Raw genomic sequence first — 112,509 nt, forward strand, 5'->3', positions numbered from 1 at the left:
GGCAACGTGCTCAGCCTGTACTCGCTGGTCGACGAGAAGGGCCGGACCGCCTGAGCCGCGACCACACGGCGGACGGGTGGCCCGTGGCGGGCCCGCCCCGGGCCTCCCCGCCGTCCCGGGCCGGGGGCCGCCCCGGGGGGCCGCCCCCCCCGACCCGCTAGTCGGCGAGGATCTGCAGCAGGTCCTTACGGAGCTGGTCGATCTTCGCGGTGGCGGCCTTCGTCTGCTCGTCGTCCGCGTTCGAGCGGTAGACGTGCAGCACGCCCATCGTCTTGCGGAACGCCTCGACGAACGCGCGCTGCGTGTCCGGCATGCCGGGGGCGGCGTCGAAGGCGGCCGCGATCTCGTCGGCCTTCGACTCGGCCTCGGCCCGTCCGGCCTCGGTGAGCTCGAAGAGCGTCTTGCGGCCGTCGCCCGTCGAGACGACGAGGTCCTCGTCGACGAGCTGCTGGAACGTCGGGTAGACCGAGCCGGGGCTCGGCTTCCAGGCGCCACCGGTGCGTTCGGCGATGGTCTTGATCACGGCGTAGCCGTTCTGCGGACCCTCGGCCAGCAGGCCGAGGATCGCGAGACGGACGTCGCCGCGGCGACGGCGCTCGCGGCCGAAGCCGGGGCCGCCGCCGAAGCCGGCGCCGAAGCCCGGGCCGAAGCCGCGTCCGCCGGGCCCGGGGCCGAAGCCGCCGCGCCCGCCGTGGTCGTGGTCGCCGCGGTCACGGCCGGGGAACCCGTGGCCGTGGTGCTGCCGCGCGCCGCCGAAGCGGGGGCCGCGCGGACCGGTGCCGCGGGGGCCGCGGCGGGGCGTGGTGCTGTCGAGGTCATCGTACGAGGGGCGCATGATGACTCCTTCCTGTCGGTGGTGACGTGGGCTCGCGATCCGTTCGTGCGTATCGCGATGCAGTAACGATAGATCGCTACATGTCGCTTCGTCAAGGGGTACGTCTGCCGGGACCGCTGTCGGTGGCACCGGGCAGGATGGGACGGACCATGACGGACGTCCTCGAGCGCTTCTCCCCCGCGACCGCGGAGTGGTTCCGCGGCGCGTTCCCCGCACCGACCGCCGCCCAGGCCGGGGCCTGGGACGCGGTGTCGACCGGGCAGCACGCGCTCGTGATCGCCCCGACGGGCTCGGGCAAGACCCTGGCCTCGTTCCTGTGGTCGATCGACCGGCTCATCAGCGCCACGGACCGGCCGCCGGCGAAGCAACGCACACGCGTGCTCTACGTCTCCCCGCTCAAGGCGCTCGGCGTCGACGTCGAGCGGAACCTGCGCAGCCCGCTCGTCGGCATCACGCAGACCGCGCGGCGTCTCGGCACCGAGCCGCCCGAGGTCACGGTGGGCGTGCGGAGCGGCGACACCCCCTCGTCCGACCGACAGCGTCTGCTCCGACAGCCGCCGGACATCCTCATCACCACGCCCGAGTCGCTGTACCTGATGCTGACGTCGAGCGCCCGCGAGACCCTGGTGAACGTCGACACCGTCATCGTGGACGAGGTGCACGCGGTCGCCTCGTCCAAGCGCGGCGCCCACCTGGCCGTGTCGCTCGAGCGGCTCGACGACCTGCTCGAGAAGCCCGTGCAGCGCATCGGGCTGTCCGCCACGGTGCGCCCCGCGGAAGAGGTCGCACGCTTCCTCGGCGGTCGGGCGCCGGTGACGATCATCGCCCCGCCGGCGCAGAAGACCTTCGACCTGCGCGTCGTCGTGCCCGTCGACGACATGACCGAGCTCGGCGCGCCGCCCGTCGGGGCCGACGCGACCGAGTCGCCGACGAACGGGTCGATCTGGCCCCACGTCGAGGAACGGGTCGTCGACCTGATCGAGGAACACCGGTCGACGATCGTGTTCGCGAACTCGCGGCGACTGGCCGAGCGCCTGACCGCCCGGCTCAACGAGATCCACGAGGAACGCGTGCTCGCCGCCGTCGAGGCACCCGCGGCCGAGGTCGCCGCCGTCGGTGCCGGACCGGTCACGCAGTCCCCGGGCCGGGCCTCCGCGCACGCGCCGGTCGCGCAGCCGAAGCGGCCGCCGGCGCAGGTGGTCGGGCAGTCCGGACAGACCGAGGGCGGCGGGTCCGACCCGGCCGTCCCGGTGCTCGCGCGCGCCCACCACGGGTCCGTGTCGAAGGACCAGCGTGCGATCATCGAGGACGACCTGAAGTCCGGACGGCTGCGGTGCGTGGTGGCCACCAGCTCGCTCGAGCTCGGCATCGACATGGGCGAGGTCGACCTGGTCGTGCAGGTCGAGGCACCGCCCTCGGTCGCCAGCGGCCTGCAGCGCGTCGGCCGCGCCGGCCACCAGGTGGGCGAGATCTCCCGCGGCGTGCTCTTCCCGAAGCACCGCGCCGACCTGGTGAACAGCGCGGTCACGGTCGAGCGCATGGTGTCCGGGCAGATCGAGTCGATCTCGGTGCCCGCGAACCCGCTCGACGTCCTCGCGCAGCACACCGTGGCGGCCGGGGCGATCGACACCGTCGACGTCGAGCACTGGTTCGAGCTGGTCCGTCGCAGCGCCCCGTTCAGCTCGCTGCCGCGCTCCGCGTTCGAGGCGACGCTCGACCTGGTGACCGGACGGTACCCGAGCGACGAGTTCGCCGAGCTCCGGCCGCGGCTGGTGTGGGACCGCGTGCACGGCACCCTGACCGGCCGGCCGGGGGCGCAGCGGCTCGCGGTGACGAGCGGCGGCACCATCCCCGACCGCGGCATGTTCGGCGTGTTCATGGTCGGCGAGAAGGCATCGCGCGTCGGCGAGCTCGACGAGGAGATGGTCTACGAGTCCCGCGTCGGCGACGTCTTCGCGCTCGGCGCCACGAGCTGGCGGATCGAGGAGATCACGCACGACCGGGTGATCGTCAGCCCGGCGTTCGGGCAACCCGGACGCGTGCCGTTCTGGAAGGGCGACGGCATCGGCCGGCCCGCCGAGCTCGGCCGCGCGACCGGGGCGTTCGTGCGCGAGGTCGACGCCGCGTCCGACGACGACGCCCGCGCCCGTGTTGCCTCCGGTGGCCTCGACGAGCGTGCCGTGACGAACCTGCTGACCTTCCTGCGCGACCAACGCGCGGCCACCGGGCACGTGCCGAACGACACGACGCTCGTGGTCGAGCGCTTCCGCGACGAGCTCGGCGACTGGCGGCTCATCCTGCACTCGCCGTACGGCATGCAGGTGCACGCGCCCTGGGCCCTGGCGGTCGGTGCGCGCCTGCGCGAACGGCACGGCATCGACGGTGACGCCATGGCGGCGGACGACGGCATCGTCGTCCGGATCCCGGAGACCGACGCCGAGCCGCCCGGTGCCGACCTGTTCGTCTTCGAGCGCGACGACCTCGAGGCACTCGTCACCGACGAGGTCGGGGGTTCGGCGCTGTTCGCCGCGCGGTTCCGTGAGTGCGCCGCACGTGCGCTCCTCCTGCCACGCCGGAACCCCGGGCAGCGGTCCCCGCTCTGGCAGCAGCGCCAGCGGGCGTCGCAGCTGCTCGAGGTCGCGCGGAAGTACCCGACGTTCCCGATCGTGCTCGAGACCGTGCGCGAGGTCCTGCAGGACGTCTACGACGTGCCGGCCCTGCTCGGGATCTCGGACCAGATCGCCGAGCGACGCATCCGTCTGGTCGAGCGCGAGACCGAGCAGCCCTCGCCGTTCGCGCGGTCGATCCTGTTCGGGTACGTCGCGGCCTTCATGTACGAGGGCGACTCCCCGCTCGCCGAGCGTCGGGCGGCGGCACTGTCGCTCGACTCGACGCTGCTCGGCGAGCTGCTGGGCCGCGCGGAGCTGCGCGAGCTGCTCGACCCCACCGTCATCGCGTCCGTCGAGCGCGACCTGCAGCGGCTCTCGCCGGACCGTCGCGCGCGTGACGTCGAGGGCATCGTCGACGTGCTGCGGCTGGTCGGCGCGCTCGAACTCTCCGAGGTCGTCGAGCGGAGCTGGCTGGCGGGCACCCCGCCCGAGGACCCCGACGCCACCGGCGCCGACCCGGCCGGTGCCGGTGGCGGTGGCGGCGTGGCGATCCCTGCCGCTGCCGAGACCGTGCGCGCCGCACTCGAGACCCTCGAGCGCGACCGCCGCGTGCTGTCGTTCTCGCAGGGCGGCAGCACCCGCTGGGCCGTCATCGAGGACGCCTCCCGGCTCCGCGACGCCCTGGGCGTCCCCCTGCCGATCGGCGTCCCCACCGCCTTCGTCGAACCCGTCGCCGACCCGCTCGGCGACCTGGTCGGCCGGTACGCCCGCTCGCACGGGCCCTTCTCGGCGCAGGAGGCCGCGACGCGCCTGGGGCTCGGCGTCGCCGTGGTGCAGGACACCCTGCGTCGGCTCGTCGCCGACCGCCGCGTGGTCGAGGGCGAGTTCCGTCCGGACCGCCAGGGTGCGGAGTGGTGCGACGCCGAGGTCCTGCGTCGCATCCGCACGAAGTCGCTCGCAGCCCTCCGGCACGAGGTCGAACCGGTGGCCCCCGACGCCCTCGCCCGGTTCCTGCCCGCGTGGCAGCACGTCCAGGCCCCCGGCACCCGCGGTGGGCTGCGCGGGGTCGACGGTGTCCTGCAGGTCATCGACCAGCTCGCCGGGGTCGCCCTGCCCGCGAGCGCGTGGGAGACCCTCGTGCTGCCGTCGCGCGTGACCGACTACTCGACGAGCATGCTCGACGAGCTCACCGCGACCGGCGAGGTCCTCTGGTCCGGGGGCGGCACCCTGCCGGGCAACGACGGTTGGGTGCGGCTGCACCTGGCCGAGACGGCGTCGACGACCCTGGCCGAACCCGCCGGCGACGAGACCACCGAGCTCCAACGCGACGTGCTCGGTGCCCTGGCCGGCGGCGGCGCGTACTTCTTCCGGCAGCTCGGCCAGGCGGTCGGCAGCACCGACGACCAGGCGCTGACGACGGCGCTCTGGGACCTGGTGTGGGCCGGGCAGATCACGAACGACACGTTCGCCCCGCTCCGGGCGATGCTCGGCGGCAAGGCGAAGTCCACGAGCGCACCACGTGCCCGGGCGTACCGCGGTCGCCGTCGTCCGACGCTGCCGTCGCAGTCCGGGCCGCCGTCGGTCGGCGGGCGCTGGTCGATCCTGCCGCTGGCGGAGTCCGACTCGACCCTGCGCGCCGCGGCGACCGCGGAGCAGCTGCTCGAACGGTACGGCGTCGTCACGCGCGGCGCGGTGCAGGTCGAGGGCGTCCGCGGCGGCTTCGCCGGGGTCTACCGGGTGCTCAGCCGCTTCGAGGAGTCCGGTCGCGCGCGCCGCGGGTACTTCGTCGAGGGGCTCGGCGCGGCGCAGTTCGCGACCGGACCGACCATCGACCGGCTCCGCACGTTCGCGCGGGACCTCGACGACGACGAGCGCGCCGACCCGGACCGGGAGCGCCAGGCGCTGACGCTCGCCGCGACCGACCCGGCCAACCCCTACGGCGCCGCGCTCCCGTGGCCGTCCGACGACGCACCCGTCGACCCCGCCGCGGAGGACGGGTCCGAGCCGGCGCCGACGACGACCACGACCGGGCGCGGACACCGGCCGGGACGGAAGGCCGGGGCGCTCGTCACGACGGTCGACGGGCGACTCGCCGTCTACGTCGAGCGCGGCGGCAAGTCGGTGCTGACCTTCACCGAGGACCCGGCGGACCTCGCGGTCGCGGCGCGCTCCATCGCCGCGGTCGTGCGCAGCGGCCTGCGGAAGCTCGCCGTCGAGCGCGTCGACGGCGACTTCGTGCTCGAGACGCCCCTCGGATCGGCGCTGCGCGAGGCGGGGTTCACCGCGACCCCGCAGGGACTGCGGCTGCGTGTCTGAGGCGACCAGGGCCTCCCGGCCGTCCGGTGCGGTCGGTGCGGTGACGCGTCGACGGACGGAGGTGCGCCGTGCCCGAGGGTGACACCGTCTTCCGCGCTGCCCGGCGCCTGCACACCGCGCTCGCGGGCAAGGTGCTCACCAGGTCGGACTTCCGCGTGCCGGCGTTCGCGACGCTCGACCTGGTCGGTCGCACCGTGGACGAGGTCGTGCCGCGTGGCAAGCACCTGCTGCACCGCATCGGCGACCTGACCGTGCACTCACACCTCAAGATGGAGGGCCGGTGGGACGTCTACGCGCCGGGTGAGCGCTGGCGTCGGCCGGCGCACCAGGCACGCGTGGTGCTCGACGCGGCCGACGTCTCGACCGTCGGGTTCACCCTCGGGGTGCTCGAGGTCGTCCCGCGCGACGAGGAGTCCGAGGTGGTGGGCCACCTCGGCCCCGACCTGCTCGGTCCGGACTGGGACGCCGACGTCGCGCAGGCGAACCTGACGGCGGACCCGGAGCGGCCGATCGGCCTCGCGCTGCTCGACCAGCGGGTGCTCGCGGGCCTGGGCAACGTGTACCGCAACGAGCTCTGCTTCCTGCGGGGCGTGCTGCCCACGCGGCCCGTCGGGCAGGTGCAGGACCCGGCGCGGGTGGTCGCGCTCGCACACCGGCTCATCACCATGAACCGCGACCGGAGCAACCGCGTGACGACCGGGGTGGATCGGCCGGGACGGCGGTTCTGGGTCTACGGCCGGGCGGGCAAGCCGTGCCTGCGCTGCGGCACACCGGTGCGGCGGGGTGAGCTCGGCGATTCCGAGCTCACCCTTCGGGACACCTACTGGTGCCCACGCTGCCAGAGCTGAGCAGCCGACGGCTCGGCGGCCCAGCGGCCGGCGGCGCAGCTGCTCAGCGGTCGGCAGCCTCGACGACGCAGCTCTCGGCGCGCTTCGCGGCATCGGAGTCGGCGCTGAACGCGCTCGGCGCCGGCGACGCCGACTTCGACTCGTCCGCGGTCGCTTCCTTGGCGGTGTCGTTCACCGCGTAGATGGTGCCCTTCCACCCGTCGTTCGTCGGGTCCGTCGTGGTCGCCCAGATCGTGACCTCGTCGTCGTTCGCGTCCTTGCTGTCCGACGGCACGATCGACGCCGCGAGGTACCAGCCGCCGTCGCCCTCCGCGACGTTCGCGAACTCGGTGGTGTCGTGCGGACCGACCGCGGTGCCGATGGCGTCGACGGCGTTGCTCGAGGCGACCGCACAGTCCGCGGACCGTGTCTGCTCCTCGTCACCGGGTACCTTGCCGACCGGGTCGATGTTCTGGGCTCCGCCGGGGTCGCACGCCGTCAGCAGGAGGGCGAGGGTGGCTGCGCCGAGGAGCGCGGTGGCGGTCTTGGCTCGCGTGGTCATGCAGTGGACGGTAGGCCGCGGTGCCCGTGGAGTGCCCCAGGGCGTCCGGGAAGCGAACGGCGGGCGGCGCGACTGCCCGGAGGCAGCGCGCCACCCGCGCGGGAGGGGACCGCTGTGGCTACGCCCGCGTCATGATCCACGCGAGCAGGTACGACCGCGTGTTCGCCGAGTCGATCACCGCGTCGGGCAACTGCTGCGCCGCACGCAGGGCCGTCGCCGCGTCCGCCTTCCCGCCGAGCGCCCGGTACATGAGCAGGTAGTCCCCGAACTGCACGTCGTAGCGCCCGTTCGGCACGGCCTCGGCCAGCACCCGCTGGACCTGCTTCCGCCCGCCGGCACCGACGTACGCGCCCGCCATCGCCGGCATCGGGATGAGCTCGATCCCGGCGGGGGCCGCCGCCGCCGCGCTGAACCACGTCGCGTGGTCACGCTTGCCGCCCCAGGTCAGCGAGACCACCCGGTGCGTGAACCCCGGGAACGCCGACAGGTCCGGGTCGAGGACGTCGCGCTGCGCCGATGCGGCCTCGTTGGAGAGCAGCCACGTGCCGACGGAGCGCAGGGACGACGAGCCGGAGACCGCGCCCCAGCGTGCGACGCCGTTCCAGGCGGACACGGCCTCGGACGACGACTCCTGGTTGTTGCCGTCGGCGAAGGGCGAGTACCCGGACGCCCAGGAGTGCTGCGCGTACGGGTCGTAGACGCGGAGCGCCGGGAACGACGCGGTCGCGGTGGGCGAGGCGATGTCCGACGCCACCAGGTCGGCGACGGTCCGCCACCGCTGCACCAGGGACGCGTCGCCGTCCGCGACCATCGCAGCGGCGGACAGGACGTAGCCGTAGTGGAAGTGGTGGTCGTTGAACTCGTCGGAGCCGAACGACGCCTGCTGTCCGACGAGCCCCTTCACCGTCGGGTCGTAGGCGAAGCACCGCGCGGTGCGCCCGCCGCAGCCGGCCGGGTCGAACCACTGGTCGAGCTCGGCGACGATCGAGGTCTTCAGCGCCGACGCCTGCGCGTCGAGGCGCAGTGCTACCGCCAGGCGGTACAGGGACGCGACGCGGTACAGGTCCTTGCCCCCGCCGTAGCTGTCCGCCGCGTACGACGACGCGTCGACGCGCGCGGCGTCCTTGCGCACCTGTGCTGCGAGCGTGCTGCGCTGGGCCGAGGTCAGCCCGGACAGGTCCAGGCGGTCGGACGGCGTGACGGTGTCGACCGCGAAGCGCAGTGCCGTCCCGGTGCACACCGGGGCGGATCCCTGGATCGTCGCGTAGCGCAGACCGGTGCACGTGAGGCCGCTCGTCCCCTGCCCCGGCTGCGGCACGAGCACGCCGGCCCCGCCACGGAAGGCGTACGACAGCGTGGTCCGCTGCGCACCGCCCGACGCGCTGCGCGCCAGGGTCGCGCCGGTGAGCGGCCGTGCGGCGGCGACGAGGGCCGCCACCTGCTTCGACGAGGCGCCGTCGGGAGTCGGGAGGAGCACGACGGAGCCACCGCGACGCAGCGTGACACCGCTCGCCGCGATCGTGCCGTCACGGACGACGACCTGCCACGTCCGACCGCCACCGGTCATGGTCGCGGTGCCGTCGCCGGTCCGCACCACCGGCACGGTCGCCGACAGCTTGCCGTCACGGGCGGCCGTGTAGGTCACCAGCGGCGATCCCTCGGCGATGACCGAGTGGCCGAGGACCGTGCTGCCCGCGCGGTGCTCGACCGTCACCGAGACGGCGTCGTACGCCGACACGAGGGTGCTCGTGGCGCCGAGGGTGAACCCGACCTGCTGCACGGCACCGCCGGCGATGGTCTTCTCGGTCGCGCTGACGACGGGCAGCCCGGCGGCGAAGCCGCGCCCCGTCACCTGCCACGAGATCGGGGTCGGGAACACCGGCTGCGGGGCCGGCCCGAAGACCAGGCCGGAGAACCAGCGGTTCGTCGGCGGGGTCAGGCCCGTCGCCAGGCGCATCGTGCCGCCGGTCGACGACGCCACCGTGCCCAGGGCGGTGACCGCGCGGGTCTGGGCCGCCACGTCGACGGAGGCGGCCGTGTCGGTGGCGCTGGCCGACGGGGTCGGCTGCACCGTGCCTCCCGGCCCGGAGCAGGCGGTCGCCAGCAGGGCGACGACCGTCAGCACCGGGACCAGCAGCAGCGGACGGGAGGCACGGCGGCGGTCCGCAGGGCGGCCTGCGGCCCGGAGGGGGTCGCGCACCGGCTACAGCCCGATCTGCCGCGAGAAGTCGCGGACGGCGTCGGTGACGCCGGCGAGCGTGCCGTCGTCGCGCAGGTGCAGCGTCGCGTCCACGGGGGTGCCGGGGCTCGTGATGCCGGACGACGGCGACGCGGACAACTCGGGGCTCTCGACGTCGACGGTGGTCTTCGCCTGGCCGTCGTCGTTCGTCTGCACGCTCACGCTCTGCACGCGACCGGTGATGGTGCGGTCGTCGGGCAGGCGCAGCTCGACCTCGGCACCGTTCTGGATGCGCCCGTAGTCGCGAGCGGAGACGGTGAAGCTCGAGGTGACGAACAGGCTGTCCTCCTTGTGGATGGTGCCCAGCTCGGAACCGGCCTGCACGTAGCCGCCGGTCTTCACGTCGATCTTCGCCACCGTGCCGGAGACCTCGGCCTTGAACGTGATGAACCCGTCCTTGCCGATGTCGTAGGCGCTCGTCTGCGTGTCCGCGCCGACGACGCCCTTGCGGATGTCCTGGGCGAGCTGGAGGCTCTGCACCTGCAGGAGCTCGTCCCCCTTCTTCACGGAGTCGCCCTCCTCGACGTACTCCTCGGTCACGGTCCCGCCGTAGTCGGTGCCCACGGCGTACTCCTGCGCCGCGATCGCAGCCGAGGTGCTCGCCACGGCGCTCTGGCGCTGGTTGAAGACGAGCGTGCACGCGGCGACGATCACCAGGACGACCACCAGGCCGCCGAGGAGTCGGAGTCGGTTGGTCCAGGTCATGCGCGGCGTCCGTCCTGCATCGAGGCACCGGTGATCGCGGCGCGCTGGGGTTCGAGGGTGTCGGGCCGGACGACGGTCGTCCGGACCGGGCTGACCGGTGCCTGCGCGAGCGGGGCGGTCGGCCGGACCGCGTGGCCGTGGGCACGCTGGCGGTCGGCGACGCGGTTGCGGGCCTGCTCGCGGAAGGCGGCGACGATGAACGCCGCGAAGACCAGCGTGTTCGTGATGTTCCACGCGGTCGCCAGGGTGAACTGCCCGTTGCCGAGGTCACGCCACACCGCCACCACGCTCGTCAGGGTGAGGAACACGAAGACGAGCACCTGCGGCACGATGAAGTTGAACGGCGAGGGTGTCCGGCCGCGGTCCGCGCCGGTGACGTGCCAGGCCTGCTCCTTGCCGCACAGGACGTTCCAGAGGGCGCTGGCGTAGATCGGGAAGGACACGGCCGCGAGCAGCAGCGTCTCGTACCGGAACGAGCCGAGGGCGTAGAACGCGAGCACGACCTGCATGAGGTAGAAGCCGAGGTAGAACAGCACCCACTCGCCGGCGCCGATCGACAGGTTCATCGGGCGCAGGTCGAAGTAGATCTCGAGCGGCGGCACGAGGAGCAGCAGGCCGGGCACGATGCCCGTCAGGTAGAAGCTCGCGGTGACCAGGTACTGCAGGCGCTGGTCCATCGTCAGCTTGTGCTTCGGGTTGAACGGGAAGTGCGTCAGCAGGATCTCGAACCCACCGGTCGCCCAGCGCAGCTGCTGCTTCGTGAAGCCCTCGATGGTCTCCGGGGCATCGCCGACCGCCAGGGTCATCGGGATGAAGACCGACTTCCAGCCGCGCTCGTGGAGCATCAGGCTGGTCCAGACGTCCTCGGACTTCGAGTCGGTGTGCATGCCGCCGATGTCGTCGATCGCGCTGCGGCGGAAGATGACGTTCGTGCCGACGCAGAACGCCGCGTTGAAGCGGTTGCGACCGGGCTGGATGAACTTGTAGAACACCGTCTGCATGTAGCCGGCGCCGCGCGAGACGAGGTTGTGCAGGTTGCCGTAGGTCTGCGGGGTCTGCACGAACGCGATGGCGTCGTCGGCGAAGAACGGGACCGTCTCGAACAGGAAGTCCTGCTCCGGCACGAAGTCGGCGTCGAACACCGCGTAGTAGTCGCCCTTCGCCAGGGTCAGGGCGTGGTTGATGTTGCCCGCCTTGGCGCCGTGGGACGACAGGCGGCGGACGTACCGGGCGCCGAGCTCGGCCGCGAGCGCCTGCACCTCGTCGCTCCGACCGTCGTCGAGCACCCACGTGCGGTGCTCGCCGCGCATCGCGACGGCTGCACGCACGGTCGCGGCGATCTTCGCGAGCTCCTCGCCGTAGACGGTGACGAACACGTCGACCACGACCTGCTGGCCGCGGACGTGCATCGGCCAGCGGTGCGGCTCGTCCGTGAGCCCGTCGCGGGCGACGGCGTCGCGGTCGAACAGGGTGTCCTGCGTGTGGTGGAACGCGAAGTCGCGGGGGTCGGCACCGCCGGACAGGATCGTCCACATCGACAGCAGGGCCTGCCCGACGAGCACGCTCTCGGCCACGATCACCAGGCCGTACGGCAGGAAGTCGCCGCGGTTCGCCGGGTCGAGCAGGAACACCGCGTAGGCCATGACGCCGAGCGTCGCGACGAGGACGATGAGCACCATCACGGGGCTGTGCGCGCGGCTCTCCGACCGGGGGCGCACGTGCGGGACCTGCTCGGTCGAGCGACGTCGGCGGACCCGGTCGCGGTCGCGCAGGGTGAGCTGCTGCGGGATCGGCTGCTGGGCGCCCGGGGCCGGCACGAGGTGTGCGACGTCGGGTGACTGCGGCGGGGAGTTCCGTCGGTAGGGCGGTGTGCTGGCGTCCGGGCGCGATCGACGGACGTCCGTGGGTGCGGACAAGGCGGTCTCCTGTTCGGGTCGGGAGATGCTCGCGGCCCGCAGGCAGGGACGCCGGCGGGTCGCGAGACGGGCGTCGGCGACTGTGGCGACATGGTTCCGAACCAGGAGGTCCGGCTCGGCGCAGGACCAGGGATCCTGCGCCGGAGGAGGCGACCGAGGGTGCGGTCGCGGTGGTTCGCGACCGAGGGTGCGGTCGCGGTGTTCGGTGTCGTGTGCGGTCGTGCGGCGACGGCCCGTCGCCGTCGGTCATCGTGACACTACGACGAGGCGGTGCGACCCGGATTGCGAACGTGTGAACTCGGCAAGGAAGCGCCGCTTTCTGCGGTTTCCCGCACGGACGTGTCCGTCGTCGTGACCTGCGCGGTACGGCCACGAGAGCGGTCGCCCGAGACGGTGTCCGGCTGCGGGTGACCGCCCTCGTCGGACGGTGCGAGCGGTCAGGCGACGGCGGGCCGGTCGGCGAGCGGGCGGCGACGGAGCTCGGGCCGGAGGAGCGCCGGGGGCTGGTACTGCTGGTCGAGCCGGGTGACGTCGGTGCCCGGCGGGACGATCGCGTCGATGCGGTCCAGGACCTCGTCCGACAGCACGACGTCAGCGCCGGCGAGCAGGTCGTCGAGTTGCTCCATCGAACGCGGACCGATGAGCGCGCTCGTGACGCCGGGGTGCGCGGTCACGAACGCCAGGGCCAGGTGGGTCATGGGGATGCCGGTCTCCTCGGAGAGCGCCACGACCTGCTCGACGGCGTCGATCCGTCGCTCGTCCTGGTCGTGCCGGAACATGCCGCCACGGGCCAGGTCGCTCTGCTGCCCGCGGCGGAACCGGCCGGTCAGCATGCCCCCGGCGAGGGGACTCCAGACGAGCGTCCCCATGCCGTACCGCTGGGCGACGGGGAGCACCTCCCGCTCGATGCCCCGGCTGAGGATCGAGTAGGTCGGCTGCTCCGACCGGAAGCGCTCGAGGCCCCGGCGCTCCGAGGTCCACTGTGCCTCGACCTGCATCGACGCCGGGAAGTCCGACGAGCCGATCGCACGGACCTTGCCGCTGCGCACCAGGTCGGTCAGGGCGGACAGCGTCTCCTCGAGGTCGACGGTGTCGTCCGGGCGGTGTGCCTGGTACAGGTCGATGTGGTCGGTCTGCAGCCGTCGGAGCGAGTCCTCGACCGCGGTCGTGATCCAGCGGCGGGAGTTGCCGCGGCGGTTGGGGTCCTCGCCCATCGGCCCGTTGAACTTGGTGGCGAGGACGACGTCGTCCCGTCGACCCTTGATCGCCTTGCCGACGAGCCGTTCGGACCCGCCCTGGGAGTAGCGGTCCGCCGTGTCGATGAGGTTGATCCCGGCGTCGAGGGCGCGGTGGACGATGCGGACCGAGTCCTGCTCGTCGCCGTTCCCGATGCTGCCGTCGGTGCCGAGCATCATGGCGCCGAGCGCGAAGGGGCTGACCTGGATGCCGGTGCGGCCGAGCGTGCGGTACTGCATGGTGGTGCCTCCTGTCGGTGGCGTCCCGTGGCCCGGTGCCGTAGTCTGGCCCGAAGTGGAACGCTCTTCCGGAAGAATACGGAACGGCTTTCCGTTTCCGCAACCCCTGCTCGTGTCCGGTCACGGCCCGAGCACCCGATCCGGACGGAGCACCCGTGCGCGCCGACGCCCGCCGCAACCTCGACGCACTCGTCGACGCCGCCCGCGAGGTCTTCGCCGACCAGGGCGTGGACGTCCCCGCAAAGGTGGTCGCCGATCGGGCCGGTGTGGGCGTCGGGACGCTCTACCGGCACTTCCCGCAGCGGTCCGACCTCGTCGTCGCGGTGTTCCACCAGGCCGTCGAGGCCTGCGCGGACGCCGCCGACGAACTCAGCGCCGACCACGAGCCGGACGAGGCACTCGCGCTCTGGCTCCAGCGGTTCACGGGGTTCGTCGCCACCAAACGGGGACTCGCGGCCGCACTGCAGTCCGGCGATCCGGCGTTCGAGGGACTGCACCCGTACTTCCTCGACCGCCTCGGCGGCGCGCTGACGGGGCTGCTCGACGCCGCGTCGGCCGCGGGGACGATCCGCAACGACCTCGACGCCACCCAGCTGCTCCGGGCGGTCGCCGACCTGTGCCACGGGGCCCCGACCGCCGAGCAGAGCCAGCGACTGGTCGGGCTGCTCGTCGACGGGCTGCGCTTCCGCGCCACCGCCTGACGCCGCTCGCGGTCAGGCGGGCTGGTGCAGTCGGTCCCGCGCGGTCGTCCGGACCGCGTCGGTCACGTGTTCGAGCAGCGGTGACGCCAGGTTCCACCGCTGCCACCACAGCGCCACGTCCGCACGACGCCCCGGCGTGAGCTCGACGAACGCACCCGTCCGCAGGCCCTCGAGGCACTGTGCCTCGGGCAGCATCCCCCAGCCGAAGCCGAGCGAGACCGCGCGGGCGAAGTCCGCCGAGGTCGGGACGAAGTGCCGCGGACCGCGCGGCGCGTGGCCGAGGACGCGGCGGAGGTAGCCCTGCTGCAGGTCGTCGTCGCGGTCGTAGTCCACGAGCGGGACCGTGTCGAGCCGTGCCGTCATCCGCCGCTCGGTGTCCGCGCCGACGAGGTAGCGGTCCACGAAGGCGGGCGACGCCACCGCCCGGTACCGGTCGACGCCGAGCGGTACGGACGAGCAGCCCTGCACGGGATCGGCCTCGGCCGTCACCGCCGCCATGACGGTGCCGGCGCGCAGGAGCTCGGCGGTCCGCTCCTGGTCCTCGCGGTGCAGGTCGAACACGACCTCGGTGTCCGCACGCACGAGGGCGAGGGCGTCGAGGAACCACGTGCCGAGCGAGTCCGCGTTCACGGCGAGCGGGATGGACGGCACCGCCGTGGCGGCGTCCGTCCCCGCGGCCGCACCGAGCGCCCTTGCGGTCTCGTCGTCGAGCAGCCGCGCCTGGCGGGCGTGGCGGAGCACGACCTCGCCGTCGGCCGTCGGGGAGACCGGTGTCGTGCGCTGCAGGAGGACCCGTCCGAGCTGCTGCTCCATCGCCTTGATCCGCTGCGAGACCGCCGACGGGGTGATCGCGAGGGCACGGGCAGCGGCGTCGAGCGTCCCGTGGTCGACCGCGGCGAGCAGGGTCTCGAGGTGGTCCCGCTGCAGTCGGAGCATGCAGCGGAGCTTACGGCACCGAAGGAACGTGAGCTGGACTGCATGTGCACGTGCTCCGTAGCGTCGGACCGTGACCGCACTGCTCCCCCTGCTCGCCGGACTCGGTACCGGCCTCGCCCTGATCGTCGCGATCGGCGTGCAGAACACCTACCTGCTCCGACTCGCGGTGAGCGCCCCGGTCCGGGTCGTGACCGCCGCCGTGGTGGTCTGCGCGGTCTCCGACGCCGTGCTCATCCTGGCCGGGGTGCTCGGCGTCGGGGTCGTCGTCGAGCGGTTCCCGGTGGCGCTCGTGGTCGTGCGCTTCGTGGGCGCGGCGTTCCTCGTGGTCTACGGGCTGCTGGCCGCCCGTCGGGCACTGCGGCCGTCGGGGGACGCGATGCTGGTCGACCGGACGGCCGACGACGACGGGGTGCCGGGGGCCGTGCCGGGCTCCGCGACGGGCGGGCCCGGACCGGCCGAGGCCATCGCACCCCCGCACGCAGGTCGCGCCCAGGCGCAGCGGGGCGCGACGTCCGTGACGGGGTGCGACGTCGGCGCGGAGCGCGACACGGCGGCGCAGCACCACGCGGCGGAACGGGACGCAGCGGTGCAGCGCGACACGGCGACGCAGCGCGACGACGTGGCGACACAGCACGCCGGCGCGGCGACGCAGCGCGACGACGTGGCGGCGCAGCACGACGACGTGGCGATGCAGCACGACGCGGCGGGGGCGACCACGGCGGTCGACTCGACCACCGGCGTGGCGACGGCGGCGGGGCGGACGCGCACCGCGCCTCCCGGCCGCAGCGAGCCGGCCGGCCGCACCGCGCCTCCCGGCCGCAGCGAGCCGGCCGGCCGCACCGCGACGCCCGGACCCGTCGTCCCGACCATGCGGGCGGCCGTCCTCACGATGCTCGTCTTCACGTGGGCGAACCCGCACGTGTACCTGGACACGCTCGTGTTCCTCGGGTCGGTGGCGAACCAGCAGGGGGTCGACGACCGGTGGTGGTGGACGATCGGCGCGGTCGCGGCGAGCTGCCTGTGGTTCGGAGCGCTCGGGTTCGGCGGGCGGCTGCTCCGACCGCTGTTCGCGAAGCCGCTGACCTGGCGGGTGTTCGACGGCTTGGTCGCCGTCGTGATGCTGTCGTTCGGCATCGCCCTGGCCGTCGGCGCGTAGGCGAGCACCCGACGGCACCGCGGAACGGACACAGCACCACGGAAGACCGTGGTGCTGTGTCCGGAACCTGGTTCCGGGGCGGGGCGGGGGCGGGGAACCGAGCGCCGCTACTGCAGGCCCTGACCCACCCGGCTGTGCCGGCGGCTGTAGCCGAAGTAGATCGCGAAGCCGATCGCCAGCCAGACGATGAAGCGCAGCCAGGTCTCGACCTCGAGGTTGAGCATCAGCCAGAAGCACAGCACCGCGGACAGGATCGGCAGCACCGGCACCCACGGCACCCGGAAGGCCCGCGGGGCGTCCGGACGGGTCTTGCGGAGCACCACGATGCCGATCGACACGAGCACGAACGCCGAGAGCGTCCCGATGTTGATCATGCCCTCGAGCTTGTCGACCGCGGTGAACCCGGCGATGAAGGCGACGATCACACCCGCGACGACCTGCACACGGACGGGGGTCTGCGTCTTCGGGTTGGTCTTCGAGAACCAGCGGGGCAGCAGGCCGTCGCGGCTCATCGAGAACACGATGCGGGACAGGCCGAGCAGCAGCACCATGACGACGGTGGTGAGACCGATGAGCGAGCCGATCGCGATGATGCCCGCAGCCCACGGCAGCCCGACGATCTTGAACGCCGAGGCGAGGGACGGCGCGTCCTCCTCGGCGAGCCGCTGGTACGACACCATGCCGGTGATGACGATGCTGACGCCCACGTAGAGCAGGGTCACGATGCCGAGGCCGATGAAGATGCCGCGCGGCAGGGTCTTCTGCGGGTTCTCGGTCTCCTCGGCGCTGGTCGCGACGACGTCGAAGCCGATGAACGCGAAGAAGACCAGCGACGCTGCGGCGAGCAGCCCGAAGACGCCGTACTGCGCGGGGGCCTGGCCGGTGACGAAGGAGACGAGCGACTGCGTCAGCACGCCACCCTCGGCACCCTTCGAGGCCTCGGCCGGCGGGACGAAGGGCGTGAAGTTCGCGGCCTTGACGAAGAAGGCGCCGGCGACGATGACGAAGACGACGATCGCGACCTTGATGACCGTGATGACGGCCGAGACGCGGGACGACAGGCGCGTGCCGAACGCCAACAGCACGGTGAACACACCGACGATGAGCACCGGACCCCAGGTGAAGCCGATCGGGCCGAGCTGGATCGTCGAGGGCAGGTCGACGCCGAACACCCCGAACGCGGTGCTCAGGTAGATGCCCCAGTACTTCGCGATGACGGCGCTCGCGGTGAGGGTCTCGAGGATGAGGTCCCACCCGACGATCCACGCGAGCAGCTCGCCCATCGTGGCGTACGTGAAGGTGTACGCGGAGCCGGCCACCGGGATCGTGGACGCGAACTCGGCGTAGCACATGATCGCCAGGCCGCACGTGACGGCGGCGAGCAGGAACGAGATGATGACGCTCGGTCCGGCGAAGTTCGCGGCGGCGTTCGCGCCGACCGAGAAGATGCCGGCACCCACGGCGACCGCGATGCCCATCGCGGCGATGTCGAACGTCTTGAGGGACCGCTTGAGCGAGCGGCCCTTCTCCTCGGAGTCGGCGAGGGAGGCCTCGATCGACTTGATGCGGAGCGGTGATGCCATGGGGGGTTCCCGTCATCGGCTGGCGGTGGACCCCGTGAGGGTACTGGTGTACCACCCCGGCTCGCAAACGGTGGCGTACCAGCGGCGGGGTGGGATGCGCGGTGACGGCCGAACGGGAGGCGCGGCGCCGGCCCGTCATGCGGGCTCGCCTGCGCCGCGGTGCGGCTCAGGCCCCGCGGCGCCAGTCCGCCAGGAAGCGCGCGCCCGCCTCGTCGTGGATGACGCCCTCGGGAGCGGTGAGCACCGGGTACGGCGTCTCCGGCACGCCGTCGACCGGGCGGACGTCCACGTGCGCGACGTCGTGCCCGTTGGCGTGCAGCCAGTCCGCCATCGCGTAGTCGCTCCGGGAGTCCCCGACGGTCCGCCACGTCACCGGGAGTTCCCCGTCCTGCGCGAGCAGCTCGAGGGCGCGCTCGGCACCCATGTCCTTGCCCGACCGGTCGGACTCGACGTCGGTGGAGATGATCGTCGGGTCGACGCGCCACTGCACCGCGCCGTCGGCGTCCGGCCGCACGTCGTCGAGCCGACGGACACCGAGGCCGCGGCGCTCGAGCGCGGCGACCGCCTTCGCGTCGAACTCGGCCTGACGCGCCAGGTACGTGCTGTTCGGCACCTCGACGCGCTGCTCGATCGACACCATCGCGTGCTTCGTCTCGTCGAAGAACACCAGGTCCGCGTACTCGTCACGGACCAGCTCGCGCATCTCGTCGGCGTAGTCGCGGGGCAGGGCGAGGTCCTCGGCGATGGTCAGGTCGCTCATGCCGCCGTCGTACTGCGGGCCGATCGAGCACCAGACGGCGCCCTTCTCGCACACCGCGTGCACCCGGCCGCCGGCTGCGAGGCCGCCCTCGAGGAGGGGTCCGACGACCTCCTGCCGGATGAACGCGTCACTCCGACCGGTGTTGAAGACGATCGGGATCCCCTCGGCGGCGAGCGCGACGAGGTCCGCCACGATGGACGGGATCGCGATCGTCCGGGTCACCGGGCTGGCGATGGGGCCGTCGACGTCGAGCAGGAGACCGAGGCGGGGAGCAGTCACGGCTCCATCCTCTCGCACCCGTCGCGCACCGCGGCACCGGTGTGCGGCCGGCGTCACTCGGTGGCCGGCACCCCGGAGAAGCGGTCGACGAGCTGCCGGAGCACTCGAGCGTCGGGCACGTGCCCCTGGCCGGGGACGACGAGGTGCCGCGAGCCGGGCACCGCATCGGCCACCGCGGCCGCCGCGGCGTGCATCCACGCCGGCCCCTTGTCGCCCGATGCCACCAGGACCGGCACCCCGACGGACGCGGCCATCCGCTCGGGCACGGACAGGCCGTTGAGCACGCGGACGTCCCGCGAGAGCACGTGGGCGTCGGCGAGGAGCGCCCGCCACAGCCCGGGCTTGAGCCGTGCAGCCGTGATGTACGGGATGGGGACACCGAGCACCTGTGCGAGGAAGGCGCGCACCGCCTGCGCCCGACGACCCGCGGCGACGTGCCCGTCGAGGAAGTCGGCGAACAGGACGTCGTCGCCGTGCGGGTCGACGGTGGCACGGTAGGGCGGTTCCCAGAGCACGGCGCGACCGAACGGCACCCCGGCAGCGAGCCCACGGAGCACGACGCCCGCACCGACGCACGAGCCGACCGCGTCGACCGGGCCGTCGACGGAGTCGACGACCGCGGCGAGGTCCTCGACCTCGCGCTCGATCGACCACGGAGCGGTGTCACCGCTCGCACCACGACCGCGCCGGTCGTACGTGACGACGCGGTAGCGGTCGCGCAGGGCCGCGACGACCTTGTCGACCGCCGGCGTGCCGTGGTGGTCCCAGGCGCCGCCGACCACGACGAGGGCCGACCCCGACCCGGCCTCGGCGACCGCCAGCGGGGTACCGTCGGTCGACACCACGGTGCGGTCGAGGTGGTCGTCCGGACCGCCGGGCGGTGCGTGCTGGTCTGCGTGCATGGGTCCTCACGAGGTGGTGCGACGGCGCTGCGTCGGCTCCTCGGAGGGACCGTGCGGGTCGGTACCCAGAGCATGACAGTCGGACCTCGGCACGTCACCACCCGCAACCAGGGGGAGCGCTCCACGTTCCCTGTGCCCGTGCGATGCGCGTGCCGGTGCCCGTACCCGCCGCGGCCGCCACGTCACACGAGCGCGGTGACCCCCACCGACTCCCGCTCGAGCAGGGAACGCTTGACGTCGAGCCCCCACGCGAACCCTCCGAGCGTGCCGTCGGAGCGGAGCACCCGGTGGCACGGCACGAAGAGCGCCGGGGCGTTCCGAGCGCAGACGCTCGCCGCCGCGCGCACGGCGTCCGGTCGGCCCATCGCCGCCGCGAGCTCCGTGTACGTGAGCACCGTGCCGGCCGGGATCGCCCGGAGCTGCTGCCACCCCTCGGTGAAGAGCTCGGTGCCGTGCTGGCGGACCGGCACCTGCATCGCGTGCTCGACCTCGCCCGCGTAGTACGCGTCGACCGCCTCGGCAGCGGCGACCCGACCCACCGTCACGTGCTCGGGCCGGTGCCGGTCGGCCAGGCGTGCGAGCAGCCGCGCGGTGTCGTCCGTCCAGCCCGAGGCGAGGACCCGCCCCTCCGTGTCCTCGAGCACGGTGAAGGGCCCGTCGGGGGTGTCCAGCGTCTGCATGGTCGCCGTCGGTGTGCCGTCGAGCATCGTCCGCGTCGTCGCTCCGGTCATCGTTCGTCCTCCTGGTGGGTCGTGGTGGCAGCCGCCGCCTCGGCCGCCGCGCTCGCGCGGTCGACGATCGGACGCCAGCAGTGCATCGTCAGGTAGCTCCGCCACGGAGCCGTCTGCTCCGACCGTAGGGAGAGCTCGCGCGCCCCACCGGGCAGCCCGAGTTCCTGTGCACCGTTCCGCACGGCGAGGTCGCTGTGCAGGAACACGTCCGGGTGGTGCCGGACCCGGAGTGCGACGTAGTCGGCGGTCCACGGTCCGATGCCCTTGACCGCGAGGAGACCGGCGCGGAGGTCCGCGAGCGACTGCCCGGCGTCGACGACGAGCGACCCGTCGGCGAGCATGCCGGCGACCCGCAGGATCGTGTCCACACGGGCGGCCGGGCCCCGCAGCACCTCGTGTCCCCGAGCCGCGATCGTCGCCGCCGTCGGGAAGAGCAGGCCGTCCGCCGCGAGCGCCGGGTCGACGGGCTCGCCGAGCGCGGCCACGAGCCGGGTCTGGGCGGTGCGGGCAGCGGCCACCGAGACCTGCTGTCCGATCAGGGTCCGGAACACCACCTCGTGCGCGTCGACCGCGCCCGGCAGCCGGATGCCCGGCACCCGGGCGACCGCCGGCGCGAGGAGCGGGTCGGCGGCCAGGACGGCGTCGACCGCCTCGGGGTCGGCGTCGAGGTCGAACAGGGCCCGGACCCGCGCCACGAGCGTCGGCAGGTCGGAGAGCGAGGTGAGCCGGACGCGGAGGGCGACCCCGGCGCGCCCCGCGCCCGAGCCGGCCGTGCCGGGGACGGGGGCCGAGGCGGTGAAGCGGGCCGGGCCTCCCGGCAGGGTGAGCAGGCGACCGTACGCGGTGACCCGACCCGTCCCGTCCCGCTCGACGTGCTCGAGCCGGGGCAGGGCGTGCAGTGCGTGCCAGTCGAGCAGCCCCTGCAGGTCGAACGGGGCGCGGGCGGGCAGGTGGACGTGCAGCCAGCCGTCGTCCGCAGGCCGCAGGCCGGGCCCCGGGGCCCGGCGTGCGCGGAGCTCGGTCGGGGTGAGGGCGAAGACCTCGCGGACGGTGTCGTTGAACTGTCGGACGCTCGCGAAGCCGGCGGCGAACGCGACGTCCGCGACGGGCAGGTCCGACGAGGTGAGGAGCGTCCGGGCCGTCTGCGCGCGGTGCGCGCGGCTCAGCGCCTTCGGGCCGGCACCGAGCTCCTCGGTCATGATGCGGTTCAGCTGCCGTTCGGAGTAGCCGACACGGGCGGCGAGGCCTGGGACCCCCTCGCGCTCGACCACCCCGTCGAGGACGAGTCGGACAGCGCGGCCGGCGACGTCCTCGCGCAGGTCCCACTCCGGGCTGCCGGGGGTCGCCTCGGGCAGGCAGCGCTTGCACGCCCGGAACCCGGCCAGGTGGGCGGCGGCGCTCGTGCGGTAGAAGGTGACGCCCTCGGTGCGCGGGGTGCGGGCGGGGCAGCTCGGGCGGCAGTAGATGCCGGTGGAGTGCACGGCGGTGACGAACTGGCCGTCGAAGCGGGCGTCCCGCGAGGCCACGGCGCGGTAGCGCTCGGCGTGCAGCTCGTCGCGCTGCTGGCCGGGGTCGGCGTCGTACGGGGCGGGGTGCGTCACGCGGCCAGCCTGGCACGGGCGACCGACAGGCACTGGCGGGAATCGGACACGGTAGCGGGCGGCGTCCCGGGGGCGGGCGCGGCCGGGAGGCGCGACTACCGTGGACCCGTGACCTCCGTCGACGACGTGGCCGGCCCCGGCGAGCTGCCCTACCGCACGGACGTCGAGGTCGCGATGCTGCTCGTGTCCCCGCGACACCGCTACGAGGGGCGTCCGGCGGACGGGGCGCTCCCCGCCGACGGTCCGGAGCTGCGCGACCGGGTCGAGCTCCGTGCGGGCCTCGGGATCGTCGGCGATCGCTACTTCGCCGCCCGCGCGCATGTGCACGCCACCGTCACGGTGATCGGGCTCGAGGGGCTGGACGCCGTCGGGCACGCTCTCGGCACGACGATCGACCCCGCTGCGACCCGGCGGAACGTGTACCTGCGCGGTGCCGACGTCGAGGCACTGCGGGGCGAGCCGTTCTCGCTGCAGGTCCCGGGCGAGGAGCCCGTGCTGTTCCGCGGGTACCGCCCCGCGAACCCGTGCGCCTGGATGGACCACGAGGTGGCACCGGGGGCGTTCCGGGCGATGCGCGGGCTGGGTGGGGTGCGCTGCGACCCGGAGTCCGACGGCGTGCTCACCCTCGGCCCCGCGGTCCTCCGGACGGCACGGCCGGTCGCGCGCTGAGTCCCCGCGGCAACGACCCGCGCTCGCACGACCGCGAAACGCAACGAAGGCGGTTCCTCGCAGCGGTACAGCGCTGCGGAGAACCGCCTCCATTGCGTGTTGCGGCGGGGAGCCGGGTGTCAGGCGGTCAGGGCCTGCTCGATCGCGTCGACGAACGCCGGCAGGTCGTCGGGGTTGCGGGAGGTGATGAGGCCGCCGTCGACCTGGACCTCCTGGTCGACCCACTCGGCACCGGCGTTGCGCACGTCGGTCTGCAGCGAGGGGAACGAGGTGAGCGTCTTGCCCTCGACCACGCCGGCCTCGATGAGGGTCCACGGGCCGTGGCAGATCGCTGCGACGGGCTTGCCCGCCTCGGCGAACGCCTTGACGAGCGCGACCGCGTCCGAGTCCTGGCGGATGGTGTCCGCGTTGATGGTACCACCGGGGACGACGAGCGCGTCGTGGTCGCCCGCGCCGCTGACACTGGCGATGGTGGTGTCTACGGACACCGTCTTGCCCGGGTCCTTGTCGCCGACGAGGGTCTCGATCGAACCGGACTCCTGCGCTGCGACCGTCACGTCGGCACCGCGCTCGCGGAGCTGCTCGGTGGGGACGACGATCTCGTCCTGCTCCACGCCGTAGTTCGTCGCGATGACGAGGATCTTCTTGCCGTCGAGGGCTGCCATGGTCGCTCCTTCCGGGCCGGGATCGTCCGGCCGCACCAGCGGTCGAGGGTCCGACCGCACGGTCGACGGTCGTCGCGTCGGCCTGGGCACGTTCGCAGCCCGGAGGCGACGCTCAGCCGCGGATGCGGAAAGCGGACCCCTCGGGCGTGACGTCGATCCCGTCGTACCCCGCGATGCGCGGCAGCCCCTCGGTGACGGGCGCCTCGAGCATCCCGACGACGACGGTGGTCGCACCGGAGGCCACGGCGGCTTCGACCCCGGCGGGAGCGTCCTCGAACGCCAGGCACCGTTCGGCGGGGACCCCGAGCAGGGCGGCGCCACGGAGGTACCCCTCGGGGTGCGGCTTGCTGCGCTCGGCGTCCTCCGACGGCACGAGCGCCTCGGGCACCGGGACCCCCGCGGCGATCATCCGCTTGACGGCGAGTTCCCGGGGAGCGCTCGTGACGAGGGCGACCGGGACGCCGGCGTCGACCAGGCGCTGCACGAACGCACCGGCACCGGGCACCTCGACGATGCCCTCGGTGTAGTCGATCTCGGCGGCGATCATCGTGTCGACGATCACGCGCTGCTCGTCCGGCGTCAGGTGCGGCAGGAAGCGCTGCACGGTGTCGATCGTCTGCCGGCCGTGCGAGAAGCCGAGGATCTCGACGGGGTCGATGCCGTGCTCGGCGCCGAACCGGCTCCAGGCCGCCTCGACCACCGTTGTCGAGTCGACGAGCGTCCCGTCCATGTCGAACAGGACCCCGGACACCACGACGTCGATCACGCGTCCGACCCTAGCGCCCGGGACCGTGCGGGGTGCCGGGCGAGCCCCGGCCGCTCCGAGTCTCGCGTCCAGCGACCGTTCTCGCGCCGACGCGCGCGAGAACGGTCGCCCAGCCCGAGTCTCGCGGCCGAGCCGGCCCGCGCACGGCGCGGCTGCCCTACCGCGTGCGCACCCACCGGGTCAGGAGGACGCCCCCGTCGCCGAGCAGCACGTGCGCCGGGCGCATCCGGCGCAGCTCCGGCGACGACCCCACGGCGATCCGCGGCCCCTCGCCGCCCTCGAGCGACGGGTCGATGGTCAGCGTCAGTTCGTCGACCGCGTCCGCCGCGACGAGGGAGCCGAGCAACGACGGGCCACCCTCGCAGTGGATCCGGCCGAGTCCGCGCGCAGCCAGGGCGTCCCGCACGGCGTCGATGTCCACCGATGAGGAGCCGCACTCCACCACATCGGCCACTGACTCCAGGGCGCGGCCGGACGAGGACGCCGTCGCATCCGCCGACGTCAGCACGATCGGCCGCACCGGTGCCTCGGTGAACACCCGCGAGTCCGGGTCGAGCGACGCCGAGCCGGTCAGGATCGCGAACACCGGGTGGTCCGGCATCCCGTGCGCCCGGCGCCACGCGACATCCGCGTCGTGCAGCACCATCGGGCCGTACTCCTCGGCGCGCACGGTCCCAGCGGCGACGAGCACGACGTCGGCGACCCGGCGGAGCAGGTCGAACACGCGCAGGTCGTCGTCCCCGCCGAGCGACGCCGTGCGCCCGGACGCCGAGGCCGACCCGTCGAGCGTCGCGACGAAGTTCACCCGCAGCCACGGGCCGTCGGCGACGTCCGCGGTGTACAGCTCGAGCAGGTCGTCGTCGGTCAGGTCCGCGACGGACGGGGGCAGGAGTCTCACGTGTTGTGCCTCGCTTCCAGTGGTTCGCGCCAGCCGAGCACGGCCTCGACCATGTGCATCGCGTCGACGCTCTCGACGACGTCGTGCATCCGGACGATCCGGGCGCCGAGCATCGCGCTGACGGTCGCCGCGGCGAGCGACCCCGACAGGCGTGAACCGCGAGGGCGCCCGAGGGACTCCCCCACGAAGTCCTTGTTCGACACCGCTGCGAGCACCGGGTACCCGAGCGCGACGACCTCGGGCAGCCGGCGGGTCAGCTCGAGGGTGTGCACGGTGTTCTTGTTGAGGTCGTGCCCCGGGTCGACGACGATCCGCGACTCCGGGATCCCCGCGGCGAGCGCCCGGTCGACGCGCTCGCGCAGGAAGTCGACGACGGAGCGCGTCACGTCGTCGTACTGCGGAGGCGCCGGCAGCTCCTGCCGCGGCGGGGCGATCGAGTGCGTGATGACGATCGTCGCGTCGGAGTCGGCGACGACGGCGGCCATCCGCGGGTCGGACAGGCCCGTGGTGTCGTTGACGACACTGGCACCCGCGGCGATCGTCGCCGCGGCGACCTCCGGCCGGAAGGTGTCGACCGAGATCACCACGTCCGACTCCTGCGCGAGCTGCGACACCACCGGCAGGACGCGGTCGAGCTCGTCATCGGCCGAGAGCTCGGGGCCCGGCGCGAACTTCACCCCGCCGATGTCGACCCAGTCGGCGCCCTGGTCGGCGGCGCGGACGGCAGCCTCGACGGCGCGGTCGAGGGCGAAGGTCGCACCCTTGTCGTGGAACGAGTCGGGTGTGCGGTTCACGATCGCCATGACCGCGATGCGTCGGTCGAAGTCGAAGGTGCGACGGCCGATGGTGCGGACCGGGTCGCGCAGGTCGGGTACGACCCAGCCGGGTGCGGAGGACACCGTCGGGAGGCTCGTGGTCGGCTGCTCGGTCGTCATGCGTCCGCCCCGTGGTCGGCCCCGGCACCGGCGGCAGCACCGGCAGCACCGGCACCGGCTCCGATGAGCGCGATCGCCTCGGCCCGGCCAGCCGCGTCCGCCAGGGACCCGGTCGCCGCGACGGTCACCGTCGACGAACCGGACTGCCGTTCGCCGCGCGTCGTCACGCACTGGTGGGTGGCGTCGAGCACGACGAGCACGCCCGCGGCGTCGAGCCCCTCGGCGACGGCCTCCGCGACCTGCTCACCGAGTCGCTCCTGCAGCTGCGGCCGCGAGGCCACGGCGTCCAGCACGCGGGACAGCGTGCCGAGGCCGATGAGCTGCTCCCCAGGCGCGTAGGCCAGGTGCGCGACCCCGATGAACGGCAGCAGGTGGTGCTCGCACATCGAACGGAACCGCAGGTCCCGGACGACCACGAGCTGCCCGCGCTCACCGTCCTCCGAGTGCACGGCTCCCGCACGGGCGATCGCGGTGGCGTCGACGCCCATGCCGGCGAAGAACTCGGCGTACGAGTCGGCCACACGAGCGGGTGTCCGTTCGAGCTCGGGGCGGTCGGGGTCGTCGCCGACGGCGACCAGGAGCTCGCGCACGGCAGCTTCGATGCGCGCGCGGTCCAGACGTTCGTTCACGCACTCATCCAACACCGTGGACTGGCCGGAGAACGCGGCCGTCTGCCGGACGCGCCGTACCCCGTGGTGGCGGGCCGCGCCTCCCGTCCGTCACGTCGTCCCGGAACCAGGGCGACCCGCCGCGCTCCCAGCGTTCTGTAAACTCGTTCGGTGAGCGCCCAGCAGACCGACACCCCGCCCCGGAACCGCTTCGCATCCGGCCTCGACCGCTTCTTCTCGATCACGCAACGCGGCTCGAGCATCCCCCGTGAGATCCGTGGTGGTCTCGTCTCCTTCGTGACGATGGCGTACATCGTCATCCTCAACCCGCTCATCCTCGGCGGGTTCAGCCAGGACCAGGCGCCGCAGGACGTCCTCGGTGGCTGGCTGCAGAACGCGCAGGTCGCCGCCGCGACCGGTCTCGTCGCCGGCGTGATGACGATCGCGATGGGCCTCGTGGCGAACCTGCCGTTCGGCATCGCCGCGGGCCTCGGGATCAACTCGTTCCTCGCCGTGAGCGTCGTGCAGCAGGTCACGTGGGCCGAGGCGATGGGCCTCGTGGTCATCAACGGCGTCGTCATCGTGATCCTCGCGCTGACGGGCATCCGGACGATGATCTTCACCGCCGTGCCCGCGCAGCTCAAGGCTGCGATCACCGTCGGCATCGGTCTGTTCATCGCGTTCATCGGGCTCGTCGACTCGGGCTTCGTGCGCACCACGAAGAACGCCTCGCCGCCGCTGCAGCTCGGTGAGGACGGCTCCGTCGCCGCCCTGCCGACCATCGTGTTCCTGATCGGCCTCGTCGTCATCGGCACGCTCATGGCCCGGCGGGTCAAGGGCGCGCTGCTCATCGGCATCGTCGGCACCACGATCGTCGCGATCATCCTGCAGGCGATCTTCAGGGTCCCGACCTCGGTGGACTCCCCCACGGGCTGGAACCTCAACGCACCGGGCCTGCCGAACGCACTCTTCGCGCTCCCCGACCTGTCGCTCGTCGGCCACGCGGACGTCTTCGGCGCGTTCACCCGCATCGGCCCGGTCGCCGCGTCGATGCTCGTCTTCACCCTGGTCTTCACGAACTTCTTCGACGCCATGGGCACGATGACCGGTCTGGCGAAGGCCGCCGGTGTCGCGCACCCCGACGGCACCTTCCCCCGCCTGAAGTCGGCGCTCGTCGTCGAGGGTGCCGGTGCGATCGCCGGTGGCGGGGCCTCGGTGTCGTCGAACACCGTGTTCATCGACTCGGCGTCCGGAATCGGCGAGGGCGCCCGCACCGGCATGGCGTCGGTCGTCACGGGCCTGCTGTTCCTGGCGTCGATGTTCCTCACACCGTTGACCCAGGTCGTCCCGCTCGAGGTCGCCGCCGCCGGACTCGTGGTCGTCGGTGCGCTCATGGTGGCGCAGGTGAAGGACATCGAGTGGACCGACTTCGGCGCTGCGCTGCCGGCGTTCCTGACGATCGTCGTGATGCCGCTGACGTACTCGATCGCGAACGGCATCGGGGCGGGCTTCATCAGCTGGGTGCTCATCAAGCTGCTGTCCGGCCGCGGTCGCGAGGTCTCGTGGCTGCTCTACGTCGTCGCCGCGGGCTTCCTGCTGTACTTCGCGCGCGGGCCGCTCGAGGCGCTGCTCGGCGTCGGGTAGGCGCGCGGCCCTTCCGTCCTTCCGTCCTTCCGCAAGACGCAACGTGGGCGGTTCCTCGCAGCGGAATGTCGCTGCGAGGAACCGCCCACGTTGCGTTTCGCGAGAGTGTGTCCGGTGCGTCCGGCCGGGAGGCCCGGGCTCAGTCCGGCAGGTCGGCCGGCTTCGCCTCGTGGCGGCGACGGCCCGGCGTGCGCCGGTCCTCCTTCATGCTCGCCTCGTACAGGTGGCGCTTGCCACCGACGAGCTGGTCACGGGCGGTCTTCTCGAGCTCCTTGGCGAGCGCGTAGTAGTTGTCGTCGTAGTCCTCGACGATCTGGAACGTCCACCGCCCGTCGATCACGTTGCGCCCCACCAGCTCGGTGTCGATCCGCTCGGCGAGCTCGGTGTGCCCCGCCTTCCGGAGCTGCTCGACCGCCTCGCCGAGGTTCAGGTCCGCCGTCCCCGTCAGCCGGTGGAACCCGTAGAGCAGCCCCCGGGCGTGCTCGAGCACCTCGACCGCGGCCGACAGCGTGCCGAGGGCCTCGACGGTCGCCTCGGACACCCCCTCGGGCACCACGTGTGCGTCGTCCGGTCCCTGTCCGTCGTCGTGTCGCTCGTCGTTCATGCACCACGTCTACCGGAGGATCGCTCGGCCCGCTCCGAGTTACTTCGTCGCATCCGCAGGAAGCGGCTGCGCCCGCTGCACGGCAGGGACGCGCCGCTCCATCAGTCGCCACGACCCGCCGAGCAGCGGGGACAGCGTCACGACCGTGTAGACCACGGCCACCACCCCGAACGTCGCCGTCACGCCGATGCCGTCCGCGACGATCCCGCCGGCCAGCCCACCGAGCGGGATGCCCGCCCAGGACCCGGCCGAGAGCAGCCCGAAGACCCGCGCCCGCATCGAGGAGGGGATCCGCTCGAGCTCCACGGCACCGAGGATCGGGTTGAGCGCGCCCGCCGCGAGCCCGGACACGACGCAGGCACCGAGCACCCACGGCAGCCCGAGCCCGAACGCCGGCACCACGAGCGAGGGACCGCCTGCCAGGACGAAGCAGACCACGAAGGTGATCCGTCGGGGCACCCGGTGCGCCACGTACCCGAACGCGAGCGACCCGAGGAACGCCGCGCCCCCGAACGTCCCACTGACGATGCCGAGCGACTGCGCACCGTCGAGCACCCGGTCGGCGTAGAGCGGCAGGAGCGCCGTCGACCGCGCGGCATCGAGCAGGTTCGTCACGAGCACGAGCGCGATGACGAGCCGGAAGAGCGGGTCCCGCACGCAGAACCGCAGCCCGGAGCCCAGGTCGCGCCAGTACCCGGCGGACGGCTCGACCGGGTCGGCGTCCGGCACCGCGGTGGCTCCGGCGCCGCGCAGCGTCAGCACCGCCAGCAGTGCCGCCGCCGCGAACACGGCTGCCGTGACGGCCAACGCCGCCATCGGGCCGACGGCACCGACGAGGAGCCCTGCGGCGGGCGCGCCGAGCAGCACCGAGAAGCGGACCGACGCCTCGAAGTGGCCCACGGCACGCTCGAGCGGGATCCCCGCAGCCGTCGCGAGCCCCGGGAGCAGCACCCGACGACCGGACTCCCCCGGGGTGTCGAACAGCCCGCCGAGGAAGACGAGCACGAGCAGCGCCCAGGCCGGCAGTCCGACCGTCCACGCCAGCAGCGGGATCGTGACGAGGGTGACCGCGCTGACCAGGTCCGACGCGACGCTGGACCGCACGAACCCGAACCGCTCGACGAGCACACCGCCGAACGCTCCGCCGAGCACGATCGGCACCGTGGCCGCGAACGCCGCGATCCCCACGTCCGTCGCCGATCCGCCCCGCGAGAGCACGACGAACGGGACCGCGATCGTCGTCGCCACGTTGCCCGTGCGCGAGACGACCTGCACCGCGAGCAGCGACCGAAGCCGCCAGTGCGCGTTCACGCCCGGGCCGATCGGTAGCTCTGCACGACGGCGGTGACGCGCTCGGACCCGTCGCCCGGCTCGTGGCCGGCGCTGACGGCCTCCCAGCGGTCGAGGACGCCCGCCAACTCGGCACCGAGCGCACGCAGTTCGTCCACGGTCAGCCGGAGGGTCCGGTCGCCGCTGTTCGATGCCGCGACCCACTCGCGCCCGAGTGCCGGCACGTGGTCGAGGAACGCCGTGTACTCGTCCGCGTACGCCTGCGCGACGGTCCGGTCGAGCGCGGTCCCGGCGAGCATCCGGTCGGGATCGTCGAACCCGTCGGCGAGGTTCCACGAGGTGTGCTGGGCGACCGCCCGCCACCACCGCTCGCGCCGGTCGGTGCCGAGCTCCGGTGCAGGTTCGATGAACCCGGCGTCCGCGAGACGCTTGCAGTGGTAGCTGATCGTCCCCGGGGCCTCGTCGACCTGGTCGCCGAGCATCGCGGCGGTCTGCGGACCGCCGGTCCGGAGCAGGCCGAGGAGCCGGAGCCGGGTCGGGTGCGCAAGCGCGCGCATGTGCGCTGCATCGTCGAGTCGCTGCACGTCCATGCGGCGACACTACGTGCACAAGACTCGTTGTGCAAGACCTCTTGTGGATCCGGCCGGGAGGCTCGCCTCACCACGCGACGCACGCTACGGTTCCGACATGGCCAGGTGGGTCGCGCTGCTGCGCGGGGTGAACGTCAACGGGATCACGATCCGGAGCGCCGACCTCGCGACGCTGTTCCGGGACCTCGGGTACGCCGACGTCCGGACCGTCCTGGCCTCCGGCAACGTCGTGTTCACCGCGGACGGCGAGGCCGAGGCGATCACGGGGGCGGTCGAACAGGGCCTGCGGGACCGCTTCGGGTACGACGCCTGGATCGTCCTCGTGCCGCACGAGCGCCTCGCCGCCGTCGTCGAGCAGTTCCCGTTCCCCTCGGACCCCGACCGGCACGACTACGTGGTGTTCGGCTCGGCGGACGACGCACTCGACGACCTGCTCGCCGACCTGACGCTCGACGACGACGTCGAACGGGTCGCCCGCGGCGACGGGGTCGTGTACTGGTCGTGTCCGAAGGGGTCGAGCACCGACACCGTGTTCGCAAAGCGGGCCGCCGCCGCGCGCTTCAAGCGCACGACGACGACCCGCAACGCGAACACGCTCCGGAAGCTCCTGTGACGGAGCAGGACGGTCAGGACTGGGCCGGCTGCCCGTTGCTCGCAGTGGTCCCGCCGTCGACGGGGAGGACCGCGCCGGTGATGTAGCTCGCCGCGTCGCTGGCGAGGAAGAGGATCGCCGCAGCGACCTCCTCCGCGCGTCCGCCGCGACCGAGGGACACACGGTCGGCGAAGGCGTGCTGCAGTTCCTCGTCCTCGGCCTGCTGCTGGGTCATGTCGGTCCAGATGAGTCCCGGCGCGACCGCGTTCACCCGGACGCCGAAGTGCCCGTTGTCGAGCGCGGCCGCCTTCGTGAAGTTCGTGACCCCGCCCTTGGCTGCGTTGTACGGGCTCATGCGCCAGTCGGCGTCCTCGCCCGAGACGGACGAGGTGTTGACGATCGACCCCTTGGTCTCACGCAGGAACGGCAGCGCTGCCCGCGTGCCGTAGAAGACGCTCGACAGGTCCGTGTCGATCACGCGGCGCCACTCGTCGGGCTCGATGTCGGTGATGTCCCCGGAGGTGAACGTCCCGGCGTTGTTCACGAGCACGTCGAGACGGTCCCACCGGTCGACCGCGTCCGACACGATCGTCTCCCACGCCGCCGGGTCGGCCACGTCGGCCTGGAGCGCCACCGCACGACCGGTCGGCAGGCTGTCGGCGACGGCGCGGACCTTGTCCTCGACACTGTCGACGAGGAGCACGTCGGCGCCCTCGTCGACGAAGGCGCGCGCGGTGGCCTCGCCGATGCCGGAACCCGCTCCCGTGACGATCGCGACCTTGCCCTCGAAGCGCTTGTCCATGTGTGTCTCCTCTCGTTGCACGGCACGTGCCGCAGGAGACGCCGTCGGCCCGGGGGCACGGAGGACACGCTGCCCGGCCGCGGCTGGACGCGTGTGGAGGCGAACCAGGAGCGACCCGCACCGCCCGGCAGCGACCCGACCGGAGGCACGGTGCGGGACGGACCCGCGCCGTGCCTCCCGGCCGGTCGTTCTCCAGTCCGGCCGCCAAGCAACCAGGCCGTCAGGCCGTCAGGCCGTCAGGCCGTCAGGCCGTCAGGCCGTGGTGTCGTCGAGGTCGAGGTCCCGGTCGAGCGAGATCATCGGGATCGACGCGGTGATCACCGAGCCGTCAGCGCGCAGCGTGCCCTGGATGTCGCTCGTCGTCGGAGCGTGCCCGGTGATCCGCGGCCCGTGGTGCGGCAGCGGCACGACGGTCGACGCACCGGCGGTGACGTCCCACTGCTGGTTGTGCACCCACGCCGTGAAGCCCTCGCCGGTCTCGACCGTGAAGGTCATCGACTCCTCCTCGAGGTCGACCCGGACGCGCGAGCCGTGGACCGTCAGCCGGTAGGTGAGCCGCTCCCAGTCCTTCGGCAGTCGCGGGTTGAAGGTCATCCGGCCGCCGTGGTCGCGCATGCCGCCGAAGCCGTTCACGAGCGCGCCCCAGATGCCGCCGGTCGACGCGATGTGCACGCCGTCCGAGGTGTTGCCGTGCAGGTCCGCCAGGTCGACGTACAACGCGGTCAGGAAGTACTGCGCCGCCAGGTCGTGGTAGCCGACCTCGGCCGCCATGATCGACTGCACGACCGCGGACAGCGTCGAGTCACCGGTGGTGAGCGCGTCGTAGTAGTCGAAGTCCCGACGCTTCTCGGCCGCCGTGAACTCGTGACCCTGCAGGAACAGCGCGAGCACGACGTCCGCCTGCTTGAGCACCTGGAACCGGTAGATCACCAGCGGGTGGTAGTGCAGCAGCAGCGGGCGCTTCGAGTCGGGGGTGTTCTCGAGGTCCCAGAGCTCCTTGTCGAGGAACTGGGCGTCCTGCGGGTGGATGCCGCGGTGCGGGTCGAAGGGGATCTCCATCGACTCGGCCGCGTGCTCCCACTCGGTCACCTCGTCCTCGGCGAGCCCGGTGCGCCGGACCATGCGGCCGTACTCCTCCGGATCGTCGATCGCGAGCTGCCGCGTGGCGTTCACCGCGAACCACAGGTTCGCCCGCGCCATGACGTTCGTGTAGAGGTTGTCGTCGACGACCGTCGTGTACTCGTCGGGCCCGGTGACGCCGTCGATGTGGAACTTCCGGTCACCGTTCGACCGCCAGAACCCGAGGTCGGACCACAGTCGCGCGGTCTCGACCAGGATGTCGATCGCGCCGCGCTTGAGGAAGTCGGTGTCGCCCGAGGCACGGACGTACTGCATCAGCGCGTGGGCGATGTCCGCGTCGATGTGGTACTGCGCGGTGCCGGCGGCGTAGTAGGCGCTCGACTCCTCGCCGTTGATCGTCCGCCACGGGAACAGCGCCCCGCGCTGGTTCAGCTCACGCGCCCGCGAGCGGGCGGCGTCGAGCATGTTGTAGCGGAAGCGCAGCGCGTTCCGAGCGACGATCGGCGCCGTGTACGACAGGAACGGCAGGACGTAGATCTCCATGTCCCAGAAGTAGTGGCCGCCGTACCCGGACCCCGTGACGCCCTTCGCCGCGATGCCGTGCCCGTCGGTCCGGGCAGTGGCCTGCGCGAGCATGAACAGGTTCCACCGGACGGCCTGCTGGATCGCGGGCTGTCCGGGGATCTCGACGTCGCTCCGGGTCCAGTAGTCGTCCATCCACGCGCGCTGCTTCGCGAAGGTCTCCTCGACCGTCTCGGCGCGCGCACGGTCCAGCGTGCGCTCGCAGCGGTCGGCGAGCTCACGCGCCGGCACCCCGCGGGACGTGTGGTACACCATGTGCTTCACGAGCCGGATCGGCACACCCCGCCGAGCCTGCACCCGGTACACGTGCTTCGCGAGGTCGTCGTCGATCGACGAGGCCTCGTCCCAGTGGTTCTCGGTCTCCAGGTGGTGCTCGACGCCCACGCAGATCGTCATGCCCGAGCTCGACGCCTGGTAGCCGAGCAGGGAGCGGCCACCCGAGCTGCGCTTGAGCTTCGGCTCGAGCACGCGCTCGGTGAAGGCCTCGGCCTTGCGGGGGTCGAAGGCGTTCGCCGCGGCGCGCATGCCCGCGTGGTACTCGTCCTGCACGTCCTGCCGGTTGAGGATCTGGCTCGACAGCAGGATCGAGGCGTCCCCGTCGAGCACGGTGACCTCGTAGTCGATGACGGCGAGGTGCCGGTCGGTGAAGGACACCAGGCGGCGGGACCGGATGAGCACCCGCTTGCCGGAGGGCGTCGACCACTCGGTCTCGCGGTACAGGTAGCCGCCACGGAACTCGAGGCGCCGGGTGTGGCGGAGGATGTCCGCCTCGGCCAGCACGAGCGGTTCGTCGTCGACGTAGAGCCGGATCACCTTGGCGTCCGGCGCGTTGATGATCGTCTGCCCGGTCTTGGCGAAGCCGAAGGCGTCCTCGGCGTGCCGGATGGGCCAGGTCTCGTGGAACCCGTTGACGTACGTGCCGTACTGCACGCCGCCACGGCCCTCGTCGAGGTTGCCCCGAAGACCGAGGTAGCCGTTGCCGACGGCGAAGTTCGTCTCCGCCACGCCCTGTTCGTCCGGCGTGTACTCGGTCTCGACGAGTGCCCACTCGTCGACCGGGTAGCGCACGCGGTCGAGGGGGTCCGAGGTGATGGGGTTCATGCAGTCTGCTCCGTGGGAGGGAGTTCGAGGGGTGTTCGGGGAGGGTCGGTCAGCCGGGCAGCTGGTCCACGAGCTCGTCGAGGTCGCGCACGACGACGTCGGCACCGTGCTCGCGCAGGGCGTCCGCGCCGGCACCGCGGTCGACACCGACGACGAGGCCGAAGGCGCCGTTCCGCCCGGCCGCGACCCCGCTCGTGGCGTCCTCGACCACGACGCACTCCGCCGGGGCGAGTCCGAACCGCCCCGCGGCGTCGAGGTAGGTGTCGGGCGCCGGCTTGCCGGCCAGGCCGTCCTGGCGCGCGACGAGCCCGTCCACGACGACCGGGAAGCGGTCGAGGATGCCCGCCGTGCGGAGGACCTGGGTGGCGTTCGCCGAGCTCGACACGACCGCGACCTGCATGCCGGCCGCGATCGCCGCGGTGAGGAACCGGAGCGAGCCGGGGTAGGGCTGGACACCGTGCTCGGTCAGCTCGGCGGTGAACTCGGCGTTCTTCCGGTTGCCGAGCGCGCAGACGGTGTCATCGCCCGGGGCGTCGTCCGGCGTGCCCTGCGGCAGGTGGATGCCCCGTGCCTCGAGCAGGGAGCGGACACCGTCGTACCGGGGCCTGCCGTCGATGTGGTCGAAGTAGTCCTGCTCGGTGTACGGCGCGACTCCGTGCTCGGCCAGGAACGGCGTGAACAGCCGGCTCCACGCGCGCATGTGCACGTCGGCGGTCGGGGTGAGGACCCCGTCGAGGTCGAACAGGAGCGCTCGCGTGTCGGCCAGTCGTGCTGGGGTGTGCCGGTCCGGCGTCGTCATCGGTGTTCCTCTGCTCGCGGTGGTCGGTTCGGCTCCGACCGAGTCTAGGACCGCTCCAGCCCCCGCGTTCAGGCTCGACGGGACCTGTGGAGAACCGTTCACCGGGGCGTCGACCGCGCTCGGCGGACCTTCCGGGAGCGCCCGGACCGCTGCACGTCGACCCTGGACGCGACGAAAGGCACCGCATGAGCACCCCCACGACGGCCCAGGACGGCTCCGGCTCCAAGCTCAAGCAGGCGATCACCGGCCCGCTCCTGTTCCTGTTCATCCTCGGCGACGTGCTCGGCGCCGGGATCTACGCCCTGATGGGCACCCTGTCGAAGGACGTCGGCGGCGCGCTCTGGGCGCCACTGGTCCTCGCCCTGCTGCTGGCCCTGCTCACGGCGGGCTCGTACGCCGAACTCGTGACGAAGTACCCGAAGGCCGGCGGTGCCGCGGTCTTCGCCGAGCGCGCGTACAAGACGCCGATCGTGTCGTTCCTGGTCGGCTTCAGCATGCTGGCCGCCGGGGTCACGAGCGCCGCCGGGCTGTCCCTCGCCTTCGCCGGCGACTACCTCGGCACCTTCGTCGACCTGCCGCCGGTGCCGACCGCGATCGTGTTCCTCGCGCTGATCGCCTGCCTCAACGCCCGCGGCATCTCGGACTCGCTGAAGAGCAACGTCGTCATGACGATCATCGAGGTGTCCGGTCTCGTCATCGTGATCGTCGTCGTCGCGGTGATGCTCGGCGGTGGAGGCGGCGACGTCTCGCGCATCGGTGCGTTCCCGGCGGAGGCGAACCCGGCGCTCGCGACACTCAGCGCGGCGATCGTCGCGTACTACTCGTTCGTCGGGTTCGAGACCTCGGCCAACATCGCCGAAGAGGTCCGCGAACCCCGCCGCGTCTACCCCCGTGCGCTGTTCGGCGCCCTCGCCACCGCCGGCGTCGTCTACGTGCTCGTCGCGCTCGCCAGCTCGATCGCGCTGCCCGCGTCGGAGCTGGCCGACTCGAGCGGACCGCTCCTCGCCGTCGTGTCGGCCACCGGCGTCCCGATCCCCGACTGGGTGTTCAGCATCATCGCCCTGGTCGCCGTCGCGAACGGCGCCCTGCTCACCATGATCATGGCGAGCCGCGTGACGTACGGCATGGCCGAACAGCGGCTGCTGCCCGCCCTGCTCGCGAAGGTCCTGCCGAACCGGAAGACCCCGTGGGTCGCCATCGTCGCCACCACGGTCGTCGCGATGGCCCTGACGCTGGTCGGAGACGTCGGCACGCTGGCCGAGACCGTGGTGCTCCTGCTGCTCTTCGTGTTCATCAGCACGAACGTCGCCGTGCTGGTGCTGCGGAAGGACCACGTCGAGCACGACCACTTCCGCGTGTGGACGTGGGTGCCGGTGCTCGGGGTCGCGTCCTGCATCCTGCTGCTCACGCAGCAGAGCGGGCAGGTGTGGCTGTACGCGGCGCTGCTGCTGGCCGTCGGCGTGGTGCTCTACTTCATCGCCCGTGCGACGGGCCGCCGGACCGGTCGCGACCACGAGGCGGGCCGCATCCACTGAGCGGTCACGGGACCACGTGACGGACGGGAGGCGCGGTGCCAGCTGGCACCGCGCCTCCCGTCCGTCGGGTCGTCGCGTCAGCGCAGGGTGCGCACCCAGTCCTCGATCGTGGCGCTGATCTGCGCCCGTGCGTCCTCGCGCGGGATCGTCGCGGTGCGGTCCCCCGGCTGGTCGCCGTAGGCGCCGAAGGCGGCGTGGTTCGCGCCCTCGATCTCGACCATCCGCGCCGTGGAGGGGAGCTCATCGCGGGCGGTGGCAACCTTGTCGGGCGTCGAGAGCCCGTCCCGGGAGCCGGAGACGCTGAGCACCTGGACGTACGAGCGGGCGATGTCGTTCGCGCAGTAGCTGCCGAGCAGCAGCAGACCGTCCGCGTCCTGCGCGAGCTGGCACGCACGGACGCCACCGAGTGAGTGGCCGCCGACGGCCCAGGTGCGGACCTCGGGAGCGTGCGCCTCGAAGGTCGTGAGCGGACGGGTGTCGAAGAACGCGAGGTTCAGCGTCGGCTTCGTGATCACGACCGTGGTGCCCGCGGCCACGACCTGCCGGAAGGTCGCCATGTAGGCGTACGGGTCCACCTTCGCACCGGGGATGAACACGATCCCCACGCCGCCGGCCTCGCCCGTCGGGGTCATCACGACGCTGTCGCCGGCGTCTCGCACCGCCACGCGGTCGTCGCGCCAGACCTGCAGCGCGGCGCTGCGGGTGCCCTCCATGACGATGTTCGCGTAGACGAGGAACACCACGGCCAGCAGCACCACCACGGTGACGGTCCACGCGGTCCAGCGCAGGGCTCGGTTCACAGCTCGTCCTCCTCCGGACGTCGGGCAGTCACGGTGATCCAGCGCTCCTCGGCGCCGGAGCGGGTGGTGTCGCGGACCACGACGTCGGCCCAGCCGGCCACGCCGGCCGCGGCGGCGAGGGCGTCCTCGGTCCAGTAGGTGAACCAGCGGGGGTCGTCGAGCTTCCGGTCGCTCCACCCGTCGCCATCGCCGTGCTTCACGGTCGCGGCCAGCACCCCGCCGGGTCGGACGGCGTGACGGGCACGGGCGAGGACGGTGCCCATCACCGCTCGGTCCACGTGCAGCAGGACAGCGTTCGCGAACACGGCGTCGTAGGGGCCGCCCCAGTCGACCTGCCGGACGTCGAGCACGCGGGCGTCGTGGCCGGCGGCCCGCAGACGATCGACGAACGCCGTGGTGCCGTCGGTGCGGTCGACGCGGAGACCCGCTGCCTCGAGCGCGTCGGCGTCCCGCCCCGGACCCGAGCCCAGTTCGAGGACGTGCGCGCCGGCCGGCACGAGGGCGAGCAGGTCGTCGACGAGCCCGGCGCGGTGGTCGTCGGTGCGTTCGGCGTACCGGTCGACACCGCGTTCGTAGGCGAGGAGCGTGCGCTCGGCCGTGAGGTCACGGCGCATCACGGTCTCGTGCCGGCCGTCGGCGAGCCGGTCCCCGGGGATGTCCGTCGTCGTGAATCCGGCACGCTCGTAGGTCCGGCGGGCTCGGTGGTTGTCGGGCATCACCGAGAGCTCGAGCCGGTGTGCGCCGCCCGTCGCGACCGTCCTGGCCACCGCATCGACGAGTTGCGCGGCCAGGCCGTGTCCGCGGGCCTCGGGCGCCACCCACATCGAGACGAGCTCGGCACGGGCGGGGTCGTCGGCATCGGGCACGCCGGATGCCATGCCGACGACCCTGCCGCCGTCGACGGCGAGCAGGTCGACCGCTCCGGGCAGCGAGAGCCGGGCGCGCCAGCGGTGCTCCGGGGCGTCCCGCCAGTCGGCGAGCGTCGAGCCGAACGCCTCCGGCGCGTCGGCGAGCGCGGCGAGGCGGACCGGGCGCCACGTGGCCCAGTCGTCCGCGATCACCCGGCGCAGCTCGATGGTCACGGGACGACCGTACCGCCCGCCCGTGTCCGTGCTCCTCCCCTCGCCCGCGCCTCGCCCGTGCCTCGCCCGTGCCCTCGCCTCGCCGCGCCCTCGCCCTCGCCCTCGCCCTCGCCCTCGGTGGAGCAGAAGACGTCGAGTGCGACGGGCACACTCGACGTCTTCTGCTCCATCGACGGGCCCCGGGGGCGAGCGCGGGGGCCCGGGGGCGGGCGCGCGGCCGTGCGTGGCGCGGGGTGCGGGGCGGGGTCTGCGGGCGGCGATCAGGACGTCGGGGTGAGGTCGTACATCGTCACGCCGTCGACCGTCGTGGCCTCGTAGTGGTCGGCCACCCACTCCGCGATCTGCTCGGCCGCGTCACTGCCGCTGCTGCTGCTCGTCGCGCCCGAGCTGCCACCGACGAACCAGTGCACCCTGCCGGCGGCGACGAGCTCCTGGAACTCCGCGAGGGTCGGCGCGGGGTCGGTGCCGTTGTACCCGCCGATCGCCATCACCGGGTCGCCGGTCGCGAGCTGGTACGTCGCGGCGCTGTTCGAGCCGACGGTCGCCGCGGCCCAGGTGTAGTCGGCGGCGTCCTCGGAGAGGGCGGACACGACCTCGTCCGAGACCTCGGTGGAGCCGCCGAGCAGGTTCGTGCCCCCACCACCACCGGGTCGGGCTGCTCCGCCGTCGCCGGTCACGCTCCCGGCACCCTGGCCCTGGCCGGTCTGGCTCTGTTGCCCGCCCGGCGCCGTGCCCCCGGTCCCGCCGAAGCCCTGCCCGCCGCCGCCCTGGCCGCCGGGAGCGTTCTGGCCACCGGGAGCGTTCTGGCCGCCGGGGCCGCCCTGGCCGCCGGGGCCGCCCTGGCCGCCGGGGCCACCACCACGTCCAGCGCCGAACCCGGTCGACGAGACGCTCGGACCGGCCGACGGCAGCGCACCGGTGTGTCCGACCGTGGTGGTCTGCACCGAGAACGCCGTCGGCCCGAGCAGCGCCGCCACGAGCACCGCGACGACCGCGGCACCGGCGTGCACCCGACCCCGCGGGGGCAGCAGCACGAGCACGACTGCGACCACGGACGCGACGAGCACGACCCACCGGATCCACGGCTGCCACGACGACGCCTGTGCGAGCAGGACGAACGACCACGTCCCGGAGACCGCCACGACACCGGCAGTGACGATGCGCCACGCGAGCACCGTCCGTCGCTGCCACAGCAGTCCCGCGCCGATGCCGACGAGCCCGGCGACGTACGGTGCGAGCGCCACCGTGTAGTACGGGTGGAAGATCCCGCCCATGAAGCTGAAGACCAGGCCCGTCACGAGCAGCGAGCCGCCGAGCACGAGCACCGTCGCGAGCCGCGGGTCCGTGCGCCGCCGGAGTCCGACGGCCACGAGTGCGACGACGAGCAGCACGAGCGCGGTCGGGAGCAGCCAGGTGACCTGCGTGCCGAACTCGGAGCCGAACAGCCGGGTGAGGCCGGTCGAGCCCCACGACCCAGCCCCGGTCGTCCCGCCCGGCACCACGCTCCCCGTCTCGTCGCCCGTGACCCGGCCGAGGCCGTTGTAGCCGAAGGTGAGCTCGAGGAAGCTGTTCGTCTGCGACCCGCCGATGTACGGTCTCGCCGATGCCGGCACGAGCTCGACGATCGCGACCCACCACCCGGCGGACACCACCACGGCGAGCGCCGCGACGAGCAGGTGCCCGATCCGCCGGAGCACCGGGCGGGGCGACGCGACGAGGTACACGCCCACCAGGGGCGGCAGCACGAGGAACGCCTGCAGCTGCTTCGTCAGGAACCCGAGTCCGACGAGCACCCCCGCCCAGACGACCCACCGCACGCGCCCGGACTCGACGCCGCGCAGGGTCAGGGCGATCGCGCCGACGGTGAGCAGCACGAGGAGCGCATCCGGGTTGTCGTAGCGGAACATGAGCGTGGCGACCGGAGTGGTGGCGAGGACCGCCCCCGCCGTGAGGGCGGCGCCGGCCGAGAAGCGCCGCCGGACGATCCGGTACAGGACCGCCACCGACGCGACGCCCATCAGCGCCTGCGGCACGAGGATCGACCACGAGTTCAGCCCGAACAGCCGGACGGAGATGCCGATCACCCAGAGGAAGGCCGGCGGCTTGTCGACCGTGATCGCGTTCGCGGCGTCGGACGAGCCGTAGAAGAACGCCTCCCAGCTCTGGCTCCCCGCCTGCACGGCCGCGGAGTAGAACGCGTTCGCCCAACCGTTCACACCGAGGTTCACGACGTACAGCACACCGGTGACCAGCAGCAGCGCGAGGAAGGCCGGGCGCTCCCACCGTGCGGCGTCGGCGCGACCAAGGACCAGTCCCGCCAGGCGCGCTCGGAGGGCACTCGGTCGCGGGGTCGGTGGCGGCAGGAGGCGCGGGCGCTCGGCGGGGATCGTGTCGGTCATGCCCAGAGCGTGCGACCTCCACGTGCGCGGATCGTCGGCGCCGCCTTGGACCTGCCTAAGGGACGAACGGGACGGGCGCGACCAGCGGCCGGCTCCAGGCGACCTCGCGCCCGAGCTGCCCGGTCGTGCGGAACAACTCGACCTGCGTCGTCCCGGCGAGCACGGTCGCCAGCTCCGCGCGGTCGGCCGGCGCGAAGCCGAGGCCCTGCCAGAACGGCCCGGACCGCCGGCTGAACAGCCACGCTCGCTGTGCGCCGCCCGCCGTCGCATCGGCCATCGCGAACCGGGCGAGCGCCGCCCCGCGGCCCGAACCGCGCAGCGCCGGTCCGACGGCGACGCTGCGGAGGAGGGCGTGCCTCCCGTCCGGCCCGGTCTCGTACCCGGTGGTACCGACGACGGCGCCGGTCGCACCACGGACCGCCCAGAGCCGGACGCCGGGGTCGGCCAGGCCCGCGACCGTCAGGTCGCACGCCGACAGGAACGCGCGGACCTCGTCGACGTCGTCCGGGCCGACGCGGACCGGCGTCGGCTCAGCGAGCGGCACGGACCGGCACGTCGGTCGCGGACGACAGCGGCCAGCGCCGGTCGAGCCGCGACCCCAGCACGGTGTCGAGCAGGAACCGCCCGACCGGCTGCCGGACCGCCCAGTACGCGCCGACGAGCAGGAACACCAGCGCGGACCACACGTGCAGGACGAGGAGCAGGACGGTGACGATGCCGAACACGACGCCGACGGCGGTGGAGAACGACCAGAACCCGGCCACGAACCGGTCGCGTGCCGCCTGCTGCGTCGCCGCTGCAGCAACCGCAGCCTCGGTCCGCTCGTCGAGTCCGCGCACGCCCGGATCGAGTTCCGCGAGGTCGTCCTGGGCGAAGAGCTCCCGCACCGGCACCTCGAGCGCCCGGGCGATGGCGGACAGGGTCTCGAGGCTCGCGTCGTTGCCGCGCTCGAGTCGTTGGACGGTCCGGACGGCGATCCCGCTCGTCTCGGCCAGCCGTTCCTGGGTCCAGCCCCGCTCGCGTCGGAGGGTGGCGATCCGTGTCTCGTTCATGGTGCCGAGCCTAGGAACGCCGGGGGCGACAGCACCACGACACGGACACGACAGCCACCCGCCAGTGCCCCGCCACCCGGCCGACAGCGCCCTGCGGCGGGTCAGTCGTCGGTGTCGACGGTGTTCGTGACGACCTCGCCGCTGCCGGCGTCGATCCGGATGCTGTGCTTCGTGCCGGCGTCGTCGCGGACGTCACCCTCCCAGACGACCGTGCCGGCGTGGTCGTCGAGTCCGAGCTCGGTGACGGTGCCGGGCACCGTCTCGACGAGCGTCGATGCGGCCTGCGCGACGGACAGGTCGGCGGCGTCGACGAACCGCTGGTTCTCCGCGACGTCCTCGGCGTCCGTGGTGTCCTCCGTCGGACCGGCGGTGGTGCGCTCCCCGTCGGCGGCCACGTGGACCTCCTGCTCGTTGCCGTCCGCGGTCACGACGAGCACCTCCCACGAGGTACCGCCGGCCTCCTGCTCGATCGAGGTGACGGTACCCGAGCCGACGGCCTCCCGTGCGGTCTCCGCAGCGGCTCCGAGGGCGTCGTTCCCGGCGGCGTCGGAACCGCTGCCCGTGCGGCCGCTGCCCGTGCTGCCGCTCGCGCTGCCGTCGGTCGCCGTCACGGAGGGTGCCGAGGCAGCCGGGGCGGCCGTGTCGTCGCGGTCGTCGTCACCGGCGCAGCCGGCGAGCGCCAGCGCCCCGACGAGCGGGAGCGCGGAGAGGAGGGCGATGCGGCGGGCGGTGGTCTTCGTCGTGGTCTGCATGCGGCAAGCCTGCGGAACGGGCACTGAAGCAGGCCTGAAGCCACCTGGGGTGACGCCGGGGGCGTCCGGAACGCCCCTCGGGCAGCGCATCAGTCGTGCAGCAGCGGGAACCGGACCGTGAACCGGGCCCCGCCCGTCGGGGCCGTCGAGAGCGCGACGCTGCCGCCGTGCGCCCGGACGACGGCGTCGACGATCGCGAGCCCCAGCCCGGACCCACCGGCGTCGCGGGCGCGGCCCTCGTCGAGCCGCACGAAGCGGTCGAACACGCGCTGCCGGTCCCGCTCCGGGATCCCCGGCCCGTCGTCGTCGACGCTGAGGACCGCGTCACGGCCGACCCCGCCGAGCGTGACGGTCACGGTGCTCGCGGCGTGCCGGACGGCGTTGTCGACGAGGTTCCGCACCACCCGGGCGAGCAGCCGGTCGTCCCCGCCGACCCGTGCAGGAGCGACACCGGACACGTCCACCCGGACGGCCGCGGACCCGGCCGACCGCGACCGCGACCCCTCCGCGAACACCAGGTCGTCGAGGTCCACCGCCCGGTCACGGTCGCGCCCCCGCTCGTCGACACGGGTGAGCAGGAGGAGCGACTCGACCAGGTCCTGCAGCCGGGCTCCCTCGTCGAGGACGACCGCGGCGAGGTCGGCCGTACCGGTGACCTCGGGGTGCGCCCGGGCGACCTCGGCGTGCTGCCGGATCGTCGCGAGCGGGGACCGCAGCTCGTGCGACGCATCGGAGACGAACCGCTGCTGGGCCTGCTGCGACGCCTCGAGCCGCGCGAGCATCCGGTTCATCGTGGTGGCGAGGCGGTCGACCTCGTCCCCGGAGCCCGGTTCCGCGACGCGCGCGTGCAGGTTGGTGCCCTCGACGTCGTCGACCTCGCGGCGCATCCGGTCGACCGGACGGAGCGCCCGACCGACGACGAACCACGTCACGAGCGACATGAGCGCCACGACGACCGGGACGGCGACGACGAGCAGCACGGACACGGTCTGCACGGCGGCATCGGCGTCCTCGAGCGGCATCCCGACGACGAGCACACCCTCGGTGCCGTCCGGCATCTCGACGTCGTCGGCCACGAGGAACCACCGCTCGCCGTCGTGCCGGTACCGGGACTCCTCGGCAGCGGCGAGTGCCGTGTCGGGGCTGTCCTCCGCCCGCGCGAGCACCCGGCCGCTGCCGTCCTGCAGCTGGGCGAGCACGTCGTCGCCCTCGGCACGGACGGCGGCGGGGCCGTCCGCCTCCACCCGGCCGGCCAGCCGGTCGAGGGTCTGCTCGGCGGCGGTCCGCACACCTGCGGTGAGCGACCCCCGGAGCACCCCGACGAAGGCGACCGCCCCGACCACGAGCGCGACGAGGACCACGATCGCCGCGCCGGACGTCGCGCGCGCACGGATGCTGCGTGGTCGGCGTGCCCGTCGCGACCGGTCAGCCACCGTCGGCGTCCAGACGGTAGCCGGCGCCGCGGACGGTCTCGATCCCGATCCGGCCGAACGGCCGGTCGACCTTCCGGCGCAGGTGCCCGACGTACACCTCGACGATGTTCGGGTCACCCGCGAAGTCGTCGTCCCAGACGTTCGCGATGACGTCACGCTTCGACAGCACCCGGCCCGGGTGCCGCATCAGGTACTCGAGGACGGCGAACTCACGGCTCGTCAGGTCGAGCAGGTCCTCGCCCCGCCACACCCGTCGCTCCGCCGGGTCCAGACGCAGGTCGCCGGCCTGGAGGACCGTGGGGCGTTCCCGGGACCCCCTGCGCACCAGCGCGCGGAGCCGCGCGACGAGCACCGGGAACGAGAAGGGCTTCGTCACGTAGTCGTCGGCGCCGGCGTCGAGGGCGTCGACCTGGTCCCACTCGCCGTCCTTGGCCGTGAGCATGAGCACCGGGGTCCAGTCCTGCTCGGCCCGGAGCGTCTCGCAGACCTTCCACCCGCTCATGCCCGGCATCATCAGGTCGAGCACGATGGCGTCGTACGGGTGCTCACGGGCGTACCAGAGGCCGTCGACCCCGTCGTGCGCGACGTCGACGGCGAAGCCCTCGGCCTGCAGCCCGGCGCGGATGCCGTCAGCGAGCCGGACCTCGTCGTCGACCACCAGCACGCGCATCGTCCGAGCATGTCGTGGTGGCCTGAACCGGCGCTGAAGCGAGGGCTCAGTCCCCGCTCGGGTCGAAGCGGTAGCCCATGCCCGACTCGGTCACCAGGTACCGCGGGTGCGACGGCTCGGGTTCGAGCTTCCGCCGCAGCTGCGCCATGTACAGCCGCAGGTACCCGGAGTCGCTGCCGTGCGTCGGACCCCACACCTCGGTCAGGAGCATCTCGCGGGTCATCAGCCGCCCGGGGTTCGTCACGAGCACCTCGAGCAGCCGCCACTCGGTCGGGGTCAGCCGGATCGCGGGGCCGGTCGGCGGCGTGACCTGCTTCGCGACGAGGTCCACCACGAGGTCCCCGACCGTCACGGTGGGCGTCGCACCGGCCGTCGCGGCCGCGGTCACCTGCCGCCGGCCGAGCGCCCGGAGCCGGGCGAGCAGCTCGTCCATCTGGAACGGCTTCGTCACGTAGTCGTCCGCGCCGGCGTCGAGCGCGTCGACCTTGTCGGACGAGTCGGTCCGGCCGGAGAGCACCAGCACGGGCACCTGCGACCAGGCACGGATGCCCTCGAGGACGCCGATGCCGTCGAGCCGGGGCATGCCGAGGTCGAGCATCACGATGTCCGGTCGCTCGGTGATCACGGCGTCGATCGCGGCCCGGCCGTCCCGAGCGGTCGCGACGTCGTAGCCGCGGGCGGCGAGCGTGACGGACAACGCTCGGACGAGCTGCGCGTCGTCGTCCGCGATGAGGACCTTCGTGCTCACTTGACATCCACTCCCAGGTGTCCGGCGATCGGCAGCCGCACGACGACGGTCAGGCCGCCGCCGGGGGTGTCGTCGACCTCGATGGTGCCGCCCATGCCCTCGGTGAAGCCGCGCGCCAGCGCGAGGCCGAGCCCGAGGCCGGTCTCGTTGTCGGTGTCGCCGAGCCGCTGGAACGGCTGGAACACGTCGTCGCGTCGGTCCTCCGGGATGCCCGGTCCGTGGTCGGCGACGCGGAGCTCGACGCCGCCGCCGAACGCGCTCGCCGCGATGCGGACCCGGGTGCCCTCGGGGGCGTAGCGGCTGGCGTTCGCGAGCAGGTTCACGACGACGCGCTGTAGCAGCACCGGGTCGGCGAGGACGGGCGGCAGTTCCGCGGGCAGGTCGAGGTCGACGTCATCCGGTCCGAGCTCGAGTTCGTCGAGCGCGGGGGCGACGACCGTCTCGAGGGCTGTGGGCAGCGGGGTGACGGCGAGCACCCCCGCCTGCACGCGGCTCACGTCGAGCAGGTCGGCCAGCAGCACCGCCAGCTGACCGAGGCTCTCGTCGGCGGTGGCGAGCAGCGCCTCCCGGTCGGGAGCCGAGAGCTGGATGTCGGACGCACGCAGGGTCTGCACGGCGGCGGAGGCCGCCGCGATCGGCCGGCGGACGTCGTGGCCGACGGCCGCGAGGATGGCGCTGCGGACCCGGTCCGCTGCGGCGATGCGCTCCGCGTCGACCGCGGTGCGGGTGAGCCGGCGGTGCTCCACCGCCGCGTCGAGCTGCTGCTCGACGACACGCAGCAGCCGGCGCTGGGTCGGGTCGTCGGGTGCACCCGCGAACTCGAGGACGGCTCCGGACGGGAGGCTCGTGGTCGCGTCCGGTGCGTCGGCGAACGTCCCCGACGTGGCCGGCACCTCGTCGCCCTGCCGGATCCGGACGCCGGTGAAGCCGAACGCCTCGCGGGTCCGGTCGAGCAGCGCCTGCAGGGCGTCGTCGCCGCGGAGCACGCTGCCGGCGATCCCGACCAGGAGCCCCGACTCGGCGGCCGCCCGACGCGCGGCACGACTGCGGCGAGCGGACCGGTCGACCACGAAGCTGACCAGCACGGCGCTGATCACGTACATCACGAGGGCCACCAGGTGCCACGGCTGCTGGACGGTGACCATGTAGAGGGGTTGCACGAAGAAGTAGTCGAGGCTCAGCCCGGACAGCACCGCGGTGAAGACCGCCGGCCACATCCCGCCGGTGAGCGCGACGACGAGCACGAGCAGCTGGTACGACAGCACGTCGACGGTGATCGAGTCCGGGTCGCTCCCGAGCGAGAGCAGCCAGGTGAGGAGCGGGCCGAGCAGGAGCGACACCGCGAACGCTGCGACGATCCGCCCGCGGGACAGGCTGCCGCCGAGCTTCGGCAGGGCGAACCCGCCGCCGGCGCGCTCGTGGGTGACGACGTGCACGTCGATGTCGCCCGACTCGCGGACGACGGTGTTGCCGATGCCCGGACCGGTCAGCGCCGCCGACAGGCGGCTGCGGCGGCTCACGCCGATCACGATCTGGGTCGCGTCGACCGACTTCGCGAACCGCACGAGCGTGGAGGGCACGTCGTCGCCGACCACCTGGTGGTAGGTCCCGCCGAGCTGCTCGAGCAGGGAGCGCTGCTTGCCGAGCGCGCCGGGGTGCCGTTCGCGCAGCCCGTCGTTCGTCGTGACGTGCACGGCGGCGAGTTCCCCGCCGGCGCTGCGGGCGGCGATCCGGGCGCCGCGGCGGAGCAGGGTCTCGCCCTCGGGGCCGCCGGTCAGGGCGACGAGGACGCGCTCGCGGGTCTCCCACCGGTGGTCGATGCCGTGCTCGGCGCGGTAGGCCTTGAGCGCGTCGTCGACCTCGTCGGCGAGCCAGAGCAGGGCGATCTCCCGCAGGGCGGTGAGGTTGCCGAGGCGGAAGTAGTTCGACAGCGCGGCGTCGATGCGGGTGGCGGGGTAGACGAGCCCGTCCGAGAGCCGCTCGCGCAGGGACGCGGGCGCCAGGTCGACGACCTCGATCTGGTCGGCCGCGCGCACCACGGCGTCCGGCACGGTCTCGCGCTGCACGGTCCCGGTGATCTCGCGCACGACGTCGCCGAGGGACTGCATGTGCTGGATGTTCACCGTCGAGATCACGCTGATGCCCGCGGCGAGGAGCACCTCGACGTCCTGCCACCGCTTCTCGTTCGGGCTGCCGGGGGCGTTCGTGTGCGCGAGCTCGTCGACGAGGGCGACGTCCGGGGCCCTGGCCACCACGGCGTCCAGGTCCATGTCGTCGAGGGCGACGCCGCGGTGCTCGACGATCCGGCGGGGGACGACCTCGAGCCCGTCGACGAGCGCAGCCGTGGCGGCCCGCTCGTGGGTCTCGACGACGGCGACCACGACGTCGCGGCCCTCGGCTCGGAGCCGGTGTCCCTCCTCGAGCATCGTGTAGGTCTTGCCGACACCGGGGGCGGCGCCGAGCAGCACCCGGAGTTTCCCGCGCTTCACGTGCTCATCCTCTCGCTTGTCGCTGCCGGTCTGGTGTGGTGCGCGTCGCGATGCGGCCGGGTGGCTGTCCGCGGACCAGGTTCCGGACACCACACCACGCCGTTGCGCGGTGCAGTGTCCGGAACCTGGTTCCGCCGGGCGCGGTCAGGACGCCTCCGCCAGTGCCAGGTTCAGCTCGAGGACGTTCACGACCGGCTCGCCGAGGAACCCCAGCTGCCGGGACTCGGTGTGCTGCTCGACCAGGTCGCGGACCCGCCGCTCCGACAGCCCCCGGGCGTCGGCCACCCGGGACACCTGCTGCAGCGCGTACTCCGGGCTGATGTCCGGGTCGAGGCCGGAGCCCGAGGCCGTGACCGCGTCGGCGGGCACCTCGGCCGCGCTGACGCCGTCGGCCTTCGCCACGGCAGCACGGCGCTCCTCGATGCTCTTCCGGAGGTCGGGGTTGTTCGGCCCGAGGTTCGAGCCGGACGAGGCGTTCGCGTCGTAGCCGTCCTCGCCGGCCGCGCTCGGGCGGGACTGGAACCAGCGGTCGGCACCCTTCCCGGCGAAGGACTGGCCGATCAGCGACGAGCCCACGACCTTCCCCGACGAATCGGTGACCATCGAGCCGTTCGCCTGGTCGTGGAAGGCCGCCTGCCCGACGCCCCACACCGCGAGCGGGTAGGCGACGCCGAGGACGACGGTGGACAGCAGGGTGAGGCGGACGGCCACACCGGTGGAGCGGAGGAAGGAGCGAGAGGAGGAAGCCATGGTCTAGAACCCCGGGATGAGACCGACCACGAGGTCGATCAGCTTGATGCCGATGAAGGGGACGATGACGCCGCCCAGCCCGTAGACGAGCAGGTTGCGTCCGAGGACGGACGACGCCGAGGCCGCCCGGTAGCGCACGCCCCGCAGCGAGAGCGGGATGAGCGCGACGATGACGAGGGCGTTGAACACGACGGCCGACAGGATCGCCGACGACGGGCTGTGCAGCCCCATGACGTTCAGCGCCGCGAGGCCGGGGAACGCCGCCTGGAACATCGCCGGGATGATCGCGAAGTACTTCGCGACGTCGTTGGCGATCGAGAACGTGGTGAGCGCGCCGCGGGTGATGAGCAGCTGCTTGCCGATCCGGACGACGTCGATGAGCTTCGTCGGGTCCGAGTCGAGGTCGACCATGTTGCCGGCCTCCTTCGCGGCGGTCGTGCCGGTGTTCATCGCCACGCCGACGTCCGCCTGCGCCAGGGCCGGGGCGTCGTTCGTGCCGTCACCGGTCATCGCGACGAGGTTGCCGCCCTCCTGCTCCTTGCGGATGTAGGCGAGCTTGTCCTCGGGCGTGGCCTCGGCCAGGAAGTCGTCGACACCGGCCTCGGCGGCGATCGCGGCCGCGGTGCGCGGGTTGTCGCCGGTGATCATCACCGTGCGGATGCCCATGGACCGCATCTCGGCGAAGCGCTCCGCCATGCCGTCCTTGACGACGTCCTTCAGGTGGACGACACCGAGCAGGGCGACGGAGCCGGAGGCCGACCGTCGTCCGACGACGAGCGGCGTCCCGCCCTGGTCGGAGACCTCGGCGACGGTGGCGTCGATCGACGCGACCACGGCGGCGTCGGACGCCCCGCCCGCCGCGGCCCAGTCGAGCACGGCCGCCGCGGCGCCCTTGCGGATCTGCGAGCCGTCCGCCAGGTCGAGCCCGGACATCCGGGTCTGCGCGGTGAACGGCACCTCGACGGCACCGGCGGGGAGTCCGGGGGCCGCACCCTCGGTCGCCGCGAGCGCGACGATCGAGCGGCCCTCGGGTGTGCTGTCCGCGGCGCTGGAGAGCGCGGCGGCCTCGAGCAGCGAGCGCTCGGGCACCCCGGGCACGGGCACCACGCGGGACGCCTGGCGGTTGCCGTACGTGATCGTGCCGGTCTTGTCGAGCAGCAGCGTGGTGATGTCACCCGCGGCCTCGACCGCGCGTCCGGACATGGCGAGCACGTTGTGCTGCACGAGCCGGTCCATGCCGGCGATGCCGATCGCGGAGAGCAGGGCGCCGATGGTGGTCGGGATGAGGCAGACGAGCAGGGCGATGAGCACCGGCACGCTGACCGTCGCGCCGACGAGCCCCGCGATGGGCTGCATCGTCAGGCAGACGATCACGAACACGATCGACAGCGACGCGAGCAGGATGTTCAGCGCGATCTCGTTCGGCGTCTTCTGGCGGGCCGCGCCCTCGACGAGCCGGATCATCCGGTCGATGAAGGTCTCGCCGGGCGTCGAGGTGATCCGCACGACGATCCGGTCGGACAGCACGCGGGTGCCGCCCGTGACGGCGCTCCGGTCCCCGCCGGACTCGCGGATGACGGGCGCGGACTCACCGGTGACCGCCGACTCGTCGACGCTCGCGATGCCCTCGACCACGTCGCCGTCGCCGGGGATCACCTCGCCCGCGACGACGACCACGACGTCACCCTTGGCCAGGTCGACCGAGGCGACGTCCTCGGTCTCGTTGCCCGTCGCGGCCGCGTCGGACGCGTCCCAGCGCAGCACCCGGCGGGCCGTGGTGGTGGAGCGGGTCTTGCGCAGCGTGTCGGCCTGCGCCTTGCCCCGGCCCTCGGCGACGGCCTCGGCCAGGTTGGCGAAGACGACGGTGAGCCACAGCCACACCGCGATCGCGGCGGTGAAGACGGACGGCTCGACGAAGGCGGTGACCGTCGTGAGCGCGGCGCCGACCTCGACGATGAACATGACGGGGTTCCGCCACATCAGGCGCGGGTCGAGCTTGCGCAGGGCGCCCGGCAGGCCCGCCGCGAGTTGACGGGGTCCGAAGGCGGACGAGCGGGTGACCGGCCGGGAGGCGCTGCTCGCCTCCGTAGCGTCGGCTGGGGTCGCGCTGGTCACGGTTGACGAGGGGGTCGGGGTGGACACGGGTTCGGTTCCCATCAGGAGAGTGCCTCCGCGAGCGGGCCCAGGGCGAGCACGGGGAAGTAGGTGAGTGCGGTGACGATCACGGCGACGGCACCGAGCAGGCCGATGAACAGCGGCCGGTGCGTCGGCAGGGTGCCGACGGTCGCGGGCACCTTGTCCTGCGCGGCGAGGGACCCGGCGAGCGCCAGGACGAGCGCGATCGGGATGAACCGACCGAGCAGCATCACGACGCCGAGCGCCGAGTTCATCCAGGTGGTGTTCGCGGTCAGACCCCCGAACGCCGACCCGTTGTTGTTCGCGCCGGAGGTGAAGGCGTAGAGCAGCTCGGACAGGCCGTGGTTGCCCGGGTTGAAGATGCTCGTGCCGAGGACCTGCTCACGGACGCCCGGGATCACCAGGGACAGTCCGGTCCCGAGCAGCACGAGGGTCGGCGTGACCAGGATGTACAGCGCGGCGAAGGTCATCTCGCGAGCGCGGATCTTCTTGCCGAGGTACTCCGGGGTGCGCCCGACGAGCAGACCGCCGATGAACACCGTGATGACGGCGAGCACGAGCATGCCGTACAGGCCGGAGCCGACGCCGCCGGGGGTGACCTCGCCGAGCATCATGTTGACGAGCGCCATCATCCCGCCGATCGGGGTGTAGCTGTCGTGCATCGCGTTGACCGCACCGGTGGACGTCGAGGTGGTCGCGGTCGAGAAGAGCGTCGAACCGAGGATGCCGAAGCGGCTCTCCTTGCCCTCCATCGCGGCCCCGGCAGCGTGTGTGGCGACACCACCGCCGCCGAGCTCGGCGATCGACATGACCGACAGCGACACGAGGAAGATCGCGCCCATCACGGCGAGGATCGCGTACCCCTGGCGGTCGTCGCCGACGAGCCGGCCGAAGGTGCGGGGCAGCGAGAACGGGATGACGAGCATGAGGAAGACCTCGACGAGGTTCGTCCACGCCTGCGGGTTCTCGAACGGGTGCGCGGAGTTCGCGTTGAAGTAGCCGCCACCGTTCGTGCCCAGTTCCTTGATCGCCTCCTGCGACGCGACGAAGCCGTCCGGCACGTGCTGGGTCCCGCCGGCCAGGGTGGCGACGTCGATCCCGGTGCCCCAGGACTGCACGACGCCGCCCGCGACCAGGACGATCGCGAAGACGAAGGCCCCCGGCAGGAGCAGTCGACCGGTGCCGCGCACCACGTCGACCCAGACGTTGCCGAGCGTGCCGGACTTCCGACGAGCGAACCCGCGCACCAGCGCGACGGCGACGGACAGACCGACCGCGGCGGACAGGAAGTTCTGCACCGCCAGGCCCGCCATCTGCACGGAGTACCCGACCGTGGCCTCGGGCGAGTACGACTGCCAGTTCGTGTTCGCGACGAACGACGCCGCCGTGTTGAACGCGAGGGCCGGGCCGACGTTCGGCAGCCCGAGGTCACCCGGCAGCACGACCTGGATGCGCTGGAGCAGGTAGACGAGCAGGAGCCCGACGGCGCTGAAGAGCAGCACGCCGCGCAGGTACGCGGGCCAGGACTGCTCGGCGTCCGGGTCGACCCCGATCACCCGGTAGACGCCGCGCTCGACGCGGGTGTGCTTCGTCGGGGTGTACACGCGCGCCATCCAGTCGCCGACCGGGCGGTACGCGACGACCAGGAGCAGGACGAGCGTGGCGACCTGGGCGATGCCGGCCCAGACGTCCGCGCTCATCAGAACCGCTCCGGGTGCACGAGCGCCCACACGAGGTAGACGACCGAGGCGATGCCGAGGACGGCGGCGGCGATGGTCACGACGATCACAGCCGCTCCACCCCCTTGGCGATGAGTGCCACCACGCCGAACACGGCGAGGACACCGGCGACGACGAAGACGTCGAACACGAGGGACTCCAGAGGTTCTTCCTTGCCCGCGCCGGGTGACGCGGACCGCACCACGTGTGGTGCGGAACCGATGCTGGTTCCGGTGACGTGCCTCCAGGCCGGCCCTAACGGGATCCTGACGCCCTCCTGACGGACGCATGCGTCCCGCTAACGCCCGGCTGCGCTCCCGAGGCGGACGGCCACCGCGGCCACGGCGACCCGCAGCGCGTCGGGCCCCTCGACCGTGAAGTCCACCGCGAAGCCCGCGAACCGTCCGGCGAGCCCCTCCCACGACCAGGACCCGAGCCGCACCCGGCAGCGGCCGGGCCCGAGGTCCTCGACCTCGGCCTCCGGCGGCAGGTAGGGCGCCACGTCACGGGCCGCCACCGCGAGCACGGCCGTCCCCGTGCACGGCCAGACGTCGTCGCGGTCGGACCCCTTGAAGCGCGCAGCGACGAAGGCACCCGGGTCACCGCCGGGCACCGGCCGCGGCTCGAAGCGGGCGCGGGTGCGCATCCGCGGTGTGATCCGGTCCAGCCGGTACGTACGCCAGTCGTCGCGGTCGAGGTCCCACGCCAGCAGGTACCACCGGCCGTCGCGGGCGACCACGGCATGGGGTTCGACGTGCCGGGGAGCCTCGTCGGCGCCGTGGCCGAAGCGGAGCCGCTCGCGCAGGTGCACGGCCTCGCTGACCGCGACGAGCACGTCCGGGTCGACCCGCGAACCCGGCGCGCGGACGACGGCGTCCACCACGTCCACCCGGTGCCGTAGCCGCTGGGGCATCACCTGCCGCACGGTCGCGAGGGCCCGCACGGCGGCCTCGGCGATGTCCGCGCCGGACGCCGGGGCGACCGCGAGCGCGACGGCGATCGCCACGGCCTGGTCGTCGTCGAACAGCAGGGGTGGCAGGTCCGACCCGGCCGCGAGCCGGTACCCGCCGGCGGGACCGCGGACGGAGTCGATCCGGTAGCCGAGCTCGCGCAGTCGATCGACGTCGCGGCGGAGCGTCCGGGGACTGACCGTCAAGCGACCCGCGAGCTCGTCACCCGACCATTCGCGGTGCACCTGGAGCAGGGAGAGCAGCGCGAGCATGCGGGAGGACGGTCCGGACATGCCGTCCATCGTGGTCGGAGTAGCGGTCACGATCTGACCGCAACGCCGGACACACTCGTGCCATGAGCATCGAGACCACGACCCACATCAACTTCGACGGACGGGCCCGCGAGGCCCTCGACTTCTGGGCGGCAGCGTTCGGCGGGACCGTCACCGCGGCGACCTACGGCCAGATGGGCGCCTCACCGGACCCCGCCTGGGCGGACCGGATCGTCTTCGGTCAGGTGACGACCGACGCCGGCTTCCGCATCATGGCGTTCGACGTCTGGCCCGACCAGCCGTACGACCAGGGCGCGAACGCCTTCTACGTCTTCGTGCACGGCGACGACGCGGACGAGGTCACGCGCTACTGGGACGGCCTGTCCGAGGGCGCCGAGGTCCGGCAGCCGCTCGGTCCGTCGCCGTGGGCGCCGCTCGCCGGGCAGCTGCGCGACCGCTTCGGCGTCGTCTGGCAGCTGGACGTGGCGCCCGACGCGAGCTGAGCGGCCAGCACGCGCGGGCCGGCGCCGCGCCGTGCGGCTGCCACGCCGTCCGTCTGTGGAGCAGAACACGTCGGGTCGCGATCGTCGACCCGACGTCTTCTGCTCCATGGACAGCGCCCGCGCTCGCGCCCGCCGCGTGCGCCAGCGCTCGCGCCCGCCCGCGCCCGCGGTCAGCGCGCGGGAGCCCAGGTGCTGACCGTCACGGCGGCGGTGACGGTCAGCGGCGCGAAGGTCCGGGCCGGGTCGACGTGGTGGTGACTCGGTCCCATGTGCACGACGTCGTGGACGTCCTCGGCGGACAGGTCCATCGTCCACGTCAGGTCGTCCGAGGACAGGAGCGCGAACGACGGCGTCAACGAGTCGTGCAGCCGTCGCTCCTTCTCGGGGTCGACGGCGATGGTCGCCTCCGCGAGCTCGGCGAGGTGCCCGGTCCGCGGGGTCACCACCGCGAGCACCCCGTCCGGGTGCAGCACGCGCGCGTACTCGCGCTGGTTGCGGGGCGCGAAGACGTCGAGCACGACGGCGGCCGCGTCGTCGACGACCGGGAGGCGCTCGGTCACGTCACCGACGACGGCTCCCGCCCGCGCGTGGACGCGAGCAGCACGTCGGATCGCCACCGCGGACAGGTCCAGCGCGACCCCGAGGCGGGCCGCAGCGGCGTCCGCCGGGCCGGAGCCGGGCCTCCCGGCCGGTGCCGGACCGTCGGCCGCGTCGAGGGCGTGCGCCAGGTAGGTGCCGGGGCCGGACCCGACGTCCAGGACGACGCCGGGTGCCGACGCCGCCGCGACGACGGTGCCGAGCGCCCGCTCGACGGGCGCGTAGTGCCCGCGACCCAGGAACCGGACGCGGGCGTCGACCATCTCCGGGGTGTCCGCGGTGAGGGCCCGCCGCTTCGCGGGCAGGAGCGTGAGGTGGCCCTGCTTCGCCTCGTCGAACCGGTGCCCGGTCGCGCACCCGACGGTGCCGGCGGCCACACGGGCGAGGGGCTCGGCGCAGACGGGGCAGGCGAGCACGGGGAGCAGGTCGTCGCGCACCGACCCAGCGTACGGGCGTCGGTAGCCTGGCCGGATGTCGCTCGAGCAGCTCTTCGGTCTGGACGGACGCCGCGCCCTCGTGACCGGGGGCAGCTCCGGGATCGGCCGGGCGATCGCAGGAGCACTCGCAGACGCCGGAGCACACGTCGTCGTCGCGGCCCGCACCCGGTCGACCCTCGACGACACGGTCGCGACGATCGAGCAGGCCGACGGGTCCGCCGAGGGCGTCGTGGCCGACCTGGCGACTCGCTCCGGTGCCCACGCGCTCGCGGACGCCGTCGGCGACGTGGACGTCCTCGTCAACTCGGCGGGCATCAACCTGCGGCCGCCGATGCCCGACCTCGACGAGGACACCTGGGACGCGACGATGGCGGTCAACCTCGACGCCCCGTTCGTCCTCGGGCAACGGCTCGCCCCGGGCATGGCGGCGCGGGGGTACGGCCGGATCATCGGCATCAGCTCGCAGCAGGCGCACCGCCCCTTCGCCGCGAGCGGGGCGTACGGCGTCTCGAAGGCCGGCCTGGAGGCACTGGCCCGGTCGCAGGCCGAGGCCTGGTCGGGCAGCGGGGTCACCTCGAACGTCCTCGTGCCCGGGTTCGTGCAGACGCCGCTCAACCGGCGGCTCTCCACCGACCCCGACCGGGTCGCCGCGCTCGCGGCACGGACGCTGGTCGGGCGCAACGGCCTGGCCTCCGACTTCGCCGCGGCAGCCGTCTTCCTCGCCGGACCCGGTTCGGCGTACGTGACGGGGCAGTCGATCGCGGTCGACGGCGGCTTCTCGGTGCACTGATCGCGGCACCGGCGCACGCAGCGGCGGGCCGTCGGCGTCACCTGAGGTGTGCTCGGTAGCGTCGGACCATGGCAGTGATCCACGACGCAGTCCTCCGACCCTCCAAGGCCGAGGCGCTCGCCGCCTGGCTGCCCGCGCAGCCGTGGAGCGGCCTGACGGCAGGGCAGGCGGTCGAGGTCGTCACCCGCTTCCGGTTCGACGACCCGGCGGGCGAGGTCGGTGTCGAGGTGTACCTCGTCCGCACCCCGGACGGACGGGTCCTGCACACGCCGCTGACCTACCGCGGGGCGCCGCTCGACGGCGCGGGCGCCCACCTGGTCACGGAGATGCACCACTCGGCGCTCGGTCGCCGCTGGGTGTACGACGCCGTGGGCGACCCCGTGTACGCCGACGTCGTCCGCCGTGCGATCGCGACCGGCGGGCACGAGGCCGAGCTCGAACGGGCCGACGGTGCGGGGACCCTCGACAAGGAGGGCACGGCGGTCGGCAGCGGCACCGCGCCCTCGTCCCTCACGGTGACCACGGTGGCGGCCCGCACCGACGGCGCCGAGACCACGGTCCGGACCGACCACGGCGACCTCGTCGTGCTGCGGGTCGTGGGCCTGCCGGTACCCGCGGGCGCGGCCCTGACCGCCACCTGGGGCGACCACCACGCGGTCGTCGCGGTGCTGCCCGACTGAGCACTGGTCCTGGCGCACCCTCCCCCGGCATGGTCGGACCACCGGACGGCGGGCGGGTGTCCGCCGTCGCCGTGCCTCCCGCCCACCCGGCGGTCGCGACCGGCACCGACAGGGCCTGTCTCCCCGGACCCGCCGCTGGCAGGATCGGTCTGGTGAAGACACTGGAGTTGCCACAGACCGACCTCACCGCGTCCGACGTCGTCGTCGGGCTCATGCGGATCACCGACATGAGCGACGAGGACATCCGGTCGCTGTACACCGCCTCGCGCGACGCGGGCGTGACGATGTTCGACCACGCCGCGGTCTACGGCGGGTGGCACGGCTGCGAACAGCGCTTCGGCGAGGCCGTCACCCTGTCGTCCTCCGAGCGCGAGGCGATCCAGCTGCAGACCAAGGTCGGCATCCGCCCCACGACGAACGGCGCCTACTTCGACTTCTCGTACGAGCACATCATCGAGTCGGTGCACGAGTCCCTCGAGGCACTGCGGACCGACTACGTCGACGTCCTGCTCCTGCACCGCCCCGACGCCCTGGTCGAGCCGGAGGAGGTCGCGAAGGCCTTCGACGAGCTGCACGCCGCCGGCAAGGTCCACCACTTCGGCGTCTCGAACCACACGCCCGGTCAGGTCGCCCTGCTCGAGCAGCACGTCCGGCAGCCGCTCGCGTTCAACCAGGTGCAGCTGAGCATCACGCACGCGAACGTCATCGCGCAGGGCCTCACGGCCAACATGGCGGGGCTCGACCAGTCGATCGACCGCGACAACGACATCCTCAACGCGGCGCGGGTGAAGGGCGTGACGCTGCAGGCGTGGTCGCCGTTCCAGAAGGGCTTCTTCGACGGCGTCTTCCTGGGCGACCGCGAGCAGTACGCCGAGCTGAACGACGTCCTCGACGAGGTGGCGGCCGCGCACGGCGTCACGCCGACCGGCATCGCCGTGGCGTGGATCACCCGGCACCCCGCGCACTTCCAGGTCGTCCTCGGCACGACGAACCCGCAGCGCGTGCGGGACTCGGCGGCCGGCTCGGACGTCGTGCTGTCGCGCGAGGAGTGGTACCGGATCTTCACCGCGGCGGGGCACACCGTCCCCTGAGCCCGGTCCGACGCCAGGACCAGCACCGGCCGGTGCCCACGGCCCCGACCACCGCGACCTCGTGTCGACGGCGGCCGGGGCTGCGTCGTCCGGACGGGTCGATTAGGGTCCTCACGTGACGCAAGCACCCACCGACGCCGAGATCGTCGCCGAGCCCGCCCGCCGGGTGCGCTTCGGCTACAACCCCGCACTCGACGGTCTCCGGGCGATCTCCGTGTTCGGCGTGATCGCCGGCCACGCGCACTTCAACGGCCGCGTGGCCGGCTACCACGGCGTCACCGTGTTCTTCGTGATCAGCGGGTACCTCATCACGAGCCTCCTCACGCAGGAGCACGCCGAGCGCGGACGCATCGCGCTCGGCCGCTTCTACGGCCGACGCTTCGCCCGCCTGGCCCCCGCGCTCGTGCTCGTCGTCCTCGTCACGACGGTGTGGCTCCTGCTGATCCGCGAGCCGGTCAGCACGTGGTGGGCGGGGCCGCTCGGCGCACTCACGTACACGACGAACCTCATCCAGTACTTCGTCGGGAACGGCCAGGTCGGGCCGTACTTCCAGTACACGTGGTCGCTCGCGCTCGAGGAGCAGTTCTACCTGGTGTGGCCGGTGCTGCTCGTGCTGCTGCTGAAGTTCCGCTCCTCGACGGTGACGCTGTGGTTCCTCGGCGTCGTGTACGTCGCCTTCTGGGTGCTGCGCTGGACGCAGGGCCAGTCGACACCGACGCACGAGGCGCTCATGTACGGCCCGATCTCGCACACCGACGCGCTCGTGCTCGGCTGCATCCTGGCGATCGTCCTCGAGCGCTGGTCCGGCTCCCGCTGGCTCGAGCGGGTCGTCGTCGTCGCCGGGCCGCTCGGCGTGGTGCTGCTCTGCTGGGTCGCGGTCGTGCCGTCCGGTGTGAAGGGTTTCGACCAGATCGACTCCGGCGGCTTCGGGCAGACCGCACTGGCGTCGGCCGCCGTCGTCGCGTGGCTCGCCCTCGAGCGCGGCGGCTTCCTCGCCCGCTTCCTGTCGCTGCGTCCGATGGTCTTCCTCGGCAAGCTGTCCTACGGCCTGTACCTGTGGAACCTGCTCGCCGCGTTCGCCTTCGTGCACGTCACCGGGCACGACGCCGGCAACTCGAAGTTCCTGCTCCCCTGGCTCGCCGGACTCGTCCTGGTGTCCTGGCTGTCCTACCGGTTCGTCGAGAACCCGCTGCGCCTGCGCTTCGCGCCGCCCGGCAACCACGCCGTGGTCGGGCCGGTGCGCACCGCGACGACGAAGGCGCCCGCCGAGGTCGGTCGGACCCGCTAGTCCCGGGGCGACGGGGCGCTCGGCACCCGCACGTCGGCCGGTGACACGCGCGCCGGGTCGGCGGACGCGCCACCCACGACGTCGAACGAGATCCCGAGCTCCGCTGCGGTGTCCTCGTCGAGCTCGAGCCCGTCCTCGCTGACCTGGTCCTCGGGGATGGCGCGACCCTTCGACGGGTCCCATGCACTCGCGAACGTCATGCGGACGAGCATGCCGCCCGTGGCTGGCAGCGAGGTGTCAGAGGTCGTCCGGGTGCAGGCGGTCACCCGCCTGCGGACGGCGGGAGACCGGTCCGCCGCCGGCCTCGTCCTCGTCCTGGTGGGAGGCCGGCGACACACTCAGGTCGGCGGAGTCTGGGCCGACGTCGGCGCCGCGGTCCTCCTCGACCTCGACCTCGGTCTGGTCGGTGTCCTCGGGCTGGCTGCCGTCCACGGGGAGGTCGGCACCGGGCTGCTGCGGATCGAACGGTGTGCTCATCGACATGACCGGAGCATGCTCCCGGCGGGTGGACGTCAGGTCAACGCTGTCCGTCCGCCGCGATCAGCTCGAGCTGCCTGAGCGGCAGGGTCGTGTCAGCGGTGAGGGTGAGCACGTCACCGGTGCCGATCAGCCGGAACACCCGCGTCTGCCCCGGGTACGCGAACACCGCGTCACGGACCGCGACCTCGGTGTCCCCGAGCGTCACCCGCCACGAGTACGACCCGGGTTCGGCGACCGTCACCGTGAGCAGCGACGCGACGGCGCCCGGCGTGGGGACCGTGACGGTCTCACCAGCCGACAGCGTCGTCACGGTGCGGCCGGTGTCGTCGGTGAGCGGTGAGGGACCGACGGGCAGCAGGTCGACCGGGACGTCCCGGTACCCGTGGACCTCGGACGCCGAGACGGGGCGGGTGTCGGCCGCCCAGCCGGTGGGCTCCTCGGACAGCGTGAACACGATCCGTGACGCCGCCAGGAGGACGGCGTGCGGGATGCTGACCGACGTCCAGGGCGAGCCGTCGACCGTCACCGACGCGACGTACGCACCCCCGGAGCCGTCGGCGACCTCGATGACGGTGGGCGTGCCTCCCGGCTGCCGCAGCACCGTCCGCCGGACGGAGGGCGGCACGAGCACCCAGGTCCCCGTCGACGGCGCCAGCGGGTAGAGCCCGATCGTCGTGAGGACGTACCAGGCGCTCATCTCGCCGTTGTCCTCGTCGCCGGGGTAGCCCTGCCCGAGGTCCGAGCCGACGAACAGCCGATCGAGGCACTCGCGGACGATCCGGTGCGCGTCGTCGTGGCGTCCGGTGAACATCGGGAAGAACGGGATGTGGTGCGCCGGCTGGTTCGACAAGCCGAGCATGCCCATCCGGACGTCCCGGGCCTCGGTCATCTCGTGGATCGCGAACCCGTACGAGCCGGACCGGTCGGTCGCACCCGTCTCCGGCGTCGCGAAGAACGTTTCGAGCGCGGCGTCGAACCGGGCGGGTCCGCCGTGCAGGTCGACGACACCCGCGCCGTCGTGCGGCGCGGTGAACGCCGTCCCCCACGCGTTCGTCTCGGTGTAGTCGTCGCCCCAGTCCCGGGGGTCGAACTCGGTGCCGACGCGCCACGAGCCGTCCGGGTCGCGCCCGATGAAGAAGCCCCGCTCCGCGTCGAAGACGTTGCGGTACTGCAGGGACCGGCGGGCGAACCACTCCGCCTCGGCCTCGTACCGGCTGAGCTCCTCCGGCGTCGTCGCACGCGACGCGAGCAGGCCGGCCATCACCGCGATGCCCCAGTCGTTGATCGCCGCGTCGAGGGTCCAGCTCATCCCCTCGTGCGTCGCGGTGTCGACGTGGCCGCGGAAGGCGGCCGGGAGGCTCCCCTTCCGTCCGACCCGCTCGTCTCGCGGCGGGACGGTCGCGTTCCGCACCGCGCTCCGGTACGCCTCCGGCAGGTCGAAGCCGGTGACGCCCTTCACCGCGAGGTCCGCGAACACGGTGTCGCTGGTGGTGCCGGTCATCACGTCCTCGGCGCCGGGCGCGCTCCACCGCGGCGTCCACCCGCCGTCGTGGAAGTGGCCGACGAAGCCCTGCGCGAGCTCGCCCGCGGTGTCCGGCGTGAGGAGCGCGAGCAGCGGCCAGGCGGTCCGGTAGGTGTCCCAGAACCCGTTCGTCGTGGTGAACGGGCCCTCGACGACCTCGGGTCCGGGCTCGTCGCGGATCGGGTCGGCGAGCACCGAGCCGTACGGGGAGCGGTGCCGCGGGACGCCGTCGCGGGCGGTCTCGCCGGCACGGTCCGGGTACAGGAAGAGCCGGTACAGGCCGGAGTACAGCGCGGTCAGCTGGTCCGGGGTCGCGCCCTCGACGGTGAGCGTCGCGAGCTTCGCCGTCCACTCCTGCTCGGCGCGCACGAGCATCGCGTCCACGGACCCGGCCTCGGCGGCGTTCGCGCGGGCGTCCTCGACGGAGACGGTCGAGATGCCGACCACGACGTCGGTGTCCCCGTCGACACCGATGAACCCGCCGATCGTCCCGTCGTCGGCGACGGTGTGGTCGCCGGTCGCGCCCGAGACGCGCACGTGCAGGTGGTGCGGCGGGGTACCGGGTCGGTCGTCGAGCGTGCACTCGACCACCGCGGTGCCGTCCTCGACCGTGACCGCCACGTCCGTGACCCGGCCGTGGTGGTCGAGCACGACGGACCGGGTGCCGGAGAACCGGAACCCGAGTGCGAACGGCCCCGCGGTCATCGTCGCGGTGACGCCGCCGTCCAGGGCGACCCGGTAGCGGTGCGGGCCGTCCTGCTCGTCGTCGTGGTCGAAGCCGAGCGCGCGGGCCCGCCGGTCGGTGTCGGGCTCGTCGAGCGGCGAGGGCATCACCTGGAACACGCCCCGGTCCCCCATCCACGGCGACGGCAGGTGGCTCGTGGCGAGGGCCTGGAGTGCCGGGCGGACCCGGCCGTCCTCGGTCGTCACGCTGTGCTCGTGGTACGCGTAGGGCCACCGGTTGCTCGACGCGTCGGTCATCGGCAGGCCGAACACCCCGCCGTGCGGCAGCCCGACGAGCGGGGCGGTGTTGCCGCGGGAGAACCGGGACGACGCCTGCGTGCCGCGGGTCGTGCGCACGTGCCCGAGCGGGGTGTCGGGCACGGCGCGTGCCGGGCCGATGCGGACGTCGTCGAGCCAGCCGCGGAGGGCCGGGCGGCCACCGTCGGACGCGGGCGACGTGTCGGAGCCGAGCCGGGCCTCCAGGCGGTCGACGACGCGGCCCGCGAACGGCGTGAGGTCCACTGCGCGGCGGTTCCACTGGTCGACCCACTGCGTGCGTGCCGCGGCCTGCGCGTCAGGCGTCAGCGCGGTGCCGTACTGGTCGGTCGCCGTGTCGCTCAGCCGGGTGCCGTCGTCGAAGACGACGTCGACCGAGCACGCGGTCGCGTCCCAGAAGTGCGCGAGGTCCGCCTCGTCGGGTTCGTCGTGCCCCGCGGGCAGGGTGCGCTCGGGGAACCAGACCCACGAGAGCTCGTCGCCCGCAGCCACGGCGCGACCGTCGAGTCCGGGGACGGTGCCCACAGCCTGGGCGTCGCCGGCCGGGCGTTCGAGCGACCAGGCCTCGGCCGAGGTCCACCCGACGCCGTTCCGGGCCGCCACCGCGGTCGTGGGGCCACCGCTCCGTTGCAGTTCACGCACCCGACGAGCCTATTGGCTCCTCGGCGTGGTCCGTCCACCTCCCGACGGAAGACGCTGCGGTGTCAGCCCTGACCGGGTCCGGCGCCCGGGCCGCCGGGCAGGGAACCGACGGTCGTTCCGCTGGTCTGGTCGACGGTGGTCGTGTCCAGCGCCCCGGCGCCCTTCCCCTTGCCGCTGTTGCTGCCGGGGCCGTTCCCGTTCCCGTTGTTGCCGGTGCCGGTGCCGGTGCCGCCCTGCGGCGCCTCGACCGGGTTCGACGCCGGGCCACCGGGTTCCGGGCCGACGCTCGGGTCGTCCGCCGGCTGGCTCGGCTGCTGCTCCGGCTCGCTCGGCTGCTGTTCCGGCTCGCTCGGCTGCTGCTCCGGCTCGCTGGGCTGCTGCTCCGGTTCACTCGGCTGCTGTTGCTCCTGGCTCGGCTGCTGCTCCGGCTCGCTCGACTGCTGCTCGCTCGGCGCCGAGGGCTGCCCGGACTCGGTCGGGGCCGGCGTGGTGTCGCCGTCGTCGCCGCCCAGGGCGAACAGCGCGATGCCGATGCCCGCGAGCACGAGGAGCACGACGACGACCGCGGCGATGATCGGCCCGCGTCGACGCTTCGGCGCGTCGGAGTCCGCTCGATCGGTGCCGGATCCGCCGGTGCCACCGGCTCCGGCGAGGGCGCCGCCCGCTGCCGCTCCGCCCGCTGCGGCACCGCCCGCTGCCGCACCACCGGCCGCGGCACCGCGCTGCGTGCCGAGCACGGTCGTCGCGACGTCGTCCTGCCCGGGCCGTCCGTACGGCGCGGTCCGGTCGTACGCACGTGTGGCGTCGTCCGGACCGCCGGCCGAGGGACCCGCCGCGGTGGGCATCGCCTGCGTGGCCTCGTCGGCGGACGCGGCACCTGCGCCGCTGGCACCGAGTGCGGCCCCGCCGAGCGCGGCCGCCCCCGCTGCGCCGCCGGCAGCGCGGGTGAGGGCACCGGGAGCGCCGGGGAGCAGCTGCGTGGCCGGGGCGCTGCCGTCGCGCTCGAGGGCGCGCAGGCGTCGCGCGGCCTCGGCCGCCGTCGGACGTTCCGCGGGGTCCTGCGCCGTCATCACGTGCAGGAGCGTCCGCCACGCGGTGGGCAGGTGCTGGTCGATCTCCGGACCGCGGGTCAGCCGGGCGGTCGCCGACTCGACGGCGGTGCCCGGGAAGGGCCGCTCGCCGGTCAGGCACTGCAGGAGCATCAGGCCGAGCGCGTAGACGTCCGCCTGGCCGGAGATCTCGCGCCCGAGGACCTGCTCGGGGGCGATGTACGCGGCGGTCCCGATCACGGTGCCGGTGCCCGTGACCCGCGCGGCGTCCCGCAGCAGCGCGATGCCGAAGTCGGCGAGCTTGACGTGCTCGCCGTCGCTCTCCAGGAGCACGTTCGCGGGCTTCACGTCCCGGTGCACGATGCCCTGCGCGTGCACGGCCGCCAGCCCCTCGGCGACCTGCGCGCCGACCCGTGCGGTCGTGGCGGTGTCGAGCGGGCCCTCGCGGAGCCGGGTGTCCAGGTCGCTGCCGGGCACGAGCTCCATGACGAGGTACGAGTCGCCGTCGACGTCGTCGAGGGCGGCGTCGTACAGGGTCACGAGCGCGGGGCTGCGGAGTGCGGCGAGGGTCTGGATCTCGGCCTCGGCCCTGGCTCGTTCGCCGTGGTCGACCGCACCGATGCGGAAGACCTTGACGGCGACCTCGCGGCCGAGCTGCTCGTCGACCGCGCGGTAGACCGATGCCATCCCGCCGTGTCCGAGCGTGCCGGTGACGCGGTACCTGCCGCCGAAGACCCGTTCTGCCATGCGGGCGAACCTACCGTGGCGACCTGACCGGGCTCGCCGGGTCGCGGTCGCGTCGCACGGGTTCGGCCCCGCGGTGCAGGGCCGTCAGGTACAGCCGGTGCGCCGTGACCACGAGCGCCAGCCATGCCAGCCCGAGCGCCCATGCGGCGAGGACGTCGGTCGTCCAGTGGTGCCCGAGGAACACACGCGAGACGCCGACGGAGAGCACGAAGAGCGTCCCGGCCACGATGGTCCACACGCGGGTCACCGTGCGCGACTGACGCAGGATGAGCAGGTACACGATCGTCCCGACGATCACCGTCGCGTTGAGCGTGTGGCCGGACGGGAACGACGGCGAGTGCTCGTACGGCGGCACCGCGTCGGAGAGTGGCGGACGGGCCCGGCCGATCAGGTCCTTGCCCGCGATGGTCATGAGGAGCGACCCGCCGCTCGCCGCGACGAGCAGCACGAGCGGCGTCCACGCGCGACGCTGCACCGTGAAGCCGACCAGGGAGCAGACGGCGACGATCGGCATGCCGATGGTGCCGGCGATGTCGGTCCACCACGTCACCGCCTGGTCCGCGAACGGCGAGCGCAGCGTGAGCATCCAGTCGAGCACGGGGCGGTCCAGCACGGCGACGTCGTCCGACTCGCGGACCGCGTCGTACACGGCCGACGCGGCCCACGTCGCGACGACGGCGATGCCGATGCCGACCAGGAGCGTCAGGACGAGCAGCGGGAGGGCACCGTAGCGGCGTCCGAGCGCCGCCCAGCCCTCGGCGACGGCGTGGCCGGCCCGGGACCGCCACGAGGTCAGGTCGACCGAGCCGAGGTGCCGGTCCTCGACGACCGCGGCCCGTTCGGCCCGTTCGGCCCGCTCGACCTGGCGTGCCGCGGTCGTCGCGGCGTCGTCGTCGGGTTCTCGGTCCATCGCCCCACCCTGCCCGGTCGAGGCTGCGAGTGCGCCGCCCGGGGGCGCTCAGTCCTTCGCGGCCCCGTAGTCGTGCACCGTGGACACGGTCAGCGGGAAGACCACGGGGAAGTCGCGGAAGAGCAGGCGCCCGGCGTCCACCGCGGCCGCGCGGACCTGCTCCGCGACGAACGCGGCGTGCTCGACGGGCGTGTGCACCACGATCTCGTCGTGCACGAAGAACACCAGGTGCGGTCCGGCCGTCACCGGGCCGGGGAACCGTGCCGCGAGCCGGGTCCGCAGCGACCCCATCCACGCCAGCGCCCACTCGGCCGCGGTCCCCTGCACCACGAAGTTCCGCGTGAACCGCCCCCAGCTCCGGGCCCGTGACTCCACCGCCCGCTGCTGTGCGGTCGTGCCGTCCACCGACCACGCCCGGTTGCGGGCGGCGAACCAGGCGTCGTCGGGCACCGGGGAGGTCCGACCGAGCAGCGTCGTGACCGGTTCCCCGCGCTCCCCCGCCCGGGCGGCCCGGTCGACCAACCCGAGCGCCGCGGGGAACGCCCGGGCCAACCGGGGCACCAGCCGTCCGGCGTCGCCCTGGGTCGCGCCGTACATCGCGCCGAGCATCGCGCCCTTCGCCTGCTGCCGGGTCTCCACGGCACCGGAGGCCACCACGCCGTCGTACAGGTCGCGCCCGTCGCCCGCGGTCGCCATGGCGCGGTCCCCCGCCATCGCGGCGAGCACCCGCGGCTCCAGCTGTGCCGCGTCCGCGACGACGAAGGCCCACCCGTCGTCCGCCACGACCGCACCGCGCACGGTCTTCGGCAGCTGCATGGCGCCGCCGCCGTCCGCCGCCCAGCGTCCGGTGACGACCCCGCCGACGACGTACTTCGGGTGGAACCGCCCGTCCTGCACCCACTCGTCGAGCCACGCCCAGCCGTTCGCGGTCAGCAGGCGTGACAGACGCTTGTACTCGAGCAGGGGCGCGATCACGGGGTGCCCGAGCTCCTGCAGCTCCCACTTCCGGGTGCTCGACACCATCAGCCCGGCGCCCCGGAGCGCCCGCAGGACGTCGGCGGGCGAGTCCGGGTTCAGGCCGGGGTCGTCGAGGTGGACGCGGATCTCGCCGGCGAGCTCCTCGAGGCCGCGGGGTCGCACCCCGGCGGGCACCCGCGGGCCGAGGGCGTCCTCGAGCAGGCGTTCGTGCACGTCCGCGCGCCAGGGCAGACCGGCGTGCAGGATCTCTGCGGCGACGAGCGCCCCGGCCGACTCCGCGGTCGTCAGCAGCCGCAGCGCACCCGGCGTCGTGGAGGTGGCGATCGCGTCGAGCTGCCGACGGAACTCGGCGACCGGGTCCGCGGCGTCGTCGGCCGGGGCGACGGCGAAGAGCGCGTCGTCGAAGAGCGACGCCTGCGTCGGTCGGGTGGGGCGTGCCTCCTGACCGACGGCGTCCCACGTGTCCGCCGGGAGCTGCGCGAGGGCGGTCCCCCGCGCGGCCAGGGCACCCCGCAGGATGCGGCGGCACAGGCGGAGGTCGACGCAGCGGCCGACGCGGCCACCGGCCGTCAGGACGGCCGGGTACCACCGGGCCGTGTCGTCCCAGACCCAGCGCACGTCCGGTCCGTCGTGCGCGGCGACGAAGGCCGGGAGGCCCGGGTCGTCCAGGCGGGTCGGCGCACCCGCCGACTCCCCCGTGTCCGTCAGGGGGGTCGCGGTGACGCCGCCGTCGACGCGGTGGAGGACGAGGTGCACCCGACGATCATGCCCCTTTCCGCGGGACGCAACGTCGGCGGGTGCTCGCAGCGGTACAGCACTGCGAGATGTCGCCGACGTTGCGTCCTGCGACGGCGGGGTCAGTCGGCGTGGTGGGGGTCCTGCGCGGCGTCGGTGCGGGGGTCGGTGCCGCCGGCGTCCCCCGGGCGGACCGCGGCGGTGTCGGCGACGTCGATCCGGACGGCCCCGTCCTCGCCGTGCGAGACCTCGACGCGCGGATCAGCGTCGTGCTCGTCCGAGCCGGACATGCGGCGGAGGGTGTCCTGACGCCGTTCCTCGAAGGACATGTCGACGCCGTCGTCGAGCTGGTCGTGGTCGGTCTCGCTCATGCGGTCGACGGTACGCGCCGGGCATCGAGAGGTCCGCGCGGTCCAGGTGAGCAGTGCTCGCCGATTCGGTGCGCGAAGTGGACAACCCGCATGATGAACACCATGGAGATCGAAGCCACCGACACCGGGTCCTGGCGACCGGTGACCCCTGACGACGTCCCCATGCACGCCGTGGTGCGCTACGAGGACCGCGGAAGGGTCGTCTGCGGTACCGCCGTCGACGTCCTCGACGCGTCGGGGCGACCGTCGCTCATCGTGCTCGACGACGACGGGCAGCACCACGTCGCGCCGTGCACCGGCACGCTCGAGATGCGGGTCGACCGGCCGGTCAGCAGAGCGGGACGTTGACCGCGAGACCGCCCATCGCGGTCTCCTTGTACTTCGTGGACATGTCGGCGCCCGTCTGCCGCATCGTCTCGACGACCTGGTCGAGCGACACGTGGTGCACCCCGTCACCTCGCAGCGCCATCCGGGCCGCGTTGATCGCCTTGTTCGCCGCGATCGCGTTCCGCTCGATGCACGGGATCTGCACGAGCCCGCCGATCGGGTCGCACGTCAGCCCGAGGTTGTGCTCCATCGCGATCTCGGCCGCGTTCTCGACCTGCTCGGGTGTCCCGCCGAGGACCTCGGCCAGCCCGGCCGCGGCCATCGAGGCCGCCGAGCCCACCTCGCCCTGGCAGCCGACCTCGGCGCCGGAGATCGATGCGCGCTCCTTGTAGATCGAGCCGATCGCGCCCGCGGTGAGCAGGAACCGGACCACCGCGTCGTCGCGGTCCTCCAGAGCGACCTCGGACACGTAGGTCAGCGCGTAGAACAGCACGGCGGGGATGATGCCCGCGGCGCCGTTCGTCGGCGCCGTCACGACACGGCCGCCGGTGGCGTTCTCCTCGTTGACGGCCATCGCGGTCAGGTTCACCCACTCCATCGCGAAGAGCGGGTCGTGGTGCGGGTCGTCCCGCGTGAGCTGCTCGTACCAGTTCGCCGCACGACGCCGAACGGCCAGCCCGCCGGGCAGGGTGCCGGTGCGCCGGATGCTGCGGTCGACGCTCTCCCGCATGACGTCGTGCACGTGCAGCAGACCGGCGCGGACCTCGTCCGCGCTGCGCGTGGCGGTCTCGTTCGCCATCGCGACGCCGCTGACGGGCAGTCCGGTCGCAGTGCACGCGGCGAGGAGCTCGGCACCGCTCGAGAACGGGTGCGGGACGGCGTCGTCGACGGGGATCGCGGCCTCGGCGACGGCGCCCTCGGTGTCGCTCGTGACGAACCCGCCGCCGATCGAGTAGTACGTCTCCTCGGCGAGCACGGCTCCGGAGGCGTCGGTGGCGGCGATGCGCATCGCGTTCGGGTGCCGGGGCAGCATCGTCAGCGGGTGCAGGACGATGTCGGCCTGACGGAACGGCACGGTCGCGCCACCCGCGAGCCGCAGGGTGCCGGTGCGCTCGAGCTCCTCGAGCGCCGTGGTCATCGCGTCCGGGTCGACGGTCTCGGGGTCGGACCCCATCAGGCCGGCGAGGACCGCGCCGAGCGTGCCGTGTCCCTGGCCGGTCGAGGCGAGCGACCCGTACAGGTGGACGTCGAGTCCGGCGACCGGCACACCCTGCAGGCCGGCGGCGAAGGCCGCTCCGGCGCGCATCGGCCCGACGGTGTGGGAACTCGACGGGCCGATCCCGACGCTGAACAGATCGAAGACGGAGACCGGCACCACGCCACACTAACCCGTCCGGACGGCGCGGCACCGGTGCGGCTCCGACGCGGCTCCGCTGAGCCTGCAGTGGACCGCTCCATCGGCATCGGCGTGGGAGACTCGTGCCATGCCCATCCTCAACAAGGACATGCAGGTCTGCATCTCGCTCGCGGCCCGACCGAGCAACATCGGCACCCGCTTCCACAACTTCCTGTACGACGAGCTCGGGTTGAACTTCGCGTACAAGGCCTTCACGACGACCGACCTGGCCGGTGCCGTGACGGGCATCCGCGCCCTCGGCATCCGCGGCTGCTCGGTGTCGATGCCGTTCAAGGAGGCGATCATCCCCCTCGTCGACGTGGTCGAGGAGTCCGCCGCCGCGATCCAGTCCATCAACACCGTGGTGAACGACGGCGGTGTGCTCACCGCGTCGAACACGGACTACGAGGCCGTGGCGTCCCTGCTCCGCACACACGAGGTCGACCCGACCGCCCGGGTGCTCCTCCGCGGGTCGGGCGGCATGGCGAAGGCGGTCACGGCAGCCTTCCGCGGCGCGGGGTCCGAGCAGCTGACCGTCGTCGCGCGCAACACCACAACGGGGCCGGCCCTCGCCGAGCAGTACGGCTTCGACTGGGTCGCGACCGAGCAGGAGGCACCGGAGGCCGACGTCCTGGTCAACGTCACCCCGCTCGGCATGCGCGGCGCGGACGAGGACGCCCTCGCCTTCGCACAGGACCGCGTCGAGGCCGCGTCGACCGTCTTCGACGTGGTCGCCTTCCCGTCGGAGACCCCGTTGGTCCGGGCCGGTCGCACCGCAGGTGCGCGCGTGATCACGGGTACCGAGGTCATCGCGCTGCAGGCAGCGCGCCAGTTCGAGCGGTACACGGGCGTCGCCCTGACCGACGACCAGGTGCGTCGAGCGAGCGAGTTCAGCCGCGCAGAGTGACCGGATGACGGTCTGACGCGGCCCGCTGAGCGGTGGCGCGCCGGCGTCACGCGGGCCGCGCCGACCGAGCCGGCGAGGGAGGGCGTGGCGGCGCCGCCACGAGCCTCCAGAGCGTCCCGTCACACGGTGCGCGACCGGCCCTCCGCGACCCAGCGGAGCCGCCGGATGCTCTCGTTGTTGCGGATCCAGATGCCGGGCTGGGCGAGGAAGCCGGGAACGAGCGATCCCGGCCCACGCACGGGGTTCTCGCGCAGTGTCACCCGACACCCGCGCGGGTGGGGTTCGACGTCGACCTCGACGCGGGCCTCACCGACCGGCCAGCCCTTCGCCTGGATCACGAGCCGACGGGGCTCGTCCAGTTCGAGCGCGGTCGTCGTGTCATTGATGAGGAACGGCCAGATGCCGAACGAGTGGTGCAGCTCGGTCCCAACCGCGGGCCACCCCGGGTCCTGGCCGCGCATGCGGGACGCGCCGACCACCCAGGTCGGGTAGAGCCAGCCGTCGCGGAGGACGTCGAACACGTCCTCCGGGCTGCAGTGCATGATGCGGACGTTCTTGGCCACGGGCTACTCCTCCGGTGCGAGTTCGACGTGCTCGGACAGTCCGAACGTGTGCCGCAGGGCGCTGCGGGCCGCGTGCCAGCCCGCCATGCCGTGCACGCCCGGGCCCGGCGCGGACGCCTCCGAGCACAGGTACATGCCGCCGCCCATGCGCCACGGGTCGGACGACAGGACGGGCCGCTTGACGAGCTGCCAGAAGCTCGCGGCCCCGGCGGCGATGTCACCGCCGACGTAGTTCGGGTTGTACTCCCCCATCTGCACGGCCGTGCGACTGCTCGACTGCAGGACGGTGTCGCGGAACCCGGGGGCGAACCGCTCGACCTGCCGGACGATCGCGTCGGTCGGGTCGACGTCGGAACCCGCGGGCACGTGCGCGTACGCCCAGAAGACGTGCTTGCCTCGTGGCGCGCGGCCCGGGTCGACGACGGTCGGCTCCGATCCGAGGACGTACGGCCGTTCGGCGTGCCGACCCTTCGCCACGGCGTGCTCAGCCTCGGCGATCTCCGCGCGGGTGCCGCCGATGTGCACGGTGCCGGCCTTCCGCAGCTCGGTGTTCGTCCACGGCACCGGGTCGGACAGCGCGAAGTCGACCTTCGCCGCCGCGTTGCCGAACCGGAAGCGCCGCAACGCTCCACGCTTCGGCGTCGGGATCTGCTTCCCCGCGATCGAGAGCATGCCGGGCACGCTCGTGTCGAAGAGCACGGCCTTGGCGGGCGTGAGGTCGCCGAGCGAACGCACCTCGCGCCCGGTGTCGATCGTCCCGCCGTGCGCGACGAGGTCCGCGGCGAGCGCGTCGACGATCGCCTGGCTCCCACCGATCGGCACGGGCCACCCGCGGGCGTGCGCGTAGGAGCCGAGTGACAGGGCCGCGGCGGCGGTGGACAGCGACGGCATGTGCTGGATCGAGTGCGCGGCGACGCCGGAGACCATCGCGGGCGCGACCTCGTCGCGGAAGCGGACGTTCCACGCGGCGCTTCCCTGCTCGAGCGCACGGAGGCCGAAGCGCAGCACGGTCAGCGGGTGCCGCGGGACGTGCAGCAGCGCGTCGGTGGCGAAGTCGGCGACCTGGTCGGCGTTGCCCGACAGGGGCGCCATCAGGTTCCGGAACGCCGGACCGTCGACGCCGAGCGCCTCGGCGGTGCGGGCGAGGTCGCGGTACGCGATGCCGGCGCGGCCGCCGTCGAGGGGGTGACCGTACTGCACCTCGGGCAGCCGGAGCTCGATGCGGTCCTCCATGCGGAACAGCCGGAAGAACTCGGACTGCAGCGCCATCGGGTGCACGGCGGAGCAGACGTCGTGGTGGAACCCGGGCAGCGTCAGCTCGGCCGTGCGCGCACCGCCGCCGATCGTGTCGTTCCGCTCGACGACCTCGACGGAGAGACCGGCCCGCGCGAGCGTCACCGCCGCCGCGAGTCCGTTCGGTCCGGCACCGACGACCACCGCATCCACCATGCTCCGAGCCTAGGGACCTGCGGTTCCGTGGGCGGTCAGGGCAGGGTCAGGGGCGCGCGGTGTCCGCGTCCGCGGGGTCGGTGCCGTCCTCGGGCCCGTCGCCCTCGTCCGGCTCGTCGGCGTCCGCCGCGGTCGTCGCGGGCGACCCCGCGCCGGTCGGGTGCTCCGCGAGCAGCGCCGCGAAGTCCTCGTCGAGCATCTGCTGCAGGCGCTCGTCACGGCCGATCTCGTAGTCGTCCGCCGGGCGCTGGGCCCAGCCGAGCCGTCCGACGACCGTCGTGCCGATGTCGTCCCACGCACGCGCCCGCGCCTGCAGGACGATGCGGTCGACGAAGCCCTGGTCGTCCCGACGTGCGTCGAGCATCGTGGCGAGCTGCTCGTACGTGGCCTCGCGCGTCCGGAGTTTCAGGTCGTCGCCGCGCTTGTAGTCGTGCTGGTGCCGCGACCGGCCCTTCTGCTTGCTCGAGGTCGCCCGGATCTCGCGCATGCGGGCGGCGTCGCCCCGCTGCTCCTCGGCCATCCGGTGCAGTTCCTGGCGGGTGGCCTCGGCGATCACGGCGTGGTCGAAGTACCCCTGGTCGCGGAGGGCGTTCGTGATGATCCGGTTGGCCACCGCCACGGTCACCGCGGCCTTCGCGATGAGGAACCCCTCGTCGACCGCGCGCTTGAGCTCGACCTGGCTGATGGGTCGGTCGCGGACATCGTGCTTGGTGCGTCGTCCGAACAGGGCCATGCCCCGACGATACCGGCGTCCGGCCGTCCGTCCGCAGGGGCCGTCCGCACCGCCCGTCCGCACGGCCCGTCCGCGGTGACCGTCCGCACCGCCCGTCCGCACGGCCCGTCCGCGGCGACCGTCCGCACCGCCCGCCGGGGAACTCCTTCCGCAGGCGGACCCGACGTCACGCCGGAGGGGGACGCGTGCCGGCCCCGGTCCCCGTAGCGTCGTGTGCATGACCACCACGCAGACCGCACCTCGGACCGGCCTCGGCACCGCGAGCCTCGTGCTCGGGGTCTGCTCGCTGCTCGCCGGCTGGACCTTCTTCGCTCCCGTCGTCGGGCTCTGCCTCGGCATCGCGTCCCGCAGCCGCGAGCCCATGGCCCGCGGCCGGGCGGGCTGGGGCATCCTCCTCAACCTCGTCGCGCTCGCCGTCTGGATCCTGCTCGTGGTCCTGCTGGTCGCGGGCGGGTTCTTCACGGTGTGGGCGGGCGTCTCGCAGAGCAGCTGAGCCAGGACCGCCGGCCGGGCCTGCCGCGCAGAGCGCGACCCCGCGGACGACGTCAGGCGCGGCAGCCACCGGCACCGCGCCTCCCGTCCATCCACCGGCCCAGCCCGTCAGGGCGCCGTGATGAAGCCCTCGTCCACCATCCAGTCGAAGGCGACGTCCGCCGGCTCGCGCCCCTCGACGTCCACCTGCCGGTTGAGTTCCTGCAGGACCTCGTCGGTGAGCGCCGGCGAGATCTGGTCGTACACGTCGCGGAGCTGCGGGTACTGCTCGAGCGTCTCGGAGTCGATCACCGGCGCGACGTTGTACGCCGGGAAGAACCCGCGGTCGTCCTCGAGCACGGTCAGCCCGAGCGACTTGATGCGGCCGTCCGTCGTGAAGACCTCGCCGAAGTTGCACTTGCCGCGGTCGGTGGCCGTGTAGACGGTGCCGGTGTCGAGGATGCTGACGTTCGACGTCGGGACGCCGTCCTCGCCGGACCCGCCGAGCTCCAGCCCGTACTTCTCGAGCATCGGCTTGAAGCCGTCCGCACGCGAGTTGAACTCCGACTCGACGCAGAACGTGCGCTGGTCGACCGGCAGCTTCGTGATGTCGGAGAGCGTCTTCACGTCGTCGAGGTCGGACACGGCCTCGTCGCGCACCGCGAACGCGTACGTGTTGTTCATCGGTGCGGGTTCGAGCCAGGTCAACCCGTTGCCGGCGTCCTCGTCCCTGACCGCCTGCCACTGCTCGGTCTTGTCCGGGATCCCCTGCTCGTGGGCCATGAAGGTCAGCCAGGCCGTGCCCGTGTACTCGTAGGTGAAGTCGGCGCTGTGCGACGTCATGAGCTCGCGGACCGCGACGGAGCCGGGCACGTTCGTCTCGTCGGTCACGTCGAAGCCCGCTGCCTTCGCTGCGAGCACGGCGATCTTGCCGAGCACGAGCTGCTCCGTGAAGTTCTTCGACGTGACGGTCAGGTGGGCGTCGTCCGGCAGGTCGTCGATCCGCTGGATCGAGCCGGGTGCGGCGCCGGGCACGAACGACGCGGCCGGCTGCAGGCCGCAGCCGGACAGGACGAGGGCGCTGGCCCCCGCCACGGCGGCCGCGGCGAGCGCGCGGCGACGGACGGACGGACGGGAGGCACGGCTCGCGCCCGGCGCACCGGCCCGGCCCGCCGTCGCCTCGGCGCGGTCGGCGTGGGTCCGGTCGGCGTGGGTCCGGTCGGCGTGGTTCCGGCTGGCGTGCGTCATCGGAGTCCCTTCGGTCGTGCGACCGTCTCGACCACGCGGCCGATCCAGTCGATGGTCAGGGCGAGGAGCGCCACGAGCAGCGCCCCGGAGACGAGCACCTTCGGCAGGAACAGGTTGACACCCGTCGTGATGAGCAGCCCGAGGCCGCCGGCGCCGACGAAGGTCGCCAGGCTGGCGGTGCCGACGAGCAGCACCAGCGCCGTGCGGATGCCGGAGAGCATGACCGGGACCGCGAGCGGCAGCTCGACCTTGAGCAGGACGGCGAACGCGCTCATGCCCATGCCGCGACCGGCCTCGACGAGCCGCTCGTCGACGCTCTGCACGCCGAGCATGGTGTTCCGGAGCACCGGCAGGATCGCGTAGAGCACGAGCGCGACGACGGCGGACCAGCTGTTCAGGCCGAGCCACGCGGCGAGCAGCACGATGAGCCCGACGGCCGGCGCCGCCTGCCCGAAGTTCGCGATCGCGATCACGGCGGTGCTGGCGCGGCGGAACGGCCCGCGGGTGAGCAGGACGCCGAGCGGGATGCCGATGACGAGCACGAGCACGGTGGCCTGGAGCGTCAGCACGAGGTGCTGGCCGGTCAGGTCGAGGATGCCGGAGGGGTTGAGCGTGTTGCGCTCGGTCGCGGAGAGGTCGGCGGTGAACAGCCAGACCACCCACGCAGCGAGCACGACGAGGATCGCGATCGGCTGGACGAGCAGCCCCTTCCACGGGGTGCGCTGCCCGGTGGCGGGACCGGCGACGGCGGTGGTGGTCACCGTGCCTCCTCGCCCGTCCCGGCCTGGGCCGCGCGCTCGTCGGCACGCTCCTCGACCGCCGCCGGCGAGGACGGCAGGGTCTCGATCGGGTTCGTGTTCGTGCCGACGGGCACGTAGGCCTGGTCGGATGCTGCCGCAGCGCGCGACCGCGTGATCGCGTCCATGACGGTCTCGACGGTGATCACCCCGCGGAACGCCTCGCCGCGGCCGGTGACCAGGGCGGCGCCGGCGCTCGACACGAGCATGGTGTCGAGCGCGTCGTTGAGCGTCGCCGCCTCACCCACGACGGGCAGGTCGGGCTCGACGCCCTCGGGCACGCGGGTCAGACGTTCGAGCTGCCGGCGGCTGGGCCAGCCGACCGGGCGCTGGCGGCGGTCGACGACAACGGCGTGCTGGTGCCCGCCGGCCTCGTCCATGCGCTGGAGCACTGCGCGGGTCTCCTCGCCCGCCGAGCAGGTCACGGCCGAGGCGAGCTCGACGTCCCGCACGCGGTTGAGCGTCAGCTGCTTGAGGCCGGCGCCGGACCCGATGAAGTTCTCCACGAACTCGTTCGCCGGCTCGGCCAGGATCCGCTCCGGGGTGTCGTACTGCACGATGTGCGCGCCCTCGGTGAAGATCACGATCCAGTCGCCGAGCTTCACGGCCTCGTCGAAGTCGTGCGTGACGATCACGATCGTCTTGTGCAGCTCCTCCTGGATGCGGAGGAGCTCGTCCTGCAGGCGCTGACGGGTGATCGGGTCGACCGCGCCGAAGGGCTCGTCCATGAGCAGGACGGGCGGGTCGGCGGCGAGCGCCCGGGCGACGCCGACGCGCTGCTGCTGGCCGCCGGAGAGCTCGCGCGGGAAGCGGTCGCGGTAGGTGTCCGGGTCGAGGGACACCAGGTCGAGGAGCTCGTCGACGCGCGCGGCGATCTTCTCCTTCGACCAGCCGAGCATCTTCGGCACGATCGCGATGTTCGCCGCGACGGTCATGTGCGGGAAGAGCCCGCCGGCCTGGATCACGTAGCCCATGCGTCGGCGGAGCTCGTCGCCGTCGATGCTGGTGACGTCCTCGTCGCCGACGACGATGCGGCCCTCGGTCGGCTCGATGAGTCGGTTGATCATCTTCAGCGTGGTGGTCTTGCCGCAGCCGGAGGGTCCGACGAGCATGACGACCTTGCCGGCGGGGATCTCGAGCGTGATGCCGTCGACGGCGGGCTTCTGCTGCCCCGGGTACCGCTTCGTGACCTCGTCGAGCAGGATGCTGCGACCGGTGACGTCGTTCCCGTTCGTGGTGGTGGTGGGGTCAGTGCTGGACACGGATACCTCTCGGGGTGGTCAGGCGGCCGAGGCCGATCAGGAGCAGGTCGAGGACGAGCGCGAGCAGGACGACCCCGACCACGCCGACGACGACGGAGTTCAGGGCGTTGGCCCCGCCGAGCCGCGACAGGCCGGAGAAGATGAAGCCGCCGAGGCCCGGGCCGAGCGCGTAGGCGGCGATCGCGGCGATGCCCATGACCATCTGCGCGGACACCCGGATGCCGCTGAGGATGATCGGCCACGCCATCGGCAGCTCGACCTGCAGCAGCGTGCGCATCCGGCTCATGCCGATCCCCCGCGCCGACTCGACGACCGTCGGCGGGATCTCGGCGAGGCCGACGACGGCGTTCCGGAGGATCGGCAGCGTCGCGAAGAACACGACCGTGACGACGGACGGCACCACGCCGAAACCGAGCGGGACGATGAGCAGGCCGATCACCGCGAAGGACGGCAGCGTCAGCCCGATGGCCGACACCCCGTTCGCGATCGAGGTCAGCTGCGGACTGCGGTAGACGAGTGCGGCGAGCACCACGGCGATGAGCGTGGCGAGCACGGTGCACTGGACGACCAGTGAGAAGTGCTGCCACGACGAGAACCAGATCTGGTCCCATCGCTCCACGACGTACTGGAACACGGGTGGGCGCTCCTCCCTGGTCGGCCGAACGCCCCACAGGTCGGGGCACGAACCCGTCCGAAGGTACGCAGCAGGACCGGTCCTGGCGAACCGGACGCGACCGGATCATCCGGATCCTGCGGATCCCGTCAGGACGAAAGCCCAGGTCAGGCTGTGTCCGCGCGCTCCGACCTGGGAGAACGGTAACGATGCCGAGCGACCGTCGGCTACTGGGGCCGATCCGGCAGGCCCGCCCGCTCCGCGATGTCGACGAGGTGCGCGCGCCACGCCGCCCACTCCTCGGGGGTCTTGGCGGCGAGGTTGCCGTCCCCGTCGCCGGCCAGGCCGTCGAGCATCTCGCGCACGATGTCGGCGTGCCCCGCGTGCCGGGCGGTCTCGTAGGCCATGTGCACGAGGATGCGGTGCAGCGTGACCTCGCGCCGCCCCTCCGGCCACCACGGCACGACCCCGCGGGCGTCGAGGTCGAGCGCCTCGATCGTGGCGTCGGCGTGCGCGGCACTGCGGTGGTGGAAGGCGACGACGTCGGCCGTCGACTCGTCGAGCGAGGCGTACATGTCGTCGCCGTCCCACGAGTCGAGCCAGGCGGGCGCATCCGGCAACGGACGGTCGAACACCAGGCCGAGGTACCCGGCCTGCACCCCGGCGACGTGCTTGACGAGCCCGAGCACGTTCGTCCCGGTCGGGGTGAGCGGCCACCGGGCCTGCCGCTCCGCCAGCCCGTCGAGCTTGGCGAGCAGCGCGGCCCGGTGCTTCCGCAGGTACGCGTGCAGCGTGTCCTTCACCATCGCTGCGTCGGTCGTCGGCGTCGAGCCCTCTGCGGACAGCGACGACAGCCCGCTCGCCGCGATCGACGTGGACGGCGGCGCGGGGGTGACCGGGGGGACGGGTTCGGCGGTCGTCATGTCGCCGATGCTGCCACCCTCCGCGCCGCGACGCGCTCCGACTCGTGCACGGCGACCCGTTCCGCGGTGAGGAGCAACGACGCCACCTCGGCCGAGGTCCGCGCCGGGCCGTCGTTCCAGCTCGTCAGGTCACGCACCCGGGCCATCCGGAGGTCCGGTGCCGGGCACCACGCGACCGGCTGGCCCTCGTCGGCGGCGAGGGCGTGCCAGACCAGGTCGAGCGCACGCTGGACCTGCTGCGAGTGCACGACCTGCGGCCCGCCGGCGGCGGAGACGACGGCGCCGACCAGGCACGCGGCGACCAGGGGGCGCCCCTGCACGTCCATCGCGGCGGCGCTCGAGGCCTTCCGGACGCGACCGTGCTCGTCGAGGTACGCGAACCAGGAGTGCTGGATCCAGCCGCGCTCGACGACCCCGCGGGCGTTCGTCAGCAGGCGTTGCAGGTCGTCGAGCTCGTGCAGGTGGGCGACCAGCCGTCGGTCGCGGGCGCTGCCCCGGCGGGCGGCCAGGCGGTCGAGCAGTCCGCGCAGGCCGGTGCGTCCGGCGGCGTCGGGTCGGGTGGACGGGGCGGGAGAGGCGTCGGTGTCGACGTCGTGCGGGACGCGGAACTCGAGGGTCATCAGGCCCCTCCGATCTCCAGTGCACGGACAGGTGAGGGAACGATAAGCCCGTGCGGCCTCAGTCGTCCAGCACCGCGTCGATCGCGCGTGCGGCCACGGTCCGGAAGGCGTCGTCGTCGGTGGTCGCGAGCGCGGACGCGATGGACACCGCTCACCCGCGCGCCCGGAGCCACGTGGCGTCGTCCGCCGTGACGAGTCCGGCGAGGGTGCGCCGCCCCTCGTGGTCCAGCGTCAGCCACCGCGTCGCCAGGTCCACCGCCGGGTCCCCCGCCGTCACGTCGCCGAAGTCGATCACCGCCGGCAGCCGCCGGTCGCCCGTCGGCGACGCCTGCACGAGCAGGTTGAACGGGTGCAGGTCGCCGTGCACCCAGACGGGAGGCCCGGCGTGCGTCGGCGCGTCGGCCGCGGTCCGCCAGAGCGCCACCAGCTCCACGGCACGGGGCACGTCCGTCGCAGCCAGTCGCGTCAGCACGGCGTCGCTCCGCGTCGCGAGCGGGACGGCGCGCACCGGGTTCACGGGGGCGTCCACCGGGGCCGGCACGTGCAGGCGTGCGACGAACGCCGCCAGGTCCGTGGCGACCCCGGCGCCCTGCGGGTGCTGCTCCCCCGCCGGTCGGCCCGGGAGCCACCGCACGACGCTCCACGCCCACGGGTACCCGAGCGCCGGCCGCCCGGTGCGGACCGGCGCGGACACGGGCACGACGTCGGCCACGCGCGCGGCGATCCCCGGCAGCCAGCGCTGCTCGTGCTCGACGAGCACGGCGGCGGCGGAGCGTCGCGGCAACCGCACGGCCAGGTCGTCCCCGGCGCGGACGACGACGTTGTCCCAGCCTGCCGCGACGACCCGCAGCTCCAGGTCGGCGAGGTCGGGGTGCTGGTCCCGCAGCAGTGCGGCGACGAGGTCGACGTCGACGGGGAACTCGGCGGCCGGTGTGCCCATCGGGTCAGGGTACCGAGGCCCACGGACGGGGGTGGACCGGTCCCGCGAAGTGGGGCTGCTCCGGAAACGTACTCCTTGGTATCCTCCAAGGACAGCGACGTGGGTGTCCCTGGGGGGACCCGCGTCGCTCACGCTCCGTCGGGTGCCTCGGGCCGGATGATCGCCACGAGTCGGGGGACCTCCGCGCGGGTCCGCTCCGAGGCGATGCCCGACAGCAGCATCGTCCAGAGCTCCTGCAGGCGCTCGTACAGGTCGGCGCGGTCGTGCAGCATGTCCGACACCATCTGCACGCCCGCGACCGCCGGGCTCACCACGCGGCCGATCAGCTCCGGGTCCCACGACGGATCGACCTCGCCCGTGGCGATCGCCCGCCGGATGATGTCCGCCGTGTGCTCCACCCAGTGCTCGTAGGGGTGGTCGCGGGGGATCTCCCGGGCGTTCGGGTCGGCCGCGAGCCGCAGTCCCGCCCGGACGACGACCTCGCGCGTCATCTGCGACGCGATGCCCTGCGTCATCCACATGAGCGACTCCAGCGGCGACGAGGACCGGGTGGCGGCGACCTCGGCGTACCGCCGTGAGATGGCGTCCTGCTCCGCGATCACGGCGCTGGCGGTGTCGGCCTTCGAGCGGAAGTGGAAGTAGAGGGCGCCCTTGGTCATGCCGGCACGCTCGGCGACCCCGTCCATCGACGCCCCGAGGTACCCGCGCTCGTCGAACTCCGCCGCGGCCGCCGCGATGAGCGCCGCGCGCGTGGCCACCGCCCGTTCCTGCCTGATCCGGCCGTCCTGCGCCATGCGGTCGATGCTAGCCAGACGCCCTCGTGCGGAGGGAGGCCCTCAGGGGACCTCCCGGCGCGCTGTCGTACGGTGACCGGCATGGACGGATGGCGGAACCCGCGGCGCTGGGCACGGGCGGGACGGTGGCTGCTGCTGCCGATCGCCGTGCTCGACTGGGTGGCCCTCACCCCGCAACCGATCGTCGTCGTCGCCTTCCTGCTGGCGGTGGTCGGGCTCGCCGGCATGGCCGCCGCCCTCGTCGTCCGGATGCTGCACCGCTCCCGTGGGGCGATGGCCGGCCTCGGCGTCGTGCTGCTGCTCGGCGGGCTCGTCGTCCTCGGACTCGACCCGTTCCCCGGCACGCTGCCGTTCCTCGACCCGTGGTGGCCCGGCGCCATCACGCAGCCGCAGGTGGTGGGCAGCGCCTACTGGAAGACCGCCGGGCTCGGCGTCGAGCTCGCCGGCTTCGCACTCCTGGCCACGCTCCTCGTCGCGACGGCCACCGGTCGCCCGGCCCCGCGCGGGCGCTGAGGCCCGGCCGGATCGCACCCGCCGACCAGGGCACTGAGGCCCGACCAGACCGCACCTGCCGACCAGGGGCACTGAGGCCCGACCAGACCGCACCCGCCGACCATGGGGCCGGCCGGACCGCACCCGCCGACCAGGGGGCCGGCCGGACGCGCTCACCCGGACATGCACTGCCTCAGCGTCGCGTCAGCACGACGACGGTGACGTCCTCGGCGGTGCCCGCAGGCACGAGCCTCCGCACGTGCTCCACCAGGTCGTCCGGGTGCGCCGCCGCGAGCGCGCCGAGGCCGTCCAGGCCGCCGACGCCGTCGAGCGCCAGGGCCCCGTCCGTCACGACCACGACCCGGTCGCCGCGGGCGAGGTCGACCCCGCCGACGGTGCGGGCGACCCCGGTGGGTTGCAGGCCGATCGGCAGGTCGGTGGAGCGCAGCGCGGTCACCGTGCCGTCGGCGCGCACGTGCAGCGCCGGGCCGTGGCCGGCGTCCACCCACTCGGCGTGACCCGACGTCGGGTCGAACCGCAGGTGCAGCAGCGAGCCGACGGCACCGGCGGCCGACAGGTCGTGGGCGAGCTGCGCCTCCAGGCCGGCGACCGCACCGCCGAGCGCGACGTCGGTCCGGGCGACCGCGGCGGCACGGACCGACGCGGCGAGGAGCGCCGACGCGCGGCCGGGTGCGGTCACCGTGCCGACCGTCACGTGCACCGAGCCGTCCGCGGCGACCCGCCAGTCGGCGAGGTCCCCGCCGTCCTCGTTCGGGACGACCAGACCCACGACCGACGTCCCCGGCACCTCGACCGGGTCCGGCACGAGTCCGGTGAGCACGCGCTGCACGCGACCGCGCTCGATCGAGTGTCCGAGCTCCCGTTCTGCCCAGCGGGCGAGGTCGCCGAGGAGCGCGAGGTCCTCGTCGGAGAACACCCGCGGCTGCGCGTCCATCACGCAGAGGGTGCCGACGCGGGTGCCGTCGGGCATCGTCAGCGGAGCGCCCGCGTAGAAGCGGATGCCGTACTCGGTCGCGGCCGGCGTCTGGGCGAACCGGACGTCGAGCGCCACGTCCGGGATCACCATCGGGTCGGGCGACAGCACCGTCGTCGCGCAGAACTGCTCGGTCGCCGGCACGCTCGTGCCCTGCTGGAACCCGAACGTCGACTGCGTGGTGACGAGGTCGTGGTGGACGAGGTTGAGGAAGGTCAGCGGGACGCCGAACGCCTCGTGGGTCATGCGGGTGATGCGGTCGAAGCGCTCCTCGGGCCCTGATCCGAGTACCTCGAGCGCCTCGATCACCGCGGTGCGGCGGTCCGCACCGTCGAGATGGTTGGTCACCCCTCCTGTGTACCCGCTCCACCGGCGAGGAACCAGTCCCGCGGGTGCGGGTCAGCAGTCAGTCCGCGTCGCTCGGACACCGGTGCCGCCCAGGCCGCGGCGTTCGCCAGGACCCGCTGGACGTCCTGGTGGTGGTACACGGGGTACTCCTGGTCGCCGGGCGAGAAGTAGAACACCCTGCCGAGGCCGCGGCGGTACGCGACGCCCGACCGGAACACCTCGCCGCCGGCGAAGGTGGAGAGGAAGACCTCCTCGTCCGGGCGCGGGATGTCGAAGTACTCGCCGTACATCTCCTGGCGGTCGATGACGATCGGGTGGGGGACCCCGGCAGCGATCGGGTGCTCGGGCGCGATCGTCCAGACGAGCTCCCGCTCCCCGTCGTTCCGCCACTTGAGCGAGCAGGTCGTCCCCATCAGCCGGGTGAACGGCTTCGAGTAGTGCCCCGAGTGCAGCACGACGAGCCCCATGCCGGCGTGCACGGCCTCGACCACGCGGGTGACGACCTCGTCCGAGACGTCCTGGTGTGCCACGTGTCCCCACCAGAACAGCACGTCGGTCGTCGCGAGCCGCTCGGCGGACAGACCGTGCTCGGTCTCCTGGAGCGTGGCGGTGGTCACCGACGCCTCCGGGTGGTGCTCGCGGAGCGCGGCGGCGATCACGGTGTGCATGCCGTCGGGGTAGTGACCGAGCACGGTCGCGTCGCCGCGGCTCTCGTGCACGTTCTCGTTCCAGACGACGATGTTCAGGGGACGGTCCTCGGTCGGCGCTGACATGGTCCCGACGCTACCCGCTCCCCTGGTCGAATCGATACGACCTGCGGTGTGTCGGGCGTTCTGCAGGAGGGGTGCGCGACGATGTCGCCATGACTCCCCGATCCCTGTTCCGCGCCGCCGCGGTGGCCGAACTCGTGACCTGGACGCTGCTCATCGCCGGCATGGTGCTCAAGTACGGGCTGGACGCCGGCGACTGGGGCGTGCGCATCGGCGGGAGCATCCACGGCTTCGTCTTCCTGGCGTACCTCGTCGTGACGACGGTCGTCGCGGTCAACCAGCGGTGGTCCGTCGGGGCGCTGCTGCTCGGGTGGGTGAGCGCCGTCGTGCCCTACGCCACGGTGCCGTTCGAGGTCGCGGTCGCCCGCCGCGGCATGCTCGAGGGCCCCTGGCGGCGGACCGCCGACGAGCGCTCGGGGCTCTGGGACCGCCTGCTCTTCCTCGTGGTCCGTCGGCCCGTGGTGTCGGCGGGGATCGGGTTGGTGGCGGTCGCCCTGGTGTTCGGCGGCCTGCTCGTGGTGGGTCCCCCGGTCCCGAAGGGCTGACGCCGGCGGGAGGCGTCGCGGCGCGCACCCATGCACGCATGCACGCACGCACGCACGCCCGCCCGCCCGCGCCCCCGCCCGCCCTCGGCGCACCCGACCGTTGAGCGCCGAGGTTCCACGAATCGCCGCTCGGTTCCGTCGAGGTTCCGGTACAGCGCGGGAGGTGCGCCCAGATTCCAGAATTTCGGAACCTCGGGAACGGGAACGGGAACGGGCGCGGGCGCGGGTCGCGTGGGCGGGTGCCGGGCGGGGCACGGGACGGACGGGAGGCGCGGTGCCAGCCGGCACCGCGCCTCCCGTCCGTCGTCGGTGCGCGCCTACAGCGTCGCGAGCGCCTCGTTGAACGTGGCGGACGGACGCATCACGGCGTTCGTCTTGGCCGTGTCCGGGCGGTAGTACCCACCGATGTCGGCCGGCTTGCCCTGGACCGCGACCAGCTCGTCGACGATCGTCTGCTCGTGCTCGGCGAGCTGCGACGCCAGCCCCTGGAAGGCCGCCGCGAGCTCGGCGTCCTCGGTCTGGCGGGCGAGCTCGTCGGCCCAGTACTTCGCCAGGTAGAAGTGGCTGCCACGGTTGTCGATCGAGCCGAGCTTGCGGCCGGGCGACTTGTCCTCGTCGAGGAACGTGCCCGTGGCGCGGTCGAGCGTGTCCGCCAGGACCTTGGCCCGCGCGTTGCCGGTCACGCCGGCGAGGTGCTCGAAGGACACGGCGAGCGCGAGGAACTCGCCGAGGGAGTCCCAGCGCAGGTAGTCCTGCTCGACGAGCTGCTGCACGTGCTTCGGGGCCGAGCCGCCGGCACCGGTCTCGAACAGCCCGCCGCCGCCGAGGAGCGGGACGACGGAGAGCATCTTCGCCGAGGTGCCGAGCTCCATGATCGGGAACAGGTCGGTGAGGTAGTCGCGGAGCACGTTGCCCGTGACCGAGATGGTGTCCTCGCCGCGGCGGATGCGCTCCAGCGAGAAGCGCATGGCGTCCTCGGGGGCCATGACCTCGATCTGCAGACCGTCGGTGTCGTGGTCGCCGAGGTACGTCCGCACCAGGCCGATCAGGTTCGCGTCGTGCGCTCGGGTCTCGTCGAGCCAGAACACCGCGGGGGAGCCGGTGGCACGGGCGCGGGTCACGGCGAGCTTCACCCAGTCGCGGATCGCCACGTCCTTGGTCTGGCAGGCGCGCCAGATGTCACCCTGCTCGACGTCGTGCTCGATGACGGTCTCGCCCGAGCTCGTGACGACGCGGACCTTCCCGTCGCCGGGGACCTCGAACGTCTTGTCGTGCGAGCCGTACTCCTCGGCCTTCAGCGCCATGAGCCCGACGTTCGGCACCGAACCCATGGTCGACGGGTCGAAGGCGCCGTTCGCGCGGCAGTCCTCGATGACGGCCTGGTAGATGCCGGCGTAGCTCGAGTCCGGGATGACCGCGAGGGTGTCGCGCTCCTCGCCGTCCGGGCCCCACATGTGGCCGGAGGTGCGGATCATCGCGGGCATCGAGGCGTCGACGATGACGTCGCTCGGCACGTGCAGGTTGGTGATGCCCTTGTCCGAGTCGACCATCGCGAGCTCGGGGCCGGCGTCGAGGCCCTCTGCGAACGCCTGCTTGATCTCGGCACCGTTCGGCACGCCGTCGAGCCCGGCGAGGATCGAGCCGAGGCCGTCGTTCGGGTTGAGCCCCGCGGCGGCGAGGTCGGCACCGAAGCGCTCGAACACGCTCGGGAAGAACGCACGGATGACGTGGCCGAAGATGATCGGGTCGGAGACCTTCATCATCGTGGCCTTGAGGTGCACCGAGAACAGCACGCCCTGCTCCTGCGCGGCGGCGATCTGGTCGCGCAGGAAGGCCTCGAGCGCGCGGACGTGCAGCACGGTGCCGTCGACGACCTCGCCCGCCAGGACGGGGATCGACTGCTTGAGCACGGTGGTGTCGCCGTCGGCCGCCACGAACTCGATGGTCAGGGTGTCGTCGGCCGGCGCGATCCACGACTGCTCGTTCGAGCGGAAGTCGTCCTTGCCCATCGTCACGACGTTGGTCTTCGAGTCGGCGCTCCACGCACCCATGCGGTGCGGGTGCTTCCTGGCGTAGTTCTTGACCGAGAGCGGCGCGCGGCGGTCCGAGTTGCCCTCGCGCAGCACCGGGTTCACGGCGCTGCCCTTGACGCGGTCGTAGCGGGCGCGGACGTCGCGCTCCTCGTCCGTGGTGGGCTCGTCCGGGTACGCGGGCAGGTCGTAGCCCTGCGCCTGCAGTTCCGTGATCGCCGCCTTGAGCTGGGGGATCGACGCCGAGATGTTCGGCAGCTTGATGATGTTCGCCTCGGGGGTCCCCGCCAGGTCACCGAGCTCGGCCAGGGCGTCGTCCAGGCGCTGCTCGTCACTGAGCCGCTCCGGGAACTGGGCGATGATCCGTCCGGAGAGCGAGATGTCGCGGGTCTCGACGTCGACCCCCGCGGTGCGCGCGAACGCCTCGACGACCGGCAGGAACGAGTGGGTGGCGAGGAACGGTGCCTCGTCCGTGAGCGTGTAGATGATCTTGGCCATGCTGGCGGGTACTCCCTTGTTCGACCGTCGGTACGTCCACGCTACTCGCGGCGCGGGATGTCTCGACATCAAGATACCTCCTGCCGCCGACAGCGCCAGGACGCCCGGCGAACGCACGGGAGGCACACCGGACCACCACGGCCACGTCGCCTCCCACGGTCTCCCGCAAGCACGTGACGGCGCCGCCGGTCGCCGGTCGCCGGTCGCCGGTCGCCCGCCGCCGGTCGCCCGCCGCCGGTCGCCGCGGCGACGCTCAGACCGTGATCCGGAAGACCCGCACCCCGGCAGCCCGCAACCCGGCGGTCCCGAGCCGCGTCCGCATGCTCCGGAAGGGGCGCTTGAAGCCGGACCGGGCCGACGCCACGCCGATCTGGTGCAGCACCTCGGACGTCAGCGTGCGCTCCACCTTCGGCGCGAGACGTGTGACGCCCGAGACGGTGATGACGACGCGGACCGCGTGCGGCGCGAGGAGCGGTGCGATGCGCTCGGCGGCCTCCTGCGCACGGTGGAAGGCCGGGTCGTCGCCGGGGCGGCGGATCGCGATCACGGCGAGGTCGGCCTCGGCGTGCTCGTGCGGATCGTGGAGGTCGTCCACCCCGACGACCCGCATGCGCCGGGCCTCCACACCGGCTCGCACCGCGGACGCGCGGAGCACGGGGAGCAGCTCCTGCGTGCCGGCCAGGACGACCTCGGCGGTCGCGAGGTCGATGGGTTCGTGCCGTTCCCGCGGCGTTCGGGCCATGGCGCAGGTCCTTCCGGTCGCTGGTGTCGGACACTACCGACCGGACGTCCAGCCGGTACGCCGTCGCCGTGACACGTCGGCGGACTGCCAGGCGTTGTGTAACGAGAAGATCACGGAAAGGCCTGTACAAAGCGACAGACTCGTGCAGAATGGTCTGCGGCCATGACGACACACGACACCGACCAGCAGCCGCCGGAGACCCCGGTCGTGCACCTGTCCCGTCGCGCTGCCCTCGAGGCCGAGCGCGCCGCCGCGAAGAAGCCCGCACGCCGACCCCGCGCTCCCCGGTCGCCCCGCAGCACCGCAGCCCTCCCCGTGACCGCTCCGGGAGCCCCGGTCGTCGCCGCACCCGCAGCCGTCGCCGCACCCGCGGCTCCCGCGGTCGTCGCAGCGCCCGCTGCGGATCCAGCACCCGTGGCGCCGACTCCCGCTCCGGCCGCCTCCACGGCAGCACCGGCCGCGAAGACCGTCCGGGTCACGGCACGGGCCGGCCGCCGGACGACCACGGCGCGCGTCGCCACCGAGCACGTCGACACCCGGATCACCAAGGTCGTCCGGCGTCGATCCGCCTCGGTGACCGCCACCGCTCCCCGCCCTCGTCCGTCGCGCTCGCACCGCGCCAGCCGCATCACGCTGACCAGCGCGGCGGCCGCCCTCGCGATGTTCGCCGCCTCGGCGATGCCCGCACACGCCAGCGCCGGGACGTCGACCGCGACGTCGACGCTCGCCCCGCAGGTCCGCACCCAGGACTACGCCGTCACACAGGCGGTCACGGCGAGCACGCTCGACCGTGACGACTTCACGGTCAACGCGGCGTCGAAGGTCGTCGTCGCGGCCCCCGGCGGTGCGGTCGCCGGTGGCTCGGACGCCGGCTCGGTCTCCGCGGGCGGCGAGGTCCGTTCCCCCTTCCCGGGCCCGGTGCGGATGAGCTCGGGCTTCGGGTACCGCGCTGCGCCGTGCGGCGCGTGCTCGTCGCTCCACCAGGGCCTCGACTTCAACCCCGGCATGGGCGCTCCGATCGGCGCCGTCGCCGCGGGGACGGTCCGGGTCTCCGGCACGTACTTCTCGTACGGCACGACGGTCATCATCGACCACGTCATCGACGGCCGCCGCGTCTCGACCCTGTACGGCCACATGATCCCGGGGTCCTCGCCGCTCCGCGTCGGCGACACCGTCGCAGCCGGACAGTTCATCGGGAGCGTCGGGTCCTCCGGCGTCTCGACGGGCGCGCACCTGCACCTCGAGGTCCTGATGGACGGCGTCACGCCCATCGACCCGGAGGCCTGGCTCGAGGCACGCATCGGCCGTCCCCTGACGGTCTGACCACCCGTCGTCCGCCACTGACGGACGTCCGGCGGAGCGCTTCCACAGCCCTCCCGCAGCACCGGTGCGGGAGCGTCCCAGGCGGCCTGTGCAAGATCACAGCATGGACGATCACCACAGACCGCCCGCCCGTCGTCGACCCTCGGGGGTGTCCCGCTAGTGGACGCCGACACCTGGATCGCCTTCGGGCTCGTCATCCTCTTCGTGCTCGTCGGCGGAGTCTTCGCCGCAGCCGAGATCGCGCTCGTGTCGCTCCGCGAGTCACAGCTCCAGCAGCTCGAGCGGCGCGGCTCCCGGGGAGCACGGGTCGCCGCCCTCGGCCGTGACCCGAACCGCTTCCTCTCCGCCGTCCAGATCGGCGTGACCGTCGCCGGCTTCTTCTCGGCCGCCTACGGTGCGTCCTCGATCGCACCCGACGTCGCTCCGCTGCTCACGGGCCTCGGGCTCGACCAGGGTGGTGCCGAGGCGGTCGCGCTCGTGCTCATGACCCTCGTGATCGCGTACCTGTCGCTCGTGTTCGGCGAGCTCGTGCCGAAGCGCCTCGCCCTGCAGCGAGCCGAGGGCTTCTCGATGGCCGTCGCCCCCACCCTCGACCGCTTCGCGACCCTGATGCGCCCGGTGATCTGGGTGCTGTCGAAGACCACGAACGCCGTGGTCCGCCTGCTCGGTGGTGACCCGGACGCGCGTAGCGAGTCGATGAGCACCGAGGAGCTCCGCGGCCTGGTCGACGACCACGACGCGATCGACGCGCAGGGCCGCCGCATCGCCCGGAGTGCGCTCGACGCGAGCGACCGGATCCTGCGCGAGTCGATGCGGCCCTGGTACGACGTCTCCACGATCGACGCCTCGCTGTCCATCGCCGAGGCCACCGACCACGCGATCGAGGTCGGGCACAGCCGGTACCTGGTGACCGAGGGGTCGCGCGACGACGTCGCCGGCTTCGTGCACCTGCGCGACCTGCTCCGTCCGACCGACCCCGCGGCCGCGGTGTCGACCCTCGTGCGCCCCGTGCTGGCGATGCCGGAGACGAAGTCGCTGTCGAGCGCCATCGCGGACATGCGCACGGACGGCCACCAGATCGCCCTCGTCGTGGACGAGTACGGCGGCAGCGCGGGCATGGTCACCCTCGAGGCCCTGCTCGAGGACCTCGTCGGACGGATCCGCGACGAGTGGGACACGCCGGAGTACGACGAGTCCGCGGCCCGGTCCGACGGGATCGACGGTGCCACGGTGCTCGAGGACCTGGCGGCCGACGGCGGCCCGCAGCTGCCCGACGGCGACTACGAGACGGTCGGCGGCCTCGTGCAGGTGCACCTCGACCGCGTCCCGGAGGTCGGCGACGTCGTCGACGCCGGGGGCCACCGCCTCGAGGTCACCGAGATGGACGGCCACCGCGTCGCGCGCGTCCGCGTCACAGCACACCCCGGTCCGTCGACCGCACCGGCCGAGCCGGTGCACGCCGCCCCGCCCGTCGCGTAGGCGGGTGCCCGCCGGACGGGAGGCACGGTGCCGGCCCGCACCGTGCCTCCCGTCCGTCCCCTGGTCGCGCTCCGGCGAGACGCCCCCGAGGAGCCGGGACGTCGCGGGATCGCGGTGCGTGTCAGCGGAGCCGGTGCGTCTCGGCTGAGCGACGTCGTCTCGGCGCGCGCCTGCGCCTCACGGGTACCGCGGGTGCCTGTCTCCGTACCGGTCCCGCCACGTACGCTCGTCGCATGGGTATCGACGTGCGCAACGAGATCCGTGACTTCCTGTCCTCGCGGCGGGCGCGGCTCACTCCGGACGAGGTCGGCATGCCGTCGTTCGGCGGCGGTGTGCGCCGGGTCCCCGGGCTGCGACGACACGAGGTCGCCATGCTCGCCGGCGTGAGCGTCGACTACTACACGCGGCTCGAGCGGGGCTCGCTCAAGGGCGTGTCCGACAGCGTGCTCGAGGGGCTCGCCGCAGCGCTGCAGCTCGACGAGGACGAGCGCGTGCACCTGTTCGACCTCGCACGGCTGGCGAACGCGGGGGTCAAGGTGATGCACCGGAACGTCCCGACGCGGGTGCGCCCGGGCGTGCAGCGCCTGCTCGACGCGATCACCGGCGCGCCGGCCTGGGTGCGGAACGAGCGCGGCGACGTCGTCGCGACGAACGAGCTCGGCCGTGCGCTCTACGCGCCGATGTTCGCCGGCCCCGGTCGTCCGGTCAACACCGCACGGTTCACCTTCCTCGACCCGGCCGCCCGCGAGTTCTTCCCCGACTGGGCCGCCACCGCCCGCGAGGCCGTCGCCGTCCTCCGCGCCGCCGCGGTCGCGAATCCGTGCGAGCCCGGACTGGTCACGCTCGTGGGCGAGCTGTCGACGCGGAGCGAGGAGTTCCGCGGCTGGTGGGCAGCGCACGACGTGCGGGTGCACCGCCGGGGCGGCAAGCGGATCGCGCACCCGATCGTGGGCGAGCTGCAGCTCGACTTCGAGGCGCTCGAGCTCGTCGCCGACCCGGGCCTGACGATGTTCACCTACTCGGCGGAGCCGGGCAGCGAGTCCGAGCGGTCGCTCGCGCTGCTCGGGACCTGGGCGGCCACCGAGCGGTCCGAGCGGCTCGCCGCCGTGCGCGCAGGCGAGGTCGAGCAGGACGACTGAGCGTCGGCGGCTCGACGTCAGGCGGCGGACGGACCCGACGGGCGGTCCGTGGTGCCCGCGTCTCCGGAACCGTCGGGGTCGTCACCGCCGAGCGTGTCGACGAGCAGATCGACGCGGAGCCGGTCGATGCGCAGCTCCTTCTCGGTCGCGGTCAGCCGCAGTACCCGGACCGCGGCGAACACGAGCAGGATGAGCGCGACCACGAGCACGAGCAGCAGCACGACCACCGCCAGGTAGACGAGGCTGACGACGGCGAATCCCCCGGAGACCATCCTGCGACGCTAGCAGGGACGCTCCGTAAGGTGGCGCGGTGACGACGATGCCGACGGACGGGGACCGAGCGGCGCTCGTGCGCCGACACCGACGTCCGGAACCGTCGTTTGTCCGTGCGGTCGCGAAGGCCCTCGGTGAGGCCCGCACCGTGCGCGAGGTGCGGCCGGGTCCGGTGTCGTACGTGCCCGCGGACCGGCAGGTCGTCACCGACGGGGCCGCCGATGCCACCTTGCTGACCTTCCCGAGCGTGGACACCGTCGCCGCGCTCGCACGCCCCGCGGTCGGCGCGGTCGTCGTTCTGGCGCGCGACCCGGACCGGCTCCGGGTCGGATGGCTTGCCGAGTACGCGCCCGAGGTCGTCGCCGCCGAGGCAGCCACGCTACCCACCCTCGACCAGATCGCCGCCGAGCTGGGAGCGCGGGTCGAGGTCGTCCGCCTACCGGTGCCCTTCACCTGCGTGGACGGGTTCGCCGAGGCGTACTACGCCCGCCCCGAACGCCTGCTCGATGCCGGTGCCCGAGCGGCTGACCCTGCCTGGGGCCGCGTCGACGACCTGACCGCCCGGCGGTCGGTGGCCGCGCTGCGGACGGCGCTCGAGACCGGCGCGTGGGACGACCGGTACGGTCCGCTCCGGCGTCGGCCGACGCTCGACGGTTCCGTGGTGCTGCTGGTCCGAACCGTGCCCGCGTGATCGTGGACGGGTAGCGGAATGGTCGTTCCACCCCCTAGCCTGAGTGTTCGTACAAGATCGTTCCAGAGGGGGACCCATGACCGACCAGTACACGACCGAGACCACGACCACCCGAGCGCGCGGGACCCGAGCGATCCGTCGAGCTGGCGCCGCCCTCGCGGTCGTCGCGCTCGCGCTCGGCTTCACCACGATCTCCGCAACGGCAGCGCAGGCGTACGTCCCGGCCTGTGTCGCGTTGAGCGGCAACACTCCGTACATCTCGCAGGCGGGCATCGTGACCCAGACCGGCCTCGTCTACGTGAAGAACAACTGCCAGGCGACACTGCGGATCAAGGTCGACGTGCAGTACGGCTTCGACTCGCCGTGCAGGACCATCGCGAAGGGGCAGAAGATCGGCGTCCCGTACACCTCCTACCCGGGCCTGGCGTACGCGACGGCGCGTGGCGTCTACACCTGCTGACGCGACCGGAAGCCGCGAGGGGCGTGTCCTGGGGTCTCCCGGGGCACGCCCTTCGTCTCGTCCGGGTTGACACGCCGTCGTAGGCTGGAGCCGTGAGTCAGCAGGAGGTGGTCGGCGCGCAGAGCGCCGGCATCAGGGCGTGACGCCCCCAGCTGTGCCGTCCGGCACGGCCGCGTTCGTCGAACCCTGACCACATCTCCGCCCGTGCGGCGCGTCTCCGCGCCCGGGCCCTCTCGAGAGCGACCACACCGTGCTGCCCATCAGCGAGAAGACCATCCGATCATCGTTCGTCAACGCCTCCCGCAAGGAAGTGACGGACCTGACGCTGCCCACCGACCTCGAGACGCTGGACTGGGAGTCGATCGACTTCCTCGGCTGGCGGGACCCGAAGACCGCGCGCCGCGCCTACGTCGTGGTCCCGACGCTCGAGGGCGACCTCGTCGGGATCCTGTTCCGGCAGGCCGAGGCATCGCCGCGTGCACGGGCACAGTGCTCGTGGTGCCAGGACGTCAAGCTGCCGAACGACGTGGTGTTCTACGCCGCCAAGCGCTCGGGGAAGGCCGGTCGGAACGGCAACACCGTCGGCACCCTCGTCTGCCAGGACTTCCAGTGCTCCCGGAACGTCCGGCGCCCGGTCCCCCCGGCGTACGAGGGCTACGACGTCGAGGCCGCCCGGCTGCGTCGGATCGAGGACCTGCAGCTGCGGGTCGCGTCCTTCGCCGCCGAGCTCTGACACCCGCCAGTCCCGCCGGTCCCGCCGGTCCCGCCGGTCCCGCCGGTCCCGCGTGTCCCGCAAAACGCAACGTTGGCGGTTGCTCGCAGCGCTGTACCGCTGCGAGCAGCCGCCGAGGTTGCGTTTCGCGAAGGGGAAACGCCGGCGTAACGCGGGGTCCCTAGGGTGTGGCGGGTGGACCTCCGCGACTTCGACTCCGCCCCCGCCGACGACGCCCGACGGACCGCCCTGCACTGGGCAGCGGTGCCGGTCTGGGCCGACGCCCTGGTCGCTGCCCGACCGTTCCGCACCGTGCCCGCCCTGGTCGCCGCGGCGACCGAGGCCGCAGCGGAGTGGACCGCGGCGGACCTCGACACCGCCCTCGCAGAGCACCCGCGCATCGGCGAGCGCACCACCGAGGCGTCGTCGGCCCGCGAGCAGGGTGCGATGGCCACCGCCGACGACCGCGTCGCAGCGGCGATCGCCCGCGGGAACGCCGCGTACGAGGACCGGTTCGGCCGGGTGTTCCTCGTGCGAGCCGCCGGCCGGACGCCCGAGGAGCTCCTCGCCGAGCTCGAGCGGCGGCTCGCGGGGGACCCGGAGACCGAGGTCGCCGAGGCCACGGCGGCCCTCGCCGACATCGCCGTGCACCGGATCCGCGCGACCTTCGGCGTCCCGCACCTGACCACGCACGTGCTCGACGCCCGCACCGGCACCCCGGCCGCGGGCATCGTGCTGACGCTGCGCACCACCGACGGCGAGGTCCTGGCCACGGGAGAGACCGACGCGGACGGTCGCGCCGGACTCGGCCCCGACGTGCTGCCCCGCGGCGACCTGGAGCTCCGGTTCGACACCGGCGCCCACCACCGCGCCGCCGGGGTCCCGACGTTCCACCCGTACGTCGTCGTGGCGTTCACGGTGACCGGGACCGACCACCTGCACGTGCCGCTGCTGCTCAGCCCCTTCGCCCACAGCACCTACCGCGGCAGCTGAGCGCCCGGCCGCGCCGCGCCGCGCCGCGCCGCGCCGCGCCGCGCCCGAGTCTCGCGTGAGCGGACAGTTTCGCGGCATCACGGGCGCGAAACCGTCCGCCCAGCCGAGTCTCGCGGGCGCGGCGGGCGCGGCGAGCCCGGCGAGCCCGGCGGGCGGCGGCGACCGATCAGCCGCGGCCGTCCCCGACGGGCACGACCGGCGCAGCCGAGCGCACGGCGTCGTACGACCCGACCACGGGGTCGTCGCCGTACCGCTCGCGGACCCCTCGTGACCCGAGCAGCAGGTTGAGCAGGATCGCCGCGACCGCTCCGGACGAGATGCCCGAGTCGAACACGAGCGTGAACCACGTCGGGAACGCCCCGTAGACCTCCGGCGCCACGGTCGGCAGCAGCGCGATCCCGAGCGGGAGCGCCACGACGAGCACGTTCCGGTTGTCGAACCGCACCGTGGACAGCGTGCGGATGCCGCTCGCCGCGACCATGCCGAACAGGGCGACCCCGGCCCCGCCGAGCACCGCGTGCGGCACCGCCTCGACGACGGCAGCGACCTTCGGCACGAGGCCGAGCACGACGAGGATCCCGCCGGCGGCCGTCGCGACCCAGCGGGAACGCACGCCGGTCAGCGCCACCAGCCCGACGTTCTGCGCGAACGCCGTGTAGGGGAAGGTGTTGAAGACGCCGCCGACGACCGTGCCGAGTCCGTCCGCACGCAGCCCGTCGGCGAGGGTCCGCTTCGACACCGGACGACCGACGACCTGTCCGACGGCCACCATGTCGCCCGTGGTCTCGGTCATGATGACGAGCCCGACGACGAGCATCGACACGATCGACGCCGGGTCGAAGGTCGGCAGCCCGAAGTGGAACGGCGTGACGACCGCGAACCAGGCCGCGTCGCCGATGCCCGAACCGTCGACCATGCCGGGGACGACGAGCGCGGCGACGGTGCCGAGCACGAGCCCGAGCAGCACCGACACCCGTGCGAGGCCGCGCGGCGCGAACCGCTCGACGAGCACGATCGCCAGCAGGACCCCGGCGGCGAAGGCCACGTGGACCGGGTCCGCCGCGCCGTCCTCGCCTCCGTCCGTGATCCACCCGGCGGCGACGCTCATCAGCGAGACGCCGATGATCGTGATCACCGTGCCGGTCACGATCGGCGGGAACAGCCGGACGAGCTGCGAGAACCACGGCGCGACGAGCACCATGAACACCCCGCAGGCGATGGTCGCCCCGTAGACGGCGGTGATGCCGTGTGCCGTCCCGATCGCGATCATCGGACCCACGGCCGCGAAGGTCACGCCCTGCACGAGCGGCAGCCGGACCCCGAAGCGCCAGAAGCCGACGGACTGCACGATCGTCGCGAGTCCGGCGACGAACAGGTCGGCGCTGATGAGGAACGCCAGGTCGGCCCGGTCGAAGCCCAGCGCGCCGCCGACGATGAGCGGTACGGCGACCGCGCCCGCGTACATCGCCAGGACGTGCTGCAGGCCGAGCGGCAGCAGACGCGCGAGCGGCGGGACGGTGTCGACGCCGTCGGTGTGCTCGGTGGTGGTCCTCGTGCTGGTCATGTGCGTCCCCTCGGCGTCGCGGTCACCTGTCACGACGACGCTAGGGAGCCCCTGTTTCCGCGCGGTGACGACCGCGGGTCGCGCGCATCACGCACCGCCCGTCCGGAACGGACGTTCCGTCCGCGTCGTGACCCGCGGACGGACGGGAGGCGCGGTGCCGTCCGGCACCGCGCCTCCCGTCCGTCTCCTGGGCGCGTCAGCGACCGATGGACGACATGTCGGGGTAGCGGTCACCGGTCGGGACCGGCAGCGCCGACAGGCGCGCGAGCTGGTCGGCCGAGAGCGTCACGTCGGCGGCGCCGACGTTCTCCTCGAGCCGGCTGACCCGCTTCGTGCCGGGGATCGGCACGACGTCGTCGCCCTGGGCCAGGAGCCACGCGAGCGCCACCTGGGCCGGGGTCGCACCGACCTCGTCGGCGACGGTCCTGACCTCGTCGACGATGCGCATGTTCTCCGCGAAGGCCTCCTCCTGGAACCGCGGGTTCTGCTTCCGGAAGTCGTCGTCGTCCAGGTCGGACGGCTTCGTGATCGCACCGGTGAGGAAGCCGCGGCCGAGCGGCGAGTAGGGGACCAGGCCGATGCCGAGCTCGCGCAGCGTGTCGAGCACGTCGCCCTCCGGGTCCCGCGTCCACAGCGAGTACTCGCTCTGCAGCGCGGTGACCGGGTGCACCGCGTGGGCCTTGCGGATCGTGGCGGCGCTCGCCTCGGACAGACCGATGTGGCGGATCTTGCCCTCCTGCACGAAGCCGGCGAGCTGTCCGATGACGTCCTCGATCGGGACCGCCGGGTCGACGCGGTGCTGGTAGTAGAGGTCGATGTGGTCGGTGCCGAGGCGTCGGAGGGAACCCTCGAGCGCTTCGCGGACGGACTCCGGCGCGCTGGAGATGCCGCGCTGCTGGGTCGGCGTCTCCTCGCCGGCCTCGTGCCGGTACAGGCCGAACTTGGTGGCGATCACGACCTGGTCGCGGCGGTCGCCGAGGGCGCGGCGGAGGAGTTCCTCGTTCGTGTACGGGCCGTAGGCCTCGGCGGTGTCGAAGAGGGTGACGCCGAGGTCGATCGCGCGGTGGATCGTGCGGATCGACTCGTCGTCGTCGGAGCCGGCGCCCGTGTAGAAGGCGCTCATGCCCATGGTGCCGAGGCCGACGGGGCCGACCTCGAGGTCTGCGAGCTTGCGTGTCTGCATGGTGCCGGTCTACTCCTGTCGGCCGCTCGCCAGGGAGGTACCACCGCGGCTACGCTGACCGGACGGACAGGTGTCCGGGACGGAAGGGGAACGTCATGACCGTGGTCTGGATCGTCATCGGGGTCGTCGTGCTCGTCGCCGCGGTGCTCGTGGTCCTCGAGGTGCAGAACGTCCGCCGCCGCAGGGCCCTGTCGCACCTGGGACCCGTCGACCCCCGGGTCGGGGAGCGCGCGATGTCCGAGGCGTCGGCAGCGCACTCCGTGATCGAGGGCCAGGCGAAGTCCGCGCACCCGGGCATCAGCGGCGCGGGCGGTGGCCCGCTCGCCTGAGCTGCCTCGATCGACACCGTTGCAGGTTCCGCTGCACGGTGTTGCACTCGGCACCGCGCGCGCTCGTGCGGTTCCTCCAACGCGCTCGACCGTGTGCCCGGGCACTGGTGTGATCGGCACGTGAACCTGTACCTGCGGCTCCTCCTGCTCGCCCTGCGTGTCCGGCTCGCCGCCGTCCGACCGGGGCGCCGGCCGTCACTGTGGGACGAGGCCCGCACGCCGTTCCGCGTGGTGCCGACGGACCTCGACCCGCTGCGGCACGTCAACAACGGCAAGTACCTGTCGATGCTCGACCTCGGCCGGTACGACCTGCTCGCCCGGTCCGGCTTCTGGCAGGAGGCCTCGCGGCGCGGCTGGTACGCCGTCGTGGCTGCGCAGACCATCACGTACAAGCGCTCCCTGACGCTCGGGCAGCGCTTCACCCTCGTGACGAAGGTGCTCGGGACCGACGAGCGGGCGGTGTACATCGAGCAGACGTTCGTGCGGCAGGGGGCGGTGGTGGCGCGGGCGGTCGTGCAGGCGCGGTTCCTCCAGCGCGAGGGCGGGTCGGTGACGCCGGACGAGATCCTGGCCGCGACGGGCGGGGCGCCGCGGGACCTCACGCTGCCGAGTTGGGTGCACGCGTGGGCGGACGCGGTGCGGATCAGCAGTAACGGCGGGGTGCGCTGACCCGACGGGTGGCGGCCGGCCGGCCGGACAGGACGCGGCGGCGACCGGCCGGACGGGACGCGGCGGCGACCGACCGGCCAGCGGAACGTCCTCCGCTCGGGCGATGGCCGTGGCTCGGACGAGGCGTAGAACAGGTCTCGTGCAGCAGGACGAACCTCGTGCCGACGACCGCGACGGCCATGACGGCCAGGGCAGCCACGACGCCCACGACGCCCACGACGGACGGCGCCGACAGGCCACGCGCCGAGCGGTGATCGCCGGCGGCATCGGCCTCGGCGTCGCCGGGGTGCTCGCCGCCTGCTCCCGCCCCGGACCGGCACCGAGCGGCAGCCCGACGGCGTCCGGTCCCGCGTCGGGGCCCTCCGGCTCGGGCACCCCGTCGTCGGCCCCGTCCTCGCCGGCGTCCGGCGGCCCCGACTCGTGGGACGCCCTCGCCGCCGCGGTCTCGGGCACGCTGCTGCGGTCGGGATCGTCCGGGTGGGACGCCGCCCGCGTGCTGCAGAACCCCCGGTACGACGACGCTGATCCGCAGGCCGTCCTCCGCGTGGCCGGCGACGCCGACGTGCAGGCCGCGTTCGCCTTCGCCCGGAACACCCGGACCCCGGTCGCGCTGCGGTCCGGCGGGCACTCGTACACGGGGTGGTCGGCCGGAGGAGCAGCGGGGACCGGCGTCCCGCGGTCGCTGGTGATCAGCACGCAGGACCTCGATGCCGTCCGGGTCGACGGCGACACCGCGACGATCGGCCCCGGAGCACGCCTGGCGGACGTGTACGCGGCACTCGCCCGTTCGGGACGAGCGATCGGGTCCGGCTCGTGCCCGACCGTCGGCATCGGCGGGCTGACCCTCGGCGGGGGCGTCGGCGTGCTCGTCCGGTCCTTCGGCCTGACGTGCGACCAGCTCACCGGCGTGACGCTCGTCACCCCGGACGGCTCGGCGCACCAGGTGTCCGCCACCGCGGAGCCCGACCTGTTCTGGGCGTGCCGCGGGGGCGGCGGGGGCACCGTCGGCGTCGTCACGTCGATGACGTTCCGGACGCAGCCCGCCCCGCCGGTCCTGCTGTTCAGCATCGTCTTCCCCTGGGCCTCGGCGGCCGCGGTGGTCCGTGCGTGGCAGGACTGGGCGCCGGTGGCGGACCGACGGCTCTGGTCGACGCTGAAGCTGTTGAACGGTACGCGGCACAGTGCCCCGACCGTCACCGTGACGGGGGTCTGGACGGGCCCGAAGAGCGGCGCCGACGCGTCCGTCGACGGGTTCATCGCGGCGACCGGTGCCACGCCCACGTCCCACACCGCTGACGAGCTGACCTACGGCGACGCCATGGTCCGGCTCGCCGGCCGGTCCCAGCGGGTGTCGGAGGCGGCGACGTCGTCGATCGGCACGCGGAAGCTGTCGGACGCCGAGATCGCGGTGCTCGTGCGGCAGGCCGCCGCGGCCGGTGACGTCGCCGGCAACAGGGAGGGCGGGGTCGCCCTCGACGCACTCGGCGGAGCCGTCGCGGACGTCGGGCGGACGGACTCGGCGTTCCCGTGGCGGAACGCCCTGATGACGGTGCAGTACACCGCGGTGTTCGCCGACGGTGCCGACCCGACCCCGTTCGACGCGTACGTCCGGGGCTTCCGGCAGGCGATGGCGCCGGCGTGGGGCTCCGGCGCCTACGCGAACTACTGCGACGCCGCGATCACCGACCCGTCGGCGTACTTCGACGTGAACACCTCGCGCCTGCACCGGCTCGCCGAGCAAGCCGACCCCGGCGGAGTGCTCGACCAGCCGCACTGGGTCTGACCAGGCCGCACCGACCCCGACCGCGTCGGCGCACCGTGCGGGCCGCGCTCCGGGCGCGCCGCCCGCGACCGCCACCGCGACCCCGACCCTCGGCACCCGCACCGCCCTACGATGAGCGGCATGGACGACGACGACCTGGTGCTCACCGATGCCGCCGCCTGGCGTGCGTGGCTCGACGAGCACGAGGACGACCCCGACGGCGTCTGGCTGGTCCTGGCGAAGAAGGGCACCAGGGGGCCCACGACGCTGTCGTACGACCAGGCCCTCGACGAGGCGCTCTGCTCCGGCTGGATCGACGGCCAGAAGCGCGGTCGGGACGCGACGACCTTCCGCCAGCGCTTCACGCCGCGGCGTCGGGCGTCGCTGTGGTCGCAGCGGAACATCGGGTTGGTCGCGACGCTCGAGGCCGGCGGACGCATGCGTGCCCGCGGCCGTGCCGAGGTCGCCCGCGCGCAGGACGACGGCCGGTGGGACCGCGCGTACGCCGGCGCCGCGACCGCCACCGTGCCCGACGACCTGCGGGCCGCGCTCGACACCGCCCCTGCGGCCGCGGCCCTGTTCGCCGAGCTCGACGCGACGAACCGGTACGCGGTGCTCCACCGGGTCGTGACCGCGCCGAGCGACACCGCCCGGGCAAACCGCATCGCGAAGCTCGTCGGTGGTCTCGAGTGCGGCGAGACGCCGTACCCCCGCCCGGACAGCCGGACCTGACGGTCAGGACGCGGGCGTAGACCGGGTCCATGACCACTGGTACCGACACCACGAACCGTCCTGCCGCCGCCTCGGGCACGTTCCGCATCGGTGGCGACCTCGAGGTCCACCGACTGGGCTACGGCACGATGCAGTTGACCGGCCCGGGCGTCTGGGGTCCCCCGAAGGACCACGACGAAGCCGTCCGCGTGCTCAAGCGCGCCGTCGAGCTCGGCGTCGACTTCTTCGACACCGCCGACTCCTACGGCCCGTACGTCGCCGAGGAACTCCTCAAGGAAGCACTCCACCCCTACGGCGACGACGTCGTCATCGCCACGAAGGCCGGCCTGACCCGCACGGGCCCGAACGAGTGGCCGCCGGTCGGCCGCCCGGAGTACCTGCGCCAGGAGGCCGAGATGAGCCTCCGCCGCCTCGGGCTCGAGCGCATCGACCTGTTCCAGCTGCACCGCATCGACCCGAAGGTCCCGCTCGAGGACCAGGTCGGCGAGCTGAAGAAGCTGCAGGACGAGGGCAAGATCCGCCACATCGGTCTGTCCGAGGTCTCCGTCGACGAGGTCAAGGCCGCGCAGGAGCACGCGACGATCGTCACCGTGCAGAACCTCTACAACCTCACCGACCGCTCGGCCGAGGAGCTCCTCGACTGGTCCGAGGAGCAGGGCATCGGCTTCATCCCGTGGTTCCCCCTCGCCACGGGTGGGCTGACCGGCACCGAATCGCCGCTCACCGAGCTGGCGAAGGAGAAGGACGCGACCCCGGCACAGGTCGCGCTCGCGTGGCTGCTGAAGCGGTCGCCCGTGATGCTGCCGATCCCCGGTACCTCGAGCGTCGACCACCTGGAGGACAACCTGCAGGGTGCGACGATCGAGCTCACCGACGACGAGTTCGCGGAGCTGTCGAAGCTCGCCGACTGAGGCGGAGGCCGGTCACGTCACCGACGTGACCGGGGGACGGACGGGAGGCCCGTGGCGACACCGCCACGGGCCTCCCGTCCGTCGCGTGACCGTTTCGTGACTTGTCGTCGCCTACCGGGTATGTGCATACTCGGTATGTCCGAGGCGGACGACGAGGGGGGACACGATGAGCGTCAAGATGGGCGTACTCGCGCTGCTGGTGGGAGGACCCGGGTACGGGTACCAGCTCAGGGGGGAGTTCGAGCATCGAACCGGGGGGAGCTGGCCGCTCAACATCGGCCAGGTCTACACGACGCTCGACCGCCTCGAACGCGACGGCCTCGTGGCCCGCGGCGACGCCGACGACGACGGACACGTCGTCTACACGGCGACCGACGCGGGTCGCGAGGCGGTCGCACGTTGGTTCAGCGAGCCGGTGCCCGCGAAGCGCGGTCGTGACGAGCTCGCGATCAAGTTCGCCCTCGCGGTGACCGTGCCGGGCGTCGACGTGCCCCGGCTCGTCCAGGTCCAGCGCGGATCGGCGATGCGAGCGCTGCAGGACCTGACCCGGCTGAAGCGCACGACGGACCCGGCCGACGACCTCGCGTGGTCGCTCGTGCTCGAGTCGATGGTCTTCCAGGCCGAGGCCGAGGTGCGGTGGCTGGACCACGTCGAGGCGAGCGTCACGAGGTACATGCCGCCGGCGGCACGTACGGTGCTCGACGCCGAACGCGCAACGGCCGCGCCGGTCGAGGGGACCGTCCGATGACCACCGACGCGACGACACCGCTCCTCGCCCTGGACGCCGTGAGCGTCCAGTACGGCAGCGGCGCGCAGGCCGTAACCGCCCTCGCCGGCGTTGATCTCGCGATCCGACGCGGTGAGATGGTCGCCGTGATGGGCACGTCGGGCTCCGGGAAGTCGACGCTCCTCGCATGCGCCGGCACCCTGCTCCCGCCGACGAGCGGCGAGGTCCGGATCGACGGCGAGTGGGTCTCCGACCGCCCGTCGCGCGAGCTCTCGGCGCTCCGCCGTCGCCTGGTCGGCTTCGTCTTCCAGGACTTCAACCTCATCCCGTCACTGAGCGCGGTGGAGAACGTGGCACTGCCGCTCGAGCTCGACGGGTGGAAGGCGAGCAAGGCCCGTCGTGCTGCCGAACTGGCGCTCGAGAACGTCGAGCTCGGCGACCGTGCCGACGCGTTCCCGGACGACCTGTCCGGCGGCCAGCAGCAGCGCGTCGCCATCGCCCGCGGTGTCGTCGGTGAGCGACGGCTCGTGCTCGCGGACGAACCGACCGGAGCGCTCGACTCGCAGACCGGTGAGGTCGTGCTCCGCATGCTCCGCCGGCACGTCGACAACGGAGCCGGCGCCCTGCTCGTCACCCACGACGCACGGCACGCCGCCTGGGCTGACCGCGTGGTGTTCCTGCGGGACGGCCGGGTCGTCGACGAGACGGTGTACGCGGGGGTCGAGGCGCTCGTCGGTCGAGCGGCGTCGTGAACCGTCGTCGGCGGACCGCCGGCGCCGACCCGGAGCACCGAGGCGCACGCGGTGCGCGCGGTCGCACCGGTCGCACGCCCCGCACCCGCACCCGCACCCCGTTCGCCCTCCGTCCGGCCCTGATGCTCGGCCGACGCCTGGCGTTCGCCAAGGTCGGACGGGCCGCGCTGATCGTCTCCCTCATCGGCATCCCCACCGCGGGGTTCGCCGCGGCCGCCGTGGTCGTGCAGTCGACGCAGCCGACCACCGAGGAGCAGCTCCGGTACGACCTCGGGCACGCAGCCGCGCAGATGCGGCTCTCGGGCCCGGACCTGCCCGGCATGCGGCAGGACCGGGTGCAGTGGCAGTACACCGAGTCGGCGCGGAACAGCCCGGTCGCGACGGCCGACGAGTCCAGCCCGTGGGCCGACCTGCTCGACCACGTGCCGTCCGGTGCGGACGCGATCCCGGTCACGTCCGCACAGGTCGTCGTCGCCGGACCGAAGGCCCCGGTCGCCGTCACGGCGGTCGAGGGGTCCACCTGGTCGCCGGAGCTCGACGGGCACTGGCACGTGCTCACCGGCAGCGCGCCCACGGCGTCCGACCAGGCGATGGTCACGCCCGCGACCCTCGCGCGGCTCGACCTGGCCGTCGGCGACACCGTCACCGTGACCGACCCCGTGCGCGCGCGCTTCACGGTCACGGGCACCATGCGCGACGCGGGCTCCGGTCCCGACGGCGAGGGCGTGTTCCTGCCGTGGGGGACCCTGCCGGCCGAGACCCCCGTCCCCGCCCTGCGCGGCGCGGCCGACACGACCGTCTACCTGCCCCACCACGCCCCGACCTGGTCCGAGATCCGCGGGCTGAACGCGCACGGCATCGTCGTGGAGTCGCGCCCCGTGGTGCTCGACCCGCCGGACGAGCGGCTGGCGGGCGCTGGGGTCAGCAGCGTCGCCACCGCGTACTTCGGCGCCCTCGCCCTGGTCGGGGTGTTCGCCGCGTTCGAGGTCGCACTGCTCGCCGGGGCCGCGTTCCTCGTCGGCACCCGCGCGGACACCCGCACGTACGCGATCGTCACGAGCGTCGGTGGCGAGCGCGGGTTCGTCCGCGCCGTCGTCGCCGGGTCCGGTCTCGTGCTCGGCGCGGCCGGCGCGGTGCTCGGGACGGCGCTCGGGACCGGCCTCGGGGTCCTGGCCGTCCGGCTGCTCGACGACGGCAACGTCACCTCGTGGCCGGGCCTGCACGTCCCGGTGCTCGCCCTGCTCGCGATCGCGGCGGTCGCCGTCGTGGCCGGACTCGTCTCCGCCCTGGTGGCTGCCCGCACCGCGACCCGGATCGACGTCCTCTCCGCCCTCCGCGGTTCCCTGCGCCCTGCGGCTCCCCGGCCCCGCGCGGAGCGACGCCGGCGGGTCTGGGTGCCCGTCCTGGTCGTCACCGGGTCGGTGATGACGCTCGCGTGCGGTGTCGGCGTGCTCGCGCTGCAGGACCGCCCGGTGCAGGGGGACGACTGGGCGTGGGTGGCCGGGATCGGCGTCGCACTCGGTCCCTGCCTGGTGCAGCTCGGGGTCGCGCTCGCGTCGCCGTGGCTCCTGGCCGGGGTCGCCCGGCTGTCGGCACGCCTGGGGCTGTCCGCCCGCATCGCCGCGCGGGACGCCCGACGGAACCCGGTCCGCACGGTCCCGGTGCTCGCGAGCGTGATGAGCGTCGTGTTCGTCGCCTCGGTCGTGATCACGTGGAGCGCGTCGGAGCACGCGCGGTACGTCCGCGACTACGAGTACGGCACCGCGGTCGGGGTCGCGACGACCTCCGTCGCCCTGACCGACCAGGACGGGAACAGCGACGGCTACGACGCCGCCGTGACCGCGAAGGCGGCCCGGGTGCTGTCCGGCGTCCTGAGCGACGCGGACGTGCGCGTCCTCGCCGTCAACCGCGAGGACGCCGGCGAGGGCCCGACGACGGTCAGCATCCCGCACGACTTCGCCGGGCGCGAGTGCCCGACGTCGAACACCACGACGTGCGCGAGCTTCCTGCAGGTGACCGGCGGGGGCACACCGCACATCACGGCCGGCACGGTCGACGACTACGCCCTGCTCACCGGCCACCGTCCCTCGTCCGCCGTGCGTCGTGCCCTCGCCGAGGGCCGGGCCGTGGCGCTCTGGCCCGAGTACGTCCGTGACGGTGCCGTCCGGATCGACACCTGGCGGGACCGGACCCTGGACGACCTCGAACCGCTCGAGGAAACCCGTCCGGACGCGTCCACGAGCATCCCGGCGATCACCGACGTGCAGACGCCGCGGATCCAGGTCGGCGTGTTCATGACCCGCGAGACCGCGGCGGCCCACGGGGTACGGCTGGTCGACGGCGAACTCGCCGTCGCGTTGCCGCAGGACCTCTCGCCGTCGCAGTACGACGAGCTGTACTCCGCATGGCAGAGCAGCGGTGGTGCGGACCGGCAGCGCTGGGACGGCCCGGCCCTCGCGTACGAGCGCGGCCCGGTCGACCAGCAGGCAGCGGTGCAGGCCCTCGTGCTCGCCCTCGCCGCGGCGGTGACGATCGGCGCCACCGCGGTGGCCGTCGGTCTGGCCCGCTCGGACGGACGGCGGGACGACGAGGTCCTCGACGCGATCGGCGCGGCACCCGTCCTGCGCCGCCGGGTCTCGGCCTGGCAGGCGGCCATCCTGACCTCGATCGGGGCGGTGGTCGGCACCCTGCTCGGCCTGCTGCCGATCCGCGCCCTCACGCTCCGGTTCACCGGCGGTCCGACGGGCACGACGCACATGCCCTTCGTCGCCGACTGGCCGGTGCTGGCGCTGCTCGCCGTCGGGCTCCCGCTCGTCGTGACCGCCGGTACGTGGCTGACTGCGGGGCGGAGCCGTCGGGTGGCGGTCCGACGTGCGCACTGACCCCTCCGTCGCGGACGGCCGCGAAGCTGTGAACGGCCGCGAGGACCCTCAGCCACGCCGCGGGTTCCCCAGGTCTGGGGACTGGTCCCGGAGGGCGATCCGCGGGATACCTGTACCTGTGTCCCGCACCACCCGGCTCGCCCTCGTCGCGAGCATCGTCTCGGCCGCCTGCATCGTCGGGGCCGGGGTCGTCGTCCTCTCCTCCACCCACACCGCCAGCGCCGAGGACCGTCCGGTCGCAGCGGCGGCGGACACCCGGGTCGAGCGGGGCACGACCGACCTGGCCCGTCCGAGCACCCCGAACCAGGTCGTGACCGGGGCGCTCGACACCCCCGCCCTCGCCGATGCGGTGCCGTTCGCCTACGCGGGCGACTCCATCACCGCCCGGCCGGACTCCTGGCTGCACCAGCTCGAGCGGGACGACCGGCTGCACGCCGTCGGCGGCTACGCGCACAGCGGCTACCGCGCCGACCAGGTGCTCGCCGAGGTCGGTCCGGTGCCCGAGGCCCGGGTCCTCGTGGTCGAGGTCGGGACGAACGACGTGAACCAGGCGGTCCCCGCCGAGCGGACCATCGCCGACGTCGACGCGATCGTCCGCAAGGTCGGCGCCGAACGGGTGCTCGTGGTCGCCGGTCCGCCGTCGGACTGGACCTGGAGCCGGTGGGGGGCGGACCGCCGCTCGGGTCAGCTCGTGCTCACCGACGCGCTGCACGCCGATGCGGACGCCCACGGCTGGGCCTTCGTCGACCCGTTCCGTTCCATCCGTGCAGCGGACGGTGCGTACGTCGCCGGGACCTCGCGGGACGGGATCCACCCGACCGCCGAGGCGAACCGGGGCGTCGCGCGGGCGATGGCCGACGCGATCGAGCGCACCGCGCGCTGACCGACGGCGGTCCGTCGCGACCACTGACGGACGGGAGGCCCGTGCGGTCCCGCCACGGGCCTCCAGCCCGTCACGACTCACTCGGGCAGCGGCTCGGCGTACGTCCGGAAGTCCCCACGCTCGGAGTGGATGGTCCAGAGGCGCTCCGCGACCGCGGCCGACGAGTGGTCGTCCTGTCCGTCGTCGATGCCGAACGGGATGATGAGCTGGCCGACGTGCACCTGCTCCGCGGCGACGGCGTCGTGCAGGAGCTGCGCGTAGGCGCTCTCCCCGGCGAACGCGACCGAGGTGCCGGTCACGCGTGCGCCGGGACGGACCGCGCTGCCGCCGTTCACGAACAGGATCGTGCCCTTCCCGATCGCCCGCATGCCGGGCAGCACCTGACGGACGGCGTTCACGGAGCCGTAGACCGAGAAGTCGATCGGGCCGACGAGGTCCTCGGCCGTGGTCTCGAGCACCGGGCGCATGTACTCCTTCGCGGGCAGCGGGCTGTACTGCAGCACCTCGATCGGACCGAGCTGCTCGGTCGCGGCCTCGAGCGCGCTGCGGAGCGAGTCGCCGTCTCGGACGTTCGCGGCGAAGCCCTGCGCCTGGTACCCGGAGTCGCGGAGCTCCGCGGCGAGCGCGTCGAGCCGGTCCTGGTTGCGGGAGATCAGCGCGATGGCGAAGCCCTCGCGGCCGAATCGGTCCGCGACGGCGAGCCCGAGGCCCTTGCCGGCCCCGACGATGGCGATGGTGGTCATGGTGGTCCTCTCCGACCGGGTGGGTGTGCGACCGACGGTAGGCCGGTGTGCGCAGCGGTGAGGGGTCCCGCCGGGAACCCCCAGGCGTTTCCCGACCCGGGCGTGTGGACTCGGACCACGACCCGGGAGGATCACCGTGGACACCACCCGCAGCACCCGCCACCGCAGTCGGCGCGCCTGGAGCGCCGTGGGCCTCGCCGCAGCCGCCGCGCTCGCCCTGACCGCCTGCTCCGACGACACCGCGACGACCGACACCTCGGGGGTGGCCGAGCAGCGCCGCACGGCGAGCCCACCCGCCGACCTCGCCGCCGGGCAGGTCGCCCCGGACGGCGCCACGACCGACGTGGTCACCGGGCTCGAGGCCCCGTGGTCGGTCGTTCCGGTCGGCGACGACGGCGACGCGTTCGTCAGCGAGCGGGACTCCGCCCGCGTGCTCGAACTCCGTGCGGACGGCTCGACGCGCGAGGTCGGTTCCGTCGACGGCGTGCGGCACGGCGGCGAGGGCGGACTGCTCGGGCTCGCCCTGCACGACGAGGACCTGTTCGTGTACTCGACCGCCGAGGACGGCAACCGGATCCAGCGCTACGAGCTCACCGGCTCCGCGGGGTCGTGGCGGCTGGGCGGTGCGACGACGATCGTCGACGGGCTGCCGGCGAACACCTTCCACGACGGCGGACGGATCGCCTTCGGGCCGGACGGCATGCTGTACGCGAGCGTCGGCGACGCCGGCAACCGGTCCGAGGCCCAGGACCGCGACTCGCTCGCGGGCAAGATCCTCCGGATCACACCCGACGGCGAGGTGCCGGACGACAACCCGTTCGACGGGTCCCTGGTGTGGTCGCTCGGGCACCGGAACGTGCAGGGCCTGGGTTGGGCGGCGGACGGCACGATGTTCGCCGCGGAGTTCGGCCAGGACCGCTGGGACGAGCTCAACGTGGTCGAGCCGGGGAAGGACTACGGCTGGCCCGAGGTCGAGGGCACCGGGGGCGAGGACCGCGGCTTCGTCGACCCCGTCCAGCAGTGGTCCACCGACGAGGCATCGCCGAGCGGGTTGACCGTGATCGGCGACACCGTGTTCGTCGCGAACCTCAAGGGGGAGTCCGTCCGGGGCGTGCCGGTCTCGGACCCCTCGACCGCGACGGAGTACTTCGCCGGGGACTTCGGGCGCATCCGCACGGTGCTTCCCGGGCCCGACGACACGCTCTGGTTCGTCACGAACAACACCGACGGCCGGGGCGACCCCCGCGACGGCGACGACCGGATCGTCTCGGTGCCCCTGACGACCGGTGGCTGACCGGGAGCGCTGACGGGGGTTCCGGCAGCACCTCGTTGCCGCGACCACGCGGCCGTAGCGTTGAGCACATGGACCACCGTGACGAAGCCCGCGACTTCCTGTCGAGCCGTCGCGCCCGGATCACGCCGGAGCAGGCCGGCATCCGGGCCTCCGGCACCCGGCGACGCGTCACCGGCCTCCGGCGCGAGGAGGTCTCGCGCCTGGCGGGCGTGAGCATCGACTACTACACCCGGCTCGAGCGCGGGAACCTGCAGGGAGTCTCGGACAGCGTGCTCGACGCCGTCGCCACCGCGCTGCAGCTCGACGCGGCAGAGCACGAGCACCTGCGCGACCTGGCCCGCCACCAGAACGAGCCGCCGCGGCGCGCCGCCCGGAGCGTGCGGGTCGCCGCCGTGCGACCGGAACTGCAGTACCTGCTCGACGTCGTCACCGACGCGCCCGCGATGATCCTGAACAACCGGCAGGACATCGTCGCCGCGAACGCCCTCGGGTGGGCCCTGCACGCCGAGATCGTCACCGGTGACCGTCCGATGAACTTCTCGCGGTTCATCTTCCTCGACGCCCGCGCGCGGGACTTCTACCAGGACTGGGACCGCGCAGCGCACACGAACGTCGCGATCCTGCGGCGCGAGGCCGGCCGGAGCCCACGCGACCCGGAACTCGCGGCACTCGTCGGCGAGCTGTCCGTGCGCAGCGACGACTTCCGCGCGCTGTGGGCCGCGCACGACGTCCGTCGGCACTACGCCGGCGTGAAGGCGTTCAACCACCGGGTGGTCGGCCCGATCGAGTTGTACTTCCAGTCACTGGAGCTCACCGAGGACCCCGGTCTGAGCCTGACCGTCTACCCCCCGACCCCGGGCAGTCCGACCGCCGACGCCCTGCGGGTGCTCGCGTCGTGGGCCGCTACCGAGCGGATCGTCGAACGGGCGACGGGTCGGGTGGCGACCCCGGAGCGGGAGGACGCGTGAGCGACACGTCCTCGCTCGAGACCCCCGCCGCGCTCCCTGCGACCACCGTCTGGCAGCGTCTGCGCTTCCGCTGGCGGGTGGAGCAGGAGGCCCACGAGCTGACCCGCGACCGCGAGCACGAGGAACGGGTCGTCGCGCAGGCCGCCGTCCACCTGCAGCCCGGGCCGTGGAGCATCGCGCTGCTCGCCCGACGGAGCCCCGGGCGCCGCCGGTGACCGCCGTGATGACACCCGGCCGCACCGTCCTGTTCGCCGTCGCGGGCGGTGCCGCCGTCGGCAACCTGTACTGGGCGCAGCCCCTGCTCGACGACGTCGCCGCGGACCTCGGCACGTCCTCGGCCCTGGCCGGCCTGCTCGTCACCCTGACCCAGGTCGGCTACGCGCTCGGGATCCTGCTGGTGGTCCCGCTCGGCGACGTCACGGACCGCCGCCGACTCGTGCCCGGGGTGTTGCTCGCCTCCGCCGTCGCGCTCGTCGGTGCCGCCCTGGCCCCGGGTTTCACAGCCCTGCTCGTCGCCCTCGCCCTGGTCGGCACGACGACCGTCGCCGGGCAGCTCCTCATCCCGCTCGCGGGTGACCTGGCCGACCCGGCGTCGCGGGGTCGGGTCGTCGGGACGATCGCCTCCGGCGTCCTGACCGGCATCCTGCTGAGCCGCACGGTGAGCGGGGTGATCGCCGGGTTCGCCGGGTGGCGTGCCGTGTACGTCGTGGCCGCCGTCGCAGCGGTCGTGCTCGCCGTGCTCCTGCGCCGGGCGATCCCCGTGCTCCCGCCGCGTGAGCGCGTCCGGTACCCACGGCTCATCGCGTCGGTGTTCCTGGCGGTCCGGGCCCACCGCGCCGTGCGGGTGACGCTGGTGATCAGCGCGTCGGTCTTCGCGGTCTTCACGATGTTCTGGACGTCGCTGACGTTCCTGCTCAGTGCGGAGCCGTACGGGTGGTCGACGACCGCGATCGGCGCCGTCGGCCTGGTCGGGCTCGCCGGTGCGGTCGCCGCGCAGCGGGTGGGACGCCTGCACGACCGCGGGTGGTCGGTACCCGTCACCGGTGGCGCGCTCGTCCTGGTGCTCGTCGCCCTCGTCGTCGCCGGGCTCGGAGGACGCTCCGTCGTGGCGGTGCTCGTGGCCGTCCTGCTGCTCGACGTCGGTGTGCAGGCGGCGAACGTGCTGAACCAGACCCGGCTCTTCGCCATCGACCCCGCCGCCCGCAGCCGCCTGAACACCGCGTTCGTCACGAGCAACTTCGTCGGCGGCGCGATCGGGTCGGCGGTCGCCGGTGTGCTCTGGAACGCCGGCGGGTGGACCGCGGTGACGATCGGGGCCGCCGTGCTGGTCGGCTTCGCCACGACGGTGTGGGCCGTGCACCGCCGTCGCGCGCTCGCCCCGCCGCAGGACAGCGCGTCCGACTGAGCGGACGACGCCCCGCCACCACACGCTCCGCCACCACCTCGGTGGAGCAGAAGACGTCGAGTGCGCCGACGGCACCCGACATCTTCTGCTCCACCCACGGCGCAGGTCGGGCGCGCGGGCAGGGCGGGCGCGCGGGCAGGGCGCGCGGCGTCAGGGGCGGAACGACTCCGCGACCTCGAGGTCGCCGTGCTCGACCTGCCAGCGCAGCGCGTCCCGCACCGTCTCGGACGCGGTGTACGCCGGTGCGTAGCCGAGCAGCCGCTCGGGCTTCTCGGTGCTGAACACCTGGCTGCGCGACAGGTGCTCCCAGCTCGCGTCGGCGTGCTCGGGAGCCGTGGTCTCCCGGAACCGGTCCCAGCTGACGGACTCGAGCCGGGCCTCCAGGCCGGACCAGGACGCGACCAGGTGGGCGTACCCGCGCACCGTGAGCGCCGTCGGAGCCGTGGCGAAGAAGTCCTCGCCCGCGGCGGCGTCCCGCTGCTCGACCGCGAGCTGGAACAGCTGCGCGACGTCGTCGGCGTGCACGTGCGCCATCGACTCGGCGCCGAGCCCGGGTACCTCGACGACCTCGCCCGCAGCCAGTCGCGTGATCACCGAGGGGTCGAGGTTGCCGAGCGGACCGATCGGCAGCCAGCCCGGACCGCTGATGTGCCCCGGGTGGATCGAGGTCGTGACGACACCACCATCGGCGGTCTCCTGCTTGAGCATCCGGGCGATGGCGTCCTTCTGCGTGCCGTACTCACCGAACGGCGGCGTCGCCGTCTCCTCGGTGATCGGCAGCACGTGCGAGACGCCGGCCCGCCAGATGGA

Annotated in this window: 106 protein-coding genes and 1 pseudogene (1 of these 107 only partly in view); 39 read left to right on the top strand and 68 right to left on the bottom strand. The window is 73.3% G+C overall.

Translation table 11 applies throughout. The features are described 5' to 3' along the window. Positions 1 to 157: 157 nt before the first annotated feature. On the bottom strand, positions 158 to 835 hold the full coding sequence (locus tag QUG93_RS12700) for a PadR family transcriptional regulator (protein WP_289474428.1): 678 nt from the start codon (positions 833 to 835) through the stop codon (positions 158 to 160). A gap of 149 nt (positions 836 to 984) precedes the next feature. Here QUG93_RS12700 and QUG93_RS12705 point away from each other — a divergent pair, with 149 nt between their 5' ends. Together QUG93_RS12705 and QUG93_RS12710 are read left to right on the top strand one after the other, a co-directional pair. Continuing rightward, positions 985 to 5,760 carry an Lhr family ATP-dependent helicase gene (locus QUG93_RS12705; protein ID WP_289474429.1) on the top strand — a complete coding sequence of 1,592 codons (4,776 nt, stop codon included), beginning with the start codon at positions 985 to 987 and terminating at the stop codon, positions 5,758 to 5,760. A gap of 68 nt (positions 5,761 to 5,828) precedes the next feature. Continuing rightward, on the top strand, positions 5,829 to 6,608 hold the full coding sequence (locus QUG93_RS12710; RefSeq protein ID WP_289474431.1) for an Fpg/Nei family DNA glycosylase: 780 nt from the start codon (positions 5,829 to 5,831) through the stop codon (positions 6,606 to 6,608). A 43-nt stretch (positions 6,609 to 6,651) separates the two neighbouring features. On the opposite strand, the gene QUG93_RS12715 is transcribed toward QUG93_RS12710, so the two are convergent. From QUG93_RS12715 to QUG93_RS12735, 5 genes are all read right to left on the bottom strand, one after another. Continuing rightward, positions 6,652 to 7,149 (bottom strand): hypothetical protein, encoded by a 498-nt coding sequence (locus tag QUG93_RS12715; RefSeq protein ID WP_289474433.1) that lies wholly within the window; start codon positions 7,147 to 7,149, stop codon positions 6,652 to 6,654. A 118-nt stretch (positions 7,150 to 7,267) separates the two neighbouring features. Continuing rightward, a complete protein-coding gene (locus tag QUG93_RS12720; RefSeq protein ID WP_289474435.1) occupies positions 7,268 to 9,349 on the bottom strand; it encodes a glycosyl hydrolase in 2,082 nt (693 codons plus the stop codon). Positions 9,350 to 9,352: 3 nt separating this feature from the next. Next, positions 9,353 to 10,093, bottom strand: coding sequence for an efflux RND transporter periplasmic adaptor subunit (locus tag QUG93_RS12725; RefSeq protein WP_289474436.1), 741 nt, complete (start codon positions 10,091 to 10,093; stop codon positions 9,353 to 9,355). Then, entirely contained in the window at positions 10,090 to 12,009 is a 1,920-nt protein-coding gene (locus QUG93_RS12730; protein ID WP_289474440.1) for a glycosyltransferase family 2 protein, read from the bottom strand. Before QUG93_RS12730 ends, QUG93_RS12725 begins: the two co-directional genes overlap by 4 nt. Before the next feature lie 437 nt (positions 12,010 to 12,446). Beyond that, the gene (locus QUG93_RS12735; protein WP_289474442.1) at positions 12,447 to 13,484 is read right to left on the bottom strand and encodes an aldo/keto reductase; all 1,038 of its coding nucleotides are present in this window, start codon (positions 13,482 to 13,484) and stop codon (positions 12,447 to 12,449) included. A gap of 155 nt (positions 13,485 to 13,639) precedes the next feature. Here QUG93_RS12735 and QUG93_RS12740 point away from each other — a divergent pair, with 155 nt between their 5' ends. Then, positions 13,640 to 14,185 carry a TetR/AcrR family transcriptional regulator gene (locus QUG93_RS12740; RefSeq protein ID WP_289474444.1) on the top strand — a complete coding sequence of 182 codons (546 nt, stop codon included), beginning with the start codon at positions 13,640 to 13,642 and terminating at the stop codon, positions 14,183 to 14,185. Positions 14,186 to 14,197: 12 nt separating this feature from the next. Here QUG93_RS12740 and QUG93_RS12745 read toward each other — a convergent pair whose 3' ends face one another. Further along, positions 14,198 to 15,121: a LysR family transcriptional regulator ArgP gene (locus tag QUG93_RS12745; protein WP_289474445.1), complete on the bottom strand. Its 924-nt coding sequence runs from the start codon at positions 15,119 to 15,121 to the stop codon at positions 14,198 to 14,200. A gap of 70 nt (positions 15,122 to 15,191) precedes the next feature. Between QUG93_RS12745 and QUG93_RS12750 the strand changes: the two genes are divergently transcribed. After that, complete coding sequence (locus QUG93_RS12750; RefSeq protein ID WP_289474447.1) at positions 15,192 to 16,277, top strand: LysE/ArgO family amino acid transporter; 1,086 nt, start codon at positions 15,192 to 15,194, stop codon at positions 16,275 to 16,277. Between the two features lie 107 nt (positions 16,278 to 16,384). Here the strand turns inward: QUG93_RS12750 and QUG93_RS12755 are convergent, their stop codons facing one another. The 5 genes from QUG93_RS12755 to QUG93_RS12775 form a co-directional block, all read right to left on the bottom strand. Continuing rightward, positions 16,385 to 17,860: an APC family permease gene (locus tag QUG93_RS12755; protein ID WP_289474448.1), complete on the bottom strand. Its 1,476-nt coding sequence runs from the start codon at positions 17,858 to 17,860 to the stop codon at positions 16,385 to 16,387. 166 nt (positions 17,861 to 18,026) lie between these two features. Beyond that, the gene (locus QUG93_RS12760; protein WP_289474449.1) at positions 18,027 to 18,899 is read right to left on the bottom strand and encodes an HAD family hydrolase; all 873 of its coding nucleotides are present in this window, start codon (positions 18,897 to 18,899) and stop codon (positions 18,027 to 18,029) included. Between the two features lie 53 nt (positions 18,900 to 18,952). Continuing rightward, positions 18,953 to 19,801 (bottom strand): alpha/beta fold hydrolase, encoded by an 849-nt coding sequence (locus QUG93_RS12765; protein WP_289474451.1) that lies wholly within the window; start codon positions 19,799 to 19,801, stop codon positions 18,953 to 18,955. Between the two features lie 182 nt (positions 19,802 to 19,983). Further along, positions 19,984 to 20,532, bottom strand: a complete 549-nt coding sequence (locus QUG93_RS12770; protein WP_289474452.1) for a methylated-DNA--[protein]-cysteine S-methyltransferase — start codon at positions 20,530 to 20,532, stop codon at positions 19,984 to 19,986. Then, on the bottom strand, positions 20,529 to 22,133 hold the full coding sequence (locus QUG93_RS12775) for a DNA-3-methyladenine glycosylase 2 family protein (RefSeq protein ID WP_289474453.1): 1,605 nt from the start codon (positions 22,131 to 22,133) through the stop codon (positions 20,529 to 20,531). The genes QUG93_RS12770 and QUG93_RS12775 overlap by 4 nt, the downstream gene beginning before the upstream one ends. Before the next feature lie 174 nt (positions 22,134 to 22,307). On the opposite strand from QUG93_RS12775, the gene QUG93_RS12780 reads away from it, so the two are divergent. Next, positions 22,308 to 22,802, top strand: a complete 495-nt coding sequence (locus QUG93_RS12780) for a molybdenum cofactor biosysynthesis protein (RefSeq protein ID WP_289474622.1) — start codon at positions 22,308 to 22,310, stop codon at positions 22,800 to 22,802. Positions 22,803 to 22,921: 119 nt separating this feature from the next. Here the strand turns inward: QUG93_RS12780 and QUG93_RS12785 are convergent, their stop codons facing one another. The 5 genes from QUG93_RS12785 to folE all read right to left on the bottom strand — a co-directional run bounded on the left by QUG93_RS12785 (position 22,922) and on the right by folE (position 26,695). Further along, on the bottom strand, positions 22,922 to 23,467 hold the full coding sequence (locus tag QUG93_RS12785; RefSeq protein WP_289474454.1) for a type 1 glutamine amidotransferase domain-containing protein: 546 nt from the start codon (positions 23,465 to 23,467) through the stop codon (positions 22,922 to 22,924). A 112-nt stretch (positions 23,468 to 23,579) separates the two neighbouring features. Continuing rightward, positions 23,580 to 24,233 carry an HAD-IA family hydrolase gene (locus tag QUG93_RS12790; protein WP_289474456.1) on the bottom strand — a complete coding sequence of 218 codons (654 nt, stop codon included), beginning with the start codon at positions 24,231 to 24,233 and terminating at the stop codon, positions 23,580 to 23,582. Between the two features lie 157 nt (positions 24,234 to 24,390). Beyond that, positions 24,391 to 25,131, bottom strand: coding sequence for a pyrimidine reductase family protein (locus QUG93_RS12795; RefSeq protein ID WP_289474458.1), 741 nt, complete (start codon positions 25,129 to 25,131; stop codon positions 24,391 to 24,393). Next, positions 25,128 to 26,066, bottom strand: coding sequence for a dihydropteroate synthase (folP, locus tag QUG93_RS12800; protein WP_289474460.1), 939 nt, complete (start codon positions 26,064 to 26,066; stop codon positions 25,128 to 25,130). The genes QUG93_RS12795 and folP overlap by 4 nt, the downstream gene beginning before the upstream one ends. Further along, a complete protein-coding gene (gene folE / locus QUG93_RS12805) occupies positions 26,063 to 26,695 on the bottom strand; it encodes a GTP cyclohydrolase I (RefSeq protein ID WP_289474463.1) in 633 nt (210 codons plus the stop codon). Before folE ends, folP begins: the two co-directional genes overlap by 4 nt. Positions 26,696 to 26,845: 150 nt before the next feature. On the opposite strand from folE, the gene QUG93_RS12810 reads away from it, so the two are divergent. Further along, on the top strand, positions 26,846 to 28,318 hold the full coding sequence (locus QUG93_RS12810) for an NCS2 family permease (protein ID WP_289474464.1): 1,473 nt from the start codon (positions 26,846 to 26,848) through the stop codon (positions 28,316 to 28,318). A 139-nt stretch (positions 28,319 to 28,457) separates the two neighbouring features. Here the strand turns inward: QUG93_RS12810 and QUG93_RS12815 are convergent, their stop codons facing one another. The 3 genes from QUG93_RS12815 to QUG93_RS12825 are packed head-to-tail and all read right to left on the bottom strand — an operon-like array spanning position 28,458 to position 30,802. Beyond that, complete coding sequence (locus tag QUG93_RS12815; protein ID WP_289474467.1) at positions 28,458 to 28,922, bottom strand: hypothetical protein; 465 nt, start codon at positions 28,920 to 28,922, stop codon at positions 28,458 to 28,460. A 39-nt stretch (positions 28,923 to 28,961) separates the two neighbouring features. Next, on the bottom strand, positions 28,962 to 30,233 hold the full coding sequence (locus tag QUG93_RS12820; protein WP_289474468.1) for an MFS transporter: 1,272 nt from the start codon (positions 30,231 to 30,233) through the stop codon (positions 28,962 to 28,964). After that, the gene (locus tag QUG93_RS12825) at positions 30,230 to 30,802 is read right to left on the bottom strand and encodes a helix-turn-helix domain-containing protein (protein ID WP_289474469.1); all 573 of its coding nucleotides are present in this window, start codon (positions 30,800 to 30,802) and stop codon (positions 30,230 to 30,232) included. Before QUG93_RS12825 ends, QUG93_RS12820 begins: the two co-directional genes overlap by 4 nt. Positions 30,803 to 30,899: 97 nt before the next feature. Here QUG93_RS12825 and QUG93_RS12830 point away from each other — a divergent pair, with 97 nt between their 5' ends. Beyond that, the gene (locus QUG93_RS12830; RefSeq protein ID WP_289474470.1) at positions 30,900 to 31,415 is read left to right on the top strand and encodes a DUF1697 domain-containing protein; all 516 of its coding nucleotides are present in this window, start codon (positions 30,900 to 30,902) and stop codon (positions 31,413 to 31,415) included. Between the two features lie 13 nt (positions 31,416 to 31,428). On the opposite strand, the gene budC is transcribed toward QUG93_RS12830, so the two are convergent. The 3 genes from budC to QUG93_RS12845 all read right to left on the bottom strand — a co-directional run bounded on the left by budC (position 31,429) and on the right by QUG93_RS12845 (position 35,758). Next, the gene (gene budC / locus QUG93_RS12835) at positions 31,429 to 32,196 is read right to left on the bottom strand and encodes a meso-2,3-butanediol dehydrogenase (RefSeq protein ID WP_289474471.1); all 768 of its coding nucleotides are present in this window, start codon (positions 32,194 to 32,196) and stop codon (positions 31,429 to 31,431) included. 252 nt (positions 32,197 to 32,448) lie between these two features. Then, the gene (locus QUG93_RS12840) at positions 32,449 to 34,959 is read right to left on the bottom strand and encodes a glycoside hydrolase family 65 protein (RefSeq protein WP_289474472.1); all 2,511 of its coding nucleotides are present in this window, start codon (positions 34,957 to 34,959) and stop codon (positions 32,449 to 32,451) included. Between the two features lie 49 nt (positions 34,960 to 35,008). Beyond that, complete coding sequence (locus tag QUG93_RS12845) at positions 35,009 to 35,758, bottom strand: HAD family hydrolase (protein ID WP_289474473.1); 750 nt, start codon at positions 35,756 to 35,758, stop codon at positions 35,009 to 35,011. Positions 35,759 to 35,943: 185 nt separating this feature from the next. Between QUG93_RS12845 and QUG93_RS12850 the strand changes: the two genes are divergently transcribed. Further along, entirely contained in the window at positions 35,944 to 37,293 is a 1,350-nt protein-coding gene (locus QUG93_RS12850) for an APC family permease (protein WP_289474474.1), read from the top strand. Positions 37,294 to 37,370: 77 nt separating this feature from the next. Here the strand turns inward: QUG93_RS12850 and QUG93_RS12855 are convergent, their stop codons facing one another. The 16 genes from QUG93_RS12855 to QUG93_RS12930 form a co-directional block, all read right to left on the bottom strand. Next, a complete protein-coding gene (locus tag QUG93_RS12855; protein ID WP_289474475.1) occupies positions 37,371 to 38,093 on the bottom strand; it encodes an alpha/beta hydrolase in 723 nt (240 codons plus the stop codon). After that, positions 38,090 to 39,175, bottom strand: coding sequence for a bifunctional GNAT family N-acetyltransferase/class I SAM-dependent methyltransferase (locus QUG93_RS12860; protein ID WP_289474476.1), 1,086 nt, complete (start codon positions 39,173 to 39,175; stop codon positions 38,090 to 38,092). The genes QUG93_RS12855 and QUG93_RS12860 overlap by 4 nt, the downstream gene beginning before the upstream one ends. Before the next feature lie 260 nt (positions 39,176 to 39,435). Next, positions 39,436 to 41,574: an ArnT family glycosyltransferase gene (locus tag QUG93_RS12865; protein ID WP_289474477.1), complete on the bottom strand. Its 2,139-nt coding sequence runs from the start codon at positions 41,572 to 41,574 to the stop codon at positions 39,436 to 39,438. Positions 41,575 to 41,629: 55 nt separating this feature from the next. After that, positions 41,630 to 42,118, bottom strand: coding sequence for a GNAT family N-acetyltransferase (locus QUG93_RS12870; protein ID WP_289474478.1), 489 nt, complete (start codon positions 42,116 to 42,118; stop codon positions 41,630 to 41,632). Then, complete coding sequence (locus tag QUG93_RS12875) at positions 42,105 to 42,626, bottom strand: helix-turn-helix domain-containing protein (RefSeq protein WP_289474479.1); 522 nt, start codon at positions 42,624 to 42,626, stop codon at positions 42,105 to 42,107. Before QUG93_RS12875 ends, QUG93_RS12870 begins: the two co-directional genes overlap by 14 nt. A gap of 101 nt (positions 42,627 to 42,727) precedes the next feature. Next, positions 42,728 to 43,378, bottom strand: coding sequence for a PepSY domain-containing protein (locus QUG93_RS12880; protein ID WP_271826568.1), 651 nt, complete (start codon positions 43,376 to 43,378; stop codon positions 42,728 to 42,730). Positions 43,379 to 43,467: 89 nt separating this feature from the next. Further along, on the bottom strand, positions 43,468 to 44,811 hold the full coding sequence (locus tag QUG93_RS12885) for a sensor histidine kinase (protein ID WP_289474480.1): 1,344 nt from the start codon (positions 44,809 to 44,811) through the stop codon (positions 43,468 to 43,470). Beyond that, positions 44,804 to 45,481 (bottom strand): response regulator transcription factor, encoded by a 678-nt coding sequence (locus QUG93_RS12890; RefSeq protein WP_289474481.1) that lies wholly within the window; start codon positions 45,479 to 45,481, stop codon positions 44,804 to 44,806. The genes QUG93_RS12885 and QUG93_RS12890 overlap by 8 nt, the downstream gene beginning before the upstream one ends. Before the next feature lie 46 nt (positions 45,482 to 45,527). Further along, complete coding sequence (locus QUG93_RS12895; RefSeq protein WP_289474482.1) at positions 45,528 to 46,229, bottom strand: response regulator; 702 nt, start codon at positions 46,227 to 46,229, stop codon at positions 45,528 to 45,530. Continuing rightward, positions 46,226 to 48,718, bottom strand: coding sequence for an ATP-binding protein (locus QUG93_RS12900; protein ID WP_289474483.1), 2,493 nt, complete (start codon positions 48,716 to 48,718; stop codon positions 46,226 to 46,228). The genes QUG93_RS12895 and QUG93_RS12900 overlap by 4 nt, the downstream gene beginning before the upstream one ends. Positions 48,719 to 48,862: 144 nt before the next feature. Then, a complete protein-coding gene (gene kdpC, locus QUG93_RS12905; protein ID WP_289474484.1) occupies positions 48,863 to 49,468 on the bottom strand; it encodes a potassium-transporting ATPase subunit KdpC in 606 nt (201 codons plus the stop codon). Between the two features lie 3 nt (positions 49,469 to 49,471). Then, positions 49,472 to 51,625, bottom strand: a complete 2,154-nt coding sequence (kdpB, locus tag QUG93_RS12910) for a potassium-transporting ATPase subunit KdpB (protein ID WP_289474486.1) — start codon at positions 51,623 to 51,625, stop codon at positions 49,472 to 49,474. Further along, positions 51,625 to 53,304 (bottom strand): potassium-transporting ATPase subunit KdpA, encoded by a 1,680-nt coding sequence (gene kdpA / locus QUG93_RS12915; RefSeq protein ID WP_289474488.1) that lies wholly within the window; start codon positions 53,302 to 53,304, stop codon positions 51,625 to 51,627. Before kdpA ends, kdpB begins: the two co-directional genes overlap by 1 nt. Next, positions 53,304 to 53,393, bottom strand: a complete 90-nt coding sequence (locus tag QUG93_RS12920; protein ID WP_058729515.1) for a potassium-transporting ATPase subunit F — start codon at positions 53,391 to 53,393, stop codon at positions 53,304 to 53,306. The genes kdpA and QUG93_RS12920 overlap by 1 nt, the downstream gene beginning before the upstream one ends. Next, positions 53,390 to 53,527 carry a hypothetical protein gene (locus tag QUG93_RS12925; protein ID WP_289474489.1) on the bottom strand — a complete coding sequence of 46 codons (138 nt, stop codon included), beginning with the start codon at positions 53,525 to 53,527 and terminating at the stop codon, positions 53,390 to 53,392. The genes QUG93_RS12920 and QUG93_RS12925 overlap by 4 nt, the downstream gene beginning before the upstream one ends. A 93-nt stretch (positions 53,528 to 53,620) precedes the next feature. Further along, a complete protein-coding gene (locus QUG93_RS12930) occupies positions 53,621 to 54,565 on the bottom strand; it encodes a helix-turn-helix transcriptional regulator (protein ID WP_289474490.1) in 945 nt (314 codons plus the stop codon). Between the two features lie 62 nt (positions 54,566 to 54,627). Here QUG93_RS12930 and QUG93_RS12935 point away from each other — a divergent pair, with 62 nt between their 5' ends. Further along, positions 54,628 to 55,047 (top strand): VOC family protein, encoded by a 420-nt coding sequence (locus tag QUG93_RS12935; protein WP_289474492.1) that lies wholly within the window; start codon positions 54,628 to 54,630, stop codon positions 55,045 to 55,047. A gap of 170 nt (positions 55,048 to 55,217) precedes the next feature. Here the strand turns inward: QUG93_RS12935 and QUG93_RS12940 are convergent, their stop codons facing one another. Then, entirely contained in the window at positions 55,218 to 56,081 is an 864-nt protein-coding gene (locus QUG93_RS12940) for a putative RNA methyltransferase (protein ID WP_289474493.1), read from the bottom strand. A gap of 34 nt (positions 56,082 to 56,115) precedes the next feature. Here QUG93_RS12940 and QUG93_RS12945 point away from each other — a divergent pair, with 34 nt between their 5' ends. The 4 genes from QUG93_RS12945 to QUG93_RS12960 all read left to right on the top strand — a co-directional run bounded on the left by QUG93_RS12945 (position 56,116) and on the right by QUG93_RS12960 (position 59,930). Next, positions 56,116 to 56,871, top strand: a complete 756-nt coding sequence (locus tag QUG93_RS12945) for an SDR family NAD(P)-dependent oxidoreductase (protein WP_289474495.1) — start codon at positions 56,116 to 56,118, stop codon at positions 56,869 to 56,871. A gap of 68 nt (positions 56,872 to 56,939) precedes the next feature. Continuing rightward, a complete protein-coding gene (locus QUG93_RS12950; protein ID WP_289474497.1) occupies positions 56,940 to 57,551 on the top strand; it encodes a CG0192-related protein in 612 nt (203 codons plus the stop codon). Positions 57,552 to 57,703: 152 nt separating this feature from the next. Then, the gene (locus tag QUG93_RS12955; protein ID WP_289474498.1) at positions 57,704 to 58,642 is read left to right on the top strand and encodes an aldo/keto reductase; all 939 of its coding nucleotides are present in this window, start codon (positions 57,704 to 57,706) and stop codon (positions 58,640 to 58,642) included. Between the two features lie 115 nt (positions 58,643 to 58,757). Next, a complete protein-coding gene (locus QUG93_RS12960; RefSeq protein ID WP_289474499.1) occupies positions 58,758 to 59,930 on the top strand; it encodes an acyltransferase family protein in 1,173 nt (390 codons plus the stop codon). Here the strand turns inward: QUG93_RS12960 and QUG93_RS12965 are convergent. From QUG93_RS12965 to QUG93_RS12995, 7 genes are all read right to left on the bottom strand, one after another. Then, positions 59,927 to 60,130: a hypothetical protein gene (locus QUG93_RS12965; protein ID WP_289474500.1), complete on the bottom strand. Its 204-nt coding sequence runs from the start codon at positions 60,128 to 60,130 to the stop codon at positions 59,927 to 59,929. The genes QUG93_RS12960 and QUG93_RS12965 overlap by 4 nt on opposite strands. A gap of 37 nt (positions 60,131 to 60,167) precedes the next feature. Further along, complete coding sequence (locus QUG93_RS12970; RefSeq protein WP_289474501.1) at positions 60,168 to 60,407, bottom strand: hypothetical protein; 240 nt, start codon at positions 60,405 to 60,407, stop codon at positions 60,168 to 60,170. 40 nt (positions 60,408 to 60,447) lie between these two features. Further along, positions 60,448 to 63,573 carry a GH92 family glycosyl hydrolase gene (locus QUG93_RS12975; protein WP_289474502.1) on the bottom strand — a complete coding sequence of 1,042 codons (3,126 nt, stop codon included), beginning with the start codon at positions 63,571 to 63,573 and terminating at the stop codon, positions 60,448 to 60,450. 62 nt (positions 63,574 to 63,635) lie between these two features. Beyond that, positions 63,636 to 65,369 (bottom strand): serine/threonine-protein kinase, encoded by a 1,734-nt coding sequence (locus QUG93_RS12980; protein ID WP_289474503.1) that lies wholly within the window; start codon positions 65,367 to 65,369, stop codon positions 63,636 to 63,638. Between the two features lie 10 nt (positions 65,370 to 65,379). Beyond that, the gene (locus QUG93_RS12985) at positions 65,380 to 66,279 is read right to left on the bottom strand and encodes a phosphatase PAP2 family protein (protein ID WP_289474505.1); all 900 of its coding nucleotides are present in this window, start codon (positions 66,277 to 66,279) and stop codon (positions 65,380 to 65,382) included. Positions 66,280 to 66,327: 48 nt separating this feature from the next. After that, positions 66,328 to 68,013, bottom strand: a complete 1,686-nt coding sequence (locus tag QUG93_RS12990; RefSeq protein WP_289474506.1) for a bifunctional 3'-5' exonuclease/DNA polymerase — start codon at positions 68,011 to 68,013, stop codon at positions 66,328 to 66,330. A 101-nt stretch (positions 68,014 to 68,114) separates the two neighbouring features. After that, on the bottom strand, positions 68,115 to 68,363 hold the full coding sequence (locus QUG93_RS12995) for a hypothetical protein (protein WP_289474508.1): 249 nt from the start codon (positions 68,361 to 68,363) through the stop codon (positions 68,115 to 68,117). Between the two features lie 102 nt (positions 68,364 to 68,465). On the opposite strand from QUG93_RS12995, the gene QUG93_RS13000 reads away from it, so the two are divergent. Then, positions 68,466 to 68,711 carry a hypothetical protein gene (locus QUG93_RS13000; RefSeq protein ID WP_289474509.1) on the top strand — a complete coding sequence of 82 codons (246 nt, stop codon included), beginning with the start codon at positions 68,466 to 68,468 and terminating at the stop codon, positions 68,709 to 68,711. Here QUG93_RS13000 and QUG93_RS13005 read toward each other — a convergent pair. Next, positions 68,692 to 70,065, bottom strand: coding sequence for an L-serine ammonia-lyase (locus tag QUG93_RS13005; protein ID WP_289474510.1), 1,374 nt, complete (start codon positions 70,063 to 70,065; stop codon positions 68,692 to 68,694). The two genes, QUG93_RS13000 and QUG93_RS13005, sit on opposite strands and share 20 nt — an antisense overlap. 109 nt (positions 70,066 to 70,174) lie before the next feature. Between QUG93_RS13005 and QUG93_RS13010 the strand changes: the two genes are divergently transcribed. Next, positions 70,175 to 70,993, top strand: coding sequence for a shikimate 5-dehydrogenase (locus QUG93_RS13010; protein WP_289474511.1), 819 nt, complete (start codon positions 70,175 to 70,177; stop codon positions 70,991 to 70,993). Between the two features lie 119 nt (positions 70,994 to 71,112). Here QUG93_RS13010 and QUG93_RS13015 read toward each other — a convergent pair whose 3' ends face one another. The 3 genes from QUG93_RS13015 to QUG93_RS13025 are packed head-to-tail and all read right to left on the bottom strand — an operon-like array spanning position 71,113 to position 73,738. Beyond that, on the bottom strand, positions 71,113 to 71,556 hold the full coding sequence (locus QUG93_RS13015; protein WP_289474513.1) for an SRPBCC family protein: 444 nt from the start codon (positions 71,554 to 71,556) through the stop codon (positions 71,113 to 71,115). 3 nt (positions 71,557 to 71,559) lie between these two features. Further along, positions 71,560 to 73,005, bottom strand: a complete 1,446-nt coding sequence (locus QUG93_RS13020) for a phytoene desaturase family protein (RefSeq protein ID WP_289474514.1) — start codon at positions 73,003 to 73,005, stop codon at positions 71,560 to 71,562. 46 nt (positions 73,006 to 73,051) lie between these two features. Beyond that, on the bottom strand, positions 73,052 to 73,738 hold the full coding sequence (locus QUG93_RS13025) for a hypothetical protein (RefSeq protein WP_289474516.1): 687 nt from the start codon (positions 73,736 to 73,738) through the stop codon (positions 73,052 to 73,054). A 217-nt stretch (positions 73,739 to 73,955) separates the two neighbouring features. On the opposite strand from QUG93_RS13025, the gene QUG93_RS13030 reads away from it, so the two are divergent. Continuing rightward, positions 73,956 to 74,231 carry a hypothetical protein gene (locus tag QUG93_RS13030; RefSeq protein ID WP_289474518.1) on the top strand — a complete coding sequence of 92 codons (276 nt, stop codon included), beginning with the start codon at positions 73,956 to 73,958 and terminating at the stop codon, positions 74,229 to 74,231. A gap of 107 nt (positions 74,232 to 74,338) precedes the next feature. Here QUG93_RS13030 and QUG93_RS13035 read toward each other — a convergent pair whose 3' ends face one another. From QUG93_RS13035 to QUG93_RS13070, 8 genes are all read right to left on the bottom strand, one after another. Further along, positions 74,339 to 75,457 (bottom strand): glycine betaine ABC transporter substrate-binding protein, encoded by a 1,119-nt coding sequence (locus QUG93_RS13035; RefSeq protein ID WP_289474520.1) that lies wholly within the window; start codon positions 75,455 to 75,457, stop codon positions 74,339 to 74,341. Then, on the bottom strand, positions 75,454 to 76,218 hold the full coding sequence (locus tag QUG93_RS13040) for an ABC transporter permease (RefSeq protein WP_289474522.1): 765 nt from the start codon (positions 76,216 to 76,218) through the stop codon (positions 75,454 to 75,456). The genes QUG93_RS13035 and QUG93_RS13040 overlap by 4 nt, the downstream gene beginning before the upstream one ends. Beyond that, a complete protein-coding gene (locus QUG93_RS13045) occupies positions 76,215 to 77,516 on the bottom strand; it encodes an ABC transporter ATP-binding protein (protein ID WP_289474523.1) in 1,302 nt (433 codons plus the stop codon). The genes QUG93_RS13040 and QUG93_RS13045 overlap by 4 nt, the downstream gene beginning before the upstream one ends. Continuing rightward, positions 77,503 to 78,150, bottom strand: a complete 648-nt coding sequence (locus QUG93_RS13050; RefSeq protein WP_289474524.1) for an ABC transporter permease — start codon at positions 78,148 to 78,150, stop codon at positions 77,503 to 77,505. Before QUG93_RS13050 ends, QUG93_RS13045 begins: the two co-directional genes overlap by 14 nt. Before the next feature lie 206 nt (positions 78,151 to 78,356). Further along, positions 78,357 to 79,052: a DinB family protein gene (locus QUG93_RS13055; RefSeq protein ID WP_289474525.1), complete on the bottom strand. Its 696-nt coding sequence runs from the start codon at positions 79,050 to 79,052 to the stop codon at positions 78,357 to 78,359. Next, complete coding sequence (locus QUG93_RS13060) at positions 79,049 to 79,672, bottom strand: DUF6197 family protein (RefSeq protein ID WP_289474528.1); 624 nt, start codon at positions 79,670 to 79,672, stop codon at positions 79,049 to 79,051. Before QUG93_RS13060 ends, QUG93_RS13055 begins: the two co-directional genes overlap by 4 nt. Positions 79,673 to 79,823: 151 nt before the next feature. Then, positions 79,824 to 80,612 carry an aminoglycoside phosphotransferase family protein gene (locus QUG93_RS13065; protein ID WP_289474530.1) on the bottom strand — a complete coding sequence of 263 codons (789 nt, stop codon included), beginning with the start codon at positions 80,610 to 80,612 and terminating at the stop codon, positions 79,824 to 79,826. Between the two features lie 128 nt (positions 80,613 to 80,740). Continuing rightward, positions 80,741 to 81,406 (bottom strand): ScbR family autoregulator-binding transcription factor, encoded by a 666-nt coding sequence (locus tag QUG93_RS13070; RefSeq protein WP_289474531.1) that lies wholly within the window; start codon positions 81,404 to 81,406, stop codon positions 80,741 to 80,743. Positions 81,407 to 81,487: 81 nt separating this feature from the next. On the opposite strand from QUG93_RS13070, the gene QUG93_RS13075 reads away from it, so the two are divergent. Beyond that, positions 81,488 to 81,919: a hypothetical protein gene (locus QUG93_RS13075; protein WP_289474533.1), complete on the top strand. Its 432-nt coding sequence runs from the start codon at positions 81,488 to 81,490 to the stop codon at positions 81,917 to 81,919. Between the two features lie 172 nt (positions 81,920 to 82,091). Here QUG93_RS13075 and QUG93_RS13080 read toward each other — a convergent pair whose 3' ends face one another. After that, positions 82,092 to 83,240, bottom strand: a complete 1,149-nt coding sequence (locus QUG93_RS13080; RefSeq protein WP_289474535.1) for a PP2C family protein-serine/threonine phosphatase — start codon at positions 83,238 to 83,240, stop codon at positions 82,092 to 82,094. Next, the gene (locus QUG93_RS13085) at positions 83,237 to 84,013 is read right to left on the bottom strand and encodes a ThuA domain-containing protein (protein ID WP_289474536.1); all 777 of its coding nucleotides are present in this window, start codon (positions 84,011 to 84,013) and stop codon (positions 83,237 to 83,239) included. Before QUG93_RS13085 ends, QUG93_RS13080 begins: the two co-directional genes overlap by 4 nt. A gap of 89 nt (positions 84,014 to 84,102) precedes the next feature. Between QUG93_RS13085 and QUG93_RS13090 the strand changes: the two genes are divergently transcribed. Then, a complete protein-coding gene (locus tag QUG93_RS13090; protein ID WP_289474537.1) occupies positions 84,103 to 84,555 on the top strand; it encodes a DUF3817 domain-containing protein in 453 nt (150 codons plus the stop codon). 317 nt (positions 84,556 to 84,872) lie between these two features. On the opposite strand, the gene QUG93_RS13095 is transcribed toward QUG93_RS13090, so the two are convergent. Both QUG93_RS13095 and QUG93_RS13100 read right to left on the bottom strand, forming a co-directional pair. Further along, positions 84,873 to 87,083, bottom strand: a complete 2,211-nt coding sequence (locus QUG93_RS13095; RefSeq protein ID WP_289474538.1) for an NADP-dependent isocitrate dehydrogenase — start codon at positions 87,081 to 87,083, stop codon at positions 84,873 to 84,875. Positions 87,084 to 87,336: 253 nt separating this feature from the next. Next, positions 87,337 to 87,825, bottom strand: coding sequence for a hypothetical protein (locus tag QUG93_RS13100; RefSeq protein WP_289474540.1), 489 nt, complete (start codon positions 87,823 to 87,825; stop codon positions 87,337 to 87,339). 162 nt (positions 87,826 to 87,987) lie between these two features. Here QUG93_RS13100 and QUG93_RS13105 point away from each other — a divergent pair, with 162 nt between their 5' ends. The 3 genes from QUG93_RS13105 to QUG93_RS13115 all read left to right on the top strand — a co-directional run bounded on the left by QUG93_RS13105 (position 87,988) and on the right by QUG93_RS13115 (position 91,766). After that, on the top strand, positions 87,988 to 89,148 hold the full coding sequence (locus tag QUG93_RS13105; protein ID WP_289474541.1) for a M23 family metallopeptidase: 1,161 nt from the start codon (positions 87,988 to 87,990) through the stop codon (positions 89,146 to 89,148). 159 nt (positions 89,149 to 89,307) lie between these two features. After that, positions 89,308 to 90,627 carry a hemolysin family protein gene (locus tag QUG93_RS13110; protein WP_289474542.1) on the top strand — a complete coding sequence of 440 codons (1,320 nt, stop codon included), beginning with the start codon at positions 89,308 to 89,310 and terminating at the stop codon, positions 90,625 to 90,627. A 233-nt stretch (positions 90,628 to 90,860) separates the two neighbouring features. After that, complete coding sequence (locus tag QUG93_RS13115; protein WP_289474544.1) at positions 90,861 to 91,766, top strand: helix-turn-helix transcriptional regulator; 906 nt, start codon at positions 90,861 to 90,863, stop codon at positions 91,764 to 91,766. Between the two features lie 17 nt (positions 91,767 to 91,783). On the opposite strand, the gene QUG93_RS13120 is transcribed toward QUG93_RS13115, so the two are convergent. Next, positions 91,784 to 92,038 (bottom strand): hypothetical protein, encoded by a 255-nt coding sequence (locus tag QUG93_RS13120; RefSeq protein ID WP_289474545.1) that lies wholly within the window; start codon positions 92,036 to 92,038, stop codon positions 91,784 to 91,786. 47 nt (positions 92,039 to 92,085) lie between these two features. Between QUG93_RS13120 and QUG93_RS13125 the strand changes: the two genes are divergently transcribed. The 5 genes and pseudogenes from QUG93_RS13125 to uraH all read left to right on the top strand — a co-directional run bounded on the left by QUG93_RS13125 (position 92,086) and on the right by uraH (position 94,895). Then, positions 92,086 to 92,730: an SAM-dependent methyltransferase gene (locus QUG93_RS13125; protein ID WP_289474624.1), complete on the top strand. Its 645-nt coding sequence runs from the start codon at positions 92,086 to 92,088 to the stop codon at positions 92,728 to 92,730. Positions 92,731 to 92,806: 76 nt separating this feature from the next. After that, complete coding sequence (locus QUG93_RS13130; RefSeq protein ID WP_289474546.1) at positions 92,807 to 93,190, top strand: alpha-amylase inhibitor; 384 nt, start codon at positions 92,807 to 92,809, stop codon at positions 93,188 to 93,190. Between the two features lie 250 nt (positions 93,191 to 93,440). Continuing rightward, positions 93,441 to 93,923: an FBP domain-containing protein gene (locus QUG93_RS13135; protein ID WP_289474547.1), complete on the top strand. Its 483-nt coding sequence runs from the start codon at positions 93,441 to 93,443 to the stop codon at positions 93,921 to 93,923. A gap of 174 nt (positions 93,924 to 94,097) precedes the next feature. Then, positions 94,098 to 94,556: pseudogene (gene uraD, locus QUG93_RS13140) on the top strand (2-oxo-4-hydroxy-4-carboxy-5-ureidoimidazoline decarboxylase); the annotation flags it as partial. Further along, positions 94,557 to 94,895 (top strand): hydroxyisourate hydrolase, encoded by a 339-nt coding sequence (gene uraH / locus QUG93_RS13145; RefSeq protein ID WP_289474625.1) that lies wholly within the window; start codon positions 94,557 to 94,559, stop codon positions 94,893 to 94,895. Between the two features lie 166 nt (positions 94,896 to 95,061). Here the strand turns inward: uraH and QUG93_RS13150 are convergent, their stop codons facing one another. Together QUG93_RS13150 and QUG93_RS13155 are read right to left on the bottom strand one after the other, a co-directional pair. After that, entirely contained in the window at positions 95,062 to 96,459 is a 1,398-nt protein-coding gene (locus tag QUG93_RS13150) for a nucleobase:cation symporter-2 family protein (protein ID WP_289474548.1), read from the bottom strand. Between the two features lie 196 nt (positions 96,460 to 96,655). Beyond that, positions 96,656 to 97,642 (bottom strand): aldo/keto reductase, encoded by a 987-nt coding sequence (locus QUG93_RS13155; protein ID WP_289474550.1) that lies wholly within the window; start codon positions 97,640 to 97,642, stop codon positions 96,656 to 96,658. Positions 97,643 to 97,737: 95 nt separating this feature from the next. Between QUG93_RS13155 and QUG93_RS13160 the strand changes: the two genes are divergently transcribed. The 9 genes from QUG93_RS13160 to QUG93_RS13200 all read left to right on the top strand — a co-directional run bounded on the left by QUG93_RS13160 (position 97,738) and on the right by QUG93_RS13200 (position 107,289). Beyond that, complete coding sequence (locus tag QUG93_RS13160) at positions 97,738 to 97,971, top strand: hypothetical protein (RefSeq protein ID WP_289474551.1); 234 nt, start codon at positions 97,738 to 97,740, stop codon at positions 97,969 to 97,971. Positions 97,972 to 98,091: 120 nt separating this feature from the next. Continuing rightward, positions 98,092 to 98,640 carry an acyl-CoA thioesterase gene (locus QUG93_RS13165; protein ID WP_289474552.1) on the top strand — a complete coding sequence of 183 codons (549 nt, stop codon included), beginning with the start codon at positions 98,092 to 98,094 and terminating at the stop codon, positions 98,638 to 98,640. A gap of 139 nt (positions 98,641 to 98,779) precedes the next feature. Further along, entirely contained in the window at positions 98,780 to 100,423 is a 1,644-nt protein-coding gene (locus QUG93_RS13170; protein ID WP_289474553.1) for an FAD-binding oxidoreductase, read from the top strand. A gap of 120 nt (positions 100,424 to 100,543) precedes the next feature. Beyond that, a complete protein-coding gene (locus QUG93_RS13175) occupies positions 100,544 to 101,134 on the top strand; it encodes a YdeI/OmpD-associated family protein (RefSeq protein WP_289474554.1) in 591 nt (196 codons plus the stop codon). A gap of 29 nt (positions 101,135 to 101,163) precedes the next feature. Continuing rightward, positions 101,164 to 102,045, top strand: coding sequence for an aldo/keto reductase (locus QUG93_RS13180; protein ID WP_289474555.1), 882 nt, complete (start codon positions 101,164 to 101,166; stop codon positions 102,043 to 102,045). A gap of 166 nt (positions 102,046 to 102,211) precedes the next feature. Then, positions 102,212 to 102,793, top strand: coding sequence for a PadR family transcriptional regulator (locus QUG93_RS13185; protein WP_289474556.1), 582 nt, complete (start codon positions 102,212 to 102,214; stop codon positions 102,791 to 102,793). Next, positions 102,790 to 103,524, top strand: a complete 735-nt coding sequence (locus tag QUG93_RS13190) for an ABC transporter ATP-binding protein (protein ID WP_289474557.1) — start codon at positions 102,790 to 102,792, stop codon at positions 103,522 to 103,524. Before QUG93_RS13185 ends, QUG93_RS13190 begins: the two co-directional genes overlap by 4 nt. Beyond that, the gene (locus tag QUG93_RS13195; protein ID WP_289474559.1) at positions 103,521 to 106,406 is read left to right on the top strand and encodes an ABC transporter permease; all 2,886 of its coding nucleotides are present in this window, start codon (positions 103,521 to 103,523) and stop codon (positions 106,404 to 106,406) included. The genes QUG93_RS13190 and QUG93_RS13195 overlap by 4 nt, the downstream gene beginning before the upstream one ends. Positions 106,407 to 106,524: 118 nt before the next feature. Then, positions 106,525 to 107,289 (top strand): SGNH/GDSL hydrolase family protein, encoded by a 765-nt coding sequence (locus QUG93_RS13200; protein WP_289474560.1) that lies wholly within the window; start codon positions 106,525 to 106,527, stop codon positions 107,287 to 107,289. A gap of 77 nt (positions 107,290 to 107,366) precedes the next feature. Here QUG93_RS13200 and QUG93_RS13205 read toward each other — a convergent pair whose 3' ends face one another. Then, positions 107,367 to 108,032 (bottom strand): SDR family NAD(P)-dependent oxidoreductase, encoded by a 666-nt coding sequence (locus tag QUG93_RS13205; RefSeq protein ID WP_289474561.1) that lies wholly within the window; start codon positions 108,030 to 108,032, stop codon positions 107,367 to 107,369. A 136-nt stretch (positions 108,033 to 108,168) separates the two neighbouring features. On the opposite strand from QUG93_RS13205, the gene QUG93_RS13210 reads away from it, so the two are divergent. The 4 genes from QUG93_RS13210 to QUG93_RS13225 all read left to right on the top strand — a co-directional run bounded on the left by QUG93_RS13210 (position 108,169) and on the right by QUG93_RS13225 (position 111,699). Then, the gene (locus QUG93_RS13210; protein ID WP_289474563.1) at positions 108,169 to 109,326 is read left to right on the top strand and encodes a PQQ-dependent sugar dehydrogenase; all 1,158 of its coding nucleotides are present in this window, start codon (positions 108,169 to 108,171) and stop codon (positions 109,324 to 109,326) included. A gap of 68 nt (positions 109,327 to 109,394) precedes the next feature. Continuing rightward, the gene (locus QUG93_RS13215; protein ID WP_289474565.1) at positions 109,395 to 110,294 is read left to right on the top strand and encodes a helix-turn-helix transcriptional regulator; all 900 of its coding nucleotides are present in this window, start codon (positions 109,395 to 109,397) and stop codon (positions 110,292 to 110,294) included. Next, positions 110,291 to 110,509 (top strand): hypothetical protein, encoded by a 219-nt coding sequence (locus QUG93_RS13220; protein ID WP_289474566.1) that lies wholly within the window; start codon positions 110,291 to 110,293, stop codon positions 110,507 to 110,509. The genes QUG93_RS13215 and QUG93_RS13220 overlap by 4 nt, the downstream gene beginning before the upstream one ends. After that, complete coding sequence (locus tag QUG93_RS13225; RefSeq protein WP_289474568.1) at positions 110,506 to 111,699, top strand: MFS transporter; 1,194 nt, start codon at positions 110,506 to 110,508, stop codon at positions 111,697 to 111,699. The genes QUG93_RS13220 and QUG93_RS13225 overlap by 4 nt, the downstream gene beginning before the upstream one ends. Before the next feature lie 150 nt (positions 111,700 to 111,849). Here the strand turns inward: QUG93_RS13225 and QUG93_RS13230 are convergent, their stop codons facing one another. After that, a protein-coding gene (locus QUG93_RS13230) for an NAD-dependent epimerase/dehydratase family protein (protein ID WP_289474570.1) crosses the window boundary here: on the bottom strand, positions 111,850 to 112,509 show its 3' portion. The gene runs 312 nt beyond the window's last position; 660 of the gene's 972 nt are visible here — the last part of the coding sequence; its start codon lies beyond the right edge, outside the window; it ends in the stop codon at positions 111,850 to 111,852.

Origin of the sequence: Curtobacterium caseinilyticum, assembly GCF_030363035.1 — a bacterium.
Lineage (GTDB): Bacteria > Actinomycetota > Actinomycetes > Actinomycetales > Microbacteriaceae > Curtobacterium > Curtobacterium caseinilyticum.

What these genes read in the sequence shown, in the direction of transcription:
- QUG93_RS12700 (WP_289474428.1), bottom strand. Translation starts at nt 835, where the DNA reads ATGCGCCCCTCGTACGATGACCTCGACAGCACCACGCCCCGCCGCGGC.
- QUG93_RS12705 (WP_289474429.1), top strand. Translation starts at nt 985, where the DNA reads ATGACGGACGTCCTCGAGCGCTTCTCCCCCGCGACCGCGGAGTGGTTC.
- QUG93_RS12715 (WP_289474433.1), bottom strand. Translation starts at nt 7,149, where the DNA reads ATGACCACGCGAGCCAAGACCGCCACCGCGCTCCTCGGCGCAGCCACC.
- QUG93_RS12725 (WP_289474436.1), bottom strand. Translation starts at nt 10,093, where the DNA reads ATGACCTGGACCAACCGACTCCGACTCCTCGGCGGCCTGGTGGTCGTC.
- QUG93_RS12735 (WP_289474442.1), bottom strand. Translation starts at nt 13,484, where the DNA reads ATGCAGTACCGCACGCTCGGCCGCACCGGCATCCAGGTCAGCCCCTTC.
- QUG93_RS12745 (WP_289474445.1), bottom strand. Translation starts at nt 15,121, where the DNA reads ATGCTCCGACTGCAGCGGGACCACCTCGAGACCCTGCTCGCCGCGGTC.
- QUG93_RS12755 (WP_289474448.1), bottom strand. Translation starts at nt 17,860, where the DNA reads ATGGCATCACCGCTCCGCATCAAGTCGATCGAGGCCTCCCTCGCCGAC.
- QUG93_RS12765 (WP_289474451.1), bottom strand. Translation starts at nt 19,801, where the DNA reads ATGCACGCAGACCAGCACGCACCGCCCGGCGGTCCGGACGACCACCTC.
- QUG93_RS12770 (WP_289474452.1), bottom strand. Translation starts at nt 20,532, where the DNA reads ATGACCGGAGCGACGACGCGGACGATGCTCGACGGCACACCGACGGCG.
- QUG93_RS12780 (WP_289474622.1), top strand. Translation starts at nt 22,308, where the DNA reads ATGCTGCTCGTGTCCCCGCGACACCGCTACGAGGGGCGTCCGGCGGAC.
- QUG93_RS12785 (WP_289474454.1), bottom strand. Translation starts at nt 23,467, where the DNA reads ATGGCAGCCCTCGACGGCAAGAAGATCCTCGTCATCGCGACGAACTAC.
- folP (WP_289474460.1), bottom strand. Translation starts at nt 26,066, where the DNA reads ATGACGACCGAGCAGCCGACCACGAGCCTCCCGACGGTGTCCTCCGCA.
- QUG93_RS12815 (WP_289474467.1), bottom strand. Translation starts at nt 28,922, where the DNA reads ATGAACGACGAGCGACACGACGACGGACAGGGACCGGACGACGCACAC.
- QUG93_RS12825 (WP_289474469.1), bottom strand. Translation starts at nt 30,802, where the DNA reads ATGGACGTGCAGCGACTCGACGATGCAGCGCACATGCGCGCGCTTGCG.
- QUG93_RS12830 (WP_289474470.1), top strand. Translation starts at nt 30,900, where the DNA reads ATGGCCAGGTGGGTCGCGCTGCTGCGCGGGGTGAACGTCAACGGGATC.
- budC (WP_289474471.1), bottom strand. Translation starts at nt 32,196, where the DNA reads ATGGACAAGCGCTTCGAGGGCAAGGTCGCGATCGTCACGGGAGCGGGT.
- QUG93_RS12840 (WP_289474472.1), bottom strand. Translation starts at nt 34,959, where the DNA reads ATGAACCCCATCACCTCGGACCCCCTCGACCGCGTGCGCTACCCGGTC.
- QUG93_RS12845 (WP_289474473.1), bottom strand. Translation starts at nt 35,758, where the DNA reads ATGACGACGCCGGACCGGCACACCCCAGCACGACTGGCCGACACGCGA.
- QUG93_RS12850 (WP_289474474.1), top strand. Translation starts at nt 35,944, where the DNA reads ATGAGCACCCCCACGACGGCCCAGGACGGCTCCGGCTCCAAGCTCAAG.
- QUG93_RS12865 (WP_289474477.1), bottom strand. Translation starts at nt 41,574, where the DNA reads ATGACCGACACGATCCCCGCCGAGCGCCCGCGCCTCCTGCCGCCACCG.
- QUG93_RS12875 (WP_289474479.1), bottom strand. Translation starts at nt 42,626, where the DNA reads ATGAACGAGACACGGATCGCCACCCTCCGACGCGAGCGGGGCTGGACC.
- QUG93_RS12880 (WP_271826568.1), bottom strand. Translation starts at nt 43,378, where the DNA reads ATGCAGACCACGACGAAGACCACCGCCCGCCGCATCGCCCTCCTCTCC.
- QUG93_RS12890 (WP_289474481.1), bottom strand. Translation starts at nt 45,481, where the DNA reads ATGCGCGTGCTGGTGGTCGACGACGAGGTCCGGCTCGCTGACGGCATC.
- kdpC (WP_289474484.1), bottom strand. Translation starts at nt 49,468, where the DNA reads ATGGCTTCCTCCTCTCGCTCCTTCCTCCGCTCCACCGGTGTGGCCGTC.
- kdpB (WP_289474486.1), bottom strand. Translation starts at nt 51,625, where the DNA reads ATGGGAACCGAACCCGTGTCCACCCCGACCCCCTCGTCAACCGTGACC.
- kdpA (WP_289474488.1), bottom strand. Translation starts at nt 53,304, where the DNA reads ATGAGCGCGGACGTCTGGGCCGGCATCGCCCAGGTCGCCACGCTCGTC.
- QUG93_RS12930 (WP_289474490.1), bottom strand. Translation starts at nt 54,565, where the DNA reads ATGTCCGGACCGTCCTCCCGCATGCTCGCGCTGCTCTCCCTGCTCCAG.
- QUG93_RS12935 (WP_289474492.1), top strand. Translation starts at nt 54,628, where the DNA reads ATGAGCATCGAGACCACGACCCACATCAACTTCGACGGACGGGCCCGC.
- QUG93_RS12945 (WP_289474495.1), top strand. Translation starts at nt 56,116, where the DNA reads ATGTCGCTCGAGCAGCTCTTCGGTCTGGACGGACGCCGCGCCCTCGTG.
- QUG93_RS12950 (WP_289474497.1), top strand. Translation starts at nt 56,940, where the DNA reads ATGGCAGTGATCCACGACGCAGTCCTCCGACCCTCCAAGGCCGAGGCG.
- QUG93_RS12965 (WP_289474500.1), bottom strand. Translation starts at nt 60,130, where the DNA reads ATGACGTTCGCGAGTGCATGGGACCCGTCGAAGGGTCGCGCCATCCCC.
- QUG93_RS12970 (WP_289474501.1), bottom strand. Translation starts at nt 60,407, where the DNA reads ATGAGCACACCGTTCGATCCGCAGCAGCCCGGTGCCGACCTCCCCGTG.
- QUG93_RS12980 (WP_289474503.1), bottom strand. Translation starts at nt 65,369, where the DNA reads ATGGCAGAACGGGTCTTCGGCGGCAGGTACCGCGTCACCGGCACGCTC.
- QUG93_RS12985 (WP_289474505.1), bottom strand. Translation starts at nt 66,279, where the DNA reads ATGGACCGAGAACCCGACGACGACGCCGCGACGACCGCGGCACGCCAG.
- QUG93_RS12995 (WP_289474508.1), bottom strand. Translation starts at nt 68,363, where the DNA reads ATGAGCGAGACCGACCACGACCAGCTCGACGACGGCGTCGACATGTCC.
- QUG93_RS13000 (WP_289474509.1), top strand. Translation starts at nt 68,466, where the DNA reads ATGGAGATCGAAGCCACCGACACCGGGTCCTGGCGACCGGTGACCCCT.
- QUG93_RS13010 (WP_289474511.1), top strand. Translation starts at nt 70,175, where the DNA reads ATGCCCATCCTCAACAAGGACATGCAGGTCTGCATCTCGCTCGCGGCC.
- QUG93_RS13020 (WP_289474514.1), bottom strand. Translation starts at nt 73,005, where the DNA reads ATGGTGGATGCGGTGGTCGTCGGTGCCGGACCGAACGGACTCGCGGCG.
- QUG93_RS13025 (WP_289474516.1), bottom strand. Translation starts at nt 73,738, where the DNA reads ATGGCCCTGTTCGGACGACGCACCAAGCACGATGTCCGCGACCGACCC.
- QUG93_RS13030 (WP_289474518.1), top strand. Translation starts at nt 73,956, where the DNA reads ATGACCACCACGCAGACCGCACCTCGGACCGGCCTCGGCACCGCGAGC.
- QUG93_RS13035 (WP_289474520.1), bottom strand. Translation starts at nt 75,457, where the DNA reads ATGACGCACGCCAGCCGGAACCACGCCGACCGGACCCACGCCGACCGG.
- QUG93_RS13055 (WP_289474525.1), bottom strand. Translation starts at nt 79,052, where the DNA reads ATGACGACCGCCGAACCCGTCCCCCCGGTCACCCCCGCGCCGCCGTCC.
- QUG93_RS13060 (WP_289474528.1), bottom strand. Translation starts at nt 79,672, where the DNA reads ATGACCCTCGAGTTCCGCGTCCCGCACGACGTCGACACCGACGCCTCT.
- QUG93_RS13065 (WP_289474530.1), bottom strand. Translation starts at nt 80,612, where the DNA reads ATGGGCACACCGGCCGCCGAGTTCCCCGTCGACGTCGACCTCGTCGCC.
- QUG93_RS13070 (WP_289474531.1), bottom strand. Translation starts at nt 81,406, where the DNA reads ATGGCGCAGGACGGCCGGATCAGGCAGGAACGGGCGGTGGCCACGCGC.
- QUG93_RS13075 (WP_289474533.1), top strand. Translation starts at nt 81,488, where the DNA reads ATGGACGGATGGCGGAACCCGCGGCGCTGGGCACGGGCGGGACGGTGG.
- QUG93_RS13085 (WP_289474536.1), bottom strand. Translation starts at nt 84,013, where the DNA reads ATGTCAGCGCCGACCGAGGACCGTCCCCTGAACATCGTCGTCTGGAAC.
- QUG93_RS13090 (WP_289474537.1), top strand. Translation starts at nt 84,103, where the DNA reads ATGACTCCCCGATCCCTGTTCCGCGCCGCCGCGGTGGCCGAACTCGTG.
- QUG93_RS13095 (WP_289474538.1), bottom strand. Translation starts at nt 87,083, where the DNA reads ATGGCCAAGATCATCTACACGCTCACGGACGAGGCACCGTTCCTCGCC.
- QUG93_RS13100 (WP_289474540.1), bottom strand. Translation starts at nt 87,825, where the DNA reads ATGGCCCGAACGCCGCGGGAACGGCACGAACCCATCGACCTCGCGACC.
- QUG93_RS13105 (WP_289474541.1), top strand. Translation starts at nt 87,988, where the DNA reads ATGACGACACACGACACCGACCAGCAGCCGCCGGAGACCCCGGTCGTG.
- QUG93_RS13115 (WP_289474544.1), top strand. Translation starts at nt 90,861, where the DNA reads ATGGGTATCGACGTGCGCAACGAGATCCGTGACTTCCTGTCCTCGCGG.
- QUG93_RS13120 (WP_289474545.1), bottom strand. Translation starts at nt 92,038, where the DNA reads ATGGTCTCCGGGGGATTCGCCGTCGTCAGCCTCGTCTACCTGGCGGTG.
- QUG93_RS13125 (WP_289474624.1), top strand. Translation starts at nt 92,086, where the DNA reads ATGCCGACGGACGGGGACCGAGCGGCGCTCGTGCGCCGACACCGACGT.
- QUG93_RS13130 (WP_289474546.1), top strand. Translation starts at nt 92,807, where the DNA reads ATGACCGACCAGTACACGACCGAGACCACGACCACCCGAGCGCGCGGG.
- QUG93_RS13150 (WP_289474548.1), bottom strand. Translation starts at nt 96,459, where the DNA reads ATGACCAGCACGAGGACCACCACCGAGCACACCGACGGCGTCGACACC.
- QUG93_RS13155 (WP_289474550.1), bottom strand. Translation starts at nt 97,642, where the DNA reads ATGCAGACACGCAAGCTCGCAGACCTCGAGGTCGGCCCCGTCGGCCTC.
- QUG93_RS13160 (WP_289474551.1), top strand. Translation starts at nt 97,738, where the DNA reads ATGACCGTGGTCTGGATCGTCATCGGGGTCGTCGTGCTCGTCGCCGCG.
- QUG93_RS13175 (WP_289474554.1), top strand. Translation starts at nt 100,544, where the DNA reads ATGGACGACGACGACCTGGTGCTCACCGATGCCGCCGCCTGGCGTGCG.
- QUG93_RS13180 (WP_289474555.1), top strand. Translation starts at nt 101,164, where the DNA reads ATGACCACTGGTACCGACACCACGAACCGTCCTGCCGCCGCCTCGGGC.
- QUG93_RS13185 (WP_289474556.1), top strand. Translation starts at nt 102,212, where the DNA reads ATGAGCGTCAAGATGGGCGTACTCGCGCTGCTGGTGGGAGGACCCGGG.
- QUG93_RS13190 (WP_289474557.1), top strand. Translation starts at nt 102,790, where the DNA reads ATGACCACCGACGCGACGACACCGCTCCTCGCCCTGGACGCCGTGAGC.
- QUG93_RS13205 (WP_289474561.1), bottom strand. Translation starts at nt 108,032, where the DNA reads ATGACCACCATCGCCATCGTCGGGGCCGGCAAGGGCCTCGGGCTCGCC.
- QUG93_RS13215 (WP_289474565.1), top strand. Translation starts at nt 109,395, where the DNA reads ATGGACCACCGTGACGAAGCCCGCGACTTCCTGTCGAGCCGTCGCGCC.